The 115,343-nt window shown below is 43.9% G+C and carries 96 protein-coding genes and 4 tRNA genes (2 of these 100 cut by a window edge); 58 read left to right on the forward strand and 42 right to left on the reverse strand.

Going from position 1 to position 115,343, the window contains the following annotated elements; genetic code table 11:
• The 6 genes in view from EA58_RS13350 to EA58_RS13375 are tightly spaced (at most 23 nt apart) and all read left to right on the forward strand, a layout consistent with a single transcriptional unit that may run on beyond the window.
• Positions 1–451, forward strand: partial view of a flagellar biosynthesis protein FlhA gene (locus EA58_RS13350; protein WP_036753712.1) — the 3' portion only. Its footprint begins 1,619 nt before the window's first position; 451 of the gene's 2,070 nt are visible here — the last part of the coding sequence; its start codon lies beyond the left edge, outside the window; it ends in the stop codon at positions 449–451.
• A gap of 23 nt (positions 452–474) precedes the next feature.
• Positions 475–1,311, forward strand: a complete 837-nt coding sequence (locus tag EA58_RS13355) for a hypothetical protein (protein ID WP_036753715.1) — start codon at positions 475–477, stop codon at positions 1,309–1,311.
• 9 nt (positions 1,312–1,320) lie between these two features.
• Positions 1,321–1,551 carry a FliM/FliN family flagellar motor switch protein gene (locus EA58_RS13360; RefSeq protein ID WP_036753718.1) on the forward strand — a complete coding sequence of 77 codons (231 nt, stop codon included), beginning with the start codon at positions 1,321–1,323 and terminating at the stop codon, positions 1,549–1,551.
• A gap of 4 nt (positions 1,552–1,555) precedes the next feature.
• Positions 1,556–1,873 (forward strand): flagellar hook-basal body complex protein FliE, encoded by a 318-nt coding sequence (gene fliE, locus EA58_RS13365; protein WP_036753723.1) that lies wholly within the window; start codon positions 1,556–1,558, stop codon positions 1,871–1,873.
• A gap of 10 nt (positions 1,874–1,883) precedes the next feature.
• Positions 1,884–2,741, forward strand: coding sequence for a motility-associated protein (locus EA58_RS21000; protein WP_051642094.1), 858 nt, complete (start codon positions 1,884–1,886; stop codon positions 2,739–2,741).
• Between the two features lie 2 nt (positions 2,742–2,743).
• Positions 2,744–3,481, forward strand: a complete 738-nt coding sequence (locus EA58_RS13375) for an OmpA/MotB family protein (protein ID WP_036753725.1) — start codon at positions 2,744–2,746, stop codon at positions 3,479–3,481.
• Between the two features lie 195 nt (positions 3,482–3,676).
• Here EA58_RS13375 and EA58_RS13380 read toward each other — a convergent pair whose 3' ends face one another.
• Positions 3,677–4,459, reverse strand: a complete 783-nt coding sequence (locus EA58_RS13380) for a thioredoxin fold domain-containing protein (RefSeq protein WP_152548035.1) — start codon at positions 4,457–4,459, stop codon at positions 3,677–3,679.
• A gap of 57 nt (positions 4,460–4,516) precedes the next feature.
• Between EA58_RS13380 and EA58_RS13385 the strand changes: the two genes are divergently transcribed.
• From EA58_RS13385 to EA58_RS13405, 5 genes are read left to right on the forward strand one after another with little or no spacing between them, the layout of a single operon-like run.
• Positions 4,517–4,948 (forward strand): hypothetical protein, encoded by a 432-nt coding sequence (locus EA58_RS13385; protein ID WP_036753730.1) that lies wholly within the window; start codon positions 4,517–4,519, stop codon positions 4,946–4,948.
• Positions 4,942–5,682: a hypothetical protein gene (locus EA58_RS13390; protein ID WP_036753733.1), complete on the forward strand. Its 741-nt coding sequence runs from the start codon at positions 4,942–4,944 to the stop codon at positions 5,680–5,682. Before EA58_RS13385 ends, EA58_RS13390 begins: the two co-directional genes overlap by 7 nt.
• Complete coding sequence (locus tag EA58_RS13395; RefSeq protein WP_036753737.1) at positions 5,675–6,136, forward strand: hypothetical protein; 462 nt, start codon at positions 5,675–5,677, stop codon at positions 6,134–6,136. Before EA58_RS13390 ends, EA58_RS13395 begins: the two co-directional genes overlap by 8 nt.
• Positions 6,137–6,188: 52 nt before the next feature.
• Positions 6,189–7,091 carry a hypothetical protein gene (locus EA58_RS13400; RefSeq protein WP_036753740.1) on the forward strand — a complete coding sequence of 301 codons (903 nt, stop codon included), beginning with the start codon at positions 6,189–6,191 and terminating at the stop codon, positions 7,089–7,091.
• A complete protein-coding gene (locus EA58_RS13405; protein ID WP_036753743.1) occupies positions 7,075–7,602 on the forward strand; it encodes a hypothetical protein in 528 nt (175 codons plus the stop codon). The genes EA58_RS13400 and EA58_RS13405 overlap by 17 nt, the downstream gene beginning before the upstream one ends.
• Here the strand turns inward: EA58_RS13405 and EA58_RS13410 are convergent.
• Positions 7,579–8,037, reverse strand: coding sequence for a hypothetical protein (locus EA58_RS13410; RefSeq protein WP_152548036.1), 459 nt, complete (start codon positions 8,035–8,037; stop codon positions 7,579–7,581). The genes EA58_RS13405 and EA58_RS13410 overlap by 24 nt on opposite strands.
• A 34-nt stretch (positions 8,038–8,071) precedes the next feature.
• Between EA58_RS13410 and EA58_RS13415 the strand changes: the two genes are divergently transcribed.
• The 13 genes from EA58_RS13415 (at position 8,072) to EA58_RS13475 (ending at position 20,608) form a co-directional block, all read left to right on the forward strand.
• On the forward strand, positions 8,072–9,109 hold the full coding sequence (locus tag EA58_RS13415; RefSeq protein WP_036753749.1) for a hypothetical protein: 1,038 nt from the start codon (positions 8,072–8,074) through the stop codon (positions 9,107–9,109).
• A 149-nt stretch (positions 9,110–9,258) separates the two neighbouring features.
• Positions 9,259–10,113: a flagellin N-terminal helical domain-containing protein gene (locus tag EA58_RS13420; RefSeq protein ID WP_036753752.1), complete on the forward strand. Its 855-nt coding sequence runs from the start codon at positions 9,259–9,261 to the stop codon at positions 10,111–10,113.
• 251 nt (positions 10,114–10,364) lie between these two features.
• Entirely contained in the window at positions 10,365–11,792 is a 1,428-nt protein-coding gene (locus tag EA58_RS13425; protein ID WP_161781048.1) for a FlgK family flagellar hook-associated protein, read from the forward strand.
• Positions 11,789–12,715 carry a flagellin N-terminal helical domain-containing protein gene (locus EA58_RS13430; protein WP_081819664.1) on the forward strand — a complete coding sequence of 309 codons (927 nt, stop codon included), beginning with the start codon at positions 11,789–11,791 and terminating at the stop codon, positions 12,713–12,715. Before EA58_RS13425 ends, EA58_RS13430 begins: the two co-directional genes overlap by 4 nt.
• 37 nt (positions 12,716–12,752) lie before the next feature.
• The gene (locus EA58_RS13435) at positions 12,753–14,054 is read left to right on the forward strand and encodes a FliI/YscN family ATPase (RefSeq protein ID WP_051642095.1); all 1,302 of its coding nucleotides are present in this window, start codon (positions 12,753–12,755) and stop codon (positions 14,052–14,054) included.
• A gap of 3 nt (positions 14,055–14,057) precedes the next feature.
• Complete coding sequence (locus tag EA58_RS13440; RefSeq protein ID WP_036753761.1) at positions 14,058–14,462, forward strand: flagellar protein FliS; 405 nt, start codon at positions 14,058–14,060, stop codon at positions 14,460–14,462.
• A gap of 43 nt (positions 14,463–14,505) precedes the next feature.
• A complete protein-coding gene (gene fliD, locus EA58_RS13445) occupies positions 14,506–16,530 on the forward strand; it encodes a flagellar filament capping protein FliD (protein ID WP_081819666.1) in 2,025 nt (674 codons plus the stop codon).
• Between the two features lie 61 nt (positions 16,531–16,591).
• Entirely contained in the window at positions 16,592–17,707 is a 1,116-nt protein-coding gene (gene flhB / locus EA58_RS13450) for a flagellar biosynthesis protein FlhB (protein WP_051642096.1), read from the forward strand.
• 37 nt (positions 17,708–17,744) lie between these two features.
• Positions 17,745–18,038, forward strand: coding sequence for a hypothetical protein (locus EA58_RS13455; RefSeq protein WP_036753765.1), 294 nt, complete (start codon positions 17,745–17,747; stop codon positions 18,036–18,038).
• 120 nt (positions 18,039–18,158) lie between these two features.
• Positions 18,159–18,854 (forward strand): MotA/TolQ/ExbB proton channel family protein, encoded by a 696-nt coding sequence (locus EA58_RS13460; protein ID WP_036753768.1) that lies wholly within the window; start codon positions 18,159–18,161, stop codon positions 18,852–18,854.
• Positions 18,847–19,287 carry an ExbD/TolR family protein gene (locus EA58_RS13465; protein WP_051642097.1) on the forward strand — a complete coding sequence of 147 codons (441 nt, stop codon included), beginning with the start codon at positions 18,847–18,849 and terminating at the stop codon, positions 19,285–19,287. Before EA58_RS13460 ends, EA58_RS13465 begins: the two co-directional genes overlap by 8 nt.
• Entirely contained in the window at positions 19,284–19,838 is a 555-nt protein-coding gene (locus tag EA58_RS13470; protein ID WP_036753771.1) for a metal-dependent hydrolase, read from the forward strand. The genes EA58_RS13465 and EA58_RS13470 overlap by 4 nt, the downstream gene beginning before the upstream one ends.
• Positions 19,839–19,888: 50 nt before the next feature.
• Positions 19,889–20,608, forward strand: a complete 720-nt coding sequence (locus tag EA58_RS13475) for a hypothetical protein (protein ID WP_036753774.1) — start codon at positions 19,889–19,891, stop codon at positions 20,606–20,608.
• Here the strand turns inward: EA58_RS13475 and EA58_RS13480 are convergent.
• From EA58_RS13480 to EA58_RS13520, 6 genes are all read right to left on the reverse strand, one after another.
• Positions 20,591–21,079 (reverse strand): hypothetical protein, encoded by a 489-nt coding sequence (locus EA58_RS13480; protein ID WP_036753777.1) that lies wholly within the window; start codon positions 21,077–21,079, stop codon positions 20,591–20,593. The two genes, EA58_RS13475 and EA58_RS13480, sit on opposite strands and share 18 nt — an antisense overlap.
• A 2-nt stretch (positions 21,080–21,081) precedes the next feature.
• Positions 21,082–21,891, reverse strand: coding sequence for a hypothetical protein (locus EA58_RS13485; protein WP_152548037.1), 810 nt, complete (start codon positions 21,889–21,891; stop codon positions 21,082–21,084).
• Positions 21,892–22,365: 474 nt separating this feature from the next.
• Positions 22,366–22,779: a hypothetical protein gene (locus tag EA58_RS13495; protein ID WP_152548038.1), complete on the reverse strand. Its 414-nt coding sequence runs from the start codon at positions 22,777–22,779 to the stop codon at positions 22,366–22,368.
• A 52-nt stretch (positions 22,780–22,831) separates the two neighbouring features.
• A complete protein-coding gene (locus EA58_RS13500; RefSeq protein WP_161781049.1) occupies positions 22,832–24,097 on the reverse strand; it encodes a preprotein translocase subunit SecY in 1,266 nt (421 codons plus the stop codon).
• Between the two features lie 680 nt (positions 24,098–24,777).
• On the reverse strand, positions 24,778–25,575 hold the full coding sequence (locus EA58_RS13515) for a hypothetical protein (protein ID WP_152548039.1): 798 nt from the start codon (positions 25,573–25,575) through the stop codon (positions 24,778–24,780).
• 90 nt (positions 25,576–25,665) lie between these two features.
• Positions 25,666–26,583, reverse strand: a complete 918-nt coding sequence (locus tag EA58_RS13520) for a hypothetical protein (protein WP_152548040.1) — start codon at positions 26,581–26,583, stop codon at positions 25,666–25,668.
• 393 nt (positions 26,584–26,976) lie between these two features.
• On the opposite strand from EA58_RS13520, the gene EA58_RS13530 reads away from it, so the two are divergent.
• A complete protein-coding gene (locus EA58_RS13530; RefSeq protein WP_036753802.1) occupies positions 26,977–27,768 on the forward strand; it encodes a hypothetical protein in 792 nt (263 codons plus the stop codon).
• A 47-nt stretch (positions 27,769–27,815) separates the two neighbouring features.
• Here EA58_RS13530 and EA58_RS13535 read toward each other — a convergent pair whose 3' ends face one another.
• The 3 genes from EA58_RS13535 to secD all read right to left on the reverse strand — a co-directional run bounded on the left by EA58_RS13535 (position 27,816) and on the right by secD (position 30,897).
• The gene (locus EA58_RS13535) at positions 27,816–28,382 is read right to left on the reverse strand and encodes a hypothetical protein (protein WP_152548041.1); all 567 of its coding nucleotides are present in this window, start codon (positions 28,380–28,382) and stop codon (positions 27,816–27,818) included.
• A 3-nt stretch (positions 28,383–28,385) separates the two neighbouring features.
• Positions 28,386–29,234: a protein translocase subunit SecF gene (gene secF, locus EA58_RS13540; protein ID WP_036753808.1), complete on the reverse strand. Its 849-nt coding sequence runs from the start codon at positions 29,232–29,234 to the stop codon at positions 28,386–28,388.
• Between the two features lie 127 nt (positions 29,235–29,361).
• Entirely contained in the window at positions 29,362–30,897 is a 1,536-nt protein-coding gene (gene secD / locus EA58_RS13545; RefSeq protein ID WP_161781050.1) for a protein translocase subunit SecD, read from the reverse strand.
• Between the two features lie 416 nt (positions 30,898–31,313).
• Here secD and EA58_RS13550 point away from each other — a divergent pair, with 416 nt between their 5' ends.
• Positions 31,314–32,081: a hypothetical protein gene (locus EA58_RS13550; protein WP_152548042.1), complete on the forward strand. Its 768-nt coding sequence runs from the start codon at positions 31,314–31,316 to the stop codon at positions 32,079–32,081.
• Positions 32,082–32,200: 119 nt separating this feature from the next.
• On the opposite strand, the gene EA58_RS13555 is transcribed toward EA58_RS13550, so the two are convergent.
• Positions 32,201–35,122 (reverse strand): hypothetical protein, encoded by a 2,922-nt coding sequence (locus EA58_RS13555; RefSeq protein WP_152548043.1) that lies wholly within the window; start codon positions 35,120–35,122, stop codon positions 32,201–32,203.
• A gap of 185 nt (positions 35,123–35,307) precedes the next feature.
• On the opposite strand from EA58_RS13555, the gene EA58_RS13560 reads away from it, so the two are divergent.
• From EA58_RS13560 to EA58_RS13580, 5 genes are all read left to right on the forward strand, one after another.
• A complete protein-coding gene (locus EA58_RS13560; protein ID WP_036753819.1) occupies positions 35,308–36,474 on the forward strand; it encodes a D-alanyl-D-alanine carboxypeptidase family protein in 1,167 nt (388 codons plus the stop codon).
• Between the two features lie 67 nt (positions 36,475–36,541).
• Positions 36,542–37,588, forward strand: coding sequence for a rod shape-determining protein (locus EA58_RS13565; protein WP_036753822.1), 1,047 nt, complete (start codon positions 36,542–36,544; stop codon positions 37,586–37,588).
• Positions 37,588–38,040, forward strand: coding sequence for a hypothetical protein (locus EA58_RS13570; RefSeq protein ID WP_036753824.1), 453 nt, complete (start codon positions 37,588–37,590; stop codon positions 38,038–38,040). Before EA58_RS13565 ends, EA58_RS13570 begins: the two co-directional genes overlap by 1 nt.
• A gap of 95 nt (positions 38,041–38,135) precedes the next feature.
• Positions 38,136–40,280: an AAA family ATPase gene (locus EA58_RS13575; protein ID WP_036753826.1), complete on the forward strand. Its 2,145-nt coding sequence runs from the start codon at positions 38,136–38,138 to the stop codon at positions 40,278–40,280.
• A gap of 86 nt (positions 40,281–40,366) precedes the next feature.
• A complete protein-coding gene (locus EA58_RS13580) occupies positions 40,367–41,359 on the forward strand; it encodes a hypothetical protein (protein ID WP_036753827.1) in 993 nt (330 codons plus the stop codon).
• 256 nt (positions 41,360–41,615) lie between these two features.
• Here EA58_RS13580 and EA58_RS13585 read toward each other — a convergent pair whose 3' ends face one another.
• Positions 41,616–43,235: a S1 RNA-binding domain-containing protein gene (locus EA58_RS13585; protein WP_036753828.1), complete on the reverse strand. Its 1,620-nt coding sequence runs from the start codon at positions 43,233–43,235 to the stop codon at positions 41,616–41,618.
• A gap of 115 nt (positions 43,236–43,350) precedes the next feature.
• On the opposite strand from EA58_RS13585, the gene EA58_RS13590 reads away from it, so the two are divergent.
• The 10 genes from EA58_RS13590 (at position 43,351) to EA58_RS13635 (ending at position 51,948) form a co-directional block, all read left to right on the forward strand.
• Positions 43,351–44,280 (forward strand): OmpA family protein, encoded by a 930-nt coding sequence (locus EA58_RS13590; protein WP_036753829.1) that lies wholly within the window; start codon positions 43,351–43,353, stop codon positions 44,278–44,280.
• 548 nt (positions 44,281–44,828) lie between these two features.
• A complete protein-coding gene (locus EA58_RS13595) occupies positions 44,829–45,038 on the forward strand; it encodes a hypothetical protein (RefSeq protein ID WP_036753831.1) in 210 nt (69 codons plus the stop codon).
• Between the two features lie 641 nt (positions 45,039–45,679).
• Positions 45,680–46,255, forward strand: a complete 576-nt coding sequence (locus tag EA58_RS13600; RefSeq protein ID WP_036753833.1) for a hypothetical protein — start codon at positions 45,680–45,682, stop codon at positions 46,253–46,255.
• Positions 46,256–46,355: 100 nt separating this feature from the next.
• Positions 46,356–47,120: a septum site-determining protein MinC gene (gene minC, locus EA58_RS21005; RefSeq protein WP_268748947.1), complete on the forward strand. Its 765-nt coding sequence runs from the start codon at positions 46,356–46,358 to the stop codon at positions 47,118–47,120.
• Positions 47,121–47,354: 234 nt separating this feature from the next.
• Positions 47,355–48,506 carry a hypothetical protein gene (locus tag EA58_RS13610; protein ID WP_036753835.1) on the forward strand — a complete coding sequence of 384 codons (1,152 nt, stop codon included), beginning with the start codon at positions 47,355–47,357 and terminating at the stop codon, positions 48,504–48,506.
• A gap of 13 nt (positions 48,507–48,519) precedes the next feature.
• Positions 48,520–49,071, forward strand: coding sequence for a hypothetical protein (locus EA58_RS13615; RefSeq protein WP_036753838.1), 552 nt, complete (start codon positions 48,520–48,522; stop codon positions 49,069–49,071).
• Positions 49,068–50,258, forward strand: a complete 1,191-nt coding sequence (locus EA58_RS13620) for a PD40 domain-containing protein (RefSeq protein WP_036753841.1) — start codon at positions 49,068–49,070, stop codon at positions 50,256–50,258. Before EA58_RS13615 ends, EA58_RS13620 begins: the two co-directional genes overlap by 4 nt.
• A gap of 9 nt (positions 50,259–50,267) precedes the next feature.
• Entirely contained in the window at positions 50,268–50,867 is a 600-nt protein-coding gene (locus tag EA58_RS21010) for an OmpA family protein (RefSeq protein ID WP_051642099.1), read from the forward strand.
• A gap of 12 nt (positions 50,868–50,879) precedes the next feature.
• The gene (gene minD, locus EA58_RS13630; RefSeq protein WP_036753844.1) at positions 50,880–51,689 is read left to right on the forward strand and encodes a septum site-determining protein MinD; all 810 of its coding nucleotides are present in this window, start codon (positions 50,880–50,882) and stop codon (positions 51,687–51,689) included.
• Entirely contained in the window at positions 51,682–51,948 is a 267-nt protein-coding gene (locus EA58_RS13635; RefSeq protein ID WP_152548044.1) for a hypothetical protein, read from the forward strand. Before minD ends, EA58_RS13635 begins: the two co-directional genes overlap by 8 nt.
• A gap of 89 nt (positions 51,949–52,037) precedes the next feature.
• Here the strand turns inward: EA58_RS13635 and EA58_RS13640 are convergent, their stop codons facing one another.
• Entirely contained in the window at positions 52,038–52,745 is a 708-nt protein-coding gene (locus tag EA58_RS13640) for a hypothetical protein (RefSeq protein WP_036753850.1), read from the reverse strand.
• A gap of 119 nt (positions 52,746–52,864) precedes the next feature.
• Between EA58_RS13640 and EA58_RS13645 the strand changes: the two genes are divergently transcribed.
• The gene (locus tag EA58_RS13645; RefSeq protein ID WP_152548045.1) at positions 52,865–53,698 is read left to right on the forward strand and encodes a hypothetical protein; all 834 of its coding nucleotides are present in this window, start codon (positions 52,865–52,867) and stop codon (positions 53,696–53,698) included.
• 59 nt (positions 53,699–53,757) lie between these two features.
• Here EA58_RS13645 and sbcB read toward each other — a convergent pair whose 3' ends face one another.
• The 7 genes from sbcB to EA58_RS13680 all read right to left on the reverse strand — a co-directional run bounded on the left by sbcB (position 53,758) and on the right by EA58_RS13680 (position 57,416).
• Positions 53,758–55,245 carry an exodeoxyribonuclease I gene (gene sbcB, locus EA58_RS21015; RefSeq protein ID WP_051642100.1) on the reverse strand — a complete coding sequence of 496 codons (1,488 nt, stop codon included), beginning with the start codon at positions 55,243–55,245 and terminating at the stop codon, positions 53,758–53,760.
• Positions 55,246–55,247: 2 nt separating this feature from the next.
• Positions 55,248–56,045: a YfbR-like 5'-deoxynucleotidase gene (locus tag EA58_RS13655; protein ID WP_161781051.1), complete on the reverse strand. Its 798-nt coding sequence runs from the start codon at positions 56,043–56,045 to the stop codon at positions 55,248–55,250.
• An 81-nt stretch (positions 56,046–56,126) separates the two neighbouring features.
• Entirely contained in the window at positions 56,127–56,606 is a 480-nt protein-coding gene (locus EA58_RS13660) for a hypothetical protein (RefSeq protein WP_152548046.1), read from the reverse strand.
• A gap of 267 nt (positions 56,607–56,873) precedes the next feature.
• Positions 56,874–56,960: transfer RNA gene (locus EA58_RS13665), tRNA-Leu, on the reverse strand.
• A gap of 98 nt (positions 56,961–57,058) precedes the next feature.
• Positions 57,059–57,149: transfer RNA gene (locus tag EA58_RS13670), tRNA-Ser, on the reverse strand.
• Between the two features lie 40 nt (positions 57,150–57,189).
• A tRNA-Asn gene (locus EA58_RS13675) sits at positions 57,190–57,265 on the reverse strand.
• A gap of 74 nt (positions 57,266–57,339) precedes the next feature.
• A tRNA-Asp gene (locus EA58_RS13680) sits at positions 57,340–57,416 on the reverse strand.
• A 191-nt stretch (positions 57,417–57,607) separates the two neighbouring features.
• Between EA58_RS13680 and EA58_RS13685 the strand changes: the two genes are divergently transcribed.
• The 5 genes from EA58_RS13685 to EA58_RS21020 all read left to right on the forward strand — a co-directional run bounded on the left by EA58_RS13685 (position 57,608) and on the right by EA58_RS21020 (position 62,557).
• Complete coding sequence (locus tag EA58_RS13685; RefSeq protein WP_036753862.1) at positions 57,608–58,786, forward strand: radical SAM/SPASM domain-containing protein; 1,179 nt, start codon at positions 57,608–57,610, stop codon at positions 58,784–58,786.
• 90 nt (positions 58,787–58,876) lie between these two features.
• The gene (locus EA58_RS13690) at positions 58,877–59,959 is read left to right on the forward strand and encodes a hypothetical protein (RefSeq protein WP_036753865.1); all 1,083 of its coding nucleotides are present in this window, start codon (positions 58,877–58,879) and stop codon (positions 59,957–59,959) included.
• A gap of 99 nt (positions 59,960–60,058) precedes the next feature.
• Entirely contained in the window at positions 60,059–60,844 is a 786-nt protein-coding gene (lepB, locus tag EA58_RS13695; protein WP_081819673.1) for a signal peptidase I, read from the forward strand.
• Positions 60,845–61,115: 271 nt separating this feature from the next.
• Positions 61,116–61,502 (forward strand): hypothetical protein, encoded by a 387-nt coding sequence (locus tag EA58_RS13700; protein WP_036753870.1) that lies wholly within the window; start codon positions 61,116–61,118, stop codon positions 61,500–61,502.
• Between the two features lie 134 nt (positions 61,503–61,636).
• Positions 61,637–62,557, forward strand: coding sequence for a prepilin peptidase (locus EA58_RS21020; RefSeq protein ID WP_051642101.1), 921 nt, complete (start codon positions 61,637–61,639; stop codon positions 62,555–62,557).
• Positions 62,558–62,814: 257 nt separating this feature from the next.
• Here EA58_RS21020 and EA58_RS13710 read toward each other — a convergent pair whose 3' ends face one another.
• The 10 genes from EA58_RS13710 to EA58_RS13755 all read right to left on the reverse strand — a co-directional run bounded on the left by EA58_RS13710 (position 62,815) and on the right by EA58_RS13755 (position 71,416).
• Positions 62,815–63,744, reverse strand: coding sequence for a DUF2939 domain-containing protein (locus tag EA58_RS13710; protein ID WP_036753873.1), 930 nt, complete (start codon positions 63,742–63,744; stop codon positions 62,815–62,817).
• A gap of 69 nt (positions 63,745–63,813) precedes the next feature.
• A complete protein-coding gene (locus tag EA58_RS13715; RefSeq protein ID WP_152548047.1) occupies positions 63,814–64,635 on the reverse strand; it encodes a hypothetical protein in 822 nt (273 codons plus the stop codon).
• Between the two features lie 95 nt (positions 64,636–64,730).
• Positions 64,731–65,363, reverse strand: a complete 633-nt coding sequence (locus EA58_RS13720) for a lytic transglycosylase domain-containing protein (protein WP_152548048.1) — start codon at positions 65,361–65,363, stop codon at positions 64,731–64,733.
• An 86-nt stretch (positions 65,364–65,449) separates the two neighbouring features.
• Positions 65,450–66,667, reverse strand: coding sequence for a hypothetical protein (locus tag EA58_RS13725; protein WP_036753878.1), 1,218 nt, complete (start codon positions 66,665–66,667; stop codon positions 65,450–65,452).
• A 248-nt stretch (positions 66,668–66,915) separates the two neighbouring features.
• Positions 66,916–67,218: a hypothetical protein gene (locus tag EA58_RS13730; RefSeq protein ID WP_152548049.1), complete on the reverse strand. Its 303-nt coding sequence runs from the start codon at positions 67,216–67,218 to the stop codon at positions 66,916–66,918.
• Positions 67,219–67,551: 333 nt separating this feature from the next.
• On the reverse strand, positions 67,552–68,283 hold the full coding sequence (locus EA58_RS13735; protein ID WP_036753881.1) for a replication initiation protein: 732 nt from the start codon (positions 68,281–68,283) through the stop codon (positions 67,552–67,554).
• Positions 68,284–68,925: 642 nt separating this feature from the next.
• Positions 68,926–69,639: a hypothetical protein gene (locus EA58_RS13740; protein ID WP_036753883.1), complete on the reverse strand. Its 714-nt coding sequence runs from the start codon at positions 69,637–69,639 to the stop codon at positions 68,926–68,928.
• A gap of 11 nt (positions 69,640–69,650) precedes the next feature.
• Positions 69,651–70,232, reverse strand: a complete 582-nt coding sequence (locus EA58_RS13745; RefSeq protein ID WP_036753886.1) for a hypothetical protein — start codon at positions 70,230–70,232, stop codon at positions 69,651–69,653.
• Positions 70,216–70,839 carry a hypothetical protein gene (locus EA58_RS13750; RefSeq protein ID WP_036753888.1) on the reverse strand — a complete coding sequence of 208 codons (624 nt, stop codon included), beginning with the start codon at positions 70,837–70,839 and terminating at the stop codon, positions 70,216–70,218. Before EA58_RS13750 ends, EA58_RS13745 begins: the two co-directional genes overlap by 17 nt.
• Positions 70,840–70,849: 10 nt before the next feature.
• Positions 70,850–71,416, reverse strand: a complete 567-nt coding sequence (locus EA58_RS13755) for an exonuclease domain-containing protein (protein WP_036753891.1) — start codon at positions 71,414–71,416, stop codon at positions 70,850–70,852.
• A gap of 628 nt (positions 71,417–72,044) precedes the next feature.
• Between EA58_RS13755 and EA58_RS13760 the strand changes: the two genes are divergently transcribed.
• The 10 genes from EA58_RS13760 to EA58_RS13820 all read left to right on the forward strand — a co-directional run bounded on the left by EA58_RS13760 (position 72,045) and on the right by EA58_RS13820 (position 82,956).
• Complete coding sequence (locus EA58_RS13760) at positions 72,045–72,296, forward strand: 2Fe-2S iron-sulfur cluster-binding protein (protein WP_036754175.1); 252 nt, start codon at positions 72,045–72,047, stop codon at positions 72,294–72,296.
• Positions 72,297–72,451: 155 nt separating this feature from the next.
• On the forward strand, positions 72,452–73,414 hold the full coding sequence (gene tilS, locus EA58_RS13765; protein ID WP_051642103.1) for a tRNA lysidine(34) synthetase TilS: 963 nt from the start codon (positions 72,452–72,454) through the stop codon (positions 73,412–73,414).
• Positions 73,415–73,543: 129 nt separating this feature from the next.
• Positions 73,544–75,529 (forward strand): hypothetical protein, encoded by a 1,986-nt coding sequence (locus EA58_RS13770; protein ID WP_152548050.1) that lies wholly within the window; start codon positions 73,544–73,546, stop codon positions 75,527–75,529.
• A gap of 412 nt (positions 75,530–75,941) precedes the next feature.
• Positions 75,942–77,186, forward strand: a complete 1,245-nt coding sequence (locus tag EA58_RS21025) for a GmrSD restriction endonuclease domain-containing protein (protein ID WP_051642104.1) — start codon at positions 75,942–75,944, stop codon at positions 77,184–77,186.
• Positions 77,170–78,213 (forward strand): DUF262 domain-containing protein, encoded by a 1,044-nt coding sequence (locus EA58_RS21030; RefSeq protein ID WP_051642105.1) that lies wholly within the window; start codon positions 77,170–77,172, stop codon positions 78,211–78,213. Before EA58_RS21025 ends, EA58_RS21030 begins: the two co-directional genes overlap by 17 nt.
• Before the next feature lie 452 nt (positions 78,214–78,665).
• Positions 78,666–78,893, forward strand: coding sequence for a hypothetical protein (locus tag EA58_RS21600; RefSeq protein WP_152548051.1), 228 nt, complete (start codon positions 78,666–78,668; stop codon positions 78,891–78,893).
• Between the two features lie 644 nt (positions 78,894–79,537).
• Positions 79,538–79,765, forward strand: coding sequence for a hypothetical protein (locus tag EA58_RS13790; RefSeq protein ID WP_036753898.1), 228 nt, complete (start codon positions 79,538–79,540; stop codon positions 79,763–79,765).
• Between the two features lie 615 nt (positions 79,766–80,380).
• The gene (locus EA58_RS13800; protein ID WP_036753903.1) at positions 80,381–80,608 is read left to right on the forward strand and encodes a hypothetical protein; all 228 of its coding nucleotides are present in this window, start codon (positions 80,381–80,383) and stop codon (positions 80,606–80,608) included.
• A 1,831-nt stretch (positions 80,609–82,439) separates the two neighbouring features.
• The gene (locus tag EA58_RS13815; protein ID WP_036753910.1) at positions 82,440–82,667 is read left to right on the forward strand and encodes a hypothetical protein; all 228 of its coding nucleotides are present in this window, start codon (positions 82,440–82,442) and stop codon (positions 82,665–82,667) included.
• Between the two features lie 100 nt (positions 82,668–82,767).
• Positions 82,768–82,956: a hypothetical protein gene (locus EA58_RS13820; RefSeq protein WP_152548052.1), complete on the forward strand. Its 189-nt coding sequence runs from the start codon at positions 82,768–82,770 to the stop codon at positions 82,954–82,956.
• 52 nt (positions 82,957–83,008) lie between these two features.
• Here EA58_RS13820 and EA58_RS13825 read toward each other — a convergent pair whose 3' ends face one another.
• From EA58_RS13825 to EA58_RS13865, 9 genes are all read right to left on the reverse strand, one after another.
• Positions 83,009–83,638, reverse strand: coding sequence for a Bax inhibitor-1 family protein (locus EA58_RS13825; protein WP_081819676.1), 630 nt, complete (start codon positions 83,636–83,638; stop codon positions 83,009–83,011).
• 237 nt (positions 83,639–83,875) lie between these two features.
• Positions 83,876–85,825 carry an ATP-binding cassette domain-containing protein gene (locus tag EA58_RS13830; RefSeq protein ID WP_036753919.1) on the reverse strand — a complete coding sequence of 650 codons (1,950 nt, stop codon included), beginning with the start codon at positions 85,823–85,825 and terminating at the stop codon, positions 83,876–83,878.
• Complete coding sequence (locus EA58_RS13835; protein WP_036753922.1) at positions 85,818–86,306, reverse strand: hypothetical protein; 489 nt, start codon at positions 86,304–86,306, stop codon at positions 85,818–85,820. Before EA58_RS13835 ends, EA58_RS13830 begins: the two co-directional genes overlap by 8 nt.
• Positions 86,307–86,308: 2 nt before the next feature.
• Positions 86,309–87,487, reverse strand: a complete 1,179-nt coding sequence (locus EA58_RS13840; RefSeq protein WP_161781052.1) for an HlyD family efflux transporter periplasmic adaptor subunit — start codon at positions 87,485–87,487, stop codon at positions 86,309–86,311.
• A 59-nt stretch (positions 87,488–87,546) separates the two neighbouring features.
• Positions 87,547–88,782 (reverse strand): TolC family protein, encoded by a 1,236-nt coding sequence (locus EA58_RS13845; RefSeq protein ID WP_036753927.1) that lies wholly within the window; start codon positions 88,780–88,782, stop codon positions 87,547–87,549.
• 103 nt (positions 88,783–88,885) lie between these two features.
• On the reverse strand, positions 88,886–89,725 hold the full coding sequence (locus EA58_RS13850) for a hypothetical protein (RefSeq protein ID WP_152548053.1): 840 nt from the start codon (positions 89,723–89,725) through the stop codon (positions 88,886–88,888).
• A gap of 176 nt (positions 89,726–89,901) precedes the next feature.
• Positions 89,902–90,393, reverse strand: coding sequence for a hypothetical protein (locus EA58_RS13855; protein WP_036753930.1), 492 nt, complete (start codon positions 90,391–90,393; stop codon positions 89,902–89,904).
• Positions 90,394–90,485: 92 nt separating this feature from the next.
• On the reverse strand, positions 90,486–109,802 hold the full coding sequence (locus EA58_RS13860; RefSeq protein WP_036753932.1) for an Ig-like domain-containing protein: 19,317 nt from the start codon (positions 109,800–109,802) through the stop codon (positions 90,486–90,488).
• 128 nt (positions 109,803–109,930) lie between these two features.
• Positions 109,931–110,797: a hypothetical protein gene (locus EA58_RS13865; protein ID WP_152548054.1), complete on the reverse strand. Its 867-nt coding sequence runs from the start codon at positions 110,795–110,797 to the stop codon at positions 109,931–109,933.
• Positions 110,798–111,176: 379 nt separating this feature from the next.
• Here EA58_RS13865 and EA58_RS13870 point away from each other — a divergent pair, with 379 nt between their 5' ends.
• Entirely contained in the window at positions 111,177–111,911 is a 735-nt protein-coding gene (locus EA58_RS13870; RefSeq protein WP_036753938.1) for a porin family protein, read from the forward strand.
• A gap of 31 nt (positions 111,912–111,942) precedes the next feature.
• Here EA58_RS13870 and EA58_RS13875 read toward each other — a convergent pair whose 3' ends face one another.
• Both EA58_RS13875 and EA58_RS13880 read right to left on the reverse strand, forming a co-directional pair.
• Complete coding sequence (locus tag EA58_RS13875; protein WP_036753940.1) at positions 111,943–112,983, reverse strand: hypothetical protein; 1,041 nt, start codon at positions 112,981–112,983, stop codon at positions 111,943–111,945.
• A 45-nt stretch (positions 112,984–113,028) separates the two neighbouring features.
• Positions 113,029–115,343, reverse strand: the 3' portion of a protein-coding gene (locus EA58_RS13880; protein WP_161781053.1) for a hypothetical protein. 727 nt of this gene lie beyond the right edge of the window; only the last 2,315 of its 3,042 coding nucleotides appear in the window; its start codon lies beyond the right edge, outside the window; the stop codon is at positions 113,029–113,031.

The raw sequence follows: 115,343 nt of genomic DNA on the forward strand, positions 1-115,343 counted from the left end.
AAGAGTTCCGGTAACTCAGCTTCCTATGATTCTTGAAGCCTTTGCTGAGCTTCAAAGTTTTAATGGCATCACTTCTGCCGGGTATCTGAGTGAAGTCAGAAAGAAACTGATGCCTTGGATTATCGAAAATATTCTCAAAGAGTCGGAAGATAAATCCTCACTGAAGGTTGTGACGATGAGTCAGGAGACACAAACAACGCTGGCACAAACAAGAAGTCCTGATGGCAGCTTATTTATTGCACCAGATATGCTCAAATCTCTCACGGAAAACCTCAGAAAAGTGAATGAATATCTGAGCGATATGCAGTACCCACTGGTTTTAGTCGTCGATGGGACGCTTCGCAGTGGACTTTATGATCAGCTTCACCTTGTTTTCCCTGATATTCACATATTAGGGGCGAATGAAATTGGCGCTTATACCGCAATAGATATTGCACACGTAATCTCCTAAACTTTGATGAAATAAAAGTATCTATGTTTATCAAAAAAACAACATTAGCCGAATTTGAGTCTCAACAGCAAGCCATAGCGATGCGCGGATTCGCCTCGACCATGGGGAGTAAAATATGCGCTCTGACTCGGGGAAATCTCTCAATTCCGATGGTGCCATCGGGCCAGATCGATCTGGCGTCTTACTCAGCCAAAGCGTATATCGAAAGTGTTTCGCCGCAGATAAGGTACAAGATTGGGGTCCAGTTTGATGAAAGTTCATTTATCGCTATCGGATTTAACAGCGAATTTTTGTCAAAATGCGCTTATTATTGGGCAGGCGGCAGGATATCGGCTCCTGAAAAAGACAACCTGTCGAAACCAACAAGTTGTGAAGTTGCCTTCCTGCGGGAATTTATGCAGCTCATTCTCCCTGCCATTTCTGAAGAACTGAATAAGCATTGCGAATATCTGTTAGAGGTTTCTGAATTGGATGATAACGGCGTTGCTTTCAGAAATGACCAAAGAGTTCAAATCAACACGGTCAGCTTTACTTTCAAAGATGAAGTCGTTCAGCTATCCATCATCACTTCTGATGGCGTATTAAAATACTGCAACCTGAATAGCCATGAAGAAAATGACAAATCTATGCGTGATCGCGTTGATTTGTCAGAGGTGAAAGTCCACCTCGATGTCTGTTTCGAACCCTTCATGATGACACTGGGTGAGGTGAAAAAACTCAGAGTGGGAGATGAATTATCGATCGCTTCCAGTCAGATATCCCTGATGAACAGAGCCGATAAATCGGTTATCGCCCAAGGAATCCTGGGAAGCGATGCAAATCAACATCAACAATTAATTCAAATACGACAAAAATATTAAGAAATGAGCATGAATAACGAAAACAAAATCGACAATGTATCTGTGGAAGTCTCAGTGCGAGTAGGACGCGTGACACTCAAGGTGGGTCAAATTAAAGACCTTACCGAAGGTTCAATTATAGAACTCGACTCAACGCTTGAAGAAGGCTTTGAACTTCTCGCCGGCGATCAGCTGCTTGGCAAGGGAAAAGTTGAAGAAGTGGATGGGAAAGTCATATTCACACTGACCGAAACGGTATAACAAGATGATACCTCCAATCTCAAATAGTCACATGCTGGCAGAAATGGCGTTGATGAAGCGAGGGGCATCTCATGCTCCTCTCCATGCGAATACCCCTTCCGAAAAATTTAGTGACTTATTTATCGATGCATTGAAAAATACCAATGCGATTCAATCACAAGCCTCTGATTTAACACGAAGGTTTGTCTCAGGTGAAAGCGGAATATCTGCCGCAGATGTGATGAGAATGAACCATAAATCAGAGATTTCCATGGAAGCAACAAAGCAAGTAAGAAATAAGCTACTTGAACAATACAAGGAGATATTAAATACTCAATTATAAATAACAAAAAATGAAAGTATTATTTTCTTTACTCTTTATTATTGCCTCTCTTATCGGCGGGTTCATTGGTGCAGGTGGTAATATTGCTAATCTATGGCAACCCTTTGAAATCATCATGCTTGGTGGTTCGGGTATTGGTTTTTTTGTGGCCACGAATTCAGAGGGAGGAATAAAGCAGTTTGGTAAGTTTACGACTTACTTCTTCAAACAACCTTATTGTGAAAAAAAATTCCAAAGTGTTATCGGTTTGATGTTCCAATTGCATGCAGTTTATGCAAAGGATAAAAAGGCATTATCAAATGCGATCGCGAATCCTTCGGCTGATCCTGTTTTTTCAAAGTATCCGGAAGTTTTGAACGATGAGGATGCAAAGAAATTTATCTGTAATAACCTCAATCTTTTAATCGACTCAGGGAGTTCTATTTCCCCTTTTACTTTCGAAGACATGCTTGATGCTGAAATCGAAGCTTACAGGAAAGAATGGATTGCACCTTATAAGACGGCAACGGCAATGACAGATACGTTTCCTGCATTAGGTATTGCTGTTGCTGTGATGGGCATCATCTTAGCGATGCAATATCTCGACGCAGGCATGGATCAGCTGGGTGCAAAAATTGGAGCAGCGTTGTTTGGTACGTTTTTTGGCATTTTCATGGCTTACGGAATTTTTAAACCAATCTCTGTTAAATTCGGGAAGTATGCTGAAGAGGGCGAGTTATTTCTGAACGTCATCAAGACTTATATCATGTGCATGGTTAAAAATTATGATCCATTAACAGCGGCAGCAGTCACAAATAAGGATGTACCACCAAGGTATAAGCTTGATACAGCAGTATTAAGAGAAAAATTACAAAATGATCAAATTTAAAGGTGTTGGACGATCTAGTTATCAGAAAAAAGAGAAGAGAAATTCAGCCTGAAGAGCCAGGTGGTGGCTGGAAAATCGCATTGGCTGATTTTATGTGCGCTTTGATGATTACCTTCTTCTCGTTGTGGGCCATTGGGCAGCAAGATCAACAGAATAAGCAACTTCTAGCCGATTATTTCAAAGGTGAGAAGATAAACCAAGAAGAAAAAATGGCGCTTCTTGACACGACGTTCGCAGAAATCAAAGAAATGCTGGATGAACAAGGCATCCTGGTCACAATGGATAAAAACTCAAAAGGTATTGTAATTAAGTTTGACTCCTCTTCATTATTTGAGTCAGGTTCAGCGGAGCTGAAACAAAAAGCAAAACATGCACTCACAACGCTCGCTTCAGGCAGCGAGCATACCGGGCTGTTTTTTCACATCTATGGCTATACGGACAACATACCAGTCAGAGCTGGTTCTGTTATAGAAAACAACCTACTCCTCTCTGTGATGAGAGCAACTGAAGCTGCAAGAGCTGTGATTGATGGGGGAATCAGCAGTAATCGAGTCACGATTCATGGTGAGGGACTGCTGAACAATGAAGATAGCGAAAACACGGCAGAGGCACGCAGAAAGAACAGAAGAGTAGAGCTTTATATGTCGTACTCATCAGCACCACACAAAATATACGGAAAAAACGTTACTTATACTCAGTTCGAAAAAGAGAATGAGAAGTCGGTTGAATCTCTGCACTAGACTGAAATCATTTGAATACAATGAATTCGTTTCTTGTCCTCGATACGATGAGTTTGGCAGGACACCATCAATCGGAATTGTTCAATGACGATCGCGCGTCAACAGATTCACAACCCCAGGGAAAAATTCATGGATGAATGACCTACTGCATCGAAACAAAGGGAGCAAATGCTCCCGACTTGATTCGATTTGCGATTATTGCTTGAGTAGATCCAAGAGGCTGATTGCCGGAACATATCCAGAAACTGAACGACCATCATCAAATACGATATGAGGCGTTCCTTGCAAACCCACTCTGACACCAGTCTCAATGCCATGCTTCACAGCATTGACACCCACCGTATTATTCTCTGCATGGTCAATGTTTTCACCATTCATGAGTAAATCATGGGCCTTTCTTTTGGCTGACTGATCCTGAATCGACATCATTGCAACCGTGTTTTTATAAACCTGTGATTGCTCGAAGTTCGGTGTGCCTACATTTCGCACAAAGGGAACGATTCTGATCTCATATCCGGCATCGCTTAATTGAGGATATTCATCATGCATCTTTTGACAATAGCCACATGTCACATCGGAGTAGATGTAAATAACACCTTTCGTCTTTTCTGTGGTTGCCGGGTAAGCGATAAAATTTTCATCTGAAATGGCACTTACGATTCGCTTGCGAGATTGATCTTTCGCGACTTCAAGGTAGTTGACTTTATCCACCATATTGACAACATCACCACCCAGAATGTATTTTCCATCCTCTGAAATAGCAAGGACTGAATCATTCAGGCTCAGAACGTAAAAATTTGTATGAACACTAAATTTATTTTCTAAGTGAATACTGTCTTGCGTTGTCATCTCTTCTACTGGGTAGTATTTAGATAATGCCTCATAAGTCACTTTTGGTAATTGCTCTTTGATGGAGACTTGGGATGCGTTCACCGATGCAGAGATGGCGAGGGATATCAGTATTGCGATTTTATTCATTTTTGTTCTATTGTTTTTTTATGAAAACTTGAATCAATTGATTAAGGTTAAATCTCAATGAAAAAATCAGCGTATGACATAAAGTTTGAGTGTGATCAGGCAGCATCTATGCTCGCAAACAACGAGCTAGGAGAAGCTTTGATGCACTTAACTTCAGCATTTCTAATTTGCATGAAGTGTAGTCGTAATCTAGATAAGTTCAAAGAGGCAAGAGAAAACATTGATGTAAAATTGACGAACCTCAGTGCGAACAAATCAGCAGCAACGATGCTGCTATTACTTTATGAAGCCACTTATCATTGTGAACATGAAGATTTTGAAGAGATTTTAATCTGTCTCTTTGAAGCTGGGGCATTGTTTAACTTAAATCTCAACGAATTGAATGAAGACAATTGTCATTTCGAAACAGTTGATGAACTTTACTCAATATCGACCCGTTACGTGACATGTAAGAAAAAAGCCATTAAGGAATCGACGAAAAGATGTTAAGTGAAACTGAGGTTAATGACTTAAGGAAACACTTGAACAGAAGTGCTTCAACTATTTTTGTGATTGGGCAAGGAATTGACTTTAAGCCTGAGTTATCTTGGCACAATCAAGTTGTAAGGGATTTATATTCAGATGATGAAGGTGTTGTTGAGCAGTCTTGGAAAGCTTTACTGTCGATGACACCACAGGCACAAAAAATTCCATTCATTGGCAGTTATACTCAATACGTTTCACAAACGGCACTCATTGATGTGGCAAATTTCTATATCCTGAACACATCGATTTCAGGAGAGATTGGTGTTACGAGCAAAAATACTGTTGTGGTGAACCTGAATGGACTTCTCCATAAAGGCGTCTGTAAGGCGACAGGCGTGATTAAAGATATTTCAACACCGGAAGATACAAAAGATTTAACACCTGCATTTATTCCACTCAGTGAAAACTACCAACCATTTTATGATGTCGTTCATGACCTCGAGAAATTCGTTGAAAAGCAGGAGGTCAGAAGTGTGTTCTTCATTGGTGTATCCGGGAAATGCCCGGTTGTGGAGAGTATTTTCAACCGTGCTCTCATGAGAAGCACCATGAAAGACCCAGTCTTTAAATGTGTCGTCAATACAGAGGCAACCTATATGGATGATGAAGCGGACCTCGTTGTGAGAGCGGATGCAAAAGATTTTTTGAGATTGTTGTCGCAATCATTTCCTGATGGAGAACGCTATTTCAATGACTAGATTTCAATTATTAAGCTCAAAAGAAGCTTACTCCAGGCGTCTTATTGATTACCCGAGTCAGATAAAAGATGGGTTTTCAGAATGCCTCACACAATGTCTCGCTACTTATGACATCAGTGATCGACAGAAAATTGGTGCATTATCGTTACTTTGTGACATTGTGGCAACATCGATAGAAAGCAATCTTTTATGTGCAATTTTCAATTTAGAAGCGACAATTGAAGAAGATTATGGATTTGAGCGACATTGTGGTGAATCGTTACGATATCTACATTATCCTGAATATATCACGAAATCCATCCTTCATGCGATCAGGGTTTTTAAATATGCCTATCACAATGAATTTGAGCATGCCGACGGTAATTGGATTGATGATTTAATTATTGAAGAGCTTGCTGATAATATTGCCTATCATATTGAAATACTCACATTAAGGCATACAAAAGAGGCGTAGAAAGACCTTTACTTTAATAAATTGAAATAAATACCTATTATAAAAACAAAGTATGAAAAAGTCAGATAAGTTTGAGGACAGCTGGGATGACAAGAGCCTTGAAAGGGATGGTGGTTTAAAAAGAAATCTAGCCTTAGGCATCATTTCTGCTGCTATTTTACTGGGTGCGTATAGCTATTTTTCATCTGAAGAGAATACAGATGATGCCAGAATGCACTACATCAGACAGGACTATGATAAAAGCCTTAAGATTATTGATTCAATTTTGAATAATCATGACAAAGTTGAGCAACACGAACAGGCGCTTGAGATTAAGTCAGAAATACTTTCGGATAAAAAGTCAGACTATTATGACAAACATGAGGCGTACACGACGCTTAAGGAGCTTTTTAGTGTCAGAAACTCTCTAGATACAGCAAGAAAGCTTGTTGATTTAGGTGATGCGTTGAATAAATCTGAAAAAGAGATTTTTGACTATTTAGAATACCTCGCGAAGAAAAAGGATATTGAATCAATTTCTAGAGTTTCGAAATACTTTTTGTCTTCAGAAGATCACAGACAACAACTGAAAGCAAGAAAATTTCTGGAAATGCTACCAGAAACGACTGAAAAGCTGATTAATTTAGCTAAGGTGGAACTCATCATTGGCAAGAGCAATGCGACGATAAAAAATGCAGAAACATACCTGAATTCAGCTGTTTTCTTAGGCAGCGCTGAAGCCATGATGGATCTCGCCTTTTTGCAACTAACCAAAGCTGAAATTGACAAGTTCTCTGCCCAAAAGCATAAAGCTCAGTTTCCATTGATGGTCAAAAGAGCAATTGATATGGGATACCGGGGTGAAAAGCTAATCAGCGCTGCGACAATTATGAAATTTGGACGCTATGGCGTTCCTCAGGATATGACCTTAGCAAACTTAATTGAAAAAATTCACTCGGATGCAAAATCAAACTAAGTTTTCCGTAGTTTTCACCGCAATATTTTTTTCAGCTCTGGTGAATGGCGCGGAGTCGATTACAAATTATCTAGATGGTTACGTATATCAGTCTCATGATGAGTTATCTGAGAAGAATATGATCGTCAGCAAAGTCAGGGATGACCATGTATCAGATGAGTATCAACTGTTTATCATACAAAAAATGAAAAGCGGCCATTCATTTTCAATATCGGCAAAAGTCGGAGAAGATATAAAAACGATAGACAGAAATGATATCTCTACAGCCTTATCATTGGCTGTGAGTTCAGGGAAGAATGCTTCAATGTCAGTGGCGTATCACGTGACAAAAGATGAGGTGATTGCCCTCTATGGGGAAAACTCATTTCTGAATGCAGAAATGATACGGTGTGAGATCAATGATTTTACAATGATGGCGACCATGAAAGAGGGTATTTATGAAATCAGTATTAGTGAGAAAGATAAAGGTTCTTTTACCAAAGAGAGCCTAAATCTTCTTACTTTTTGTTGATTGAGTTGAGATGAACCAGGCGTCCAGTAATTCTGTTTCAATCTTGTCATCCATAGCTGCGATCATACCTTCACACTTATCAATGAAGTGTTCAATGCCTAAAGACCGGGCCTTGAGTTTCTTATATTCATCATTTCTTCGCTCATGTTCTGTGAGCGCGAGTTTTAATGCTTGGTTCACCTCTTCCTGCTCTTTTTCCAAAAATTTAACATAGCCATAGATATTACCAAGAATCCCTTTTGATTTGACACCTTCAGAAAAATGAGAAGATAAAGCAATGACTTCTTTGTTGATTTTGTTGAACTTCATATTCAGAGTGGATAATCTTTTCTTTGTTTCTTTAAGCAAATGATTTGCTAAATCAGATTCACAGTCAATCTTATCTTTGTAATGCTGGAGTACGGATATTCTTTTTTTAAGTGCGTCTCTATGCATATTATTTTTAATTTCTTATTATTTAAAAAAAATTGTGATTGCCATTAAAAGTCCTCTGAATGCCGAGCAAAACAATGTGTTTTCGCTGGGAAAAAAAGTAAGCCCAGAAGAAAATAGCAGTTCAAGCACAGAATTCTTATCTATGTTTAATCATAGCAAAGAGAATCGTCAATCTGAACTGGACACGAAGGGTGAAAATGATCTCAGTGAGAAAGAGGATTTCAGTGAGGTTCTGTCTGCTCAGTCGTGGGAAGTGACTCTGTCTGAAAGAATGGTTCCTGAAAAAATACTCAGAGATGGAAAAGGCAGTGGTTTTCATGATTTATCTGAAGCGTCTCAAGCACCTGTAGTGGATTTCAAATTAAAGATAAATCAAGGTGAGGGGGATTCAGTGCCTAATGCTGATGATGAAAATATCGCAGAGGTGCGTCAAACGGAAGATAAAAAAGATCAGGTTTTCAATAATAACATTATTCATAAACGTAATACGACTTTCAAAACACACAACATTTCCCCTCCCTCTCAGGGTGAGAACATCCGTAAACCTGATGTTTTCTTGAATGAAAACCAGATAAAGAATAAATCTGAGCACGTGGATATTTCATTTCAACGATCAGAGCATTATATCCAGCCTCTGGAGAAAAATGTGCCAACTACAGTTGAATTCGTCTTTCGAAAAACAAATTCATCAACGTTAACAGGGTTGACTGAGACCATGAAAAGTGTCGTTGAACAATTTCAAACAAGCAGCGTCAGGTCAGGTGAAATCACAATTAAAATAAAACCATCTGTACTTGGCGAGATTGTTATCACCTTAAATAAAGTCGATGATACAAGTGCAAAGGTAATTGATCGAACCACGCGGGCACCGATTGATATCAGAATGGTTGCGTCAAACCCTGCGGTTGCAAACTACCTTTCTCTGATTAAGCGAGATATCATCAATAAAAGTGGTATACGAGGTGTTTCTGTGAATCATCTGATCGGCCCAGAGAAGCATGACCATAAAACAAACCGTTTTGATAAAAGTGGTGATGCTTTAAGCGATGAGGAGAATCTTCACCAGTCATGAGTATGTTTTTCAAATGAATTTTAGTATAAATGAAGACTCGCCCAGTCATATTTGACTTTGGCTGTGAAAAACAATTACAAATTACTTAAGAAATAACTGAGCTTTGACGAAAGCGCAGCTAGAAAAAACATAAAAAATAACAATAAACAATGCTTTCTATTAACACTAACCTTAATGCGAATCAAGCCGCTACCCAGATTGGTCGCGCGAACCAGGCTGTACAGTCTTCTTCTGAGAAGCTGACGACAGGTCTGCGAATCAACAAATCTGCTGATGATGTTTCGGGTGCCGCACTTGCGAATCGACTGGAAAACAGTTCAGCAAAAACCGCGCAATTCATTAAGAATGCGAATGACGGTATCAATATGATTCAGGCCGCGGATAATGCTATCAAGCAGCAACAAGATCTGGTTGCTCGCATGCAGGAGCTGGCTTATAAGGCTGAGAATGGAACAAATACTGCAGATGATCAAAGTCTGATTCAGAAAGAATTTGATCAGCTTGGTAAAGAGCTGGCACGTAACGTACAGGGCGCAGAGTTCAATGGTAAGAAACTGCTTGATGGTAGCCTGAACGCTGCAATCAACGTGGGCACGGGTACCAACAATCAAATCAATGTCGCTCTGGGGGCAACCAAGGGTCTGGCGGATATTGTCACAATTGCTGCTGATGCTACGAACGGCGATCCGCTGCTGGCTCTGAAGGGCCATGCCGACGGTGACACTTGGAAAACTGAGGTACACGACAAACTCGATGCACTCGCGAAAGGTTACGCTGAACAACGCGCTGATCTGGGTGCTTCACAAAATCGTATCGAGTTTTCGATTAAGAACCTTGAAGGAACAAAGCAAAACCTAGATAAAACGCTCAGCTCGGCTCAGGACACTGATTTTGCAGCGGAAACTGCTGAACTTGCGAAAGCGAAGGTTTTGGCAAAAACAAGCCAGACCATGCTTTCACAAGCAAATAAATCTGTTGAAGAAGTCACTCAGCTGCTTCAGTAATTTCAATTGAAATGACGCATGAACCAGCCCCCAGGGGCTGGTTTTTTGTTTTCACAATTCGTGTCGATTATATTTAATAAAAAATGAGAACAAACATACTCGACGGCTCTGCTGTGGCCTTAAATCAGCTGAGATACGCAACGCTCATTTCATCCCAGAATATCAATAGTGCAGATAACCCTTACTACTCAAGAAGTACCGTTGTTTTTGGCACGGATCAATCTGGTATGCTGACAACGAGCGCAAAGCGTATGAATAACTTTTTTCTGACGACGCAGCTTCACGCTGCAACAGCCAATGATGCTTACGCTGAACGCTATCTGTCATTTGCCGCGAGCGTGGATAAGATTATTACAGGCATCTCACCCGATGAAAGTGGAAGCGCCAATAACCCGGTTTTAGCGGGCATCGATGACATTAGCGAAGCTTTGAGTGCGCTTGCCACAACAGATAGCACGAGCGGCCGTTCTGCATTACTGAGCAGAATGAATTCTCTCATCGCGAATGCGCATACTTTGCAGGAAAGCCTGGATGAATTCAGGAAGCAAGCTGATGCTGAGGTGTCAAGCAACGCAAAGGTGCTTGAGAGCCAGGCGAAACAACTCGCAGAAATTAATCGACGACTGTCATCAACCCCAAACGACAACAACTTGCTCACACAAAGAGATACGCTCTTAGGTGAAATGAGCAAGCTTGTTGATATCGAGATTCAAGAAAGAAGCCATGGGGGAGTCGATGTTCAGGTCGCGGGGGGGTACTCCCTCGTTGATGGATTGAAAAGTGCGAAGGTGACTGCTGAGACCGGAGCCTATGGTGATGACCTTTATTTGGCGGTGAATGGGGATGTTTTATTCAATCCGGAGACACTCGGTGGTTCTTTAGGAGGGAATCTTGCTGCCAGAGAGGAAATCATTGATGGCTCAGAAAGAGGGCTGGCAAAAGCGCTGCTTGGGTATTTCTCTGCGCTGAATGTTACTAACAAAGGTGGATTTACGAAAGATGGTCTCTCGGGTGAAGCACTCATCTCAATTCCAGAGTCATCCGCGTTGTCAAATGCGAAAAACAATGGCACGGGAAATTTCTCAATATCCATTGATCAAAACAATGTTGCAGCGTTGAGCAGTGGCCCAATGATCATTGAAAAAACAGCCAGTGGATTTCTGGTTGTCGACACATCTACAGGAAATTCAGTCACAACAGATACGTCGCCAATTGCAGCTTTTGGCTATCAATTTGACGCAAAAGGTACCATGGTCGCCGGCGATAAGTTTCTCGCAGATCCTTTGGCGAATATGTTGAAAGGCGCAACAGTGACTGGAGGCATTAATGACATCGCTGCGGCATCGAAGCAACCTGTTGCATCCGGTGATGTGAGTAATCTGAAAAATTTAGCTGAGGTCTCGGATAAAAAGATTTTTTCCGGTGGGAAAGACACGATTTACAACGAGATATCGAATGTTTTCGTGACGATCGGTAATCGTCATGTTGCAGCAAAACAAGACGCAACGACACATAAGACGATCAGCGAGACCGCAGCAATGAGATGGGCAAACCTGAGTGGTGTGAATACCCAGGAAGAAGAGCTGAATATGATTAAGTTTCAACAGATCTATCAATCTGTGTCGAAAGTCATTGAAAGCGATAAAAAAATGTTTGAATCAATTATAGGCGTCGTATGAGAGTAACAACGAATGGAATGTTTAATCACATTAGTGAATCAACAGGGAATCACTTTAATGTCATATCAAAACAAATGCAGCATACACAATATAGAGTGTTGAAATCTGGGGATGATCCGATTGCTCAAGGCCGAATCATTAATCTCAAAAAAAGTATATCAGATCTCAATGACTATAAAACATCAGCTCAAGTGGTCCAGACGGAGTTATCAGAGATTGAATCCAGAACAAAATCATACGGAGAATTATTTAATCAGCTCAATACACTGATTGGAAAAATCTCCAGTGGAACAATGAATAGTCGGGATCTGAAGCAGCAGTCGAAACAAATGGATGGGATGATGAATGATCTTGCCCAAATATTTAATACAAAGAATACGAATGGAGAATATGTCTTTGGGGGAACAGCGACCGATTCTCCTCCATTTGTGAAAGAGAAACAGACTTTAGCAATCGATGGGGTGGACAGAGAAGTCGAAATATGGGTGTACAAAGGGAACCAAGAAAAGAAACTGACCCAGATTGGTGCAAGTGTGAGTTTACCAAGCTCAGTGATCGGCTCTGAGTTGGTCAGTGCAAATGGAACAACCATTTTCGAAACTGTCGCGAAAGCACAATATTATTTATCTCAAGGTCAGGATATGCCAAATAACATTCTTGAAGAAGTGGAAACCTCATTTGATGCATTGCTGGATCAAAGAATCTCATTTCAATCTGACATTGGGCATGCTTACGCGACCGCAGAGAGGAATACAAATATGTACCAGGGGATGATGGATGAATATACGAAGCTACTATCGAATACTGAAGATTCAGATTATATTGCTGTTGTCACCGAAATAAAAAAGCAACAGCAAATCATGAATGCGCTCGCGCAATCGTCAAAAGTTTTGATGGATATGGCGACATTAAAATTCAATTAACCTTAGCAATATTTGAATTAGGTTCTTCATGAACATGATGCATAAAATTAAATCAATAACATTCGAAAAACTTCAATTCCAAAGAATAGGCCGAGTCCGAAACGTACTCGGTCATACGATAGAGGCGGAGGGATTTGATGTGCCCTTGAATGGTCGATGTGTTCTTCATACCGATCATGGCGGTATATACGCTGACGTGGTTGGATTTACGGATGGAAAAACATTACTTCAGCCACTCGGTTCAGTCTCTGGTGTGAAACCGAACACGAAAGTGACCCTCTATGCTGAAAATCCATCTTTACCTTATTCCGAAGCCTATTTAGGTTGTGTCATCGATCCCTTGGGAAAAATTCTGATAGGGAATCCTTCCAGCAGTACGATGGCGATGAAAACCAATAACTTGCCTCTGAATATCAATGAAAGGGGAAGTATTGATGAAATTTTTCATACAGGTGTCAGAAGCATCGATGCACTCTATCCAATCGGCTTTGGTCAAAGAATTGGGCTTTTTGCGGGAACCGGCGTCGGCAAATCAATGCTGCTTGGGATGATCACCCGATTTTCTTCAGCCGATGTTGTCGTTGTGGGGCTCATTGGTGAGCGGGGACGAGAAGTTTACGAGTTTGTGCACGATACATTAAGTGAAGCGGCGAGAAAGAAAACAATCATTGTTGCTGCCCCTGCCGATTATCCTGCAATCCTGAGAATGCAAGGTGCTGATGTTGCGACATCGATTGCTGAACATTACAGAGATAAGGGGTTAAATGTTTTGCTTCTTGTCGATTCAGTCACACGATACGCCCAAGCACAGCGAGAGGTAGCCCTATCCGCCGGAGAAGCGCCGGCAGCTAAGGGGTATCCTGCGAGTGTTTTTGCCAAACTCCCCTGTTTAATAGAAAGAGCAGGGAAATCGAAAGATGGCGGTTCGATCACGGCTGTGTACACAGTTCTGACGGAAGGCGATGACATGAATGACCCTGTCGCAGATGCCGCAAGAGGGGTTTTAGATGGCCATATTATTTTGGCCAGAAAAGTTGCGAACAAAGGCATTTACCCAGCGATTGATGTTCCCAGCTCATTGAGCCGATTGGCTCAGGACTTGAGCGATGGGAGTACTTATAAAGCTATCTTAAAAGTCAAAGAATTGTTTTCTATGATTGATGAAAACGAAGAACTTTATTCTTTAGGTTTGATCGAACCTGGCTCAAATCAGACCCTTGATAAGGCGATGGCGATGAAGGCAGAACTCATCAACTTTATCAGCCAGGACTTTCATGAAGCATCAACGCCGAAGAAAACGAAAGAACAATTAGACGAACTATCCAGAAAGATAAAATAAAACATGATGAAAAATATCCAGAGATTTAGGAAAACAAAAACAAATGAACTGGCTGGAATGTCTAAGCATGCATTAATGATGCGTATGTATAAAGAAATGTTTAAGCTACTTGATAAATGCGAGTATGTGATGAAAAACAGAACTCAGTACACAATTTCTGAATTTTTCTCAGTGAAATCGAAATGTTTGGGAAAAGTGATTTCGATTTCATCATATCTTGCGGATACAACAGATATGAGCGCAGATCAGGAAGTTGGTGAATTGTTTGTGAAAATGTACAGTCACATTTATGTGAATGCGTCAGAGGCAAATCATAAAATAGATATTGATTCAGTGATCCGAGCAAAAAATATGTCCATGAAACTTATGGATATATGGGCGTCAATACCTGACTCTTCCAGATATTAGACTCGGTTTTTAATGGCAACACCTAATAATTAAAAAAAATAAAATGAGTTTTACGATTAGCGGGAATAACGAAGGGATGGTTGTCCCGAAGAACTTTTACCTTCAAAATAACAATAAAAGTAATGTTGGTGCTGGAATTATAGACTCTGCGTTGTCGAACGAAGACTATGGTTTTTCTATTTCTGATACTGTGGAAATGATGGTTGCATCTCAAATGGGAGCACGTATACCTGAACAGCAGGCGGCGATAACCAATGCGAACATTACGCAAGGAGCATTAACGCAATTAGAGATCACGATGTCGATGCTCTCAAAAAATACGATTCAACCATTCAATCAAAAAAATGCCTTAACTTCATACGAGATCTCTAATTCGAACCCTCATGCGGTTCGTGCTGATCTATCAAAGGGTGGCACATCTGGCACATTAGATTTATCCATTGGGGTGAAACAACTCGCACAGAGTCAGTCGTTAAAGTTTGGTGGTTTTCAAAGTGGGAATGATCAGCTTGCGGCGGGTGTGCTTGCAATTGACTTTGGAAGCTATGATAAGACCGGTTCGTTCACAGAAAATGCGAGTTCAGAGACGATAAGCATCGAAATCACAGCAGGGATGACTATCAACGATCTGGCAAACGAGATCAACAAAAGCACGAAAGATCTGAAGGCCACCGTGATTGCGAACTCAGACGGAACATCTGATCTTGCACTGATGTCGCAAAAGACAGGCCAGACCCATGCAATGCGGGTCAGTACATCAGGTGATCCTTCATTACAGAATCTGACCTTTCATGGCGCGAGCACAGCGACAGCGACACAAGCAAGAGCAGCAACAGATGCGATCTATACCGTGAATGGCATCGAGATGTCCTCAGGCACCAACAGGATCGAAGATGTGTTTGGTCTGAACCTGACACTCAGTGAAGTCACATCGGGAGAGGTCAGGATCGGAACAACCGTCTCTTCTCAGGGTGTTGTCGATAATGTTTATGCGTTTGTTGAGAATTTCAACGCAATGATAGATATGTTCAATGCCTTCAATGCAGAGACGCCCAATAAAGACTTTGTTGGTGCTATTTATGGTTCTGATGTTGCCGAGTTGATTGATGAAGAATTCGATCAGTTGTTTGCGATCCTCTCTCCAGATGGGAGCGCTCTCAAAGATATCGGGATCACCAGAGATCCTGAAGGTCGCTTGTTATTCGACCAAGATAAGCTTTCGGCGGCTCTGCAAAATGACCCCGAGATAGCCAATAAAATTCTCGGAACCATCACAAAGTCATCTCATGCTGGTGTGGCGATCGACAGCATCGGCCAGGCGATGGGCGGAGACCATACCGTTATCGTTACGAGAGCACCAGAGAAGGCGAAGCTTACCGGAAGTGTACTGGCTTCACATGTCGTCATTGCTGCTGACCGTGATCTGAATTTAAAGCTTGGGAATAAAGAGGTGAGTATTCATTTATCTGCAGGCACTTATACGCCAGATGAGCTTGCTTCGATCATGAACAAAGAAATACATCTTGCCGGTGCTCAGGGCTATCAAGCCACTGTTGAAGATGGCGCTTTGTCAATGACATCATTTGAGTATGGTGCACTCCAGTCGATTGAGGTTTTCGGTGATGTAGCTGAATTAGGGCTTACCGCGCAGAAAGTAACAGGCGTAGATGTCGCAGGAACAATCAATGGTGAACCTTTTTTAGGGGATGGTGCGACATTCGAGAGTCAGTTTGATGAAGCTTCAAAGGGAATAAAAATCAGTTTTGAACCTGAATCAATTCCGTTGAATCAGCCGATTATCATCTCTACGAGTCAAGGGTTTTTAGGTAACTTAGACGCAACAATTCAAAATATAAAAATATCAACAAGCCTAGAGATAAAAGAAATAAAATCGTCATTAGATAAAACGAAAGATGATTCTTTGGTCTCTCAACTTGAAGCGCTGCAGAAGAAAGAGCAATACTATTACAATATGTATTATCAGCAGTTCTCAGGAATATCTGCAGCCCTATCGGAAATGGAAGGTACCATCAAAATGATGGAATTGATGTTTGAAGACAACGATTAGCACACCGTCAATGGGTGGCGAAGCGCCACTCATCATGAAGAAGACATGGAGGATTCGCTGAATGTCAGGCGAAAAAACCGAAAAACCGACTCAAAAAAAGCTGAGAGATGCGAGAGAAAAAGGCCAGATAACTCGCTCAAAAGAGTTATCAACCACAGCAGTCCTGTTGTTCAGTTTTACGTCGATGATTATATTTGGTGGGAAAATGTTTCACACGCTTCAAATGAGCGTTTCCCGTTCTCTGAATATCGAGTCGGTTCATACCATATCGGGCAAAGAAATTTTCAATTTCGCATTTGAAATCATGTCAGAAATTCTGTTCAATGCGTTGCCATTCTTCTTAAGCGTTCTCATTGTTGCAGTAGCCAGCACCCTGGCACTCGGTGGATTCATTTTTTCATCAAAAAATCTTGTACCAAAATTCAAGAACATCAATCCGATGAGTGGCATCAAGAAAATGTTTTCAATGCACCAGTTGGTCGAACTGGTAAAGAGTATCTTAAAAGCTGTCATTATCCTGGTTCCAGCCTACTATCTGATACAAGATAAGTTTTATCATTACTTGTCTGTCAGGCTTTTGTTTAATTTCCAGTCTTTTATCAACCAAATGTCCAGCGATATCATTGGTTATGGGCTTCTTTTCTCATCTTTTCTCATCCTTCTCGTGATGATTGATGTGCCATTCCAGATTTATAACCATACGAAACAGCTCAAAATGAGTAAGCAGGAAATAAAAGATGAATTTAAAAATACGGAAGGTAACCCTGAAATCAAAGGTAAAAGACGACGAATTCAATATGAAATGGCAGCCAAAGCTAAAAACAGCAGAGTCATCGATGCAGATATTATTATCACCAACCCAACGCATTACGCTGTGGGTGTAAAATTTGATCCGGCCACTATGAGCACGCCGACGATTGTCGCACTGGGTGCAGATTACTATGCACTGTCGATGAGAGAAAAGGCGAAAGCACTCAACATACCAATTGTCCCCATACCACCTTTAGCAAGGGTTCTCTATAAGACTTGTCATGTCGGCAGTGAAATCCCTGTTGCTTTGTATGCGCCAATGGTGACCGTCTTGTCTTCTATCTACAGACTGGATGACAGGTTATCTTTTAAGGTCACAGAACAGTTCATCGAAAACCTTGGGATTGATGAGACAAAATTTAATTGAATGATATTTGTGCCGAATTCATTGAAAACCAAAAAGAATGATGAAGATTAGAGCGGTAATTGGAGTAGAACGGGTTTCCAAAACTCACCTGAAGCAAGTTGATAGATCCGGGGTCTTCACGGACCACGGAAACAAGCCAACGACGTCTCGGATTGAAGAAGAAAATGATGAGGTCACGAAAGAGATTGTAAAAAGTCTTGGGAAGTATCCCCCCATCATAGAATCAGAAAGCGATGTTTCTAATTTGGATGTGTTGAAAAAAGAGTATCTCAATGGAAATTATAAACCTAACATCAATGAATTAGCTGATAAACTTGCATTTTTTATATGATTTATTCACGAAAGATAGTGTTATCAGGGGGACTTATTTTTGTCGACGACTTGGTTGTAGTTTGTCTTGAATTTACTAATATTCAGTCACTCGATTAGAGAGAATAAAGAGGGAAGTGCATTGGGTATCTTATCATCAATAGGTCATGCGACCTTATTTGTACAAATCGTCGTTTTTATGCTTGTGAGTCTGTCGATACTGTCGTGGGCCGTGATCGTATGGAAAATAAAAACATTCCTATCAATCAATTTAATTATTGAAAATATACTCTCGGCAACATTGGGCCAGAGGATTAGAATTTCAGAACTGAAAACTAACTTAGGTGAAAGCCATGCTGAAAAGATCATTTTTAATTCAGTCAGTCTTGCCGGGCAAAAAATAACAAAGTGTGAATCAATAGAGGAAATTACCCATGTTGAAAGACTTGTGAAGGAGAGTTCTGCGTCTTCCATCTATACTTTCAAAGCAAGTATCGACAGATTTACATCAAGTCTTGCAACAATTGCCCTGATTGCGCCCTATATTGGGTTGTTAGGGACAGTTTGGGGCCTTTTGGATGCTTTTCAGAATTTAGCGGATGTGAAAGTTGTGACATTCCAAACGGTTGCACCAAGTATTGTCGAGGCTCTTTTTGCAACAGCAATCGGCTTATTTGTTGCGATACCAGCATCAGCTGGATTTAATGTGATTTCGAAGCAATCAAGTCAGATGGTTGGTAAACTGACGATGATCAATGACTCTCTGATTAATCAAGTTTCACAGATCAAGTGCTCCAGCATTCAGGAAAAGAAGGGGAGGTTATTGAGGAATGATTAACGGTCAGAGCGATCACAATGGTGAATTGAAAAGTGAGATGAACATCGTGCCAATGATCGATGTCCTTCTTGTTTTGTTAATTGTGTTCATGATTGCGTCGCCTCAGATTTCATCGAGTGTAGAAGTCAACCTCCCTCAAACATCCATTGAGCAGAAACAAGTAGAGCAGAATCAAAGCTCTGTTGTTGTTGTCACCTTAGATAAGACTGACGGTATCTTTCTCACCAATACCGCATTAGGGATACTTGATGAACCGAAAGATCCAAAGCATCTGGTTTTAGAATTAGCAGCAATAAAGAACGTTCAGCCTGAATCAGAAGTTTTCTTGAAGGCTGATAAAGAGACGTCATATAAAAAAGTCATGTTTGGTCTTGAGTTGATTAAGTCGTCAGGTTTTGAAGATGTAAATCTGGTATCAGAGGTTAGAGAATGACAGGAACAGGTCATACACTCACGGGTTTACTTTCTGGAATCCCCCTGGCGTATTTAACATTGAGTTATGGTGCTGGGGTTACTGCATCAATAGCAACATTGGCTTGCTGCACGCTGGGTTCAACTGCTCCCGACTGGATGGAAATTCCATATACTCGTGAAGGTAAGAATAAAAATGGCAATACCATAAAAGTCACAAAACGAGTTTTAAAGCATCGAGGTGTAACCCATATTCTCTCTGTCTGGGTTTTATTATTCTTTTGGTCTTTTATTTACCTGAAGGATGGTGCTAACCCACTGGGTGATCTCGATATCCCAATCAGTATTGTTGCTTCTCTTTTTGGTTTTTTTGGTGGCGGTATTGTTCATTGGTTAGGCGACTTACCAAACAAGCAGAAGTTACCGATATTCACGACACTAGACGGTATCTCACTGAATATATGGCAAAGCGGAAACTTCGAAAGAACAACTGGTTTGATGATATTAATTGCATCTATATTATTTGTTTATTTTGAATCAACAATATACCAATATCTGAAGGGCCTACTATAAAGTAGGTCGTTATTTTACGTGGCAGATTTTTTTGTTAATCTAAGAGTAAAATGTTTAGAAAGGTATCTTTGATATACTTACTTTCCTTAACACCAGCAATATCATACTCATCTGATTTTATTCATATTATAGAGAATAAGGACTATAGCAGTTTAAAAGTCAGCCTTTATAAAGAACAGCCGAATGTTCTTAGCAGAAAGGATGGGTTTTCTATTCTCGATTATGCGATTGCAAAAAAGGATAAAAGAGCAGCCATTATCATCGCAGATTACAACAATAGCTCAATGAGCCAAAGGAAGCTTCAAGCGATTGAATTTGAGATTGCAGCGCTCTCAGAACAACTCAAAGCAACTCAAAGCAAAAGTAAGGGTGTTCCTGAAAAGCTAGAAAAGCTGATGCAGGAAAGAGATAAACTTAAGATTGAAGTGGGTGCAGAGTCTTTAAAAAAAGTTGAGAAAAAACTGGAAGAACTCGAAAATCTCAACTCGAAAGAGGACATTGAACACTTAAAGACAAAGCTTTCTGAAGTCGAAAACCTGAATCAAATCAAAATCAAAAATCTTGAAAATGAGTTAATAAAAGTCCTTTCTTCAATTCAGGCGACAAAAATACCCCCAAATGAAAATGATAAGTTCAATTTTATTGTTAATTCATTGGAGTCAAGAATCAATTCATTGGAGTCTCAGGTCATGCCAATTGACATCAAGAATGCGACCCTTGAAGGTCGCGCTATATTTGGTGAGAAAATTCACTTAAAGACTGAAGAATAATAAAGCGGCAAACAACAGGGAAAGTAAGGGCACTACCATTTGTTTGATGGTGTCCTCTTTCAATATTTTTTCCAGAATCTTCATATATAAAGGACGCATTGCTAAGTTGAGTTCATCGTCATAACTCTCTAAATCACCCGATGTTACTCCCGCTAAGACGTTCAGATAGCAAACTTTCTTTAGAACAACTTTCTTATTTTCCCCTCTTACGACCTCAACAAGGAGCCCTGATTCATCTGGCTGAACAAGAGAGATCTGATAAACACCTGCTGCATCCTCAATGATTAACTTCCCATTGCTAAATCGCCATTGAATCAGAGATAACGATGAACCAACACTTGTATATGAGTAGGATAACCCATTCAGTCTTAGAACAAAGTACAAACCAATTTCGGTTAAAAAAGTGACAATCTCAGATTGTTCTGTGTCATGAAACAGGTGGTCAAGAAAAAAGTTGTGAGACTGACTCATCGTTAAATATCAATATAGTTTTGAATTTTCACGTTTAAAAGACCACCGGTTATTTCGTCCATGTCACCAATAGAGAGTGGCTGAGAAATGCCTGCTCCCATACAGACAACTTGCTTCAGTTCTGGGTTGTCTACAATGATTTTAGTTACTCTCACTAAAGTGCCACTATCTTTATCATTTTTCTGGAAGAGTGAGTTGTGCTCTACAACCTCAGAAACGAGTAAATTTGTCTTATCCGTTGCTCTTCTGCCTTTTCCAGAATCACTAAAGGTCATCATGCAAAAGCGAGTCGGAGTGCCACCCCTGAGCATAGGTTTACGATAAATTCTTCCCCCGTCCTGAAAGAAAGCTGTCGTTTCATTGGGTAAAATCATGAAACGATCCGTGAATTGAATCAAAGAGTCTTGCGGTATATTCCTAAGATACAAAGAGTCTAAAGGAAGTGATTCCTTCACCAGCGCCTTCTCCATATTTTTATGATCAACATAGCCTTTTTCAACGACAACAGGTTCACTTATCTGCGTGATTTCTTCTGCCACCTGGATTGCATCTGAGTCCGTAAGCACTGAATTTTTCAATGGTGACTTTTTTTCAATAACTTGAGACGAATCTTCCTCTTGCTTGTTGTTCGATGTGAGCCCAAAATCAATGCCATACTTCGTGGCATAGTTATCAAAGTCAGCTGAAGTGACTTCAGAAGTTGATCCAATCATTGACTCAAGCTCATCTCCACTCGATATTTCATTTGCAGAAACAACCGTTGCCATCGAAGATAAAGCAACAAAAAGTGGTAAAGATTTTAATTTAATCATGCGTTTCTAATAAATATAGGAAGTGTAAAATATGGGGTCAAATAGGGTTGTAAACCCTATCGATGAAATTAATGACCTCTTTTCTCTTAAATATATTATCGGGTACAGATGGGAGTCGATTGACTCTTTCTATTGCGAGGCTAATCAGATTTTTATAATTGCTCGGGCAATCATTGTGAAAGAGATAGTCTTCGATGAAACCACCGGTCGCAATAGTTAACGTGACACGACAGCTCACATTTTTACGTTCATAAGGTAGTATCCATGCATCATAGAGCAACGTATGAATATCATTTTCGTACTTAGACCTGATGAGTGCTAGTTCTCTTTTATCCGCAGCCGCGTTCCGCTCTGAAATTTCTTTTAAAGCTCTCTCATTTGCTTCTTTTTGCTTTGCCAGTCTTTTCTGAATTTCAGACTCTCGCTTCTTTTCAAGCTCAAGTTGACGTTTTTTCTCTTCTTCCTTTTTCTGCGCTATTTCAGCTCTTTTTTTTTATCGTGCTGTTCCTTGAGTATTCTTGCCTTGTCCTTCATGTCCTGAATGTTTTGGTTCACTTGCTGTAGTGCTTTCTCTGTTTTTACCAATTCCATCTCTTTTTCAACCAAAGATTTCTGGATTGTTGATAATTGATTTTCCTGAACTTTTAATTCTTGAGACCGTTGTTCCTGTTTTTCTCGATAGGTTTTCAGCGACTGGTTTAATTCATCTTCTGAAACAGAAACACTTTTCATGAGCTGCGCTTCAGTTTGTGCCTGTATCGCCTCATTGTGACTCAGGTTTATCTTGTGTGGTTTTTCACCTGAACCTAATAATGCAAACATGATAGCCAATAGGATCAGAGCAATATGCGTTATGGCTGAGGCACTTAAATACTTTTTAAAATTCAAAACAAACAACCCTCTTTCTACAAAATGGGGTAAATGTGAGACCCCAAAACTCTTACTTCAGGAACGCCTGTCCTACTTTTTTATATGCATTCCCTTCCATCATTCCGAATATATTTTTCCTCATCTCACTTGCTGTTGAGACCATAATCAGAATGCTTGTCCCGCCGAGATAAAATGGAATGCCCAGATAGGCATTGATCATCTCAGGAATGGTACACAAAATAACCAAGTAACAACATGCAATGAATGTGAGCGCTTGAAACAATCGGCCTAAATATCTTTCTGTTTCCGCACCTACTCGCAGACTTCGGATCACTTGTCCACTCATCATCAGGCCGTTCGCGGCTTTCTTCGGGTTCAACATTGTCCCTTTCAGTGCGAAACCAAAGCAGAAAGTCAAAATACTGAAGAGAACAATGAATTCGGGTGTGCCGCCCACAAGTCTATTCTTAACCTGAACAATCAAATCAGGCATCAGCGATGAAAATGCCGAGGCGGTTGTCACGAACATTGAAATCACGATTGCGGCAAATATCGGTGGCATCATGCCAATTGGGTTTGCTTTAAAGGTGACATAGGATGGTCTTGAACCGCCATATTTATCATTTTTTAAGGTTGCGATGCGTCGACCTGCATTCTCAAAGTAAATTACCATCACAAAACTGAAGAGGATGATTGCGATGAGAGCGGCGACGGAGACAACAGTCGCTGAGCCAGCGTCGACCATACTTGCAATGGTAAAGAAATTTGAAGGCATGGATGACAAAATACCAAACATGATAATTAAGCTGGTACCGGCTCCAAATCCGACGAATGTCATGATGTTTGCAAGCCACACCACAATAAATGTTCCCGTCAACAGAGACAAGAATGTTGAAACATAGAAGGTGAAGCCATCAACAGTCGCTAATGGTTCGCCATTCACATTCTGAGACAAGAGGATGGAAGAGAGCGTCATGGATTGCGTAAAGACTAAGAATACGGTAAGCAGTCTTTTGATTTGTTCCAGTTTTATTTTTCCATTTTCACTGGCTGCAAATTCTTTCACTCTGTCGCTCATCAGTTGTGCGACAAAAATGACGATGCTTGCAGTAATATAAGGCATGATACTTAAAGAGAACACAGACATTCTCGACAGTGATCCTCCACCGATAATATTCACTAATTGTAGGACGCCGTTTTGATGACTCTCAAAGAGGGTATCAAAAACGGCTTTATTGATGTGTGGGATCGGTGTGTGTGAGCCAATTCTGAAAAATAGCAAACACACAGCCATGGTGATGGCTGCCCGGAAAAACGTTGAATAGTAAAATCTCATAGTCACCCTAAATGAAGATACACAGGAGTAGATAGATGACAAACAACGTTCCCAGGAGGTAAGTTTTGCCATTGAAAATCAGATTAAATTTTGGACTTTTATCCTCATTCGATATTTCTTCAACTTCTGAGTAGTTGACTGTTTGAATGAGAAGAAAAATAAGAAAAATTGAATATGCCCAATGAAAGTAGTTCATCCATTGAGGCGTGGCGTTTGCTAGTTCCACAGGATTACCCCAAAGTAAATATAGAAATTATAATTACCTTGAGTTTAAGAAGTAATCTGTGACATTTAAAGGGAGAGCATATAAAAAAGACCGCTTGACGCGACCGTTGAAAATCGAACCTGAATAGCCGTATCTTGTTGATATTTGCCTGCACCCAAAAGAGAAAAGTGATTAAAGCAAACGGCTCCTTGCTGTAAAAGTACGCTTCTATTGCTTTGAGTGATACGTGCTTGTGAATGTCTGAGAATTGATATGTATTCACGTTTATATCATCAGGCGGTTTTGGTTGCACATTTGAAATTTTTACGGAAGTTTATGTTTCACTGACAGTTCATGTTTCACTGCCAGTGAAGGTCGAAATCTGTTTAATCAGTGCCGGGATTGGCTTCAGTCAGCACTTATTTTCAAGTGATTCGGGTTGGCATCATTCCCGATGATTTTCTATTTGCAATCCTCAAATGTCGTACAGGCCCAGCGATTCCAGTAAATTCTCCGAAAGACGTTTGTCTGTATACTGAACTTCTTCATTTTTCTTCCCTGCTTTGCCCCTGCTCGGGACAGTCAGGTCGTCTATCGACTTGTCACCGTTGTGTTTGATCAAGGCATTCATGGCTGATGTTAACTTTTGTGCCTTGCTCAAAGGCAGTCCTCTCAGCGCTCGGATCATCGCTTTTCTGTATTCTTGATCTCCGAAAAGACTGACCAGCTCAAATACTGCGATATCTACCTCAGGCGTTTTTTCCATCTCTTTGAAAGCAGAAGGCTGCGTTATCTCCGCTTCGGCAAGGGAGGATAGATCTTTTCTGTGAAAGGTAAAGCTATAGTGGGCACACACCCTTTCTTTGACCTTTTGCTGGATGGTGTCGAACAGATCTTTATTCAGCTCATTCTTTAAAGATGCCTCATCAGATAACTTATTGAAATTCAATAGGTAAAATGTTGACTTAACACACCGCTCATGAATATCAAAGTAAAGGTGAAAACCGATAGGTAGCATTTTTAGATTGATTTGTAAGATTCGCAGGACGGCTTCGTGGACTCTGATGACATCACGACTAAACATATCCTGCGAGAACGCTGTCGAGAAAACTTGCATTTTTAATGCATAAAGGTCTTTCCCCTGACTCTTTGGGTACTCATTGTGCAAAGAGGACAGCGACACTCTGTAGTTCACAGAAAAATATTTATTATCAAATTTATACCCATCAAAGAAAGGGATCGCTTTCTTTGGAAAATTTGATAACTTTTTCACCTTATTCGGTCTGGTTATCATCATCAGAGTCTTGTATGCGAATATAATTTTGAGCATTATACACGCACTTACATGCAAATCTACCTGTTTTTACCTGACATCTAATTCCTGAAAGATCCAGTTTGTTAAAGGAACTTTATGGGGGGCACCATATTGATTGAACGTGTTTCTATCAACCAAAAGATACCCATTCCATTGGTGGTGACTCGAATTGTGTTTCAGAACCACAAGGTCATTTCCTTTCTGACATGAATATCGATCGACAGTCGCACCATACCCTTCATTGGTGATCGGTGTTTCCTCGCATGACATGCGTTTTTTCAGGGATTCTACCGTTTTGATTCCATCAAGCCTTTCCGTGAGTGAGTAGGGTTCAGATGACGTGAAAACCGTATTGACATCCCAGGGGAAGACTTGCTCCGTAATATTGACCGAGTAAAGAACCTTTAATCCAGTTGGCTCACAAGTTTCGTCTTTAAAAACCCCACCACTACTGAGAACCAGGGATGAGGCCTTGGTTGAGCACGCTGAGCTATATGCCGGTGCAACGCCTAAGTCATAGCCAACAACCAACTGCTGTCTGGGTGGCATATATTTCAAATAAGGTGACTTCACCATTTGCATCAATCTTGAGTGACGCTTCGTTGCTCTGGCGTCGAAGCTGTCCATCTCGATGCCAAAAAACATCAACCGTCTGAGGCTTTCTGCAGGCTCTTGAGTCAACCCAGAAATATTGAGTAAAGCGTACGGTGTCTGATCTTTTCCATGCCAAATCTCCACATAATCAGCATTCGCAATGCTTTTAAAAGTGCCTTTTGGCGGTCTGCTGTAGAACGTCAGGTGGAAGCTTTGCTCGCCAACTTTCAATTCTCTGGCAATTACTGAAGCAGATTGAATATCTTTTTCTACGCTGGTCCTGTCTATCGCAGCATTTGAAAAAGGGACAAAAGATGCGATTGCCAGTGAGAGTGCTATCTTGGTTTCAAACTTTTTACTCATCATCGTCATTTGTTTTCGTGAGGGTGCTAACCTATAATTTTCGCACTTTTTAGAATTATTATAATTGTTGTTTTTAAAATAAGGTAAATGCAAGTGAATCGTCTAAATCGAATCTTTAAGACTTTTCGGGAAGAATCTACTTTCATCCGGGAACAATTTGGTAAAATCATTTGGCCCACACCGTCTGAAGCGGTAAAAATCTTTGGATGGACAAGCATGATGCTGCTGACTTTTGCAATTCTGATCACATTTGTTTTTGATCCTATTTCAATTGAGATGATCAAGTTTTTGTCCAATCTTCAATAGCCTATCGTAAAGTGGGCTGGTTTGTAGTCGTGTTCAATCATGACTACAATTAAGAGAAAGTTCGAAATGAATTTTCCGACAAATAGATTCGCCACAATGATCGGGATATCTCTCGTATTTTCTTCAGGTGCTGCTGTCGCGGGTTCAGACAGCGCAGACCCTGTCGATCCACTTGCGTGTACTGAGGAAGAAATCCTGGCTGTGATGTCTGAGTATGAGGCCAGTTTAGGCTCCATTGATAAATACCATGTACCAAGGTTTGAAAAATTCCGTGAAGTACGGATGGCACACCGCGCCCAAGATCCAGAGACGAGAGAACAGAATCTCTGTGATGTGATTGCCAATACAGAATTCAAAATTCCTGACATCGATCTATCCATGCTAGAGGCGGGTTGGTCGTCATTAAAAGCGCTGATGGCGGGGAACACCAATGGGGTGGATTGGAGTACGGTGATGAGCGAAGCCTACAAAGCTGGTATGAAGAAGGCAAAGAAATGGTGGCTCGAAAACAACTGCAAGTTAGCCCAGAACTTCAGCCAGTCGGTGAATGAGTCGATTGATGAGGCTCACGAGGAAGCAAAGGATACGGCAAAGGGTGAAATTGAAAATACGGAAGAAGCAAAACAACTGGGTGCTTCTGACTTAGATAAACCGCTCTACCGACAAGTTGCTGAGAAGCAAACAGAAGACCAACTTGAGGACTATGCCGGGTATGCCAAGTGGTATGATGAAGATCAATGGGGAGAAGGTAACCGTCAGGATGCGATGGATAACATCGTTGACAAAGTCCTTGGAGATCAACGCGGGAATGCACTAGACAAACATGTGGATGATGTCGGTAGCGAACGGCTGGGTAGTATTCTGGATAAAGTTGAGCCCAAATACTAATCTCTGAGCGTAATCAGTATCAGAAAGGCGGCAATGGCCGCCTTTCTTCATTTGGGTAACCAGACTTTCAGGTTTTCAGAGCAGCTCATGATGGCATCCTGAACGTATCTGGGGTTCATTGAGAGTGGCGTCAGATCTGCTTGTTGCAGGCTGCCCAGGATGAGGTTTTCTTTATAAGATTCTTTTCCTTCGATGAGTTTGGTGAAAATACTTTCAGTGATAAATGTGATCTCCTCATCAAGACCAAAGTATCCGCAACCTGCCACTAAGGATGCAGTCTTTGAATATTGTTGAAGTGCTACCCGGTCATTAGCATTCTGAATGGTGAATGCACTTGAGTAGGCTAAAGCCTTGAGCGCCTTTTTTCTTAAGTCAGACATTTGCTGCTGACCCTCGATAAAACGCAGTGCATCCTCAAGACCTTTTGTCTGATGAATTTTCACGCCAGCAAAATCCACCAGCGCACCATCAAAGTTGAGTTTTTGTACGCCAAGTTTCTCAACCCGTTGTTCTTTTGGGATATATTGCATTTCCTCTACAGTGACATCTATTGCAAATGCTGATACTGAGGAAAAAGCCACCAGCCCTGCGATCCATATTTTTTTCATAAGCATATTTTATAATTCACCTTCAGGTGATGGCCTCTTGGAGACGGCAAAAGCACCTGAATTTTTCTTGATTGATACCCAGTAAGGGACAATCGTCAGCGAGCTGAACATACCGACTCCCACGCCAGCGAACAGCGTTAAAGAAAAGGCATGCATCGATTCTCCTCCGAAAATGAATAGCGAAACAATGACAATCAGAGTCGACACTGCAGTATTGACGTTTCTTCTGAGTGTCATTTCCATCGCAGTCTGCACCGGGTTTTTTTCTTCTTCACGAATCAGCGTTCTGACCCTGTCTAGGGTCACGACGGAATCGTTAATTGAGTAACCGATGATAGCAAGCAGTGCACCGACAACAATCGAGGACACTTCAATGTGGAAGACACTCAGGACAAAAAGTGTGAACGCAATATCGTGCACAAGTGCGATCAGTGTCGCAATCGCCATGGCGCTGTTGTATCTCATAGAAAGGTAAATCATAACCCCGAGGAATGCGATACCCATCCCGTACAGCGACGCACTGATCAGCGCTTGTCCTAATGAGGCGCCAATGGTGTCCCTTGCCAGCTGATGCGCGTTCAGGTATTCCTGATCACTCATGGTCAGGCCAGATTCATCTGCCATTTGCACAGTCGCACCGTTTGACGATCCGGAGATCATCAACGATGTGTTCTCTCCCAGCCTGGATTGAACCGCCTCTATCGAGGCATCGAGGGTGTAAACAACTCCGCCCGTAAACTCAATGCTGTAGTTCAGTATGAGTGTACCTGAAGCAAAGAGTAGGGTGATCAGGAGCATGAAAGCCAGCATCACCTTGGCGAGCTTTTCTCTGACTGATTCAATCAATACAAAGTTCATAAAATCTCTCATTCGGTCAATTGAACGGTACATCGAACCCAAGCGATTTTTTCGACTGGGTTCATGGTTTAAAAAAGCGAAAGTCGTGATTGAGTGCTCTCTCGCTCAGTCCTGGAACAGAGCATCATTAAGACGGCCGTGATTGTGCTGGCTCAAGATCATTGGATCGTTCGCGTATCCAGGCTGTACTGAAGTACATATTCATGAAGTATGAGCTGAGCACTGTACAGACCACACCCAGTGCCAGAGTAATCGCAAAGCCTTTCAACGAGATAGACGACACGTTGTAGAGAATAACAGCCACAAGCAGGGTTGTTACATTCGCATCCAGGATTGGCAGTGCTGAACTCTTGAATGAATCTGCTAAAGGCGTCGTCGTTTTACCGAAAAGCTCTTTTTCACGCTCGATGACGATGATGTTGGCATCAACAGCCATACCCATGGTGAGGATGATGCCTGCAAGGCCAGCCATGGTGAATGAAGCACCCATGACAGAAAGGGCGATGACAATGAATGCCGCATTCAGGACGAGTGTAAAAATTGCGATAACACCACGCATTCTGTAAAGGTAGATCACGTAAAGCGCGAGTGCGAACAAACCGATAGCAAACGCCCTGAAGCCCTGGTTTGCATTTTCTGCCCCCAATCTTGAATCAATGGATGACTCAGAGACGATATACATAGGAACGGTTAAGACACCTGATCTTAAAATGAGCGCCAGGTTTTCAGATTCCTCTAATGAGCCAAGACCGGTAATGATAAAGCTATCGGAAAATTGCCCGTTCACTGTTGCAACAGAGACAACTTTTTCAGTGACCTTTCTCACCGGCGCGTCTCCTGCCTTACCGCTGAACGCGTAGTCTGAGTCTGTCAATGTGGTCACAATTGGCTGACCCATATTGTCTTTGGTAAAACGCCCCATTTTCTGACCGCCCGTAGCGTTTAAACCAATAGAAACAACGGGTAGTCCAGTGCTTGGGTCGACGGTTGCGACAGCCTTGGTGATCGATTGGCCTGAGGCGATAGGGGTATGGTTTCTGACGACGGGGTTTCCCTGATAGCTCAGCATGACGCCTGCTTCTGGCATGACCGCCTGATAAAAACCGATTTCTGCAGAAGAAGCAAGAATCGACTTGATTCGTTCCATTTCATGGCCGTTCGGGATCTCTACAACGACTTTATCTGATCCTTGGCGATACACACGAATATCGGCAACACCTAATGCATTCAGTCGGGTTCTGAGCGTCGCGATATTCTCGACAACGGCTTCACCCGTTTTGGCGGTGATATGTCCCCCAAGACCACTGACAACCACACCTGTCGGTGTTTGGGATAGTTTCAGCGTTGGGTACTGATTGATCAGTTCATCCGATACAGAGGGGTGCATGCCGCCCCCTTCAAACACGAGTGCATCGGTAACGCTCGCTTCTCTGTTGAGCTGGTGGCTTTGAGAGAAAAATTGCGCGAGCGCTTGGATCTCTCGCGCTTCTATCGCCTGACTGTCGATTTGAAGGATAATCTGCCCCCCACCGACAAGGTCAATGCCGTAAGAGATTTTGGGAAGCCCGAAGTCCAGTTTGGGATGGAATACGGAGATGGCCAGCAATACAGGTATGAGAATGGCAAATAAGGATGCCAATTTATGAGTAAGTTGATTACCCATGGTGAAACCTCGCATGAAAAATTTGTGCGGTTAGTTTAATTCCTAAAAACTGGGAATGTAAGTCCTTATATTGCTACTAATTCGGGTGTGTTTTGCTATAATGACCGCCTTTTTGAGGGGTGTTGAAGGTGGAATCTTTCATAACGCATCAAATTTAAAGGAATTTCTCCTTGTTTCTTGTCTGCGGGTATCGTGGCAAACTAAAATTAAGACAAAGCTGTACTCTAAAAACTATGAAAAAACATTGCTTAATCACCTGTGCGGTTACCCACACGCCGATCTCCGGTGGTCAACCTATCCGAATACTCATCGGAGTCAAAAAAACAAATAAAAATCTCCGTGTGCGAAGTGAGGATACCTTTCATCCGTTTGGATATTTTCTGCAAGGGTTCTACTCATCCCGTGAGGATGGCACCGTGGATATCATCAAAGCGGGTCACTTCCGGGCTGATGTCACGGATAAAAAAACCTATCAACTCAGTCATGAAGCGCTCACTGATGAACAGCGCTATCTTCGGGCGCTTGCCGTTCATCATGCCACCATGACAGGCGGAAAAAGGAAAAACTACAACCTGAGTTTTGAACGTTTGCTGCCTCTTTTCAATCAAGAGTATGAATATGTTACTGTGCCTGCAACTGAACATTCCGGAGAAATTAGTTATCTTGCGGTGCATGAATATGTCTTTCACGACATTGTTCACCAGATCATGTGGCGGAAGCCAAAGAGTCACGTGTATCAGCAAACAGCCATGCATGAAGCGATCAGCAACCTTAATCAAAAACTGAGAACATCAGACGCAACAGAACGACAAGAGAAGCTCAGAACAGCGCGCAAGACGTTTCTGGATAAAAATCAGATCTCGGAAGACAGTGCAGATTACGAACATTATCTTGCTGCTTTTGAGCGTGTCGAGGGATCGCGGTTTATGCTTCAAACCATTCAGGAAGAAACAAACTTTACAGACATCCTCGGCCTGAATGACATCTTATCCAATAAATTTGAAGTGGATGATGTGGTCGCTGATGTCTTGGAGACCCTCGCATTCATACAGTTCATGAACAGACATAATCTCCCGCTCCTTCCCACAAAAGAGTCCGTTCCTGTCAGTTCAAAAGGCTTTGTTTCACTCTGCCATCAGCAATTAAGATGGGCTGAAGTGGCTTTTGAACAAGAGTGCCGGTAGGCGTGTGGCGCAATTGCGGCTTGTGCCGGGAAAAATCAATCCAGCCTCAAGGAAAGATCCCTGAGGCTTTGGAGCCTTTTCATCCGATTTGCCATCGAATGACCACAAGGGGTTGCCGTTCAGTGCCGCTGTATTTTGGGGCTCATCGAGAGATAGCGGCGATGGGCCAGGGGTATCTTTTCATCAGAAAGCATCGCGTTCAGTTTTTGAATTCTCTTCGCTTTGTCTGCTTCCCAGATTTTGACGGCTGCGCGGCCTTTTTCAGAAGCAATCCCATACTGCTTCCGGTGCGCTTCAAGCCCTTTTGCCGCTTCAAACAGGTCAGCGTAGGTGTTTTCCATCCTCTTTTTCTGAGTATCCAGCGCTTTGGCAATTCTGTGAGAATCTGAGAGTAATTGATCGCCATCAACCCTTCCTTTCACTTGATCACGAAATGTATTCAAAAGGCGCTGCCTTTCTTCACGGACACCAAGCATTTTCTTCAGAAGATCGTTCATATCGTTCAGCAGCAGGAACGCATTGAAATCAAACGTAGAAGGGTCTTCTTCATTCAGAACGCGAGAGACCACATGCGCTTCCGAGAATGCCATGTCAGCTTTAGACTCATAAGGAACGACCACAGGATGAGCCGGAATACCGACCATTTTGAAAAAACGGTGAAGGGCAACAGCCTTACTGTGGCCGGCGAGATCATTGTCAAAAGCAAGGATAAATTTTGCATCTCCCACTTTCTCTGTGATCCTTCTTTTGGCTTCAGCCTTCTGTGCATCGGTGACAATCTTTGTATAGTGCACATGTTCATGTGTGTAGACGAAATCACCTTGGTCGTTGCATGAAAGACCTGCACTTGCCATTGTCCGCTCGAAACAAGTGCGATCAAACACAAGCTCATTTTCCAGAGGAATCTTTGTGACCCGATTTTCAGAGGACTGAATCGAAATTTTTTCTTTCTCAACTCCAGCAAACGCCACCACTTGATTGAAAAAACGCAGGGATTTTTTGCTCGCTGGTTTACCATCGTCAATAAACTGAATTGAGGTGTACTTCTCAAAGAAGCGTGACAGATCATCAAGAAGCGCGTCATGATTTCTGATCGCATAGGTTTTCTCAATCAAATACCCATGCCCATCATTTTCATCTTTGGGGAGCCTGAGAGAGAACGCATTTTCAAACCATGCCGGAATATATCCTGCAGACATCAGCGAATGAGCCGAGTACATCCGCATATTACCACCTGCCAGCTCAATCGCTGAAAGGAAAGCGTACATATCAATATTTGCTTCACAGAGCACCACATACTGCTCATAATCGGCCTGAATGATGTGTGCTGCACCGCCTGCTGGTGCACCCTTCACAAACATTTTCGTCCATTTTCCATCCGGGGAGGGCACAAATTTCTGAACAACCGGTTTGGTCACATCACCAAAATTGTCAAAGGCAAGCATCGAAACCGCCGGGCAGTGCTTCTCATCGAGACTGGTGTAAATGATGTTTTGGGACTTCGCTCTGTCAATGACAGACTGAGTGATCCCTCGGTCTCTCAGGTATCCTTCAAATTTTGCAAGTAATGTGGGGTCGTTTGTTGGGGTCGGCAAAGGCGGAATCCTTTTCAGCACTGTGCCACGACCATCATTCATGGTATGGCCAAGACGCATAGACACATTTTCAGGATGACCAATGTAGGCTAAAACAGCTTCTGAGATGGCTTTGATCGCCTGAATCTGATTTCCGTGATAGCGCTTGATATCGATAACACCATGTTTCACCAGGGACTCAATCAATCTTGAGCTGTTATTGGGGCGAATCTTTCCATTGGGAACTAACCATTGGAGCGGGGATCGATCTCCCCATTGATTTGCGGCCACAGATTCAGCGCAAACAGTCACCAGATTCAGGCGATCGGCCCCTTGCAGCGCGTAAACCTTCTGGTCTTGAGAGTCTGACTTTACGACCTGAACATCGATAATCCTGAGGGCATTTAACGCGATGAGGATAAAAGCGACCGGTTGATCCGCCATCGATAATTTTGCAGAACGTGTTATCACGGTTTCAGGCAGACGTGCCTTCAACTCTTGATCGAAGCCGGAAACGTACATATCCAGACTGTCCCGAACAAAAGGGTTTCGCTTAAAGTAGCCACCTTCAGTCAGACTCGCGTTCACAGCTTCACCAAGTTTGGCGATCAACGATGCTTCTTGATTCGTATTCTTTTGATTAACGTTGCTTTGATTGACGTTGTTTGCATTCGCATCGTTGTCAGATTCCGGCAGCACAATTCTGGCAAAGGGCCAATTTCCTTTCCTGCCCGGCTGAGAGAGGGTGACGGAACGACGTCCACCGGATAACGGTTTTATCTGGGCTTGAATAACGACTTCCGAAGGTTCAGTTTGATGCCTTTTACCTTCAGGCGTTGGTTGAGCAAAGATGTAAGTCGTGCATCCGTTCGCCTCATGTCGTGACACTGTCACTCTTGTCTTGAGGTTATTGCGGTTCAGTCCGGTGTACGACGCCGTTGTCGCCCGAGAACCCAGATCGACTCTGTGCTTTGGGGAGGATGACTTGTGATTGTGGGTGCTGCTGAGCGTGTTTGCTTCGAGCGCAAAGTCTCGTTGCTCGTTTGTCAGGTAAGGGACTTCCAGGTGGAGCGCCTTTCTGTAAATGGATTGTCTGAGTGGCGCATCAAGGGCTGCACAGCAGATGACGGTCACCTCAGGGTCGTGATGGAGCGACGCTGACATCGAGAGATCGTCGAACGCCGTGTGATTGTCGACAAAGAATGATGACAGTTTATCGGTGCAGAATTGAGCCATTTCGCCTTCGATCACACGTCGCTCCGATGCATTGGCCGTCTCTAACTCCAATCGGATCAGCTGATTGAGATGAATGAAAGCGCGATGTTCCACCGGATCAGAAGGTTTATCTGCAGAATAACGCGCAATGATCAGCTCAACCTTGTTTGCTAAGACATTTGGCTTCCCGAGAATGTCCACGCCGACTCCATTGACCGTGTACTGCATATGGGCTTCTCTGGTGTCGGTCATTGAAAATTTTCTTGCACCGTATGCATGCTCAGCATGTTTTGGGCGTTTTTCTGTAAATTTTATATCACTCATCATTTTTTCTGATTATTTTATATCCAGCAGAAGGCCCACTGTAATCTTGACGTTTTCTCGTGGTGTTTTACTCTTTTCTTTGTCGCTATCATACCATTCAAAAGCTATAAATAATGAATTTTAAAAAACAACTCCTCGCATCATCGTTTTTTGCGTTGTGCGGCATTGCTCAGGCCACTCCCTTGATGCCAGCACCGAGTGTTCCTGCAAAATCTTTCAAAATGATCGATATCTCGACTGGAACCGTGTTGGCTGAACACGCGTCAGAAGAAAAAACTGAAATCGCCAGCCTGACAAAGGTGATGACGGCTTATGTCACCTTCGCTGAATTAAGAAATGGCACACTCGACCTCGACGATACAGTACTCATCAGTAGAAAAGCCTGGAAGACCGATGGCTCAAAGATGTTTATCGAGGCTGGAAAGAAGGTGAAGGTTGATGACTTAATCAAGGGAATGATCATTGTCTCAGGCAATGACGCATCCGTTGCGCTTGCTGAGCATATCGCAGGCTCAGAAAAGCGATTTGTTGCACTCATGAACAACTACGCCCAAGTGTTGGGCATGACAGATACTGTGTTTGCAAACGCGACGGGTTTACCCACACGTACAGAACAGCACTCCAGCGCCAGAGATCTCGCAAATTTAGCGACCAGAGTGTTCAAAGATTTCCCTGAATACACACATTACTTCAAGGAAAAAGAGTTTACTTACAACGATATTACGCAGCCAAACAGAAACAGACTGTTGAATGAGTCTGACTCATACACGGGCATGAAGACAGGATATACCGCGAGATCGGGATACAGCCTGATGAGCAGCTTTCAGGAAGACAGCCGGGAAATCGTCACCATTGTACTGAACTCAGATTCCGTCGCAGATCGATTCATGGCTGCGAAGACGCTGACAAACTATGGCTTTCGGCGATTCACCAATGTTCAGCCAATCGTCAAAGGTGATGCCATCACAACGATGCCAGTGTTATATGGAGATACAGATCAAGTGACTGTGTATGCAGAAGCGTCCCTGACTAAAACAATTCCTCTAGGGGTGGAGCCGATATCAGAAGAGATCTACCTCGTTGCGAAATTAGGACAAAACGGTGAAAACAAACCCGTCCTATTTGCACCCGTTGAAAAAAACTATATCGTTGGCACCTTAACGGCGTATCACAAAGATGAAGAAATAGGCAGTGTTCACCTCATCACGAAAGATAAGGTTGAAGAAGGGAATCCATTGAAGAAAATAAAAGACTGGATCAAGTTGAAACTCAGCTCGTGAGTTTGAATATATAAAATTCATTTTATAACCTGTATTCAGACTATATTATTGGCAACGTTAGGCAGGCATGTTGAAATCAGCAAAGACATTATTAAATCGTTTAAAAATAGATGATATTACACTCGACTTAACAAGCGGGTATACCGTCATCTACCAACAGGGTGATGGTCATAGTGCAATCAAAGTGAATGAACCTGCAATCCTTGTGATTGATGGTGATTCCTGCCTGGCTTTTGGAAAGGAAGCTGAAAACATTACCGGAAAATGTCCTGATGGTGTCAGGGTTGTCTACCCTGTTCAAAAAGGGATCATTGCTGAGCCGAACTATTGCGAACAACTGTTAAGACACTACTTTAAAATAATTGCTGATGAAAATAAGAGCCCTTTTCGATTTCTGCGTATATACCCAGATGTGCTTGCAATTATCCCTCACAGCGCAACAGCGAGTACACGAAAGGTCATGATAGAAACGATTGATGCAGCCGGTGCCAAGGGAATTGAGTTAATCTCTTCCCTTCAGGCTGCCGCAAGAGGAATTGGGATTGGTAAAGACAATGCCGGTGCCTCTATCATCATGAACATCGCGAAAGATTACACTGAGATTGGGATTATATCTCTCAATAAAATTCATTATGCCACGACCCTTCAAGTGGGCTATGACGACTTTCAGAAAAGTATTATTGAGTATATCCGGGTTCACTCTGATTACACCATTGGTATCAATAACGCCAAAAAGGCACTTGATAAGCTGGGAACTGCATATTTTTTGCCGGAAGATGATGAACACCAGGAGGAAGTTATTTCTGGCCTGCTCAAAAGAACGTCGGTACCTGAAAGCCTGAAGCTGACAAAGTTACAGGTGCATACTGCGATTCGCCCCTTAGTCGATAAACTTCTCACTGGACTGCTGGAAGTTTTAGAAAAGGCGAAAGAAGATATGGCTGATGACCTGAAAGAGAATGGTGTCAATATCGTCGGAGTCGGTGGCAGAATTTCAAGATTAGATATAGCAATATCTCAGGCATTAAATATCAGAGCTTCGCTCGCAAATAATTATGAGACCTGTATTGTAGAAGGAGCAGGTAAAATACAAGCCGCGAGGAACAAAAAATAATGGAGCCATCGAAAGATCTCGTCAGAGAATATGAGACAAAAGCGAAAATGGCGACACTGTGTAACCAGTCATTGAAGTTGTATGCTCGGCAGAAAAAGTCAAAGATTGGTATGCACTCCAGAATGGTATTATTACTGGATGCCTTTATAAAAGAAAAGGCCCTCACTTTTAAATATTCCATCTTGCTTTCAATTATTTTTAGCAGAGAATATGAAGAGATTAAGAAAAGGGTTTTAAACGGAACTTACAGCCTTGAACATATCAGCACAGAAAAATATTGGGATAGAGGTGCTTCAAAAATAAAATTAGCAGATGCGATATTTTTCGCATATACCTTTTATTGTGAAGCCTTTCCTCAAGGTGCAAAAATTATATCTAATCTTGATCAAATGCTCATCGATAATAGCGATATTGATGTGGTTGATGTGATAAATCAGTTCGTTGATGGCTGATGAAAAAATGAATTTTAGGTCGATAGAGTTATCTTGAAACGTCCTAGCGCTTTCTTATAATTACAATATTATTACTCGATTTGTGAGAATTTTTAATGATAGGCATTAAATTTAAGGATGAAGTCCTCAAGCTAGCGAAACAATATGGCAGCGAAGTTGCTTACTTAACACATGCAGCCAAAGTTTTACTCACACGTTTTGATGAAGCCCGCACACTACTCGCAAGTCATTCGAATCTCATTAATGTCATTGCGTACGAACAACAGATAGACAAACAACTTTCCAAATTCCCTAAATCAGATCATGTACAGCCGACACTCAGCCCAAATGTTGACTCGATGATTCGAGGGGCAACGATGGCGAGCGGCTCGACTGCGAATGTGACTGAAATGCACCTTCTGATTGAGTTCATTTGTAACGTGATCGAAAATGAAGGGGATGATTTAATCGTATTATCAAAAGCGTGTGATGCGCCACTTGAGTTAAGGGTTCAGCTCAAGGCGATGCTCGGTGGAGAGAGTATCGAAAGCCTTGAAAAAGATTTTCATCAAGGCTCGAATAAACGAGGGTATTCTGAACTGCCTGCGCCATTTATAGACAGTTTGATTGATGACGATGGTATTTTGGATAGGGTGAAGGGCGCTGTGAATAAAAGCGGTGGTTCTATTGTTGCCTTAGTGGGTGATAAACGCAGTGGAAAATCAACGATCATCGACAGCCTCAATTACTGGCTACATCATTCTCAAGAACCGAAAGCGAAGCGTCACATCATCAAGCTTGATTCCGATGAAATCATCAATACAAGCATGCATCGAGGTGTTCTGGAGCAATGTCTGTCAAATGCTATCCATGATTGCAAAGCTGAGCATGCCATTCTGTTGATTGATAATATTCATTATTTAAATGATGCCTGCAGAGATCCTGAGTTTTTGCCTTTTCTTTCCAGTGCGGCCGATCAGGGAGTCTCAATTATTTGCACGATCATGCCTGATACTTACAGTATGGTTTTTGACAAAAGGGGGTATCGTGCTTCTGTTGTTCGAATCAATGTGAATGCCCCCGAACAGGAAGCCAGGCTCAAGATTTTCCGGAACTATGCAGATAAGATCTCAAATCAAGCGCATATTGTTTACGATGATCTTGCATTGGAAGAATTGAATCGACTTGCGGAAGAACACTTTAAAACCAATACGCTCTCTTCGTGTCTCGAGGTACTTGAACGCTGTTCAACCATGCACGACAGACATATCGTGACCGTTCAGGTCGTCCAAAAGGCTGTTGCATCGGTGAAAGGTGTTGCCCTGGATGTGTTATCAACATCATTTGGAAGCAAACTGAAATGCCTGAATCAAAAAATGAAAGCAGAGCTATTTGGTCAGGATGATGCCATTGATCAAATTTGCGAACAAATTCAGTTATCAAGCCTTGGATTCAAGATTCGAGAGAAACAACCGCGTGCATCTTTTATGCTTCTTGGTGGCAGTGGTGTCGGAAAAACAGAAACCACAGAAATTCTTGCGCGTGAGTTGGGGATTTCGAGTTTGCTCCTGAACATGGGCGAATACCAGGAAAGTCACACCATCTCTAAGTTGCTTGGTGCGCCACCGGGTTATATCGGTCATGACAAAGGCGATGGTCTGCTGGCTGAGTTCGTTTCGAAAAACCCGAATGGTGTGATCTTGTTCGATGAAATCGAAAAAGCGACACCGAAAATATTTGATCTACTCTTAGGGGTGCTTGATAAAGGAAACCTGACGACAAACACTCAGAAAGAGTTAGATTTAAGTGGCAATCTCATCTTCTTTACATCGAATTGTGGTGCTGCCGACATTGGTAATCAAGGCTTTGGTTTTCTTGGAAAAACAGAGGCTAAAGTGGGTGTAGACCGTTCTGTTTTTGAGAAAACATTCCGGCCAGAGTTCCGAAACAGATTAACAGCAACCATTGATTACAAAACGTTGTCAGAAAATGATTTGGTCAAGATCACCCAGAAGTCAGTCAATAAAATCGCAGCCAAGGCGAATAACCAATATGGCATCCAGGTTGAAGTCAGTGAGGATGCGCTCAGGTTGATTGCAAACAAGTACTATCAAATAGACATGGGAGCCCGTCCTATTGAAAGGGGCGTCGAATCTGAAATCGGAAGAAGGATCGGTAATACGATTCTTGAAAGTGGTAAACCACTGAAAGTCATCCGTTTCGGCTGTAAAGCAGCAGAAATCGTCTGTAGCGTTCACTGACCCAAAGAGCAGCAACGAAGCTGCTCTTTTTTTTTACTTCAATTTGTCTACAATGACCTGAAGCATTTCACATACAGACGATAAAAATGAATCATTTCAATCACATCTATAACGATGAAATCATTGCAGGTTTAGACCCTGTACGCGATAAGCAAATCATCTTCAGGTTGAGCGATCTGGATTGGCACTACGAGATCAAGCCTCTGTTTTACTATAAAAACAAAGATGAGATGACACTGAGCGGAAGTAAGCAGCTTTTAATCAGCAGAAGCGGGGAAACAACCGAAGTTGCAGTGAGAGGCAAAGATTTTAACATCATCCCAATCGATAAACTTTACGATGTTTTTTTAACCTTGAGAGATCCCTTAAAATTAGAGCTATATGCTTTAGGTCACACCAGAGAAGGGAAGTTTATCTATGTCGTTGCAAGAATGAACCGGAATGCCTCATCAATAGCATCAGATTTAGGTTTTCACTACTGCATCATTATCTACACAGTCAATGATGGGAATGGCAAAACGAAATTTGCGCCGGTCTGGATTAAAGATGATCAAGTGCAATATCAGGTTTCTGCGATATCAGGAAAGGATCAGCGTGGGAAGCCAACATACTTATCAACATGCTACGAGTTGAGCCATCATTATGAATTTGACTCTTTAGAGGCTGCGATATCGGTGAAAAACAGTATTGAAGATCATGCCGGTGACTTTGAGTCAAAGATGAGTGAATTTTCAGAAATCGGTATCAGTGCCGATCATGTTTCTGAGTTTCATCATCGGATGTACCGTCGATTCGAGATTGGAAACGAAAAAACAAAGCGGGGATATGAGAAAGTGACTTCGGAACTTCTCAATCATCACGATAAGTTTAACCCGACCCTGCCATTTAGATATCAACATACACTTTGCGCATTGTACCTGTCGTTTGTTTCTTATATTGATCGGGAGAAAAAGAGAAAGTTAGGAAAGGATGGTCGAATCACAAGCATAAATTTCACGCATGACAACGTCACAAAAAGAGCTGCTTTTGAAGAAATTTCAAAGCTGGCGAGCGAAATTCTCTCAAAGAAACACGCTTGAATGGGTATTCTGACCTTTTGGGTGGCTGATGAGGCTGACCTGAGCAAAAATTGTGCTCAGCGTGCATCAGAAATAGCTGAATTGATACAGAATTCATGTGCGACATACCATCGAGTGGAAGACATCCATCACGGATGGATGAGATCGAGCAAGTTTGATAGCACCGAGGAAGATAAATCAATGTTGCTATCAAGAAAAAGAGGTCGATCACATCAAACCTCTTTTCAAGATTATTTAGATAAACACGATGTGTCTTTTAAGCTTCAGCCTTCGCTGCTTTCATCGCCTCTTTTAGGGCGTTATTCTGAGAAGCGCTTTTTTCCCACTTGTTTGAAACATTCAGACTGATAAGGCCGTTCGCTAAAACACTGATGACCGTTCCATCAATCTTTTGACCAATCTCATACACTTCATCAGATTTATAGGCGCGACTTGGGACAGCGTTTCGACTCAAGATAACTCCCATCTGTTCTCGGTGACCCTGGAAGCATTTGATCTGTACATCGCCGTTCTTTGCGATTGAAGTCACTTCACCTGTCACTTTTGTACCCCGTTTGATTGAGTACAATGGGTTTTCTTCCGTTTGTTTCATCGAAGCAACCACACGTCGATCTTCAACGTCAATTGAGGTCAGTTTTGCTTTCACTTTGTCACCGACATGAATACCCAAGATGGCTCCTTTTGAATTTGACCAGCTAATCTCGCGAATCGGAACTATCGCGTCAACATCTTCAAAAACGCTGATGAAAATCATTTTGTCACCAACAGATTTGACGGATGCTTCAATGATATCGCCTTCCTTGAATTTTTGACTTATCTCTGTCCAAGGGTTGTTGATGCAATCTTTCCGAGAGACGAGAACATCTTCAAATCCAAACGTATCATCGAAGCCGATCACTTTTACTTCAATCTCTGCGCCTCTGCGGAATTCTGCATTGATTGAGCTGGTGGTCATCCGAGTCCAGCTGACATCCTGAGATTTCACCAAGCCAGAAACACCACCGACAGACACACGGATATCACCGTTCCCTTCAACTTTGATCACTTTGGCTTGATGTACAGAACCAACCTCAAGTTGTTTTTTCGCATCTTCCCAAGGCGTCATATCTAAATGCTTCACAGAGAGGAAGTAACGGTTTGTGTCGCTATCTTTGTGTTTCACAATCACATTGAGTCTATCACCGATCGCGAAATCTTCCGGCTTCGCCTGATTGATATCCCAATTCAAATCAGACACATGAAGCAGCGGACTCACGCCACCGATATCAATAAAGGCACCATAGCGTTTCAGGTTAATCACTTTACCTTCTACGGTATCGCCAACAGAAAGTTCACGATCCAGTGCAGGGACAATCCCACCGCGTTCATCAAGGATTGCAGCTTTGCGCGACACAACCAAGTTATCATGTGTTGAATCATGTGAAAGTACTTTGACTCTAACCATCTGATTCACAAACTGTTCTGGATCTGAAACAGGCACAACATCTACAAGTTTTCTTGGAATAAATCCACTCAGATAGCCGACTTGAACGTTCAGTCCGGCATTTGCCAAGCTCACAACTTTTGCATCAACAATCTCATTGTTCGCAACCATCTCTGGAATATGTTCAGATTGTTCACGAACCATGACTTCACGGTGTGTGATCTTTAGTTGGCCATCGCCATCATCGAGCGCTTCAACGACAACTTTAATCTTATCGCCAACAACAGGCGGCTCAATAAACTCATTTCTAGAAATGGTTCCTTCGGCATGAAGGCCAACATCCACGATTATTTTATGACGGTCAACAAAAATAACTTCAGCTTCAATAATCTCACTTGGCCTGTGCTGAAAGTTAGCCATTGACTCACTTAGTAATTGTTCAAAATTATCCATTCGTATCCTCAAAGAAATATATTCGGTAAAAATCTGCAATGAGGGTAATAACTTTAAAATATGGATGTCAAATCGATTTGATACTTCGTATGTAAATGAGGATGATTGAATAAAAATGAATCGTTCACTCATCGCAATACTTATCACATCAGGATTTACTGTCCAAGCTCACGACATTATTACGGAGAAAACAATTCCGGCAACTGGCGTGATTGCACACACCGTTCTTTCCCAGGTAGAAATAGCAAAAGTTAAAAGTTTTGAACTCAATAAGGCTATTTCACTTGAAAAGGAAAGAAGCCGGATAAAACTGACGTTAGAGAAGCTCTCTTTTGTGAATGACGCCACTGAGGAAGGCATTCAGAGAGCAAAAGAAGAAGATGTGCCCACCAGAAAGAAAATGGATATCGCCATCACAGATTCAAACATCCTGTCAGAAAGCTTTTTGTGGGCTGACGGCATACTCGAAGAGTCAAAAAAAAGCCCTTATGCTCAGTATCTTAAGCATGAAATTTCGAATCTGAACACACAAATTATCAGAGCGAGAGCGTTCAGAAATGAGCTTGAAAGCCTGCTTAGCTTCTATCAAATGACGCTCAGTAAAGACCAGGAGAGAGCAAGAGAAATACAGAAAGTTGAAACAAAAAGATTACTTGAAGCAAAAGATGATGAGCTGAAGGCAATGATAGAAAATAAGCTGCTTATCGGTATCTTTGAGTACAATGCGTATTATATGACTTCGGAAAGTAGCCCTCAGAAAGATGAAATAGAATTGTTGAAAAAAGTATTCTCTTCTATCTCGGATATGGATCATATTGCTATTGAAATCATTGGAAGAGCCGATCCGAGAGGAGAGAGAAAATACAATGAAAACTTAGCGAAGACGAGAGCCGAAAAAATAAAAGAAATAGCAATTTCTTCGGGAATCGAGGCGAATAAAATAAAAGTCTCTAGCTATGTGAGTGACGTGAGAATAAAGAAAAATAGAGAACTTCACTTCTTTGATAGAAATACAACAATCACAATTCAAAAAAGAAACCCATAAAGGGCGAAAGGGAGCATAAAGCTCCCTTTCTGACCTGGTTTATTCAATTATTTTCTAGCCCATCAGGGAAACCAGGAAAACCTTGGTCAACGTAACACGATTGGGGATGGGTTACGTGACCTCACTCGGCGAAGCAGTTTCCCAAAAACTGCAAGTACGCCGTCGACACTAATCTAGGTGGACGAAACCCCGTTAGCTGGGTAAAATCCCCTGTCGATTCACTTTACAGAAGCCTGGCTTCTGCCTTGCACCTGAGCCTCAATACAAGTTTAACGTCGCGAGAAATCGACGGCTCCCGAAAGAGACACCAGAATTATACATGCTCTTTCATCGAAGGCAATCACAAAAAGTACATTGAGTTCAAATGGTACAGGCGGAGGCGAATCAGAAATGAGTACAATACATTTAATAGCAATATAATGACTTAATTTGAGTGGCTTAAATAACTTGTTGAGAGCGTGGTGAACGGAATGTTGAGTCGACCGAGGTAATACTGATCAGTACTTTAGAAATAACTAAAAAGTGGTCGGGGAGGAAGCTTAAGCGGAATGAACACGACACAGTACAAGTCTGACTTGCTTGATGAGATAAATTCAGGCCATCTTCAATTGAGTGTTGATGAAAAGCAGTGTATTGCGTTGATCTCATCTTCAGGGGAATCAACGACGATGTCGGTCGCTGAGCAAATAGAAAAAGCAAATGAGAGAAACTGCAATAATGAAAATGAGCGCCTTCGTATCTGCGGCTTTCATATCTGAGGATAGTTTGCTTGCCAGTACTGAGCTTTCGATATCAGTACAGAAAGATGAACAGCATCCTGGTTGTATGTTTATGACTTTAATTGCATATATTGGTTTATCGATGCATCCGTTTTTATGAAATCGCATCCCTCTTATCTGTGATGATAGCGCCACAAAAAAGAAATAGAAGCAAGCCGTGTCGCGACGTAGCTCATTTTATGGGTCGCAACAGAAGGTGTTCATTGCAGACCTAAGGTCATAATGGACGATTTTTCGTCAGGCGTCTTTCAGTTTACTAAAGCGATATGCGCAAGGTAAATCATCTAGCAAGATAAAAAATTAAATCTGCGTCGCAATCGTACCAAAGGCGATGCCACAGGGCCTTCTTGAGCGTCTTATTGCTATCTTATGGTAATCAGTTCTCAACTGAGCAGCACGCGACAGTGTAACTCCTTGGGTTGTCATTGTTCAGAAATGTGATTCTTTGCCAAAAAAACAACCTTGCTATGTCAGAATAGCGACAAATATTCTGAATCCGCTGAATATGCTTTGATCACCTGTGAGTTTCTCTGATAATATCTTTTTTCAGGTTCTAAGAAAAAGATACTCCTTTGCTCGGCAGTCAGACTGTTCGAGATATATGGTCTGGAGCGCACAATATGGCAAATACAAACAATTCTGTTCACGTACTCACTTATCGCTACTTCCAAGAAGGCACAAATACGCCAAAAACCTCGAAGCTAAGTATAGATATTGGTATTTACCATATTCTAAAGCAGAACGAGGAGAAGTTATTTCCTGACTTCCAGTATATGCCTGTTAAGTCTAAGAAAGACTCAACAAAATCAGATAGATGGCTTTACGTTACTGCCGGGAAAATGAAAGAAGCGCACCCTGATGTTCCCTTCGCAAGTTATATTAGGGAATACTTGTACACCTTGATTATTGACCCGGATTTCCTTGAAGGATATGAAATTGATGTCAATTACGTGAGAATCATGTGCAGCAAAGATTCTAAGTCGAATACTCAAATTAGATTCCCCGCCGCACTTTACTATGCATTAAAAAGCTTTTTTGGCGAAGATGAAGTTGATGAGATCATCGAAAAAACGTATGCGAACCTTCGTCATGAATCAGATGATACAGGGAATTACTCATACAGATTAAGACATCGGCTTCTTGAGCAAGTCATCAACCCAGAGTTAGACCGTGTTGATGCTGAATCCCTCATCTAAACTGCCTTAAGAAAGCTGCCATGCAGCTTTTTTTACCTTCATAAACATGCTGCTCAATATTGAAATAAGTAAACGAATTGTCTACTTTTCATCAAAAATCATGAGCGATTCATCACTGCACATATCAAAACACCTCAGAACCGGTAACTTTTACTGTCAAGAACTTGTGATACCTCACAAGGAACTCACACGCATCATGACAGAACTGGAAGACTTACAACGTCGGTTTACACAGACTTTTTCTTGCCTGAATATCGTTCTTAATTTTTCCGAACTTCATTTTGAGGAAGAGGATATTGCGGCATTCGTTATGGAGGCCAAGCATTGCCTAGAGCGACTGGGTCATCATGTTGTCGGCGCTGTTGGCATCAAGTCAACTATCGCGACCGCTTGTGGCATTAAGCCCATTCGGCAAAAATTGGATGAAGCAGCTTCAAGCCTGATCATCGGAAAAGAAAAACCTGAAGAATACGTTGAAGCAGTATCCGTTCAAAAGAATGAAGTAAGCGAAGCCCATCAATCTCCCCCTCAGTTAGCGTCCATGATCATTGAAGAGTCGATCAGAGGCGGGCAATCTGTTTACGCAGAGAACAAAAACCTCGTCATTATTGGAGATGTGAAGCGCGGTGCTGAAATTGCTGCCGACTTCAGTATCACTGTTTTTGGAAAGCTGGAAGGGCGTGCCCATGCTGGCGTGAATGGCTCGACAACCTCTACAATAGTCTCTCATAACTTTGATCCAGAACTCGTCTCGATCAATGGTACTTACCTGGCAAATCAGGATATTCTCGAAGATGATTTAGGCAAAGTCGCGCTTGTACAGCTGAAAGAGCAGCAGAATAAAATAATTATCCGAGCCGCTTAAGACACCCTTCTTAAGAAATCGTAGGCATTTGAGGTCATAAAAATGAATAATAGAATAGATATAGCGTTTGAGTCTCTAAAAAGCTGCGGCTTTGATAAGAATATCTTCAACATCATCTCTAACTTCTCTGCTGAGGAGTGGATTCAAGTTATCACTCAAAAAGACACCTTAGAGGGAAAAGCGAAGTATGCGCTTTTTATCCCTTACTTAATCTATACGTATGATGAAATGAAGATGAAAGAGATCGCAGAGAAATCTTCTGAGCAATGTATCAGTTTTGCTCTGGTTGATGCCTGGTACGCGACTATCTACGGAAACTATACTGAGAAGGATCTGCAACCGTTATTCAGCGACATCACCAGAACACCGACACTGCTTCATGTCTTTGAAGGTTATTTACTGAAACGGATTGAGTTTGCTGATTATGGCGAAGATATTTCCAGTTTTATCACATCAAAATTTAAGATGTTGCTGCAGGGATATCTTGAAGCTTTAAAAGTGAAAGGTGCCCATCACACAGAAGCACAGAAAGTTCTGATCGGTGCCTCCTCTGGTGTTTCTGTGTACCCACCGATGACCGACTACAGTACTGACCGACTAGACTCGATCAATCATTTTGTCTACTTCTTGGCAGCACTCGAGCTTTGTGTTCAGTCCTTGAACATTCAAGACAACAACCCGTCTGACAAAGATATGATTCGACAGGGAAAGTTATTCGAACTTATCGAGAAAAATGCAGAGAGCGTGAAAGACAGATATCAAAACGAGCGGCAATTTAAAGAAGCCTATGTGTATGTTGTCGATAATTTTGAGCGATACATGAACCGATTCTCTGCTTACATGTTTAGCCATGATGAGCAAGAGTTACTGGCTTTTATCTTTCGAAGCAAAGGATTTGCGCCTGACAAGGAACAAGTGCCTCTGAACAGTTCTCAAACAGAGCCACCGCTCAGAACACGAGATGAAGATGACTTTGAACTCAACCCGATGCATGCTTTAGACAGTCATGCAGAGCCAACGGAAATTATTCCGAAAAAGGAAAGTTCAGAAACGCGAAGCCTGTTTTCTCGGTTCAAAGCGCTGTTCGAGGCAATCGGAGAAACCGATAAGCCGGCAGATCCGAATCATGCATCAGCCAAAAAATATGAGTCAGAGAAAACGGTGAAAAAGAAAAAAGAGCAAGAAGACGACGATTCTTATGATGCGCTTATTATTTCTGCGAAAAAGAAAAATAGCAGCCTTCCCCTGATCTTGATTACTGTTTCTGTGGTATTGGTCGGTGTGTTTTTAGTCGCGAAAGGTGGGGAAGAGGAAACGTCAATCATTGATAAATCTCAGTCAGAGATGGAGCAACCCTCTGAATTTAGAACGATTATCGAAAGGTAATTGAAAGAGACTCATGAAACAAAAACTCATTCTTTCCAAAAAAAAGCGTCGAACAGCGAGGCGGCCATTATTACTGCTGACCATTGTCGCTTTCGTTGTGATCGGTGGAGGGATGACTGTCGTCCAAGAAGTACTGATGAGCACCGATAGCCGTGTGAATTGTCAATCTAGCGTGTGCGAAAGACAGGTGGTATTCAACTTAGGTACTACAGAAACGACCAATCCTGAAAGTCAGGAAGAGCTTCTGAAAGAAAGCGATGAAACGAGAAGTATTGAAAGACTTCAGAATGTTGAGCTGGAAAACGACAGACTCCTCTTACAAAGGGATCTGCAAAGATTCATCAGTGACAATGTCACTTCTAAGCCCTTTAATTACAAACAGTCCGACTTTTGCATACTGGGACTTTCAACAAACGCGAAAAAAATTGTCACTGAAACATGCTCGAATTATGTATTTAAGCGAACAATAGACTTAGCACTGGAAGACAAGAACATTCAGATATTGGCAACAAAGTATGACTTTAAACAAGAATCACCAACATTTGAAGTGAGATTGAAATTTTGAGAAAAATCACCCAAAGACTCGTCCCTCTTATTCTGGTCACAACCTGTGCTCACGTTTTTGCTTCACCAGTTGATGGGATTAATATCGTTCAAAATGGCGGATCTTCAGGAAAACTAACTGCCATCATCTCAGATGAGATACCAGAATTTGTCTCGAAAAGGCTGGGGGTACTTCCAGATGTCAATTTGTATCAAGGGGAGTGCGGCGCTGTATCCCGAAAAATCAAAAGGCAGGCTGCATGTGTTGAACTGAATGAAAACGGACAGATTGTTACATCTGTTCCCGATTCACACAATTCAATAAAACAAACGACATTCAGCTTTAAAAATGGCCGGAAACGTTTGAATCCAAAAGAAGAGATCGCGTTGACTAAAGCTATCTATATGGTGTTATCCGGGAACAAATCATCCATTTTTGATACAAAACTTGTTTATATCAGTAAGCACAGTAATGGCAAGTATATTCTTCGTGTATCAGACTACGATGGAAGTTCTCCAGTAACGATCCACGAAAGCCGTGAACCCATCCTGACACCCAGCTGGTCACCCAATGGGAAGTACCTCACCTACGTTTCATTTGAAAGTGTCAGGGCCTCAATCTTTGTACAAGAGGTTCAGTCAAAGCGCAGGATAAAAGTGATTACCCTCAGAGGGCTGAATGCATACCCGTCATTTGATAGTGATAGCGCTCTCCTTGTCTCTTTAAGTCAAGAGAAGCCGACATCTGAGATATACAGGTATGACATTCAAACCGGGGAATTAAAGCGGATGAAACGTTCCGGCCGTGCTGACATTTTTCCTAAACGGATCAATGAAGAGACTTACCTCAAGGTGGGATTATCATCACAGGACACACCTTATGCATATGTCGTCGAAAAAGGGCGGCAGAAGCCAATCTCGTCCAAGCCACTGAATGCTATCTCTGTCTCAAAAAATGGTGACGTGGTGGGCCTTTCAGGCAACAACTTAGTGTATTTAAAAAAAACGGATGATGGTTGGGATGAAATGAAGTATTTAGCAAAGGGTTCAAGTATCGAATCTCCAAGCATTTCACAAAATGGAAAATCGATTTACTTCTCGGTACAAGAAAAAGAAAGAGTTTTTATCAAAATGGCTTCAAATACAGGAAAAAATATACTTTCCTTTAGGGTAAATCACGAAGATTTAATTCAAGTTTCAGCATTATAAATGATAAATATGAATAAAAAACACACGATCAGTGCAGTCTTCGCAGCAATCCTCTTAAGCGGGTGTTCTGCAACTCAAAACACATATTCTGAAAAATTCGAGCGTTCAACACCAAGTGAACCCGTCACGATGGAAACGCTTTTTGCAGATGAAACTGTTGTTTATACCGAAGCAGATATTGCTGAGGAAAAGAATGCTATCCTTGGCGAATATCACGGATATTATTCTGCCGACGAATTCCTATACGAATTGAGTGAGAAAGGCGTCGATCTTTCAGTGATTGAAAATGGAACGGTGAACTTTGCCTTTGACTCTTCTGCGCTTACCGACGAAGCGAAAGCATTGATCGCCAATCATGCTGATCTGCTCAAAGAGTCAGAGAAAATAAAAGTAATTCTGGAGGGACATACAGATAGCACTGGGGATCGCTCTTACAACTTAAAACTAGGTGAGCGACGCGCACTTGCTGTGAAGAATTACGCGCTTTCACTTGGTGTTCAGCCACATCAGATTGAGGTGATCTCCTACGGCGAAGAAAAGCTCATCAATCAAGAGCTGACCGAAGCAGAGAAAACAATGAATCGCCGCGCAGAATTTGTATATAAATAAAAAATTAAATAGATGAGCAAAGTAATTGTAACTACATCAGGAAAAGGGGGCGTAGGAAAAACGACCAGTTCCGCTGCAATCGCTATGGGTCTCGCAATGCAGGGGCAGAAAACCTGCGTGATTGACTTTGACATTGGGCTGCGCAACCTTGACCTCATTCTTGGCGTTGAACGCCGGGTCATTTATGACTTCATTCATGTGATTCATGGTGAAGCGAGCCTGAATCAGGCTTTAATTAAAGACAAGCACTGCGATAACTTGTACGTGCTTGCAGCCTCACAAACAAGAGATAAAGATGCCTTAACGAAAGAAGGGGTGCAAACAGTGATCGAAGAACTGAAAATGAAGGACTTTGATTACATTATCTGTGACTCTCCTGCGGGTATTGAGGGTGGAGCCAAGCATGCACTCTATTGGGCAGATGAAGCAATTGTCGTGACCAACCCTGAGGTCAGCTCTGTGAGAGATTCAGATCGGATGTTAGGGATGTTAGGCTCGAATACTTATCGGGCTGAGCAAAACCTCGATCCCGTGAAACAAAATCTATTGATTACTCGATATGACTCAGCAAGAGTTGAGAAGGGAGAAATGCTTAAAGTTGAGGATATTGAAGAGATCCTCGGCGCGATTAAGCTGATTGGGGTGATTCCCGAAGATACAAACGTGATGAACTCATCCAACAAAGGTCAGCCAGTCATCCTCAGTGAAAGCCGAGCATCTGAGGGTTATAAAGACGTTGTTGCACGCCTACTTGGGGAAGAACGCCCGATGCGGTTTATTTCGGAGGAGAAAAGTTTCTTAAAGAGACTGTTTGGTGGCTGATATGGACTTTTTCACTAGACTCTTCGGAAAGAAAGAATCCTCGGCTGATGTCGCGAAAGCTCGATTGTCAGTGATTGTCGCTGCAAGTTCGGGCGCAGATTGCGAGCTCGTGAGAGAATTACAGGATTGTGTAAGAACCGCAGTGCTTGAGTTTTATCGCAAAAAAAATCTGAGCGATGAAGAAATTGAGAACTTAAATTACAGCCTCAATGACGAGACTGGGATTATGGAAGTTCAAATTCCGCTTCAAAGTAAATAAAAAGGAGGCTGAAGCCTCCTTTTGTCCCCCAAAGGTCATCCTTTTTGTCTTTCATCTTCTCATTTCGAGCTCTGAAATTCGTCATGAGCTCAAGAAACAGCGACATGATTTGGCCATAATACTTTGCTTTGTACTTGGAAATCATCTTTGACCTTGAGATCAAATCCGAGGGTAATCGTGATCCTTTTCTCTTCAGGCCTTGTTAACTGAAAGCATCGATGTGCCATGAAATGATTATGGTTATTGACAACGACCATCGTTCCATTCGCTGGCGAAACAATGCCATTTGAAACAATCTCATCAGCGCGATCCACATAGTGAATCAAACAGTTATCCCCATCCCGATAAGGAACTTTACCATATTCAAACTGCCCACCCAGCGCATCATCCCAATCATCATAATCGGTCAGGTAGATCAACACGACAAAAGCGCCACCTTCGATGGCATCACTATGCCAAGCACATCCTTCACTGCCATCCCAAAGATCAGCAAATTTCATCACGAAATCATGCTGACCACTGACCTCACTGAAGCACTCAGATAACAAAACCTGGCTGAGTGCATACATGATTTGGTCGTTTAAAGACTCAAGGATGAGTTGATTGAAGTGCTTCGCTTCCTGAATATGGTCTTTTTCTTTGTGGAAGCGGCTATGCAACACTTCTGCGGGTCTGAATTCTTCCGCAATGAGTTTATAAATCCCTTCAGGGTCTGGATACCAGTGTAATTGAGAGGTCATTGCTTCTAAAAGAAGAATCAGATGTGGGGGTAATGTTGAAGAAGACCCGCCTTTCATGAATACGTCATCGAAGACTATATTGTTCATTTTTAATATAAATTAATACTTTAGACCGGGTCATTGTCAAGCATAAGCTTAACCAGTAAAAATGCATTTGCTATGATCTAATAAAAACAATGAACCCAACCAAGCAGACCTCCTCGGGTGAGGCGATGGAGAGCAGTTATGCTTCCAGTGAGATTTCACCTTGCAGTCATTCTACAGCCGTATCTGAAGCTGTAGACGATAGTGGAAAAGGATACGACAAGCCAAATGAGACTCAAATACAATTATATAGAAAAAGGATGAAGTTCAACTTCATCATCGTTGGGAATACACCATTAATCAGCCTGATATTAGCCAGAGCGTATAGCGACATGGGCTATCGGGTTTGTATCATTAATAAATACGCACCCTCTGTCGGGTTTGAGGGAATATTTTCCAATCCAAGTTTCATTGAGTTTTTGTTAAACGAGCTAAACATTGAATCCTGCCCATTTTTAGATGAGAAGAGCTTTATTAAAACACTGCTTGTCCATTCTAAACACAAACACCTAATACACTATTATGGCGAAAAGTATCGAGTCAGAGATTTTGGTTATGATGAGCATTACAATTATTTCATCACGGATCAATCAAGCAAAAAAAAGACAACAGAAACTGATGAATTAATATACGATCTCATTGAGAAAAGAGAATCTCGTCTGATCGCTTATCTGCCCAGATCGCTTAAAATTAAGCAGCTGATCGGTGAGTGTATGATCGTGAACCATTGGAACCAATTTATCAAAGGCTGGGCAACAGAAAAAGACACAGATTCGTTTAACTTTGTTACCCAAAGGCCGAATACGATCACACTCTTTGGTGGAGACAAGGTTTCGATTGATTTGAAAAGTGAAAGGCATGCCCAGCGTCTTCTCAACCAAGAGGTAAAGAAGTTGCTGAATGAAATCAATAAACTTAAGAAATAAAACGGTAAACGTTGATCGTAAAGGGTCTAAAAAGTTAGACCCTGACCATTCGGAATGATTTAAAGGTGTCGTTGATAGTACTCAATGATTTCAGTGATGATCTGCATATCACCATCACTGAACGCTGAAGCATTCTTCCTATTGAATAAGGTATCTATTTGATTTCTTGCTGTGAGCGGAGTGCCATCTATGGTCACTGCATTGTCTACAAGGCCGGACATTCGTTTAGCGATATATTGATCCCAATGTGCTCTATCATCTCCCATGAATGAGCCAGGACTGTTTCTTCCAATCACTCGCATTGCAAGTTCTTTCGTCCGTTTCGTGGGCGCATTGACTGAAGTAAATTGATATCGCTCATCCCAATCTGTGATTGAATGAAATGTTTGAGCAAAATGTTTCTCGTCGAAATCCATGAAACCATCGCGATAGAGCCTCATATCATAATCCGTAAGGTCATCATGCGTCTTAGAATTCGTTTCAACACAATGAATCAGCGCTTTTATCTCGTCCATCTTTTTAAAGACAAGCTCCGTGTTGGCCTTCATCTGCGCTTTGATGTGAATAAGAGGATTCTCTCCGGCAACGTCTTCGTGATAACAGCTATTGGGGAAGAGGTTAGGGAGCTGGTTCAGCTTAATTTTCACCAGGCCTTTCCTGTCTAACCCCAAACGTTCCATGTCATCTTTTTTAAGAGAAAGGAGATTTCTTTTTGTCTCTTCAGGGAGAGACAATATTGTCTCGGGAGAAATTTTTGCATCCCACGCCCAATAGACATTTTTATCTTCAGAAGAGGCAAACAGTGGAATGATATAACCAATGAAGTGGTGCTCCCTGTCATAGGGAGAGATATGAAACAGCCCGAGTTGGCTCTCTTCAGAGGTTAACAATGCCTGGATATACCACTTATCTCTGACCGAAAGGGCTAAGTCAAAAAATTCCGGGTCTGATAACTTTATCTTTTGCATCAGCGAAATCAGTGCATCGACATCGGATAAAGCATCATGGGCCTTATCGTGGATCACATCATTGGCCCTGGATAAATGCGCTAATTTCATTGAAACCCTTGTCTGTTCAGATCCAGATGAAATCGGAACAGAATGCCATTTCAGTAAATGAGGTCTTAAAGCATAAACAGCCTGCATCAAAAGCATCGCATCATAGCGACTATTCCCATTCTTAAAGTGCCAATCGTATGCTGGGTATAAATTTCGATAAAAAAGGTGTCGATGCCACTCATCATCGAACTTTAGAGAGTTATAGCCAACGACCACAGTATCATGACTCGATGTAATCAAATCATGAATCTTGCTGACGAAGTCGTATTCAGCGAAAGCGTTTTTCTCTATTCGAATGGAGTCGGGCGTCTGCTTTGTCACAAGACATGCCTGATACTCTGGGGTGAGATCGGCGGATGGTAAACAGAAAAAGTTTTCTGCCGAAAGTCTTTTCAAGTTTTCGTCAGTCTTAATCGCTGCATACTGACTTGCTGCGCCACCAAGGGGTGAGAGATTAAATGTCTCATAGTCATTAAACACAAATCGCATGATCAGCCTTTCGCTTTGTCTAAATCATCAATGGTTGGAAGAAACGTGATCATCTCATCAATGGTCAATTCATAAGCTTTTATGTAGTGATCATAAACAAACTTCACGGCTTGGTATTTCTCGATATATTCCGTTAAATCTTCTCTTAGCTGACCGGCTGCATAAGCAAAATCTGCATTGTTCGATCGCAGTTCACATTTAGCTTTCGCATATGCACTGAGAAGGTCTGCTGCTTTCACAAAATCCTTTTCAAGCGGCGTACAGGCCATCAAAAAATACGGCGTGATAAAAGGAGACAGGATTGGGTCTATGGTCGCAGCAATTTTCTGAGCGATATAGCCTTCGGTTTCTTTTAAAAGTTTTCTGAGTTTTTCATCGCTGCTTTTTAAAACCCCATTCACGTCTTCACTGATTGATTCTGGCGAATCATGAAATAAGCAAAAGACAGCCAACCTCTCTGGAATCAAGTCTGTTTCAGGGTACATAAATTGATGATAGGCACCCATCAGCAAACCAAGATATGCAACTGAAGCGCAATGGTCATTCAAACTTTCTTGCTGAATCGACTGAGACTTCGTCCATCTGGAAATACTGTTTTGCCGATGAAGGAATGCCATGAAAACACTTTGTCCTTCATACTTTTCTTTTAAAGCGGCAGAATCAACTGTTTTGGGAGAAATACAATTGAGTGCATCGGTGCTTTCATCTTGCTCTGCAAGTATCCGGGCAACCTTTTTTCTTGCTTCTGGGTTTTCTAGAATGGATTCCCATGTCTTTTCTAAATGTTTTTTATCAATCACAGGATGACTCATTATCAAAGATTTATTCATCGATTATTTTACAGTAAAGTTTCGTCTATTCAACAAAGAAGTATGAATGAATCAAGATGAGAAATCAGATTTTAAGACACTCAGGTATTGCTCATTTAAGAACTGGATTCGCTCTCTTTCTTTACGTTTTAACATCTTAACGCCTTTTTTATGCTCTGATTCTGAGATATTTTTCTCGCGAACGAGCTCCCTCAGTAAAGTAGTCTTAGGACTCTCAGAAATGATCCCTGCATCGATCTCCGCTTTTTTTGCATCCAGAATCTTACGGTCAAGCGAGATCATTTTTTTTGTATGCGCTTGTTCTAATTCAGACACTTTTTCTCTGAAGAAGACACTGGCTTCGTGCAATCTGACGAGGTGAGGTTTTTGATAGTCAGACTCATAGTGATGAGGAAGGCGACCGGACAACTCAAGATTTTTCTCAAACTGAATCACCTCTCTTGGTAAGAGAGATGTCACTTCACTCGAAGTGAGCGTCACGCTTTTTGGGGTAGGCTCATCCGAAAAGCACCCAGAAATCACCAAAGCCATGAGAGGAATCAGTATTCTATTTTTCATTTTTTGGGAAAAATGACAAAAAAAAACCACTCAGTCAAATCACTGAGTGGTCCCCATGTTAAGCCTTATGCGTCATTCTTGCGGCGGGTGGAGCCGAAGAGGCCAGCATAAGTTGTCGGCATCGTGCGTTTGATTGCCGAGTTCAACATAAAATGACACGTGAACATACGTGTTGTTGCCCAAAACAGAATGCTTCTTACGGATAAATACGAAGAGAAAGCGCTGAGCAGACAACAAATTTGGTGCGTCCAGAGAGACTTGAACTCTCATGACCTCTCGGTCACCACCCCCTCAAGATGGCGTGTCTACCTATTCCACCATGGACGCTAAATTTATGGTGCGCTCTCAGTAACTTCAACGCTCACACCTTTTGGGCCAGAGCCTGAATCTGGTGTGTGTGTCTATTCCACCAAGAACGAAAAAAGTGGCGGAGAAATAGGGATTCGAACCCTAGATACGTGATAAACGTATGCTGGTTTTCAAGACCAGTGCTTTTAACCACTCAGCCATCTCTCCACTTTTTACATCATCTTTTACAAAAAAATGATGTAAAAAGTGGCGCTCCCTGCTGGGCTTGAACCAGCGACATACGGATTAACAGTCCGCCGTTCTACCGACTGAACTAAGGGAGCATGTCATATCAATGCGTCCTGTGGGCTTGAAGCCCGATACCGGCTGTGTCTGTCTGCTCCGATATGGTCGTCATTGGCGGAGCGGACGGGACTCGAACCCGCGACCCCCTGCGTGACAGGCAGGTATTCTAACCAACTGAACTACCGCTCCAAAAGTTCCGGGGACACTTGTGTGTTTTGTGCAACGTAAGAGGAAAACAACACACCAAGCTGTAATCATCAGCCATAGCACAGATCAGTGATACGCGATGTAACCGGAACTGTCGCTATATTACTATGGGTGGGACTTTTGTCAAACGATGGTGTACATTTTTTTATAAATAAATTAGAAAAGAATAAAAAATGAGCAACTCAAAGTTATACCATATTTATCCGACGATGAAATGCAACTTAAGTTGCCAGCATTGTTTTTTGCACCAAGAAGTCAGGGATAAAAAAGATCGAATGACAGCGGAGGAGTTTCGAAGCCTTGTTGATAACATGGCCAACGACTTTGCGATGGATCCAAGTGCGGAGTTTGCTGAAGTGACCATCATTGGGGGAGAACCCACGTTAATGCCGCCGGCTTTCTACACAGAGAACATTCCCTATCTCAGGGAAAAGTTTGACGCAACAAACAAGCCAATATCACTCACCATCGTCACAAATTTCACAACCACAAATGCACTGAAAAGATACGCTCATCTTTTTGACATTGTTTCTACATCTTATGAGTGGGATCGATTCGATTCACAAAAAATTATCCTCGGCGCGACCAGTTCGAAAAAAGAAAACTGGTGGAAAAACCTTCGCGACTGGACCGATGAGGGGAGGAAAGTGGCCATTTCACTCGCTACAACGACCGAAACCATTGATCACTGGGAAGAAATGTTTGAAAAGCTTTACGAAAATGGTGTTCGGTTCTTTCAGGTCAACTTAATGCACCCCGATGGAGAACTGATGAAAGGGATTCTTTCAGATCAAGATTACAAACACTTTTGTGAACACCGACTCTCGATTCTCACGCACCCGACGGAAAAGTTCAATTATCACTATCAGGCGACAAACAACGATCTTTGGCCTGGCTTTGAGAAGGAAGCGCAGTTTCTGATCGATCTCACTTTGTGGCTCGATAAAAAGCAAGATGAAGCGCTTGTTATTTATCCGATTAACAGCCACAAAGAATGCTTAAACGGAGGCGTTGGTAATTCTGACATTGCCTGTCCAGCGAGCGGCGCGATCTGTGTGACGACCACCGGGGAGGTGAGTGGATGCACAATCGAAAGTGGCAAGCCGAATATGATCTCTTATGGAAACGCTTTTGAGGATGATTTCCAGGACATCGTCAATTCACAACTAAGGGCAAATCACACAACATCTTTAGATCTTAAACCTGTCGAGTGTTTAGGCTGTGATTATTACTTCTTCTGTAAAGGCGGTTGTTCTTTCAGGGAGCTGTTTTGGGATAGGGCCAATCCGACTGCGGAGTGTCATGGACTCAAATCCTACTTTGAATTTATTAAGAATAACTACCAGAATTAATCGAAAGACCACACAACGATGCAGGACATATATCTGAACCTCACTCACTTCTGCAACATGGAGTGCCCTCGATGCTATCTCTCAAAGGAGATGAGGCAAAATCGTGCCATGATGAGCACGGATACGCTAGAAAAAATCGTTTCAATGGATTGCGTCCAAAGCGCCCCAAAGGATGACCCGATCACCCTATGCTGGCTTGGTGGGGAAGTGATGGCTTTGCCCATTGAAACTCTCATTGCGTACAGAGACGTGATCCATCGGATTGCCCCTCACGCTAGGAATCGGTTAGTGACGAATTTATTCAGCCTCACTCACGAACAAATCAAGTTCATTAAGGAGACGTTCTTTTCGATTGAAACAACCTATGCCGCAGGCATGAAAATGTCCCTTGATGGTTCTGAAGAGAAGTATCAGCACCGATTTAAAAGGAACCTCAAAAAGTTAGCAGATGAGGGAATTCTGTGTCACGTGAACGTAGAGCTGAACGACAAAACCATTGAAGCGGGCGTGGATCATATCATTGAACTTGCCAGAGAAACGGGCCAAAAATGTTGGGAGTTTGATATCTCGATAAAATTCGATCAGGTTTTGGAGAAAGGGGTTCAGGTGAACGATTATCTCTATGCCGATGATGTGCCAATGACCGTGAGTTACAAGCAATGGGCTGACTATATCATCCAATTTATACGCGATAGAAATAAAGAGATGAAAGAGCTGGGGATTCGCATCGGCTTTATTGACTCTTGTTTCTCCAAAGATAACGACCCATTTTTTAACACAATGAAAACGCACGTATACCTGACGTTTAACCCCAATGGTGATGTGCTCGGGGCGCCTGTTTTTTCAGCGTTACATCCCATTTTTTATGGCAACATCCATCAAAACTCAGAGAAGGAAATCCTGAATCATCCAACAAAGCTGAAACATACCGCCTATGAGCATGTTGGAAGATTCCATCATGAAGCATGCTATCACTGCGAATTTTTTACTGAGTGTAAAGGGGGATTTTCTTGCGTCCCGATTACGGATGGCTCGGGAGAATGCGTCGGTATGAAATCTGTCCGATCCTACATTGAGGCGTATCGAACAGAGTTTGCCAAGCACCCTAATGTGTTATGGAACCCTTCTTTAGGGGAACTCCCCAACCTAACATTTGATGAACTGGAACGATAACAACCAGAAAGATGGTGTTCATCAAGTCCGGTGAATATAAAATTTTTATTTTCGCAATGTAACCAGCCTCATTCGTACATACTAAACCAAGACCGAAGCATGAAAAAAAACATGAATAAAAATAAATTTAAATTTACTCGGAGCGATCTGTTGATTGTGATTTCAATCCTTATCATTAAAGGATCATTTCTTGACTGGTACTACATTCCGAGTGGTTCAATGAACCCAACCCTTCAAGTGAACGACAGAGTCATTGTCGATATGAATGCCTATGACCTGAAAGTTCCTCTCACAGATCTATCCATCATAAAAAACAAGACTCCTGACAGAGGTGATGTGATTATTTTTAAAGAGACAAATTCTGACCGTATCTACATCAAAAGAGTAGTCGGCAAAGCCGGTGATCAAGTCAGGCTTGATGGTCATAATATTTACATCAATGGCACCAAAGTCGACAGTGAACTGATTGAGTCAAACGAAAGTTTCAGTCAATACAGGCAAACGATTGAAGGCAAAGAATTCATAGCTCAATACGACAAACGGTATGATGCAATCTCAACGATTCTGAGCAAAACAGCATCAGGAATGCTCGAGATAACGGATGTCGAAACATTATCCTTTATGAATAAATATCGTGCTTTGAGAAAGGGAGCGTGGGTTGTTCCCGAAGGGCATCTGTTTGTGATGGGTGACAACAGAGATCATAGTCAAGACTCAAGGTTCAGTGAAGTCTCATTCATCTCTGAAAATGTCGTGAGAGGCAAAGCCAGTTTCATTCTCGCAAACATGAAGCCGCTTGAGATCGGAGGCATGACGATTCCCTTTATCCCAACAAGCTTTACCGGATTTAACAGAGATCTCTACCATTCCAATCACACCCAATAAAGGCAATACAGATGATATAGACCTCTTTGTGACTGAGTATATATGGCGTTGAGAGGTCTAATCAATGCACTGTTTCTATGCCTCGATTTTATGCCCCGTTCAATTGTCGTTCACATGAATGGGAAAAATCCCATAATATAAATTTGATGAATATATTTCTTATGATTTTGTGTGAATTTCTTTTACTAATATAATTTAATAGATTATGTTTTTATTGAAAAACATATTTGACTTTCAGGGTCAGATGAAAATATAAAATTTAATGAAGAAAATGAGTCTCATCACATTGATTAAAAAACAAAGTGTCAAACTGACTGCACTTTTGGTGCTCTCTACACCATTCCTGGCTTTTGCGGAAGCCAATGATAAAGGGATCGCTGGTGTTACCAAAAACCTTACAGAAGCGGCAACATCATTTGGGCCACTCATCTCGATTGCTGCATTCATCGTGGGTATGGGTGCTCTATTCAAGGCTGTCACCACAATCATGAACCACTCTGAAAACCCAAGAGAAAACCCATTGAAAAACGTTGTGTTCTACGGTTTGGCAGCAGCCGTGGGCCTGGGTTACACATTTTCAACGACCACACTTGTTCAGACGCTCTTCGAGAAAGATAAGTCTGAAGCTGTCGATGATAAAATATTTAAAGTCAACTAACTAAGCTTGAAAATAAAAGGTGCTGAATGCACCTTTTTATTTTTTATATATCCCCATCTACCGTTAAAGGAACGGTGCCTCCCTCTTTTCTCATCTCTTGAATAGAACCTCTGATTGATTAAAATATAAGGAAAATGACTATCGAAATCATTCAACTCACCCAGGAATATATCACTGAAACTTTTTCAGTATATCCACTTTGGGTGTTAACCACGCTGATTTTTATCTTAGGTGCATGTATTGGTTCCTATCTGAATGTGGTCATCTACAGATCACCACTGAAAGCCCAACTCGCGGAACAAAATTACATCTACGAAACATACGGTTTTAAGGCAGATGATCTTCATTTCATCGACACGCCAAGGTCGCATTGTCCGAGCTGCCAGTCTAAAATTCCGGCATGGTTAAACATTCCTATTTTGAGCTGGTTTCTCCTGAAAGGGAAAAGCCATTGTTGCAAAAGTAAAATAAGCAAGACCTATCCTGTTGTAGAAGCCTTCGTCGCAACCGCACTTGCTGCAATTTTCTCTCTGTATGGCACTTTTGACCTGGGTTTCTTGCTACTATGCCTATCTGTTTGTACTGGGTTCGCTATTTTAGCCATTGATTTTAAACATAAGGTTATATTTGATACTCATGCGCTGCTTTATGTGCTCTCTACAGTCAGTTACCTGTCTATCAGGTTCAACAGCACGGCATTTATTTTCAACGCGCTCACATTAGTCATCGGGGTATATCTGGTTGTAAAGGTGTATCAAAAAATCAGAAATACACTGTTCAAGTCAGATTTGAAAATGATGGGCGATGGCGACTGGAGCCTTTGGTTTGTTTTATTTTGCGTATTGACGTGTATCTCATCTGAGTCTGAACCAATACGAAACCTTACCGCTTTGGCGGTCATTCTGATTGCCGTCATCGGTGTGCTGACGATGCTTTTAGGCTACTTGCTTACCTTTCTCTCAAAAGAAAAAATTCAGCTGTCTCAGGAGTTTGCTGCCGCACCAGCCATAATACTGACGACGCTATTTTTTATCTTACAAGCGCTCACAGCCTAAGTACCATGCAGGCAAAAATATGAAACAGGCACTCCTAAAAGGGAAATCATAGAGGAATAGAGGGATAGGGAAATCGGAGAATAGGGGATCAGTGCCGTTTGTCACCCAGTCCCCTATATCAGGTTGATCAAAACGAAGAGAGTTGCCATCTGCCGAAACGTGTTTCAAACATCAGTTACAATGTCACCAGCCAGAGGTTCAATCAGGTGAGGGCGAATCGAATATCCCTCCCTCACCAGGGACAATGGCGACAACGTCTATTTTTCAGCGTCAGCCATGATAGATTGCGCTTGATCGATTGCATCCTCCACAGACGCTTGCTTTGTCTGTTTTTTCTGTCCTGCTTGCTCTGGTAACTCATCAGCACCAATTGCACTTCTTGTGATCGCCATTCGCTCAAGCTCGTCGCCTAAAGTTTGAGCCGCACTGGCGCTTTGGAGCAAGCGGTTCGTGATGTCGTTGATATCTTCGATCTCTTTTGGAATATATGCCACGAGCTTGTAACTGCCGGTCGGCGTTTGAGTGGCAACAATGAGGTCTTTGGACGTTGTGTTTGGGAATTTGGCTTCAATCAGATAAAGGCCGTCAGAATACTCATAATTGAAGGCCATCTCGTAACGTGTGAACTCATTGAATTTGTTGGCTATAAATGTCTTAAAGTTATCTCTGTCTTTTGCCGCATCTTTCACAATTAAGTCTATTTGCTCCGAAAGCAAGCCCAGCATCATCGACCCCTCTCTCACGCGAGTCTCAAAGGTTCCTGCAGCCGTTTGACTGACACGGTCAGAAAGACTTTTCACCTTAGCATTGATGTAATTCATCTGAGACAGGTATGCCGTGTGTATCTTATCGTAATCGATATGGCGCTCGATCTGTGTCGTATCGCCATCCTCAATTGCCTTCACCAGCTGGTCTAAAGTCAGCTTCGGCATATCCATGTCGAATGCTTCAGCAAGCAAGGCTTCATCGGTCTTGTTTACGGTGCCAACAATTTGGGGTTCAGCGTCGCTGCTGGCAGCATTGACTCCCGATATTGCGAGAAGAACATCCTTTTTCGGTGCATCCGTTAGCGTACTGGTGCTGAATCGAGCTGGGTGAGTGATCACACTAAGGTCAGTATTGTCTGATGCACTGGCAAGCATCGGGGTTGTCGCTGCAATCAAAACAGCTATAGCAAATTTCTGCATATTGAATTTTTTTATTATTTTAACCCATAAATTCAAAAATATAGAGGGAAGGACTGAAGCCGAAACAGACTAAAACATGAATTTAGCACCAAGCAGGACACCATCTTGAGACTGACCTGACACTTTAGGTGACGTCAGCGCGACAACGCCTTCAGCATAAGCAGCGAAAGAGCCGTAAACGTACTCTGCACCGACAGTGGCAGTCGAATAATCCTCATCACCAAGCACATTGCCGTACAAATTCAATGTATCTGTCACAAAGTAGCTTCCGTCAGCAATGAAAGACAACTTCTCCTGATTCAGACCAAATCCAAGAGAAGTTTTAATCTGCTCCCCAATGACAGTCCCAACATCAAAAAACACATTGAAATCATCTTGATGCTCGAAAACATGAATTTTGACATCGAAGTCATTCGCATAAACTGACAGGCCACTATAGAGATTACCGTCAAAGTCTGCCGATGTGATTAAAATATAGTTTTGGACAGCATAGTTGTACTCCACAAAAGCATCATAGCCAGAAAATTTTTGTCCAATCGCATTCTTCGAAAGGGATGTATCTCCATTCATTTTCATTTTGTTCCCCAAAATCTTGTTGGCTATGTTTTTATCATATCCAACTTTCAGATCATGGTTATCTTTCGATAACTTCAAGGAAACATCAGCTTTCGTTTCATAGTCATCGTCTCTGAGATCATAAATGTCTCTGACACCCGTATTGAAGGTCACATCAATGCCATGTCTGATTGAAGTGGACGTGCTCAGATCAAGATGTGAGTGATGGAATCCACTGTCCAAACCGTCGAATCCATAGCCATAAATCAGCTGACCGGACACCATATAATTCATCGTGGTGCCACCAAGACTGTATTGACCAACGGTTTGCGCCATGACTTCGTCGAAGATTTCCGGAGACGGTGACGTTGCTGCTATTGCAGAGATTGAAAGTAGGGATGCCGCGACAGTCACGGCTGTGTTTTTCGTTTTCATTGTTGAACACCATGGAGGTCTAAGTATTTGAATATTTGAACATAAATGAGGAATTTCAAGAGGTGTTCCTCGGTCTCCAGAGGGACCAGATTCGCGTGAATTAACATCCAGGCGTTGGGTGTTTTGGCACGGCGGATGACTTTATCCATATTCCCCACACCGTAGTTGTAGGCCATAATTGCCGTTTCATAGTCATTGCCATACCGCGTTTCAGCAAGCCATTGAATGTATTGAACCGCGGCTTCCGTTGATTTCTTCCAATCAAGCCGCTCATCAACCGCAGGGTTGATCTGAAGTCCGTAATCTCGAGCTGTTGGTTTCATAAATTGCCACATCCCAACCGCCCCTGCGGGACTTCTTGCTGTCGGATTAAACCCGGATTCAATTGCAGCCAAGGCCGCGATCTCTAGAGGCGCTTTATATTTTGCTGCGATCTCTCTGATGTAAGGCACGTACTGTTCATAACGCGGGTAGATAGCCTCCGCATTCTTTAAAAGTTTATCTTTATGAACACTTGCATATGCGACCAACTTGTCGCCCGTTTGTGTCCAGGGATAATTTTTATAGTTGTAAATAGCCTTTGCATGGAAACTGAAAAATAGCAGCGCTACAGGTAACAGGTGGCGCATTTTTTTGAAAATGTTAGTAAGACAAAGCAAATACCGCAACTTCCATCAAAACGCAGCCCACCCTAAGGGTTTTCTCAGCATCAAATTTAGCCACTGGAGTAAGTCCGTATCTCAGAGTTATGCGCGGTTCGACAAACCCTCTGGATTAAATCGACTGGGTCATTTTCATCATGCAGAGGCATCATTGACACAAAGGAGCAGTAAGAAACCGGTGTTCCCGTCCAGTGATCGGCAAAAAAGTCTAAAACAGCATCATTACCAAACCCAATCGTCGCGCAGCCCGACTCACCAACCCCAGTCGTTACTTTAAAGCACAGTCGCTTGTCTAAGGGGGATGCAGGATTTTTGATTATTTTAATCAACCGTTTGGCGGCAAAAATGCTCTTCATCGGAAATCGACTTGTAAAATCATTGCCAGCAGAAGAAACTTCTAAAAGATAGTAGGCCCCAAAATCGTTTACTTCATAAACAGTCTCTGCGTCTGTTGTTTGATAGACACGCGTACCGGCCTGAAAAACGATCTCTTTCTCTTCTTTCGCTCGTTTTTTCGTGTCTTCGAGCCATATCATATCTTCATCAGAAAACTGAACTTTCGATCGCTCAGAGTTCAGACTTTTAATTAAGCGCACTGAATTGAGCCTGCTTTTTCCAGACTTTTTATACAAGTCAGATCCACCATGGGTCGCTCTATGGATACGAATCACTTGATGAGCATACTCATCTGGTTTTCGGAACGCTGCAAGTTCAGACATCGTCAACGCAATCAGAGAAGGCGCATCAATCATCGTCTCAAGGTTCACCTCAGGGTCTTTCCGACCGATTTTGCACATCTCAAAAATATTGATGGCGCTTACATAATTGGTGCTTTTCACGCGATGACTGAGTTGCAAAGCAGCATTGCTAAACGCCGATTCAATTGCCTGTTGCTCGTTTGTGCTTGCACTGGTCGAGAACGCATATCGATCCACTTGCTCAGACTCAACGAAAAGCAATGTCTCAGAAACAGAGGATCTCAACCAGAGCCGCCGAAAATACTCAACCACAAAAGGTTGCGCATTAAACAGATGAATCAGCTTTCCGTCGAGATTCATGAAAACAGTGAGATCTTTCTTCGGGTCTAACTTGGATGACCACCGCAGCAATTGGATCGCACTGGTGATCACCTCGTCATGACCATGAGCAAAGAAAGGGAATTGATGGCTAAATCGCTTCACGCGATAAGAGCCTGAACCCGATGTCCACTTTGGCGTAAAGCCAATCAAGTGTTCACCCAGTTTTTCGGGGGTTAATTTCCAGTTTGCCATTTTAAGACTTCAAAATTACCATTAAACATGCATTTAGTCTTTATATTACCACATAAGTTTTTCCTCACAACTCTAATCTTCTCCTGTATTTCAACCGTCAATGTTGCACGGATGACCAAGTCAAAAAACTTCACTCAAAGCGGGTCACTCAGAGCCGGGTAAGGAAAAGAGACATGTTGTTTCAATACGGAAGAGAGGGCAGTGAAAACGGGTCGAGGAAGCCAGTCAGTGCAGCGATCGCTCTTCACTCACGAAATGCATTGTTCATAGATCGCCTGAAGCAAGGCTTTACTTTCTGAAGTTGACTGTGCTTCAGGCTGTCCGCCTTTCACGATCACTATCTCACCTAAGCAGATAGACTGTTTACGCCAATAGTGGACAATTTTTTCAATCACGGGCTTTGAGGCTGAGCAGAGATAACACCCATCGACAACCAGTGAGTGCTCTGAGATCTCATCGCCTGACTCAATTTCTGAAGCAACCATCTTACCGATGGTTCTTGCGCTCGCATCGGTTCTGAAAACGAGAGGAATGGCAGATTGAGGAAACACCTGAACCTCATCGAAGCAGTCCTGCCTGACAACAGAAGAAACAAATAAATGGCCATACCTGTGAGATACTTTTACCTTATGCATCCTGGCCTCGGCCTCCCTGGGTCTATTTGATTGGATGAACCATCTATCTGTGTGTCGGTCCGTTTGCATAGAGATATAAAAACACAAATGGCCAATAATTCAACATCGATTCTGTGCGCAACCTCTAATACTGGTGAAGACTGGACAACTTCAGGATAGATTGCCTCAACTTGTCATGTTGCAAGACGAAAGAGAAGCCGGAAACTCAGATCATCTCGAAGTGAAATTCTGAACCGAGATCAATCCCGTTCAGGCGATAAGCACCTGATCTTCATGAAAGTCATCTTCATTCCCCGTGAAGTGAGCAAAGTCTTCTTTCGGAGGGCGAACAGTATCAGCTAATTCAAATTCCAGAATGATTTTTGAAACCTTTCGGCCAGTTTTTTCTGTCTTGATGTCGAACTTCTTCTTCAGCAGCCCATACTTGATTAACTCTTTCTCTGCTTTCAGCAAAACATCTCTTCGCAGGGTTGAATAATCTTCGCTTTTACAGTCAGTCAGCCTTTTCAGGCTCTGAGGTGTCATGTACAAAACCCCTGTGTCAGAGAACCGGATTAAGCGCTCAAACATCTTCACCGTATAAACACTCCGAAAAGGTTTCAGAAGCTCAATCGGTATCCGGTACATAAACCCGGTCTTTGCCAGATGCGCATTAATCAAAAATGGCATTGCGCGTGCGTTCAGCCACACAACGATCGTGTCATCAATCGTTTTGACTTCCTCAAAAACGCTTCTCAGGCTGGAGTCATCACAACGGATGTGGGTGGTGATCAACTCTTTGAGGCAATGCTCTTTCACCATCTGCTTCGCTTTTCTCGGATTCGCAAGTTCCCAGGAGGAGAGGAAATCTTTGAAGTCGATGAAGAACCTTAAGGCATTTTCATCCTGAGTCAGCTTTTTTCGAAAATACTTGATGACATTCTCAGCGCTTTCGTTTTCCAGACAGGCGTAATCCAGTGGAATCACCGCAAGAAAAGACATGCATACCCTGTATGAATGAATATTCGGGAAAACACTGAGTTGTGAAAACGTGTTAGAGAGTTGCACCTTCGACTGACTGTGCAGCCTCAAAGGTTGTTCATTAGACAAATTTCGTACTCCAGATCCTGTCATGAGTTCACGATATTACCACATGAATGGCATCCGACAAGATCGAAGATCGTACCTTTTGCTCTGTTTTCGCGTACCATTTCCTCAGGGTTCCGTACCTTTTGCTCTGTTTTTGCGTACCTTTTACTCAGGGATAAGCAATGTAACTAATTGAGTATTAAGAGAAAAGTGGCACTCTACAATAAGATCAATACAATTAACTCTTACAATTAAATGAATAACAACGTGATTTCTGCGAAAGCCGAGGCCAATGACGACCACGATAAGATCCATCGGACGGGAATGGTTTGTCAGCAGAGGAATTCGGGTGCCTCTCAATCTTGTTGTCTAACCGTACCTTTTACTCAGAATAAGCGTACTTTTTACTCAGGTTTAGTAGATCAGACGCTCAACAAAAAACCAATAAGATATTGATGAACAATAAAAAATAAGAGAATCAAAGAGGAAGGCTATGAATTGAGCCGGATGCTGCCAGGAAGAGAAGGGCGCTTATCAGCGCCCAGTTTTTGAAGGTTAGAATTTGTAGCTCGCTCCGAGCGAGTAAACACTATCGAGTTCACTACCAAACGCGATGTTTACGCCCATTGCCAGGTTTTGGGTTGCATAGTAGTCCAGTCCAAAGCGATAGGTCATGTCATCATGAACATCGTATATTTTGCCATCAATGATTGGGTCTTCATCTGAGACCTCAAAATCTGCCGCAGCATACCCAACAATACTGTCAGAAAGCTGGCCATTTATCTTCACTGTTCCGAAGAATGAATCGTTCTCTATCAACTTGATATCAGATGCCGTTCTGGCATATCTGACACCGGCCTGAATTACGTAATCATCAGAGGTGATCAATGGAACGAGGAATTTTGCGCGAATCTGCTCAATCTGCTCCTCGGTTTTTACACCAGCATGATCAAGTTCGGTCTCGTGATCTCTGTATGCCACAGAAAATTCAACATCTTTGATGGAAGCGCCAAGCTCGACTTCAAATCCACGGCTCTCAGCGTGTTCATTGACCCCCATATATCTCACGGTCGCATAACTTGAAATAATATCAGGAGAGAATTTGTCGAGATCCCGTGATGGACCTTGTATAGACTCACCCATTTTGATACTTGTTGATTCTTCTGAAGGTGCTTGTCCGTGCGCTTCAGAGTAAGTTTTAGCCTCGTAAGCAAAGGGGCTTGACGAAAATAGTACGCTGAGCGCAATGAGTGATAATTTTTTATTCATATTGTTTGTTTTTAATTTTTCGTCGCTAATATTTTATCTCTTTCCTTTTCAGCGATAGATTTTAAATTCCCATCACTAAAGGAGACGATAAAAGCAAACTTTCCTTTCTCAATATCGCTTGGCGTACAACCATACTGTAAATAATGTTTCTGCTCAGGGTTGTATCGGATAACAATATGAGGGTTTTGATTTGGGGGTATTTTATATCCAAGCTCATTTAATTGACTGAAAGTCTTGAACTTAGATAATGATTTGTCAGCATATTCTCTGGTGAAGTACCGTAGCGATGCCGTACAGGATTCCAGATTATCTTCTACTTTACTCGCCTCAATGATTGCAACTTTCTTTGAGATTGGCGTTAAATAAGACGCATAGTTTTTAAAAGGAATCGCTGATTCCTTACTTGGTTTATAAAGATATGTTAAGGTTCCATCTCCCGAAGGAACCTCTTGAGATACATCTTTATGCACTAGGTCACCATTCAATGAACCACCAAGTGGTTGTTCAAAGAAGGTATCAAAATCCTGCGCGAAAGCCACAGCTGATAATGGGATTGCCATGAGAAAAGCACCCGTTTTAAATAAATTCTTCATCAAGGCTTCTTTTTATTTCTTTTAATAAATTTTCAATGCTTTGAGAATAGCCTTTTAGCAATCCAAACTCCACATGCTCAAGCGTTTTTTCTCCAGAACTATCTGAAATGTAGTATGTATCTGTAATTTTTTGCGTCACCGGAACCCAGTGTCCCATTCCATATACAGTTGGAATGCAAGTGATGCTGATTTTTTTGAATGCCTGACCGACTTTTTCACCGTATACATCTAAGTTGAGTTCGCATCCGTGGTCTTTATTTTTGTACTGTTTTATTGCCGCCTGCAAAATACTTTTCCCACTATGTTCAATGACTGCCTTTTTAAATTGATGCAGCTCTCCTGATTTCATTGCCTCAGAATAAAGCTTTGTAAAGTCATGAAGATCAATACCACTCTGATTTCTTTTCAGAAAGTCTTGCGCTTCACCGGCAATGGTTATAGCGTGATTCGCCTGATCAAGCAGGGTCGCTCTGATGGATTCCCTCTCTGTATTCAATACAGCTTGCTTGATGTGTTCGATGTAAGAAATATCACTGACACTGAGGTCTTTCGCTTGCCCATTCAAGGACATCAGCATCACAGGTAGAGATAACAATATTTTTTTCATGGTACATTCCTCAAATACAATAAGTCTTTACTATTTTTGCGAGTGCTCGCGCGTCATCTAAAGCTGAATGATGGTTTTCAATATAATCACCACAAAAGTCTTCAACGACCTCACGAAGGGAGTGGCGAAGCCTCGCACTTGGGACATTGCGATAAAACTGATATTGCGCATCAAAGTAGGGGGACTTCGTCAATTTGTGACCGTTCGGTAGAGAAACCATCCCTGCTTTTGTTGACAGAATTTCTTTATCTCGTTTCCCCCACGAGCACCATTTCAAGTCTCCCGGGGACAACACTGCCTGTTGGCTGACAAAATCGTTCATCATACGCATCGCTTTTTTCAAATCTGGCGCAGACACAAAATCTGATTCGTGCAATGAAAGAAAATCTAATGTTGTGGGACAAAAGTATTCAGGCTTCACATGTGTTTGAAAGGAGCCAACCTCCTTCCCAAATTCGTCTACAGCCACAATTCCGATTTCATAAATATCGACACGTTCGTTCTTCTTTTTCCCATAGCTGAACTCTAAATCCAGACAAAGTGTTCTGGCAGGTGATCTTTCAAATTTTTTACACATGATTTTTTTGTTGAAAGATAGAAAACTGGACTGCTGAATTCAAATACACGAAAAAAGGCAGAATTAGCCCCATCTCCGATGCCGAATTTCGTATGAATCTTACCCATTACATGGACTTAGACTCCAGATGAAAACGAAGCCGTGAATTGAACCGTCACCATGAAAAGGGCGTGCTGAGTTGCGTCAGCTTTTATGGTGAAGGGAACCGAGACATATTCACGATTAAACTTTAGAGTGCCTATTAGGAGTTCGACCAAGAATGTCGCCCACTTTCACACAGATACGCGCCGAAAATACGAGGTCTTTGCTTCACAATAGACCATTCGAAAACCTCATTTTCTCGGATCTTTTTACAGTTCTTTATTACAACTAGTTTTCTTGATGACAATATGTGATTTAAAACAATCATTTAACTAAAACTCCAACCCATTCACACTCATGCGTTTTATTTGTCCTGAGCCAGAAATCTGGTAGACTGCGGCAATATAAGGACAAAAACAAAAAAAGAAGGTCAAAAAACGATGTCTTCAATCAAAGTAACAAAGCGTGATGGTCGTTACATGCCATTGGATATTGAAAAAATTCACAGGGTCTTCGATTGGGCGTGTATTTGAAGGATTCACACTTGATGGCTAACGACCGACTGACGCTGCCGTCTTGTCAGGTCCGTGTTCTGAACGATAAACCCATCTTGATCGCTGCGGCTAAATCTGGCGTGCTTCTGGATTATCACTGTGCAGAGGGCCGTTGTGGCGCATGCATGAAAACACTGAAATCAGGGCAGGTTTTCTACCGAGACGGAACACCGATCGCCTTCATCCCGCAAGGGAAAACTTTAACCTGTCGCGATTTTGCTGAAAGCAACTTAGAAATTGAGTAACCGAATGAAAAAAACGAAAAGATTCATGCGCAAGATCTACAACTACTGGTACAAATCAGCGCGTCTCGGATTTCATCAGTTCAATGATGAATTCCACTACAGACAGCAGATCTGGACCCTGAAAAAATAATGACAGCGCAAAGCAGAGAAAAAACATGACACTCTTCAGTCAGGAAACCCAAGCCGCGCTTATCGCGCATGATGAATTTGTTGTGGGGCTCAGTGGTGGCGTAGATTCCGTTGTTGCGCTTGATTGCATGAATGCTTTCGCTAAATCCCATGCAAGTCCTCTCAAAGTCAGGGCGATTCACGTTCACCATGGATTCAGTGACAACGCAGATAACTGGCATGCGTTCTGTCAGGCTGTTTGCGACAAATATGGCATTCCGCTAACAACACTCAAGGTTAAGGTTGATGGCTCGAAGAATCTCGAAGCCAACGCAAGACAGGCGCGGTACCGTGCCATCAAAAACAATTTATCTTCATCAGAATGCCTCATCACGGGGCATCATGAAGATGATCAGGCGGAAACCATTCTGCTCGCCCTGAAGCGGGGAACCGGGCTGGATGGACTTTGTGGCATGGCTCAATTCAGCATTGTTCATGAGATCCCGATTTTTAGGCCCCTTTTGTCTGTCAGCAGAGATGAAATCGAAGCCTACGCTCAACAGCTCAATCTGGAATGGATCGAAGATGAGAGCAATACAGACACCCGCTTTGACCGGAATTACCTTCGCCTGGAAATCTTACCGCGACTCAAGGAAAGGTGGCCGGCTTTCTCTCGAACAGTTGGCCGCACCGCTCAAATGTGCCAACACTCACGAGAGCTGACAGAACACTTTGCTGAAACGGATGTTCAGAGGGTGGTTGCGCAAGGCTTTCTCTCTCTGGCAGACATTCAATCGAAGCCTTCCAGTTATCAATTTTACATCCTCCGGGAGTGGTTCAAACGATGTGGCATCGCCCCTCAGGCACTGGCTCGGATGAGAGAAATTGAAAGGGCGGTGATCGGTTCGCGATACTGGATGAATCCAAAACTTGAGCTGTCCAAAGGGGTTTGGCTGCACAGAAAAGGAGATAAAATCTATCTTTCTGTCGACAAAAGTGCCGGGTGTTGAATGCAGTGAAAAGTGCCTCTCACTAGGAGTCCTTATCTTACTACAAAAGACGTGCGGTTCTTGCCGCCGAGCGCGCTCTCTGATTACACTTAGGCCAATCCTCTCATCACTTACAAAAATAAAAATTTTATGAAGACATATCCTAAATGTGCGCTGGCTCTTATGCTCGCAGCATTGTTTTTATCCGGCTGTGAAAACGGCAATAATATTCACGACACGAGTGAACCCGCGCCACCTGTAGACCCAACCCCTGTCGATCCGCCGCCAGTCACACCGCCAGAAGAAACAGTGCTGGTGGAATCGGTTTCTTTTTCGGGTCAGTTTGCACCGCATGCAACAGTAGCCATAAATTTCCAGTGCACCGGCTGCGACATGAAGGCCACAAAATTCTCATGGAAAGTCACCAAGCGCTCAGACCCGACCTACCTCAGATCGTCGATGCAGAAAACACTCGACATTCTGGAAGAAGAAGCGAACGCTCAAATCACCTTCACGATTTCGCCTGTTGATCTGGATGGCAACCTGCAGAAAGACGTGGTGAAAATGTTTGATCTTGAGAAAGGCGAAGGCTTTGACCATGCAGAATTCTTCCATTTTGGAAAAGATGGCTACGTGATTCGACTCAATGACAACATCTTCATGTCTTCCCAGAACGCAGAAACCATGTCGCCCAAGCGGGTTTACCTGCTCAACAAAGATGATTCAGGCACAAAAGATTTTGCCATTGGAATGCCTTCATTGCGTGAACCTAGCGGTTCTTTCCTTCGAAAAGAACTGTACGAGTTCCCAAATCAACGCTGGGGAATTGCAATCAACGTCAACGGTGAATCTCAGGAGCTGACTGATTTTGAGGGCGACGACTATGTGCTGGATTGTGGTGACGAATACTTCACCTACAAAGGCACAAAAGTTTCCCGTTATGACAGCGCAAACCTCAGTGTCGCGACAAACACTTATGAAGCGGGCGCACTCACGGATGTAAAAGCGTATTGCGGTCATGGTGTCGTGTTTGAAAAATCAGACAACAAAGCGGTTTATTTCCCGAAAAAAGGCGATTCAAGACCAGAAACATCCATTGAGATCTTCGACATGGTGCCAGAGACCTTTTTCACAAATCAAGCATTCAGCGGATACCTGACCTCGAAAGGTGAGCTAAAACTGCTCGGTCAGGATCTGCCGCCATTAGCTTTCTCTAAACATGGTATTCGAAAGGTCTACAACAACATTTCAGCCACAGAGATAACCCTCGAATTTGAAGACGGCACGTTTTACCGCGTCGGCGACTTCGGAGCCAAATTCCTTGAGGTTGTTCCGGCTGGCACATCAACAACAGTGCTCGGCGTGAATGCTCAGACACCGCGCGCCCCGGCAGATCTGAACCTTGTGGACTTCTTATACCTGAGTAATGGCAATATACTGACTTCCGGCGAAAGTGCAGAAGGTCGTTTCTATGAGCCAATGACCAACAAGTCATGTGCCGATTGGTTGAACGAAGCCGCAAATGATGGGACATTGAAGGGCGTTGATTTGACTGCGGCAGCAGGCAATAGCGCACAGCTCATGATGGCAACGGACAAAAATGGCTATCTCTACGCTTGTCATCCAGATAAAGCCTCAGTCAACATTGATGACAAGATGACGGAACAATCAATCAGCACCAGTTACACGCAAATGAAGCATTCGAAAGGCACCAATGAGGTCTACCTTCTGGATCAAAACAATAACACGCTGATGGCTTACACAGTTTCGGTAGATGCACTTGGTAAGCCGGCTTTTACGGAATATCCGCTCGACAATATTGATAACAGCGTTGACATGCTTGGCTTTGGGGAAGCGAATCAGGGCTCGAACCTCAACGTCATCCGGGCTGATGGCACCCAAATTATTTTAGGCCCAATCGCGGAGAAGACAGGGGACAAATCCATTGTATTTCGTGGATACGAAGCCTGGAATCACCTCAATACCTTGTGTTCAAATTCTCAATGCACATCCATTCACAGTAATGGGGCTGGGGATGTGGGCATTGCAGTCATCAACAACGCAAACTCAGTGATTCGATACACGTATGAGGGCATACTCAAAGCAAAAGAAGAGACAACAACTTCCCCTCAGTGACAAAACGCTCACATCAAACGTCAATTCAAAAGCGAACAATACGGTTCGCTTTTTTAATGCCCATCAACATCTGCCAGAACAGAATAAAAACGGCTTCACTTCAATTTATCTGCCTTTCAATGCTCCCATTCATTGATCGATACATACCATTTACACCCTGTGATACGAGATGAAAATTTCATGATTGTTGTCAAATTATCTTTGGAAAAATCTTTTAAGAAAATTCTTTTCTAAAATAACATCAGCGTCCCTCGAACGATAATAATATTCATATCAAAAAATAAGAAAAAAGCACGAAATATCCTCAATATTTCAATTAATTAAACATCAAAACCGGGCGTGAGTTGCGTGACAATATAAAAACTCATATGTCATACTTTTTCCAAATGTCACCAATTTACGAGAACTCACTGTGCAATACGTTAAAGCTGATGAGAGTGTTCGAAACCTTGTAGAAAATTACAGGGGCGGAGAACTCATCCTGTCACCCAGCTTTCAGCGAGGTTATGTTTGGTCTGCGAAGCAGGCAACGAAGCTGATTGAAAGTATCCTCATGTCTATTCCCATTCCGTCTATATACCTGTATGAAATTTTGGATAATTCAGACAAAACAGTGCGTGAAGTGATTGATGGAAAGCAAAGACTCACCAGCATCATCTATTTCGTTTTAGATAAGTCGCCCTGGCAGGGTGGAAAAAAATTCCGCCTTCAGTCTAAATACCCAGAGCTCAACGGAAAAACGTTTGCAACACTGACTGTTGAACAGAAGAAAAAAATCTATGGCACCAAACTCAGGACGATCGAAATCCCGTCAAGTATTGATCCTAAAATGAAGTACACACTTTTTGAACGCGTGAATGTGGGCTCTGTCGCCCTGAATGCCCAGGAGATACGAAACTGTATCAGCAGAGGGGCTCTGAATGATTGGTTAAATGCAACGGCAGCGTCCCTGATCTGCACCCGACTGATGGGCGACATCGGTAAGAATACACGAATGGAACGCCAAGACGCGCTGCTTCGGATGTGTTGCCTGTATTCAGAGTGGAACGGGCAGGGCGATCTACCCGATATGAGCAAGTCACGCTTAGATAAATTTATGCGTAAACATGCGGGTCTGACAGAAAAAGACATGGAGCCCATGTTTAAATCAGTGACAACGTCACTCAAGAGAGCTTTAACCATCTTTGGCGACGATGCTTTTAAAACGCATCTGGGCTTTGATGCACGCGCCCTTGTTTCAACCTGTGTCTGGCTCATGCTGCAAAATGATCTCGTAACACATAACGGATTGGCGGATCGACTCAAAGAAGGTTTCGAACTTTCTAAATCTGACCCTGACTTCAGATCAGCCTCAACCAGAGTGAAAGCTTCTGCCATCTTCAGTTATCTGAGCGCATGCCTCAACGAACAAGCGGTGCGACTTGATCCGGTTCGGCGCTTTTCAAGAGCATTTGCACAGAAGCTTTTCTTTGAAAGCCAGGACAAATCATGCGCCATTTGTTCAAACCAAATCCACAGTTTTGATGATTGCGATGTGGATCATCGTATCCCCTGGGCACTGGGCGGAAGAACACATGCTGATAATGCACAATTAACCCACGGCAGATGCAACCGGCAAAAAGGAATAAGGGTAGGTTTCAATGGCTCATCTTTGTGATTTGAATATTGGCTTTGAGGCATCTGATGAAGCGGTCTCGTCTTTGATTCACCGTTATGACGAGGGGGATCTTGTGATTGATGTCGATTGTCAGCGGGGTGACGTCTGGGATACCAAAAGGGCATCGAAGCTCATTGAAAGCGTTTGCCTCGGTCTTCCTTTACCCATTTTTTACACGTATGAATGCGAAAATTACTCTGAACTCATTGATGGAAAGCAGCGCTTTTTATCATTTCTGAAGTTTGTGAATAACGAATATAAGCTGAAGAATCTCAAGACGCTGAAGCAGCTCAATGGCAAGTATTTCAGAGATTTAAAGCCATCAGAACAACGACAGATCAAAAACCATAAACTGCATGTATACAGTACACATGCCGATTCAGACGAAGCAAAGTATGAAATTTTCGAAAGACTCAACACTGGCGGTACAACGCTGAAGTCTCAGGAAATCATTCTTGGCCTGAACGAGGGCGCTGTTTCAGCGTTTGCGAAATCAGTCTCGCAGAAAATGATTGAGAGCAAAGTCGAGAGGGCATCTTCGAACAAACACAAACAACTCGATTCCAAAGTGCTGCAGTTAATGTTCTTCGCGGACAATGAGCTGGACTCCACAGTCGCCACGTCACATAAGAAAATTCTTCATGAAGTACTCAACTCACCAACATACGAAGAGAAGCTCACAAGTGAGTATGTTGACGAAGCGGCGAGAATGCTTTCACTCACCAAAGAGTCCAGCTACAGAATGAGCAAGCGCCTCTGGCCAGAAAGACCGAATCCCAAAGAAAACCACTCCTTCAGAGAAGTTCTGACCCATGTCTTTTCAAAGGTCAGCGTTTTGGGTACGGCTTTAGACAGTGACGCTTGGCGACACATTGCGAAGCCGATAGAGAACCGGTTCGTCCAACTCATCCAGGAAAATGAAGAAAATTACTTCGCGTTTACGAACAGCACAGGCAGCCGGCCTGCACGAAGAATAAAAGCCAGCATCTCTGAAGAACTTTTAAAAACGATGGATGAAATCGTTTAGGTTGAGAAATCCATTACCATTCCTGTGAGCGCAGCAATCATCAGACAAAGTACACGCATGGATGCACTTTGTCTGTCACTGACTACGGAATCATCGTATTCAACATAAATTTAACATAAAGTATATAATTACTATCTCACCATCGTGACCCATTCTTGCTTCGCAGAATCACTCACGATGGTGACATTAATTATATAAAATCAATAACTTAATTCACATAATCTATATTATGTTAAATGTGTAATCTGGTTAATCATGGGTTGGTTATGGCGCGATCAATCATCCTTCCATCTTTGCTTCCTCTCCGGTCAAGTTATTGTGTTCAGCCTCTCCTTCTATGAAACGTTTAATTCATTGCTATCAGATGATGTTCATAAACAATTGAATGACTATCGGTTCACATGCATAATTACTGCATTCATTAAAAACACAACTTTTGGACGAACATTTCAATGAAAGATCCAGCAAAAACAGCCCGCATAATCAAAGGAATACTCAATCTTGTTGGTTTCATTCTGGTTACTTCCATGCTTGGTTTCGGAACATACGATTTCATGATGAGTCGATACTGCGCTAATGCTCACGGCATCACCACAGGAAAGAACGATAGCTGGATGATTGAAGTCTGTAAAGAATCATACTGGGATAACCGATATGGCGGTCGTGACGGGTGGGAATAACACTTACATAGGCCTTTGAACATCTCCATCAAGCAGTTCAGCGTTTGATGCTGATTTGATGCCAACAATGCTCAAGCGGCGGCCCTTGCCTCACCGCTTTGAGCATTGTCATAACAACAGTTTAATACTGAATCTACCCTCACTTATTTCAACATCGCGACACCCCCGATATCCACTGAGATAATGAAGTTTGTCGAACTTCAAATGAATCAACGCACCATTGCTCAATCCCACTGCCCTTCTGTAATACATCCGTTTCATGATTGACTGGTGTTGTTGAATAAACAATTGAATGAATATTGTGTTGTATGCATAATTACTGCATTCATTAAGACACAACGTTAGGACGAACGATTCAATGTCACCAGAAACAGCTCGCAAAATCAAAATAATCATCGGACTGGTCGGTTTTATTCTGGTTTCCTGTATGCTTGCTTTCACAGCATACGACTTCATGATGAGCCGATACTGTGCTAATGCACATGGCATCAACACGAGGCCGGATAGTAGTTGGATGATTAAAGTCTGCAAGGACCACTACTGGAGCAACCAATTTGGTGGCCGTGACGGGTGGGAATAACCAGACCCGGTAAAACATTCCATGCATACGTACATCAAGACAAAACTCTAAGACGAACTATTCAATGGCAAATCCATCAGAAACAGCTCGCAAAATTAACATGGTCATCGGCCTGGTAACTTTCATTCTGGTCACCGCAGGGTTTTCTTTCGCAACATTCGACTTCATGATGGGGACATTCTGCGATAATGCTCACGGAATCAATACTGAGTACGTTGGTGGCTGGATGATTGAAGTTTGCAAAGACCACTACTGGGATAACCGATACGGCGGCCGTAACGGGTGGGAATAACACTTACTCAGGTCTTCGAACATCTCCATCAAGCTCTTGTTCAATGGTATGTCGCGCATCAATTCCATCTCAATCTCAGTATTTTCTGATGCGCGCCAGACACTCTTTGCGAGCACAAAGAGTGCCCAGAAATGCTTTTTCTTTCTCTGGTTCTGGCCGGGTCGGTTATAGGCGCTCCCTGCGCCGACAACCTAAAAATTCATCCATGAATTTTTCCCTGTGATTGTGGATGAATTGAATTCTCGACTGTGATTAAACAGTTTCGTTTAAAACAACCGGTCAGCAAGGAAACGAAACTGACAGACTGCATTCGAACTCATTCATACCAAAAATACTCAGGCGGTGGCCTTTGCCTCACCGCTTTGAGCATTGTCATAACAACAGTTTTAACCTTGGGCTTACCTTCAACATCGCGACCCCCCCGATACCTACTGAGGTGATGAAGTCTGTCGAACTTCAAATGAATCAACGCACCATTGCTCAATCCCACTGCCCTTCTGTAATACATCTGTTTCATGATTGACTGGTGTTGTTGAATAAACAATTGAATGAATATAGCGTTGTATGCATAATTACTGCATTTATTAAAGACACAGCTCTAGGATGAACAATTCAATGGCAAATCCATCAGAAACAGCTCGAAAAATCAAATTTATCATCAATCTAGTAACTTTCATTCTAGCTACCACTCTACTTGCATACACGGCTTACGACTTCATGATGGGGCGATTCTGTGATAATGCTCACGGAATCAACACAAAGTACGTTGGTGGCTGGATGATTGAAGTCTGTAAAGAATCATACTGGGATAACCGATACGGCGGTCGGGACGGCTGGGAATAACACTTACATAGGTCTTCGAACACCTCCATCAAGCAGTTCATCGGTTGCAATTTATGTCTTGCTCAATGGTATGTCGCGCATCAATTCCGTCTCAATCTCAATATTTTCTGATGCGCGCCAGACACTCTTTGCGAGCACAAAGAGTGCCCAGAAATGCTTTTCTTTCTCTGGTGCTGGCCGGGCCGGTTATAGGCGCTCCCTGCGCCGACAACCTAAAAATTCATCCATGAATTTTTCCCTGGGGTTGTGGATGAATTGAATTCTCGACTGTGATTAAACAGTTTCGTTTAAAATAACCGGTCAGATCGGAGCATCTCAAGAAAACGAAACGAACAGACTGCATTCGAACTCATTCATACCCAAAATACTCAAGCGGCGGCCCTCGCCTCACCGCTTTGAGCATTGTCATCACAACAGGTTAACACTGAATCTACCCTCACTTATTTCAACATCACGGCACTATCGATACCTACTGAAATGATGATGAAGTCTGTCGAACTTCAAATGAATCAACGCACCATTGCTCAATCCCACTACCCTTCTGCGATTTATCTGTTTCATGGATGACTGGTGTTGTTGAATAAACAATTGAATGAGTATTGTGTTGTATGCATAATTACTGCATTTATTAAAGACACAACTTTAGGATGATCGATTCAATGTCAGCAGCAACAGGTCGCAAAATCAAAAGATTACTTAATCTTATTGGCTTCATTCTGATTCCCACTCTACTTGCTTTATCAACATTCGACTTCATGATGGGTCGATACTGCGATAATGCTCATGGCATCACCACGGGAAAAAACGATAGTTGGATGATTAAAGTCTGCAAAGAATCATACTGGGATAACCGATACGGCGGCCGTGACGGGTGGGAATAACCAGACCCGGTAAAACATTCCATGCATACGTACATCAAGACAAAACTCTAAGACGAACTATTCAATGGCAAATCCATCAGAAACAGCTCGAAAAATCAAATTTATCATCAACCTAGTAACTTTCATTGTGGTTACCACTGGATTTACTTTCGCAACATTCGACTTCATGATGGGCCGATACTGCGATAATGCTCACGGCATCAACACGAGACCGGATAGTAGTTGGATGATTAAAGTCTGCAAGAACCACTACTGGAGCAACCAATTTGGCGGTCGGGACGGCTGGGAATAACACTTACATAGGTCTTCGAACACCTCCATCAAGCAGTTCAGCGGTTGCAATTTATGTCTTGTTCAATGGTATGTCGCGCATCAATTCCATCTCAATCTCAGTATTTTCTGATGCGCGCCAGACACTCTTTGCGAGCACAAAGAGTGCCCAGAAATGCTTTTTCTTTCTCTGGTGCTGGCCGGGTCGGTTATAGGCGCTCCCTGCGCCGACAACCTAAAAATTCATCCATGAATTTTTCCCTGGGGTTGTGAATGAATTGGATTTCCGAGTGTGATTGAAGAGTTCCGTTTTAAAACAACCGGTCAGATCGGATCATCGCAAGAAAACGAAAGTGACAGACTGCATTCGAACTCATTCATACCAAAAATACTCAGGCGGTGGCCCTCGCCTCACCGCTTTGAGCATCGTCATCACAACAGGTTAACGCTGAATCTACCCTCACTTATTTCAACAGCGCGGCACCACCGATACCTACTGAGGTGATGAAGTCTGTCAAACTTCAAATGAATCAACGCACCATTGCTTAACCCCACTACCCTTCTGTAATACATCTGTTTCATGGTTGACTGGTGTTATTGAATAAACAATTGAATGAATATAGCGTTGTATGCATAATTACTGCATTTATTAAAGACACAGCTCTAGGATGAATAATTCAATGGCAAATCCATCAGAAACAGCTCGCAAAATCAAATTTATCATCAACCTAGTAACTTTCATTGTGGTTACCACTGGATTTACTTTCGCAACATTCGACTTCATGATTAGTCGATACTGCGCTAATGCCCACGGCATCACCACAGGAAAGAACGATAGTTGGATGATTGAAGTCTGTAAGGATCACTACTGGGATAACCGATACGGCGGCCGTGACGGGTGGGAATAACCAGACCCGGTAAAACATTCCATGCATACGTACATCAAGACAAAACTCTAAGACGAACATTTCAATGGCAAATCCATCAGAAACAGCTCGCAAAATTAACATGGTCATCGGTCTAGTCGGCTTCATTTTGGTTACTTCTATGATTGCTTTCGGAACATACGACTTCGTGATGGGTCGATACTGCGATAATGCTCATGGCATCACCACGGGAAAAAACGATAGTTGGATGATTAAAGTCTGTAAGGATCACTACTGGGATAACCGATACGGCGGCCGTGACGGGTGGTAATCATATCCACTCTGGATGAAAGAGAGAGCGCCACATGCGTGGCGCTTATTTATCAATCATCGCCCAGAAGCTGAGCTAAATTCATGAAGATGTTCAGAAGATCAATAAAAATTGATGTAGACAGTGCAATCGCATTCGTCAGTGTGGGTTCCACCGTTCGAGCCATAACCAAATCAAACCCGAGAAAACCCATAAAAATCACAACAGACAGAATATGAATGAGGGTCATCTCAATCTTCAGGAAGAATACTGCGACAAGCGAGACCAGAATGAGTCCGATCAACGCGATCATGAGAAAACCCATAATTCTTTGGAAAAATGCTGGGAACATCGCTGAAGCAATCATCATGACGCCAAGTGCCAACAGCGTAAGCACGCCGGCCTCATATAGAATTTCATGCTCAACCGACGCGAACCAAGGGGCAGAGATAAACCCTAAGGCAATCGGAACGAGTGAGAATCCGATCAGCTGAACAGGAATGTTCCCACGAACACCCGCCATCACCGATCCCAAAACCGCGACCAGGAAAGTCCCCAGAAAAAGAATGATTGGACTGATTGAGGCAACGATCATTGGATCAATGGCTGAGGTTACCCCCCAAAATATCAATATAGATAATGCAATCAGGCAAGACAGGGTGATATTAAAAACACTTCGACAACTTCTTTTTTCGTTATTCATAATATTTTCTTTGTTTTAATTTAAACGTTTTTGGAAGACTGAAACAAAGAATCAAATATAAGGTTAATCAATTTAGCTGAACGTATTCAAGTTAGAGAAAGAAACGGAAATACAAATACTTTGAGCAACTCACAAACAATCACCACCGCCATCGGCGGGGTGGTTTAGACGTGACAATAAACAAGGAGTGACGTTGTCACCCCTATCCTCTGCTCTTTACGTCTTTATTTTACGTCTTTATTTTGCCTTGTTCACCGATAAAGTCTTTTTATTCATATCGAGTATCAAATTCGCTTGCTTGGTCAGCAAAATGGAATGCGATGAGTAAACAATGATTGCGTTCGGAAACTTTTCGCGAAGCCTGTGCATAAATCGCTGCGCTTCTAATGGCGACAAGTGAGAGCAAGGCTCATCCATGAGGATGAGATCTGGATGGTTCCCCAGCGCACAAATCATACGCACCATCTGATATTGACCCGACGACAAATTGAGACTTTCTACCGACTCGCCGTGAATCGCATGCTGATTCAGCACGAAGTTCGCCCCAAAATCACGCAGCAGCTCGAAGAAATTTTTGATGTTCGCACCAAACTTCAACGATGCATTAAACCCAAGCGTATCGGCAACAAAGCGATCATCCGGCGAGTAATAAGCCACATTCTCCTGAAAGAAATTCGAGTCGTATTCACTGGGTGCCACGTTGTTGAAAAATACCCGACCGCCTGATGGCGGCATGTAGCCCGCGAGCACCCGGAGCAGCGATGATTTCCCTGATCCCGCAGTCCCGATGACCGCCAGTGACATCCCTTGAGACACCGACAAATCTATACCAGAAAATACAGGGTGTTCATCGTAAACCACAGACAGGTTTTGTGCATTTAAAGTGTTACTGTTGCTGCTATCTGGCGTATACATCACCCCCATTTCAAACATAGATGGCTCATACACTTCGTGAAGCGCAGTAATCGCACCTTTCATCTTAGAGTGAGCGATGGTGGCTTGATATATGCGATTCGACAGTGCCGAAATCGCCCCCGAACACCGTCCATTCAACAACATCAGTGCAATCACAGCCGATTGTTGTAAATCGCCCACCTGAATCGCAAAGTATGCCGCCACAAAGATCACAACAATGGATGTTGAACTGTAGAGCTTGAGGATGCCTGAAGATTTTTCATCATGATCCTGAATCTGAATGTTAAACACTGAGACATCGTTGGTCATCGACATCCAGCGCTTACGGATTCTGTCTCGGTTGAGGAACTTAAAGAACCGTTTCCCTTTTTCCATCCCAATCAAATAGGTCAGCTTTTGATCTTTCAACTGATTCAACAGCATGATCTTCCGGTACGCTTTCATCTTCATGGTCAGAAGCACAACAAAGAACACCATATAAATCGTGATCGGGAAAATAGCGTTCACACCCAGCATGAAGGCGAATGCCACCATGATGACAAAGGCAGTCAGCGCATCCAGACCAATATGCCCTGCCGTCTTCCAGATGGCCACAATCGATTCAGTTGCGGTCTTCCAGTGAACAATTGCATCTTTGTGTCGCGAGTGAACCACTTTATTGAAGAAGACATCTTCCGCAATCCGGCTTTCAGACTCTATCCGCCGGTTCAGCCCCGCCATAATCCACTCTTTGATGAAAAACTCCACGATGAAGATCATCACAAAGATGGCTGAAACGACCAGCAGTGAAGAAACCGATTCACCAAACACCAATCGGCTGTTGAACAGGTTCGAGTACACAGGACTCGCCATCACAAAAGCCACCAGCACCAGAAGCAATAAAGAAGCTGCCGGGGTTCGCTTCACCAGCATCTGAGGGATTTTCGCCGCTTCCACATACCTGAAGCTGACTCTCACTGCAAAACATTCTGCGGATGTAAATGGCGGAAGCTCTCCTCCGCCTTCGACCATGAACTCATTGACATCCGACTTCCGAATAACGTGAATCTTCTCGTTATGGATGGCAATAAACGCACTGGGGATAGTCGTATCACTTTCGACATCCACATCAACGATGTCCGCTTTAATCAGAGGGTGCTCATTGAGCTCAATCAGCTCTTTCACGACCTGCCTGTACTGAGACTTTCTCTTCGGCTGGTAGTGTTCAGTTTGGATACCGACCCCCTGTTCGTTGAGGTATCCTTTGATCAAATCAAGATCGACTCTATTCATTTTCTATGACCGTTGCTTGATTGTTGGCTTCCTCAAATTGGCGATGAAGCTCTTCTGTTTTCATGGCAATAAAACACATGCTCGAGAGTTTCGATTCGCGTTCCATGATTGGAAGTGAGTCAATTTGCGCAATGTCGTATTCCCCGCCTTCGGAGATCGCTTTCCGCTTCGAGAAAACAAAGTTATAAGTGGCATAGCGTTTCGCTGTCGCCCCATCCAGCATTCCGCCGATGATGCATGAAGTACTGATGTAAACCGGTTGTTTGCCGTAGACACGGTCATAGGTCACCATCATGCTACGAAAGACCTCATCAGTCAGGATGTGGCTTTCTATCGGGAATACGAGTCCACTTTCAGTGGCTAACTTATACGTGCCTTCTGTTGGAGCGAGCTGAGCCTGAAGAAAGGACAAGAGCATCACCACAAAAACTAAAAAAACGGCTGCCAATGCACATGACAGCAAACCTACGAAACCTACCATTGTTAATACGGTTCAAATATTGTTTTATTTTTCACCAACACACTACGTATGTAATCGAAAACAGTCACCGTACCGCCGACAGCAAAGACATTCACTTCAGTTCCCTCTGAAAGAGGGATGTTTTCTGAAGGAATGATCGTCACCTTGTAGTATCGAGAGTCATCATTTTTTCGGTCATCCTCAAAGCTGTCTTCAGAGATTCGAGTGATGGTGCCTTTAAATGTTGTTTTCGCCGACGCAAGTGAAGGCTGAATATTTACGTTCATCCCAAGAGAGATATCCCCACGATATTTGGCGAGGAACTTCGCGGAGATCACCACATCCGACTCATCTTTTTGCAACAGCATGATGGCTTCTGACTCCTCTAAGAAATAATCGACACCGACATTTTCCTCTAAAGAGAGTACAACCCCATTGATGGGAGAATGTATAGTTGAGCGATCTATCTTGAGTTTCGCAAGCGCGAGTTCGTTGGCGTTCAGTGCAAGTTCATCTTTAATGTCGTAGAGCTTATCCGTGGTTCTGGTCAGCCGGTCTGAAAGTTCATTAAAGATGGCTGACTTCTTACTACTGACATCAATTTGCAGCTTCGTGATCCCCGATTCATTTTCATTGAGCGACTGAAGCATGCTATTCAGCTCCCGCTTCGCATCTTCCACCTGAAGCGCGGTGGCGCCATGTTTCTCAAGTCTTCGAATCTTCGACTTCGTGATATTGATACTATCCCGGATCATCTCTGCTTCTCCCCGCTTCGCCTCAACCAGCGCGGCGACATCTTCCTGATAAGCGAAATAATCTTTTGCTTTCCACTGATAGCTTTTAATCACGCCGACAAAATCGCGCTTGACGTCTTCACTGGCCTCACAGCCAGCCGCCACGTGAGAGATCAGCTTTTCGTTTTCTTTCTCTAAAATATCCATCAGACGTCTGGTCGTGCAGATATCAAGTTCTGCTCTTTCCAGCTGGCTTTGAAGATTACTTCCATTCTTCATTAAGCTTTGCGATTTAAAGATCACGTCATGATTATCAAAGGCGATCAAGGGATCGCCATTTTTCACTTCAGAGCCAGAAGAAACAAAGATTTCTTTTACATTACCTGTACTGTGACTCTTAATTTGCAGCGTGTTGTTCTTCCCGTCGACAAACCCGCGCCCCGGAGAGACCAGTTCAATGTCGCTCACACCGATCCCGATCAGCGCACACAGGGTCAAAGGGACGAAGACCTTGGCGTGAAAAGCCATTAAATATCACCCGTGAGGACATCGATCGACAGCATTGTGTTCACAAGCGTCGCCTCAGTGTCCGTCTTTTGCTGAATTGCTAAATAGTAGCCATTCCAGGCTTGGATAAGCTCATATAAAGACGTCACGTTAATCTGGTATTCGTTTTGACGCTCTTGAATCAGGTCTCGCTTGATCGTGATGGACGCTTCTTGAGATTCAAGCAGACGACGGTTGCTATCCAGAATAGAAAGCTGAGACTCCAGGCTCAGTTTCAGATCTTCCCGCATTTGGTCAAGCATGTATTGTTCAGACTTGTATTGAGACGTTGCGGTCTTATCTTTCCAGTAATTTGCCGGGTTAAAGAGATCCAACGTCACCATAATACCCACTTCACTCTCTGAACGACTCAACGTCAGGTTGTCTGCTTTCGTCTTCGCGTAGAGGTCAACACTCATCCAGTTGTCTGCGGTATCAATCGCTTTATTGGCGGCTTGCACTTCCAGTGCCTTCTTCCGAAGAGACTTGTTATTTTGCACATCACCAACCGCTTTTTTTCCGATTAATGCATCCACGGTCGTCAGATCGACTGCCATATCTTTCGGATAGGGAATCCCTGAAACTTGCTCCAGATTCAGGCGAAGTTGTTTGATCTTCAGTTTTGTAGCGAGGATGGCATTTTCCATATCTGTGATCAGCACTTCAGCCGTTGTCGAGTCTGATGCTTTTGCCAACCCCCCTTTGACCTTATCGCGAATATCTGCATCAATTTTTTTCGCTTTTGCCAAGATGTCTTCTCCTTCACGGATAAGGCTCTCGTAGAGGGAAATGTTGTAGACAGAGGTCGTGATTTGAGCACGGATGTTACTTTTCTCAATGTCGACATTCATGCCAGCCGCATCAGCTTTAGACGCCAGCATGCTGTACACATCATTGTGGTTATCACGCCAGATGTTGCTGCGAAGGTTCACATTTGATTCATGTTTCCGGTTATCCCAGGGATTGATTCCAACCTCTTCTGGCCCATCTTCCATGTGCGTTTTTGTCGTGTGGTCAATTTTAAAACTGGGCAGGTAATACTTGTCTTCTTGTTCCAGACGGATTTTCTCGACGTCATATTGAGACATGAGAGACTTAATTCTGAAAGAATTCCCAATGGATTGCTCGATGTAGTCATTCAATGACGTATCAGCAAATGCAGCGCCCGAATTGAGGCAAAAAACAGCGACGGCAGCCGCGATGACTTTTATTTTCATTAATAATATAACCTTTGATTTTCAGAAAATTCATTCATATTGTTATGAAAAATAGTTAAAAAAGGAAGCCAGAGACTCCCTTTTTTATCATCAGCTATTCACATTAAGACTTAATGGATAACAGCCCCCCGGCAATCGCGCCGATCGCTTGTTTCAGTTTAGAAGCCTGTTCTTTTTGAATGCCACTGAGATTTTCAGTTGATTCATTAATTTTAGACAGCTTCTCGTAACTGCCCGCTTCAAACTTGAGGATAGCCTCCTGGCTCTGCTGAATCTTCGAAAGATTATCCTTGAATTCATGAATTGAATTGATGACGGTTTCATTTAACTCACCTTGTGAGTGAATACTGGTCGCTAATTTACCTGAAGCTTCAGTTAATGCTTTCACCTGGATCGTATTGCTGATAACAATCGATGCCAGTTCTTTACGATCGACATTCGACTGAATAATCCGATTCATATAGCGGCGTAATTTATTGTTGTCTTCTTCAAGCTTTTGCAATCTTTCAAGCAGAGTCTCATCAGAAATATGCGCTTCGTCTTCGACGTCTTCCTGACCAAAGTACATTTTAAAATATACGGAAGCACAGAATATCATCACTGAGGCGGCAACCCCCATGACAGATGTCAGGAAGGCAAAAGACATCGCGTTGAGCGATTCCCCAATCGCCGTCATAATCAACGCAATCTGCTCATCGATACTACCACCTTCGCCGCCAATGGCACCTGCGATTTTCTCGATCATCTGCGTCAGACCAACGAAGGTACCAATCAAACCCAAAGAGACAACCGTATTCCCGCAGGTCTGACTCACAGAACAGATCCGCTCATAAGAAACTTTATCCTTCATGCCCCGAATGTGGTAGGTCAGGAATTTCAATGGCGGGTAGATTGCGACCAACAGACACCCGATTGTGATCTCAGTTGCCAACTCGTAAGACATCGACACGAGACTCTTGACAGCTGGCACAAAGAAGAATGAGGCGATAACTGCCGCATAAATTAAATAACCAATATAATGCATTCTTTTCTTTTTATTTGTCTTTACTTATAGAATGAATCCTCATGAAATAAAAACTGAAATATTTAATGATTGAATCACTTTCTGTCTTTATTTTTCTATTGACTTTTATCTTCATGAGATACCGGCTGAACATCGATAAAGTAAAAGTTAAATCCGCTTGAAATCTCAATTTCATAATTCATTCCATGTTTCAGCATAAAAGGGATCATTTTGATCGCGTTACTTAAAGCTCTTCTTTGAGACCTTTGCTGGCTCACATCTACGGCTGGATAATTTGAGACGATCTTATAACCATCACACTCACCACAAATCGCCTTGACACTTTTCAGGTACTGATTGATTGTGTCAGCGTCAGATTTATTATCAAAACTCTTAAAGAACTGGAGTTTTCCTTCCGTAATCGATAATTTGCCAAACTCAATGTCGAGTTCTCGCTTGATAAATTCCTGCTCACCAACTTTTTGAATTTCAATTTGTTTCGAAACAGCAACAACTTGCGCAAGAATGAAGAAACAAATAAGTAATACAATCACCGCCAATGTTGCAGATAATGCATCGGCCATCGGTGCTAAAGTATCATCATCCATATTTACTTATTTAATATGAGAGTATAAAAAAAAGCGGGAGGACTACAAATCCGACCCGCTTGTGATTGAATGTTTTTCTGTTTTATGAATGGTTAGTACATGGTTTCATCCAGGGTTTCTTCCGTACCATGTCCGCCAGAGACTGAAGCCAGATGGGTTTCTGTCGTCTCTGGTGCTGTCGCAGACGACGTATCCACTGACTGTGTGACGAATTTGCCACCTTCAGTCATCTGAACAGAAACATCTGTTGCATCTGCGCTCACAGGTGCAGACCATGCGCCGCTCTCATTGATCGTCGCCTTAGATTCAACACCATCTGCAATAACCAACACGTCGGTTTCCGGATCTGCGTATCCTGACAACAGCAGCTGATCATTCGCCTGCGTCACCTCAATGTTGGACGTATGTTCAGCAGGCTGTTCAGGGGCCGTCACCGTCATTGCACCGCTTTGAATAACAGCCGTATCTCCCTGAAGATCTGTTTTCGAAATTGAGTAAGTGTAATCACCCACTACGACCGTATCCGGCACAGTGATCACCCAATGGCCTTCAAAATCCACTTCAGCAGTCAACTTCTGCGCTTGGCTTAGGTCTTGAGTCTGGCCTTTAAGAGCCAGTTCAATAATCTCACCAAACTCACCCGTGCCGCTCACCACACCTTCGCCGTAAACCAAGTCCAGATGAGTCTCTGTTGAAGAAATCGTCTCTGTACTGATTGCAGGCGGCGTCGCGGTTGAATCAACGTAAATCATATCGTAGTCGATCTGACTTTTATTCCCTGCTCGGTCAAGCATCTCAATCACATACAGATACTTGTTATCCGCTAAGGTATCCGAAATTTCAAACTGCCAGTTGCCGTTTTCTCCAACTGTGGTGCTGTATGACTTACCGCCAATGTGAACCATAACCGTGGCGCCAGCCTCACCCATTCCCGAGAAAATCGGGCGGCCATTGATAATCGTGTTCTCACCGGCAAATTCATTGGCTGTTGCATCCAGTGCACCTGTCCCCTGTGGCGGCGTCAGGTCAATTTCAAACGCAACCGTCTCTTCAGTGACGATTCCTGCTGCGTTTTCAGCTCGGATGGTCACGATATGGTCACCTTCAGTCAGTCCTTGTGGCAACTCAATTTTCCAGGTGCCATCCGGGAACACCAAGAAGTCTTTCCCGCTTTCAAAGGTCACTGAACCGATTGTGATAACAATCTTGCTTGCGTGGTGATCAATTCGACCGGAAAGCTCAGGTCTCTCGTTGTTTGTCACGATATTGCCATTGACGTTCGTACCATCTTCAATGGTGATTTCAGAAAGGGCTGGCTTCTGACTTTGAATCGTCACAGTCCCCGATTTCGATGTCGCGTTCCCGACCGCATCACTGACGGTCACTGTGTAGGTGTATTCCTGATCAGCAAGCGCAACAGGCACCGTAAATGTCCAAGTCCCATCCTGATTCAGCACAAAGTGCTCGCCACTCCTGTAAGTCACGCCCCCGATAGTCAGCGTCACTTCATTTGCCCCCGCTTCAACTTTCCCGCTGAAGGCTGGAGACTTCGTTGAAGTAATACCATCTGAGTCATCAAATCCAGTATCTGTTTCTAATTGAACAGACTCAATCGCAGGCGGCGTCTTATCAATACCCAGATTGGTGATGATTTCTTTCTCGCCCCAGTTCGATGACGCGATCACCTTCACGGTGTAGAGACCATCTGCTAAATCTGAAAGGTTCATAAACCAAGTCCCATCAGAGTTCACGGCAGCATACTTCACAATCACGTTGCCATGTTCATCCGTAATTTCGATTTTTAGCGAGTTCCCCGGATCCCCTTTACCCGTGAATGGGTGATTGGTCGGGTTAAACACGGCATCAGGTGCCAAATCAACCGTCAGGTTATCAATGAAGTCGACCACCAGCTTGTTCTCTGGGTTTTCTGAAAGGTTCACCTCATTCCCTGCGCGATCTCTTGAGTTCACATTAAAGTCGTACGCACCATTCTCAACAATAGGTAAATCAACCGTCCACTTCCCACTGACACTCACTTTCGTCGTGTATTGCACGCCGTTGAGTGTCACAGTGATAGCCGCATGAGGCTCACCAAAACCAGTAACTTTGGTTGATATCCAGTTGCCTTCTGCATCGGTGACTTTATCCAGATCAGCAAGTGTCATCACTTCATTGACAGTATCAACAATCACTGTACCTCTTTTCTCAATCGCTCGGCCTGATTTCTCCAAGTAGATAACACTGTATACGTAAGTCCCATCTGGCACATCCTGGTCACAAACAACCTTCCATTGACCACCTGTTATCACAGCTACAAAGCTCAACGTGGTATCCCCATATAGAACCACTTTTATTCTATGCGCATTCTCTGCGTCATTTGTTCCGCTAAAGGTCGGCCTTGACGTTGCTACAATCCAATTCTTCGGATCGCCCGTCACATCATCATCACTAGCAAGGGTCCAGTCAGAAACTGAGTCAACATCCAGCTTGAGACTTGATTCTGTCGTGTTGCCAGCAACATCACTCACGTAAACTTTCGCGTCATAAGTACCATCGGTGAGGTTCAGGGTAATATTGAAGTTCCCATTCTTATCACTCAAACCAACGTATTCCTGGCCGTTGATCACTACTTTAATCTCCGCGCCCTTCTCCTTGTTTTTCAGTACCCCCCGGATTTGGTTGTCACTTGAAGCCAGATACCATGTATCACCATGCTTACTCCCCCCCCAAGCGCCAGACCAGCCACGCATCGATTCGATGGCTAGGGTGTTATCGATGATGAGATCTTTTTCATCGACACTGGCCACATTGCCTGTCGAGTCCTTAATTTGAATCACATAACTGTAAGTCCCATCACTCAATGGCTCATCCGCAGGAATCGCCACTTCCCAAACACCATTTCTGGCAACTGTGGTGGTGTATGTTCTGATCACAGTGCCAGAGGCATCTTTGATCAGAACCGAGATTTCCCCACCAGCTTCACCATTTCCCTTGAAGGCTGGCGTTCTGTTCTGAGTGATCCCATCGGTATTCAATACACCAGTATCCGTGGTTTCATCAAGTGTTCCCTCAACGAATGTGCCCGTATTAATCGTGACAGTGTCACTAACATTCTCAGAGCGGTTCCCCGCTTTATCGACTGCGTACACAGAATAGTCCACGATGCCATCTGGGAAACTTGGCATTTCAGCGCCCGCGAATTCCCACTGACCGTTCGATCCAACTTTTGTTGAGAATGTTTCATTATCAATCACCAGAACAACCGTCGCTCCGGCCTCACCAGAACCCGAAATCTTCGGCTTATCCGTTGTGACTTCACTGGCGTTGTACTTGTTCAGATTCACCACGGGCGGCGTTGTATCAACATTGAATCGATATGTGAAGTCCCCCGTGTTCCCCGCCTTATCTGTTGCAGACAGAGTGATCGTGTATGCGCCATCACTGAGACCCGCAGACACATAATCTCCGATGTTGAGCGTCCATTTTCCTTGCTCGTCAGCCTGGATGCTGCCCAGCGAGAAGTTCGTTAAGCCTCCGCCGGAAAGCGAAGCGTTGATCGACAAGCCAGCTTCACCACTTCCACTAATGAGCGGCTTGGTTTTATTCGTCAGGTTATCCCCCTGTTCACCCGAGTCGGAAGCTTGGGCCAGTGTCGCCATCCCGTCAATTTTGGTATCAATAGTCACTTCCCCTGTGTATGGGTCACTCCGGTTCCCCGCAGAATCTTCTGCGACAAAGGTATAGGGATATTTGCCATCGGTGATCTTGTCAGGCACAACAAACTCCCATGTGCCATCCGGATTTGGCGTCACATTGTAAGTACGCCCGGCAATCGTGATGATGATTTTGGTTGCGCCCCCCGAGCTTGTCCCTGCAAAATCAAGATGCCCTTTCTTGTCTCCAGTCTGAACACCGTTGGTAATTTTATCCGTCGGGTCGCCACTGTCTGTCACAAGGTGCCCCTCAACCGAAGGCGGCGTCATATCGACATCAAACTGACCGTAAACAGGTAAGCTTGTGTTTCCAGCTTTGTCCACCGCCGTGACTTCATACGTATAATGCCCATCTCTGACAGCATCCGGGATGGTGAACGACCACATGCCTGTTGCATTCGCCTTCGCCGTGTAGGTTTGGGTTGAAACACTGCCGCCAAAGTTCCCGGTCACCTTAATCGTGATCTCACTTGAATCCTCTGCGCTGCCTGCAAGAACCGGGTTCTTGAGGTTGGTCAGATTATCGTCTTTGTTACCTGTATCAGAGGCTGAACTCAAACCGGCAGTGGTGGTACTTTGGGTATCAATCGTGAAATTCCCCTCATCCGGCACAGCGTTCCCTGCTTTATCCACCGCAATGACACGCCATGTGTAATCACCCTGAGGCAGATTTGAACCCACGGTGAAGCTAAATTCAGTGCCATCGACTTGCTTCCATTCCGTAAAGACAACGGTGCCATTTTTATCCAGAATTTCTAAAATTACTTTGTTTCCGCTGTCAGTCGTCCCGCTGAAGGTCGGACGCCGGGTATTGGTGATCCCATCCGATGAAGATGCACCTGAATCTGAACCTTCATCCAGTCTTGCGTCAACGTTGTTCTTTGTATCGACCGTGATGGTATGACCGCTGCTCTCATTCGAGTTTCCTGCGGCATCAACAGCATGAACCGTATAGGTGAACTCACCTTCCCCAATATTCGTCAGCGGACAATGCCATGTTCCGTCTTCTTGAATCGTTGCCTCATAACGCTTCGAGGTGCCATCAATTGTGATCCAAATCTTCGCGGAATCCGTGCTCGCACTCCCGGTGATGGTTGGACTTTTCTTATTCGTGACACCATCTGCATTGTCTTCCCCCGTATCATCTTCTGGGCGAAGTTTGATCGCCGCCATTTCAGGTTTCAGCGTATCGACCTCAAATTTGATGTTCTGAGAGCTGGTGTTTCCCGCTTTATCGGTCACTCGCACTTCAGCCTGATATTTACCGTCGGGGATCAGGTCGGGAACAACCACATCCCAGTGACCCGTCGCATCAACCGATGCCGTGTAGGACTTACCAGACAAGACAAGAACAACCGTTGCTCCAATTTCACCTTGACCATCGAAGCTCAGGTTTTGGTTGATGTTTGTGACACCGTCATTGATGTACTGACCTTTATCAGAACTCGCAGACAGGCGACCGGTAATTTCACCCGGCGCCTGCGTATCCACAACAAGATCTTGATTGATCACACTTCTGTTCCCCGCTTTATCTTCGGCGATGATGGTGATCGGGTGAACCCCATCATCCCTCATTGGGATCGCAAACTGCCATGTCCCATCGGGATTGATATCAACATCAAAGGTATTCCCCGCCACTTTCACCATCAGACGAACATCTTTGAATTCGACTTTCCCGCCGATCACTGGCGTGCTGTCGTTGGTGATAAAGTCACCTTTGATGTTACTGTCTGAACCGTCTGCTAATTCAAGCGTCAGCCCGAGCGGGTCGGTTGAGTCAACAACCAGTGTTTTACTCAATGTCGACTCATTCCCTGCAGGGTCAGTTGCCGTAAAAGTGAGACTATGAGAACCCTCCGGGAATTGACCTCCAGCGCCATACAGATCACCGAGATTGATCGAGTAATTTCCGTCTTTATCCGCCACTGTGCTGATTGTTTTTGCCGGCACCGTATTCAGAGTGACAACCACGGTTGAAAACGGATCGGTCGAGCCTTCAAATACTGGCCTTCTCTCACTTGTGACATAGTCAGTCGCTTCCCAGCCTGTATCTGAACCTTCCGCAAGACCGCCCGTAAAGTTGATGGTTCGGTCAATCGTCACGTTTCGACTGATCTCCGTGCTGTTTCCTGCCGCATCTGTCGCAACAATCGTGTACAGATGGTTGCCGTCGGCGAGTGCCTCAGTCATCTGATGAGACCAGGAACCATCCGGATTCACGATTGCTTTGTATGTTTTGCCACCCGCAAACACAAGCGACACAGTACAACCCGCCTCCACATCACCGGAGAATTTCAACACATTATCTTTGGTAATATTGTCATCCTTATCGCCTGAATTCGTTGCGTCATCCAATCCCCCCGTCAAAACTGTTGGCGGGGTTTTATCAATCGTCACAGCCATCTCGTGAGTGACCTGGTTACCCGCCTTATCTTGTGCTTTCGCAACGATACGATAGTCACCGTCAGCCAATGCAGACAGAACATCTGCTGTCCATGTTCCGTTCGACGCAACCGTTGAATGAATGATCTCCACCTGCTCATCCGAAGCGTTGTAAACCCAAACCGTCACCTTGTCGTTCGCCTGGCCGACTCCGGAGAACCTCGGCTTATCGAAGTTCGTCAACGTATCACTGAAGATGCCAGAATTCGTTGAGTCATCCAGTTTCAGGGTGAGCGAAATCGAACGATCCACCACAAAGCTGTCACTGAAAGATGTTTCATTCCCGGCTTCATCAACGGCATGAACAACAAACTCGTATGTACCATTCTCTAAATCCGCCCCATATTCAGCAGGATCGGTTTCCCAATGGCCCGTCTCATCTGCAACAGCATTGAGCGTCACCGAACTTCCATCCGACATTTTCAGCGTGACGGTGATCGTGGCTCTTGGATCTGAGGATCCGGAGAAAACCGGTCTTTCTGTCTTCGTATATTTATCAGAACTTGAACTCCCTGTATCTGAAGCCGCATCGAGCCGCCCATCAAGCGCAATCGAGCGGTCAACCACAAGCGTTTCTGTCTGTATCGCAACATTTCCGGCTAAATCTGTCGCGGTTACCGTAATCTGATGAGTGCCTTCTGGGTAGTTCGCAAGGTCAAGCTGCCACTGACCGCTTGATGGCACAATCAGATCATAGGTGTCCGAACCAATTTTCACGACAATTTTTGCGTCGGGTTCACCCACACCGTTAAACACAATGCGATCAGACTTGGTGATCCAGTCCCCCTGGGTATTCGTGTCACTTCCAGAATCCAGAGTAAATGTTGGTTTGATGGGTGCGACGGTATCCACCACAATAAAGTCCCTGACGACATCTGTATTCCCTGCTTTATCCGTTGCGGTAATGATGTAGTCGTAGCGGTTATTGTTTGTTCCGTCGAGCTCCCCGACATCGATAGACCACTGTTGATCGGCCCCAACCGTGACTTCCAAGTTTTTGCCGTCGATATTCAACACGATCTTCGCATCTGGTTCACCCGTCCCTGAGAACACAATCTCTTTCGAAGAGGTGACCCCGTCACTGTTTTGCTCACCTAAATCAGAAGTCGTCGATAAGCCCCCCGTCACCGAGGTTGAGGTATCAATGGTCAGCTCATGTGTTTTAGACTGCCTGTTCCCAGCGGCATCCGTCGAGATAAACTCGAACACATAGACCCCATCAGAAAGAGCACTGTCTACGTCAAAGCGCCATGAACCATCCGGATTCACGGTCATCAAAGACTCAGGCTGCAACTTACCATTCAGTTTTACCGTCATGATCGTGCCAGCCTCTGAATTTCCGCCAAATTGCGGCTTGTCATCACCTGAAATACGGGTATCCGGCACCGTCCCGTTCAGCAAATCAACCGTCAGCTCCGTTGGTGCTTGGGTATCAACGGTGAGTGAGCCACGTTGTTCAGCAACATTACCCGCTTCATCAACAACGCGTACCACCCACGCATAAATGTCATCTGTAAGCTCATCTGCGCTTGGCAACGTCAACGACCATGTACCATCACTGTTCACAACGATGCCATTCGATGAGGTGTACGTTTTTTTGTTGATGGAGAACGAGATACTCGAACCCAGCTCCATGGTGCCGTTCCACTGAGGCAATGAAGATTGCGTAATGCCATCCTGACTGTCATCGCCTGTATCGTTCATCAGAACCGCCGTCACAAAAGTGCTGGTATCAATGGTGATGTCATCCTGAATCGTTTTTGAGTTCCCGGCTTTATCAACCGACGTAATGGTGTAATCCCATTTCCCTGAAGGCAGCGCATCCGACTTCGGTATCTGAATCGACCAGGTTTTGTCATCACCCGCATACACCGTATATTGCTTGTTGTTGATTTTAATCGTGACCAGGCTGCCCGCTTCCGCTTCACCTTCGAAAGTCGGCGTATCATGCTTGGTTTTCTTATCGTCAGCCACACCACTGTCAGACGCTGAACTGAGTGCCCAGGTCAGCTCAGAGACGGTATCAATTACAAAATCGTCCCCTTTGGTCACGCGGTTACCTGCCACATCGACAGAGACAAACTCATAGGTGTAACGACCATCACTCAACACTTCTGGCAAGGTGAACTCAAAGGTGCCATCCGGACGAACCGTCACATCATATGAAGTGGTTCCGTTAAAGTTCAGCGTAACCTGAGCGCCGGGCTGAGTGGTTCCTGCAAATGTTGGCTGTTTGACATTGGTGATCCCATCTGTGCTATCCGCACTGTCTGAACCCTCTTTGAAGCCAACCGCAATGGTATTCGTTCTGTCAACTTCAATACTGCCCTGATCGGCAGCCGTGTTTCCTGCTGCATCGGTGGCAGTAATCATGTAGTTGTAAACATCGTCTTCAAGACGATCGGGCAGTGTCAGAGCCCAGTTTCCCTGTTCATCGACAGTCGTTTCATAATTCTTGCCCGCGATGTTAATTACAATCTTCGAGCCACTTTCACCTTTTCCACTGAATTTAATGTCTTCAGATTTAGTGATTTGATCACTGGTGGAGCCAGTGTTCGTACTTGCGTCCAGTAGCCCTGAAACGGTCGTTGATGTATCAATTTCAAGGTCATGTTTCACAACCTGACTATTCCCCGCCGCATCAATAGAAATAAACTCAAAGACGTAGTGCCCTTCAGGCAGTTCATTCGCAACGGTAAAGCGCCATGTACCATCAGGGTTCACCGTGAGCAAATTTTCAGGCTGAACGTCACCATCCAGGAGCACGAGTATCTGGGTTCCCGCTTCTGACTGACCACCAAAAGATGGAAGCTGCTCGCTGGAAATGCTTTGATCAGGCACTGAACCGTTCAGCAGATCAACCGTTAACGCGGTCGGCGCTGTGGTATCTACCTTGACGGTATGACTCACATGATTGACGTTACCCGCGTTATCCACGATGTTCACCACCCAAACATATTCACCATCACTCAGCGCATCTTGAGCCGGTAAAGTAAACGCCCAGGTACCATCGGGATTCACCACGATACCGCTGTCGGCCGTATAGGTTTTTTGATTGACCGTGAGGCTAATCGTCGCCGCTTGCTCCATGGTGCCGATCCAGCTTGGTGTGGTCTCCTGGGTATTCCCGTCATTTTGATTTAACCCCGTATCCGTGGTCATGACCGCCGTCAGCGCGACTTCTGTATCCACTGTCATCTTCTTGGAGAGGGTCTCTTTATTACCTGCCTTGTCAATTGCGACAATGGTGTAATCGTATGTGTCATCATCCAGTGCATCCGCAGCAGGAATCGTGACAGACCACGTCTTATCAGTACCAACAACTGTTTTGTATGCTTTGTGATTAATGGTGAGGGTGATTTCTGTGCCTACCTCAGACGTTCCTGAAAACTTAGGTTGATTAAAGTTCGTCAGGCTGTCCGATTGATCACCCGAGTTCGAATTCGCATCCAGCCCGCCAGTGACTTCTGACACCGTATCAATGGTGAAATGACCACTTTGCTTCGCCTGGTTACCGGCGTCATCAATCGAGATAAATTCGAAGGTGTAACCGCCGTCAGAAAGCGCCTCAGGGAAGGTAAAGCTGAAACTTCCGTCAGCGTTCACGGGGATCTCAAATTTGTCGATTCCGTTAACAATCAATTGAACCGTTGCGCCTGCCTGAGTTGAACCGATGAAGGTTGGCTGTTTCACATTCGTCAGACCATCCGATTTATCTGAACCACTTTCTGAATCCGCATCCATTGAGACAGAAATCACGTTGGTTCTATCAATGACAATGGTGTCTCGCAGTTCATCCGTATTGCCTGCCGCATCTGTCGCAACAATGTGATAACTGTAGCTTCCCTCAGCCAGAGAATCCGGCATGACAAATGACCAGGTGCCATCTTCCAATACCGTGGTTTCATAAGTCACACGGTTAATCGAGATTTGAACGGTTGACCCCGCTTCACCTGAGCCACTGAATTTCAGCGCCTCAGCATTGGTTTTCAGGTCATTCTTCGCACCTGAGTTCGTCTGCTCATCCAATCCACCCGTGATCGTTGTAGCGGTATCAATGGTAAGATCGTGACGGATTGTCTGGGCGTTCCCAGCAGCATCCGTCGACGTAAATTCAAAAATATAATCATTGTCTGCAAGCTTCTCACCCGCAACAAATCTCCAGTTCCCGTCTTCATCAATATTGATCAGACTGCTCGGCTGAACCTGACCGTTTAATTTGACCTCAAGCCGAGTCCCTTTTTCTATCTGCCCCCCAAACTCAGGGGTCGCATGCTTAGAAATAGACTGATCAGCCACCGAGCCATTGGTCAGGCTGACGGTGAGCGCGCTTGGATCGGTAGTATCAATGGTCACCACGCCATTCACCGCGTTTGTGTTGCCAGCGGCATCAATGATATTCACCACCCAAGGGTAGTCGCCATCCGCCAGCGCATCGTTGACTGGCAGTGTAAATGACCAGGTTCCATCAGGGTTGACGGTAACTCCGTTTTCCACGGTGTACGTTTTATGATTCATGGTGAGACTCAGAGTCGCACCAATCTCCATGTTTCCGGCGAATGTCGGCTGGGTCTCAGAAGTAATACCATCGTTGTCATCGTAACCCGTGTCTGTGATCATCGCTGCGGTGACCGTCACCGTCGAGTCAATCTCCAGGGTTTCTTCGATCCTTTGAACGTTGCCAGCAATGTCAATTGTTTGAATCACGTAGCGATAAATGTCATCTGCGAGTGCATCCGCCTCTGGCAGTGTGATTGACCATGAACGATCCGCAGCGACAATGGTTTCGTAATTTTTATGGTTCATTGTCAGAATCACTTTCGCCCCGACTTCTCCATCACCTGAGAATGTTGGCGTTTTATCTGAGGTGATGCGATCCAGCTGAACCCCTGAGTCGCTGGATGCATCCAGCCCTCCCGACAGCTCAGCCTGCGTATCAATCACAAAATGACCTTTGGCTTCGACCTTATTCCCGGCACGGTCTACAGACTCAAAAACATAGTTGTATTTCCCGTCTAACAATTCAGACGGAATTTGAAACTCAAATGTGCCATCAGGCTGAACGTCAAGGGTATAGGTCGTCGATCCATTCACGATCAGCTTCACTTCAGTGTTTGCCTGAGTCGAGCCCACAAAGGTTGGACGCTGAACATTGGTGATGTGATCACTGGCATCCCCCGAGTCGGAGCCTGCTTTCAACGCGGCTGAGATAAAGTTCGTTCTGTCAATCTCAATCGTGTCTTTCAACGTGGCCTCGTTCCCAGCCGCATCCACGGCAATAATCTCATAGGGATACTGGCCTTCTGGCAGTTGATCAGGCACCGTATATTCCCAACGCCCATAAGCATCAACTTTCGACTCATAGGTCTTCCCACCAATATTGATGGTCAGGTTTGCGCCTGCTTCACCCACACCAGAAAACTTGATGGTCTCAGAATTCGTGATCAGATCAGTTTTGTCGCCTGAATTACTGCTGTCATCTAAGCCGCCTTTCAACTCCGTCTCGATATCAATCGCCAGCTTCCCTTGGTAATCCGCTTTGTTTCCGGCTTTATCCACACCATGAATCACATAGTTGTGATCGCCATGCGGAAGCGGCGTATCGATCGTCAACGCCCATGAACCATCTGTATTTGCGATCGTTTCATAGGTTTTACTGTTTATCTCGATCACGATTTTCGCGCCATTTTCAGCTTGTCCGTTGAACGTTGGCGTCTGATTCTTCGTTTTAAAATCGTCTTTCTCACCTGAATCTGAATCGACATCCAGCGCGTAAGTCATCGTAAATTGCGTATCGACTGTCACTGAGCCTGTCATCTGGCTTCTGTTGCCAGCTAAATCTTCAACCACAACCGTGTATGGATAAGTATTATCATCAAGATTGACAGGCACACGGAATGACCACTCTCCCGACGCATTGATCGTGATATCTTGCGGAGAGCGATAGATGACCGAGTCAATCATCAGCATGACACTTTCACCTTCTGCCACCACGCCCGCGAGTTGTGGGCGGTTTTCTTTTGTGATGTTGTCGTTAAGATCCAGACCCGTATCATTTACCAAAGTCACCTGGGGCACGTTTGGCTGATTGGTGTCGATGGTGACGTATTCAACAAAAGATGATGTATTCCCCGCTACATCTAAAACGCTGTATTCAACTTTGTGGCGACCATCTAAAAGATCGGTGGCCCACTGAATCGACCAGGTCTTATCTTCAGCAACCACAGCGCTTTGCGAAACACCGTTAATCGTCACGGTTACCGTCGCACCCAGTTCTGAAACCCCGGTAAACAAGGGAGATTGATCACTCGTAATCTTATCGCTGTCGCTGACACCGCTATCACTGGATGCCGCTAAACGGCCCGACATAATGGCTGTCCGGTCAATCGTGATTTCGTCCTGAATCGTCTTGGTGTTTCCCGCTTTATCCTCGACCGTGATGGTCAGATGATGCGTCCCCTCTGGCAGTGGATCGGTAATCGCAAGCTCCCATTTCTCATCCTGTCCGGAAATAGCTGTGTAGCGCTTGCCATTCACCGTAAAGGTGATTTTAGAACCGGCATCCGCAGTACCTTCATATTCAGGCATCTGTTCTCTTGTAATCGCATCATTATCCTTGGAGCCCGTGTCAGAACTCGCCTTCAGGTTCGCATTTAAAGATACGGAATTATCGATTTCAATGTTGAGGTCTTTTTCAATCCGGTTACCAGCCTGATCAATTGCAACCACATCAACACGATACTTGCCATCCTCAAGCTCAATAGGAAGCACGAATGACCACTCACCATTGGCGTTCACTTTCACTGCTGGCGGGCCGTAAGTTATGTTGTTAATTGTCAGCTCAACAGAAGCGCCGGCTTCTGATGTACCGCTGAAGATCGGCGTCCGACTCTTGGTCACACCGTCTGTGCTACTGGAGCCTGTGTCATTCACAAGATTGATCGTCACCGCAGGCGCTTGAATGTCGATGTTGACAAAGCTTTTAATGATTTTTTCATTCCCTGCGGTATCCACAGAAATGATCTCATACTCATGACGCCCATGCGTGAGCGCATCCGTCACATCGATTGACCAGAAGCCGTCTTCAGAGGCTGTCGTTTGATAACTGGTGCCATCTGCGAAACGCAGCGTCACCTGTGCCCCCGCTTCCGTGCCGCCTTCAAAGGTCGGATTGTTATCATTGGTCAGTTTGTCTGTTGAGGAAACCCCGGTATCACTTGTCTTCGCCAGACCGCCAGTCAGGGTATTTGTCGTATCAATCTTGATGTTACCCGTACTTTCCGACGTATTACCCGCTTTATCAGTCACAATGACACGCCAGGTGTATGGATTGTCTGGCAGCTCAATGGGCACCGTGAAGCTCCAGTTACCTTCCGAGTCAATACTGCTCTCTGGAATGGTGTATCGTTGTCCTGCAATTTCAAGCACGATCTTTGTATTGGGTTCAGTCTTACCGGCAAACGCAGGACTGCTTTCCTTGGTAATCCCATCTGACGTATCAACACCGGTGTCTGTCACCATTTGCACAGACTCAATCACAGGATCGGTTGTATCAATGGTGACATTGGTGATCGGGAGTGCCTTTTCATTCCCCGCTGTATCCTTAATCGAAATCGCTACCGGGTAAACACCGTCAGGGATTGCATTCAGAATACTGATTGACCAGCGACCGTCTTCATCAACCGTTGCCTTAAATTCTTTCTCTTGGATCACCAGGGTCACGGTGGCGCCCGCTTCGCCTTCACCTTTGAAGACTGGCGTGTTATTCGAGGTGACTTGATCTGACGAACTTTCCCCCGTATCTGAGGCAGCACTAAGCCCACCAGATAGACTGATGGCCGTATCAATCACAAGGTCATGCGTGATCGATGACGGGTTCCCGGCTTTATCAATGGCATCAAAAGTGACCCTGTAATTGCTGTCACTGAGATTTTGGCCCAGTGATGCCGTCCATTGACCGTTTGCATCCACCACAAAATCATCAGGCGATCTCAGGACGATCGTTTTGCCGCCCCCCACAACGGTGATTGTCAGCTCAGTGCCTTTTTCTAACGTGCCGCTCCACTGAGGATCTGCGTTTTTACTCACCCAATCCCCTTTGATGTTCGAGTCATTGTCCAGGAAGATGCTCGAAAGCGATGACGCGGTTGTATCTACGGTCACCTCATCCGTGAGTTCAACCCGATTCCCTGCGAAATCTTCAGAAATCACAGTGTAGGTATGGGTCTTATCGCTCAGGTGATGGCCTGTCTGAATGCTCCACCGACCTTCGCTGTCCGCAACGGTTGTGTACTCTTTGTTATCGATCAGCAGCGTAATCTTCGCATTGGCTTCCGTTGAACCTGCGATGACTGGCTTCGTCACATTGGTCGTTTTATCTCCCTGAATGCCTGAATCCGAAGAAACACTCAACCCACCTGTAATGGTGTTTGACGTATCAACAATCACTTTTCCTGACTGAGTGGCCGGGTTCCCCGCGGCATCGGTGTAGGTGATCTTGAAGTTGTAGCCACTGAGGTTTTCTGCAAGGGCTTCAGGAAGCGCAAGCCGCCATGAGCCATCCGCTTCAACCATAATCTCCGATGGTGTTCGAAACACCTGACCGTCGATACTCAGTTCAATACGAGTGTCTGCCTCCGAAACACGACCGACAAAAACCAGTTGCCCTTCTTTGGTGATGAGATCATTGTCTTTTGCACCTGTATCTTTTTCCAGTGTCGCCGGTGTGAATTCAGGCGGCGTCGTATCAACGGTTAAGTCGTTTTTAAAGGACTCTCTGTTGCCAGCTGCATCAACAATACTGATTTCGTAAGGGTGTCTTCCATCCGAAAGATTATGAATTCCCTCAATTTCCCATTGCCCGGAGGAGTCAACTTGAGCGCTGTATTCACGACCGTCAATGGTGATCGTGACCGTGCCGCCAACTTCACCGGTTCCGGCAAATTTTGGCGAATCAAACTTCGTCAAGCGGTCTGTCGCGTCTGAACCCGAGTCAAAGCCTGCGGCCAATCCGCCTGTGACCACTGTTTTTGTATCAATCTCGATCGTCCCTTCTGGCAACATCGCTTTATTACCCGCAATATCGACCGCTGTAATCTGGTAGGTGTACTCATCATCTGGCAGCGCATCCGTCACCTGAACCTTCCAGTTTTGGTTTTCATCGACAATCGCCTGGTAATCTTTCCCATTAATTGTCACGGTCACGAGACTGCCAACTTCACCTTTTCCTGAGAAAAATGGACGGTTGATATTCGTCAGGTTATCCGCACTCCCGCTGTCAGAACTTGCATCAAGGCCACCAGAAACACTGGTTTTAGTGTCAATTCTGATCACATCACTGATGTCATGGCTGTTACCCGCCTTATCTGTCGCAGTAATGGTGTATGGGTAGCTGTTATCAACCAGCGCCGTGTTGATCTGGATGGACCATCTTCCACGGTCATCCGCGACGGTCTCATAGGACTTGCGATCGATCGTTAAAACAACCGTCGCCCCAGCCTCGGCCTGACCGCTGAATTTTGGCGTATTATCATTTGTGATGCCGTCGATTGCGCCGCTATCACTGGTACTGTCTAGCCCACCAGAAACTCTTGTTTCAGTGTCGATAAAGATTCTGTCTGAACGAGAGGTCGTGTTCCCCGCCACATCAACAACCACGACCTTGTATTCGTAGGCTTGATCTGGACTGTGGGGGAGTGGGTCAGAGACCGTAATTGACCACTCGCCATTTTCATTGATAAGCGATGAATAAGCATTCCCATTGATGGTCAGGGTGACCGTGTCGCCAGCAGTCCCGGTTCCCTGGAAGGTCGGGGTTTGCTCCTTGGTGACGCGGTCACCTTTCTCGCCTGAATCCGAAAGCGGATCCAGTTGAGAAGTCAGCTCAATTTGCGTATCAACCACGATGGTTTGCGTTTTGACGGAGTCATTCCCAGCCGCATCGGTAGAAATGATAGAAATCTCATGGCTCCCATCTGGATATTTGATGGGAGAAATAAAGCGCCATTCACCGGTCTGCGAATTCACAACCACATCAGGCTCTTGGTAGCGGTACGTCTCACCATTTTCAAACCGAACCAGGATCTCAACCGAGCTTTCTGGCTCGGCCTGTCCCTGTAGGGATGGCACGTTATTCTTAGTGATAAAGTCACTGGCGGATTCACCAGAATCATTTTTCAGGTGAAGGGTCGACTCGACAGGATCGGTTGTATCAATCTCAATGGATTGTGTGATCGTCTGGGTGTTTCCAGCGACGTCAGTCACCGTCATCGTCACCAGGTGCTCACCTTCGCTGAGCTTATCGACCGTGAACGACCAGTTCCCTTCGCTATCAGACGTCACGATGTAATCTTTCCCGCCGACATTCAGTTGAATTTCAGCGTTTTCCTCAGCCTGACCCTTGAAAGTCGGCGGGTTCATGTTCGTGACCCGATCCGAGTTGCTTACCCCGGAATCAGATTCCGGAGCTAAGCCACCAGAAATATGAGTCTGACTATCAATCTTGATTTGACGATCGAGAACGAAATCATTGCCCGCAGTGTCCGTTGCAACAATCTTGATGTCATACACATCATCTTCGAGTTCATCCGGGTACGTGAAAGACCAGGTCTCTCCCTCAATCGTCAATCCATCTTCAACACCGTAACTGCGGTCGTTGATCGTGACAACCACAGAGCAGCCCGCTTCAACCGTTCCCGAAAACTTTGGCTGACGTGCATTTGTAATCCAGTCTGTCGCGTTCTCGCCGGAGTCGTTATCGAGTGTGACGGTCACATTGGTTGGCGCTTTGGTATCAATGGTGACAAACGCTTCGAAACTCGCGGTATTGCCAGCCAAGTCTGTTGCGATCACCTCGTACTGAACCTTCCCATCTGGCAATGGGTCCGTGACATCGATACGCCAGCGCCCCTCACTGTTCACCTTAGCACTGTACGTTTGATCATTCACTTTGAAGACAATCGATGAATTCGGCTCGCCTTCCCCAGAAAAAGCCGGCGTTTTCTGATTCGTGATGGCATCAGTGTGACTCACGCCCGAATCAGAACCTGCATCTAATCCGCCCGTCACAAATGTTTGGGTGTCGACCGTGAGTGTCTGAGTCAGGGACGCTTCGTTCCCCGCCTTGTCAACGACATGAATGGTATATTCATAAGTCGCGTCTTCGAGTTCACCCGTCTCAAAAGAAAATGAGCCATCTGATTTTATCGCCAGCGCGATGGGCTGGCCATGATTCACACCCGTGATGGTGATGGTACCGGTCGCCCCGGCTTCGGTCTGACCCACGATGACGTTATTTTTATTCTGGGTGATCCCATCGCTGTCGCTCACGCCGGTATCCGTTTCCAGATCGGCGGATACGGTAATGCCTCTGTCCACAGTGATCGTATTCGAAATCTCAGCCGTATTGCCGGCCAAATCGGTAATCACAATTGTGTAAGGGTGATCCCCTTCCGGAAGCTCCTCTGTCACCTGTAGCTTCCAGCGCCCATCGCTTCCGACAACGGCTTGGTAATCACGATGGTGAATCGTCACGACGACTGTCGCTTTGGGTTCGCCCTCCCCGGAAAAGTAAGGCTTGGTTGCCATGGTAATCCCATCATCGTTGAGACGACCCGTATCCGATCCCTGATCTAACCCACCTGTCACTTCTGTTGTGGTATCAACGACCACCTCCCCAGAAATCACCCCATGATTTCCGGCAACATCCGTCACCTCAAGCTGGTATGCGTAGGTTTTGTCTTCCAGCATGGCTGGCACAGTGATGCTCCACGAGCCATCTTCCTGAATCTGAACCGGGTACTTCGTTCCATTAAATTGGAAAAACGCTGTCGCCTCAGCTTCGATCTTTCCGGCAAACGTGAGGTTTTCATTCACCTTGGTAATGCCATCACTGTTGCTTGAACCACTGTCATCATCCGACGAGAGCGCTACGGTTGCGTCAATTTTAGTATCAACCGTCACACTGCCGACTTCAGAAACTTCGTTTCCAGCCACATCCGTAGAAATAATTTCGTAGTCATACGTTTTATCCTGGAGTGCGTCTGTCACCTTCAGGGTGTAATCACCATTGGCGTTGGCTGTCGCCTGATAGGCCTTGTTGTTTATCTTGATGACCACTTCAGCGCCTGCATCTGTCTTGCCGACAAACACAAGCCTGGTATCTTGAGTGATGTTATCGCTGTCACTCACACCAGTGTCATTTTCCAGGTCGTGGGTCAGGGTGTTTGTTTGGTCAATCACAAGCGTACCACTGACTTTATTGCCGGCGGTATCTTTTGCGCTGTATGAATATTCGCCCTCTTCAAGCTGAGGGATTGGCGGAAGCACCCACTTGCCTTCACCATCGACCGTGGTCGTATAATCCACACCGTCAATGGTGATCGTGACTACAGAAGTCGGCATGCCTGTTCCGGTAAAAACAGGTTCACCGACATTGGTGATAAAGTCACCCTTCGCCCCGGAGTCTGAGTCCGCTTTCAGGGAAACTTTAAATTCATAAGTTTCCTCCGCTTTGGGTTCCCCCTCCGTATCAAACTTCCCTGAGTTATTCGAAGAATTATTATTGTCTATGGCAGGTGGCGTCTCGTACTCACCCGTCAGTTTGGATGTATTGTCGTTCGGCTCTATTTTTTCAACACGCAGCTCGTTTTGCATCTCTTCAAGCTGATCTGTGTTTTGCTCTGCCTGCTCTTGCGCCTCTTTGCTGGATGATTCTTTTGATGCGTCTTCTTCAGACGCCTCCTCAGCCTGCGCTTCTTGTGCTTCACTGGCTGCTGAGCTTTCGTTCTCTAAAGCGCTTGCTTCTTTTTGCGCTTTCGCATCCTCAATCGCTTTCTTTAACGCAGCCTGAATCTCTTCTTCTGTTAGCTCCGGAACTTCTTCCAGATCTGACTCCGCTGCGGTATCCAGGAAGTCTTTGAGTGCCAGCGTCACTTCATTGATCGCGCTTTCTTTCACACCCGTGCCTTCTTTATCGGCAGATGAGCTTTTGTCTGAATCGCCAACGAAATTGATATCAAGCGTTTCAATACTCTTATCATCTACGATGAATTTCTCAATGAGAGATTTGTAGTCAACCACACTCCCATTGGCAAAGGTAATTTTAGCTCGGTTCGTTACAAGTTCAGTTAATCCATCCTCAATGCGAAGATCTTCGCCACCTGAAGTAGATACTATGAGGTCAAAGCCAGCATTTTTAATACCAACAATCGGTAAACTGCCGTTATGAATTTCGTCGAAGGATACTCGTTTCATTTGTTAGGTTGTAATTGTTTTTTTGTTAATTACTATAAAAATAGAAATTTTCTCCGTAGAAAATAAGGGGAAGTGAATAAAAAACTGACCCTTACAAAAAAACAATGCCTGAAAATGTCATCCGCCGATCACTGAATCCCTGATGCGTTCATTCGGGTCAATAACGACTCCATTTTGTAAGTTAACTGACGTAACTCATTGACATCAACATCCTTTTCAAGCTGTTGAAGACGAGCGTTGAGCGCTTTCAGGTCACTCTGAAAACTTTTGAGGTGGTCGAGTTCAGTTTTGAGCTTGATCGTTTCTCTTTGCTGCCTTTCACTGTCAATTTTGACTTCAGCAACAACATTGCCGATCTGTCTGATCATTAAATCGCCCCTTCTGTCGAGCTGCTCAGTAACCCACTTGTTGGTTGATTTCGAGTAACTGTTGAGACCTTCTTTCATTTGGGCCGCTGTCGCCATCACAATGCTTTCAATTTGCTGCTCCGTCTGCGCTTCCAGTGAAGACATGCGGTCTAAAAGCGCGGCAAACCCGCCTGCGACAACCGACATTTCCTCAACCTGAGATTTAAGCGCCATCAGGTCTGATTCAACCACATATTTGCCCGCATTCTCTTCTGCCTCAAGGGCTGTCACTGCCAAGAGGGAAGACAGATCCGTATTTTTTTGCAACACGTCAGAGAGCTTTTGCTTTGTCTCGCCTAATTCTAGCGCGAAGCGCTCTGACTTCATGGTCAGTGCCTCCACTCGCTGAACAAGATGATCACTGTCATTCAATTGGCGGCTGAGGCTGAGATATAACGAGGTGCCACCGAAGCCAAGGGCGCAAACCAAAGCCAGTAAGGCGACAGCAACCGGTGCCTTCGATGGCCTGGTTGCTGTTGGTTGTACCGCTCTTCGCTTCTCCTGACTCGCAGACTTCTCCTGATTCGCAGGCTTTTGGGGATGCCCAGACTTTTCTTGACGCACAGGTTTGGCTTGAACAGGGTTCATCTTTGACTTTGCCGCTTCGGGCTTGGCATCGGGGCGTTTCTCTGGGCGAGTCGATTTTCCCGCCTTAACCACATCTGAAACGCCCGAACTGACAGTCTCTGCTGGGCTATCTGAAGCTTGAAGATCTATTTCTGAAAGCAAATCGAACACCTCATCTAAAACATCGGGTGCTTCAGAGGCTGGTTTTGCTCCAAAAGAAACGCGAACGTTTAAATCTCCTTTCTTTGTTTCTGACATATTTGTGGTTTTTATTTTAAATGTTAGTGGATAGATATTGATTAAGTAAGACTCAAATTCTATCTTTCCTCTGAATTTTTAAGTTATCGCCACCACAAAATGGCAATATAATGACAAATCCACTTTTGACAATGGGACAACAATGCTAAAAAAAACGATCATTTCACTTACAGTGATTGCTGCGATGTCAGCACCCGCATTTGCTGCCGATGCGGTCAAACAAACAAAAGAAAAACCGAGCCTGAGCCTTGATTACAAAATCTGGTTCCAAGACCATGAAACAGTTGGCAAACGCTATGTCAGTGCACAGAACAACCTGCTCAAAGCGACCGCTCACACTCAGAACGGCCTGATTCCTAATGTTTCCATTCAGATAGGCAAAGCTGAAAGTAACTTGTTCGAATACACGAATACAGATATTCGCGCATTCTATGTTTACGATGCCACAGAAAACCTGTCTTTCGATTACGGCGCCGGCGTCAGCATGCGTTATGATGCTCGCCATGGCAAACAAGATGACCCGACCACACTCGACTGGGATGCCAATGACCCGCATGTTGCCCTCGGTGTGTCTTACAAGCTGCCACAGTTTCAGGGGCTCACACTTTTCTCTGAGTTTGAAAAACGCTTCAGTGAAGACAATGAAAGCTTTAGCGGCGGCACAACCTCTGAATTTGGTATGCGATACGCCTTCGTGGATAAAGGAAGCCGACGTCTCAGCGCAGAAATTGGTTACCGCCGCGACATCCAAGATGCAGCGTTTACTGTGACCAAAACAGCAGATGGCAGTGATGTGGGTGGCGCTTCTTTCACCGCGAAAGAAAACCGTCGCATGATCAGTGATGGCTTCTATCTCGGCGTCAACATGAGCTTCTAAGTACGAGAAAGGCGAGCAATGCTCGCCTCTTTTACTGCCAATTGATCTCGGCTGAAACTTTCAATGTCTCACCATAGCCAAGAAGCTTCTCTCTGGTGGTGGTCACTTCATGATAAGTCACCCCTTTGGGTTTTACCGTCATGACCTCTGGGAAGGTAACCGATCTGTTTTTGAGACTCACTGGTGCGTTCAGGTCAATCAGCCTCAGGGTTCCTTTCATAGACTGACGCGTTGGATTGTAGAGCACAATCTTCGCGTGGACATCCATGTTTTTGATCTCGTACTGCTCTGATATCACTATGGGCCGGACTGGAACCTGAGACTCAGATTGGACACGGTACGCCCCTTTTTTGTTTCTTTCTGATCGTTCCTTGTAGAGATCGTAAGGGGTCTTTGAGGGTTTCCCTCTTCCCTGAGCGCATTCACTCGGGTTCCCGAAAATCAAATCTCTCTCCCCCTGTAGACCCGAGTGCATCAGACTCGGCTGATCCGGGCAGTCACCACCTGCCCCCACTTCAGATTCCCCCTCATGGACGAGACCATCCTGATGCCCGAGTTCATGGGCCAAAAGCCAGTCGCTTGCACACTGACCTGTCTCTGCAAGATATATCAAACTGAAACTCAGCGCATTCGAACGAAAAGACATCCCGCACTCAAGCGCTTGTTTCTTTCTCGGAATCAAAATGACCTTGTAGTTTTCGCTGTTTTTCTTCAGCCACCGCGTGATTTTTTCCTCTAAAGACCGGTTGCTGAACGCCGTACCGTCAAACACAGGCGGCAGTCCAGCGCTGGATATCGACAGAGATGTTGCTTCGAGAGACAGGTTGCCAAACTCGACTGGAGCCTCGAAGTATTCAATGCTTTTCACCCCTCTTTTGATCAGCAGATCATTTTTCTCAAACAACCGATTGTGATACGCAACCTTTCTTCGGATGAGGTCTTCAATTTTATGTTTCGGTATCCCCATCTCTTTCGGGTTGATCACCATGACATCCATCTCGTCAGACTTATTCTGTGCGGTCGCACCAAACACCATGAAGGCGGCAACCAGAAGCAATAATTTCCTCATCATTCAATTTAAATCTTTAAGAAACGCCCACACATGTGGGCGTGATTTTTAAATATTCTTAAACAACTTCATATTCTGATCAATCTTAGAATGTGAATCTGTTTTACCCAGCGCTTCCCCACTGTCATCGTTGAACACAAGTCCGCGAGTTAACTCAAATGGACCCGTAATGGCATCGAAGATGGCAAACATCATGAGCATGAAAAAGAACAGGAATAATAGGTACGACATAATCATGCTGATAAACCCGCTCATATCGAGCAAACCGAACAACTTAATGTTGAGCCCTGCCATCGCCAATATGTCATGCGTGACTTCAGCAAATGCAGGCAGTACTGTCACCATCAGGGAGTAAGTCAAATAAAACCCAACCACCAGCAAGGGGATTCTCAAAATCATCAGCACCCACTTATTAAATAGCGCCGTTAACTTCTTCCGGATATCACTCCCCGTATTGGCAAAGGCATAAATAATATGGAAATTTGCACTAAATACCATCGCAAGCAAGTTAGCGATGACTGAGATGAACGCTGAGTAAAAAATCGCGGCTGGAATCAAAGGAACAATAAATGCCGCGATAAAACCAAAAGAAAGTATCAGCATACCGATGCTGGTTGTTTTATTTGCGCTCCGTTTTATCGCAGCCTTCTCAGCTTTCGAGGGTTCTTCACCATCGGTTAAGACGATGTTTCCGCTCACTATATATCCCATCGCGAATCCTGCGACAACAGAAGCGGTCGTAAACGCGCCACTCGGGTCGCTCCAATACGGTGTGTCTTCATTGGTTTTACCCAAAAGTGGTGCCATAAATTGAGGAACCGCAAAAGAATTCCCATCAATGGCCACCGATAACAGGCTTCCCCCCACAACCAATGTGCCAGCCGATAGCAGCCTGTCCATGATAAAGGACATCATGCGTTTCCAAGGGGTTGTTTCAGCCTCTGTCTCATTTTTTGAGTCTTTCTTGGGTGAAGATTTCTGCTTCTTTTTTGGGCCAGGTTCGTTGCCACTTGTGCCAGGGCCCGAAGATTGGGCAATTTTGCTCTTCTTCGCTTTATACTTTTCAAAAAGACCCTGGCCATACTTTGCGGAAACACCGCCGAGATATCCGGCATACATTTTCAGCAAATACATACCGAAGTTATGCACTTCATTGATCGGATGTTCACAGACCCTGAAATACGCTTCACCAAATATGCCTTCGTTTTTGATAACCTTCGAAGGGGTAATCAGACACTGAACGATTTCATCGGCTGGCGACTGTTGTTGTCGGTCAGAACCATCATTTGAATAATCCGTGTACTTGAAATGAGCCGAGTAATCTGACAAATCTATCTCAGTGAGATCATGATAAAAGTCATACAGACTGATCTCTGGGCTGACATCCCCTGCATAATTTGCCTTGAAGCTATAAATCAAGCTTTGAGGCGCACTGGCGACTTCTCCTTTTCCTAACCTTGTGAGAATGGTGGCAGGGGTTGCAACAAACCCAAGCGAGTCATAATAATTATTCAGCCCCGCCTCTTTTGCCACATGAATGAGTACCGCACATTCAAAAATGCCACTCACCGGGGCCGTCGGATCGACCAAATCACAGACGGTTTTTAAACAGGCTTCCGGGCTGTGATTGTTGCCCGTTGCCGTATAGTAAGCACAGGTCTGGTATTGCCGCCCTGACAACCGTCTGGCATCTTTCACTTCGGGGTATGCAAACTTCGAGTCACTCTCTGGATCAACACTGGGCAACAAAGCGGCATCAAACTTTAACGGTTTGGTTCCGAAGACAGAACTTGCTTCATCTGTGAAATCACCTTGAAAGTTTTTCGGGTAGGCTAGTTTTGCGGTGATCAGATAGGCGACACATTTCTCAGACAGTGTCCTCAAATCTGCAATCGATGCAGCCGTCGGTTTGTAACTGTCTGTCGGCTTCCCGTATTTCGATGCAAACGCTTTCGCTTCCCCTCTGGTCAAAGGGCAGGCTTCTGTCCAAAACTGAAGGTTATGAATCACCTTGTTGATCGCCTGCGATTGATTGTGCTTTGAATCCAGTAGAATCCGAGGCGAATCTGGACTGACAATCGAAAGCATCCCTTCCGCATGACCTATCGATACGTCAACAAGCGCTCTGGCCAAATGCGTAAATAACAGGCTCTCTTTTTGCGCATAATTCATATTGAAAGCCAGCGCTGTATTCTTAGACAGCGTATCCACCGCATGCAATGTCTCTTTATCTTTTTTCATCTCAAGTAAAAGAGTGCAATCCGCTTTTCCTTCCTTGTAGGTAAAACGAAGTTTGTAGGCATGGTCGTCTTGAATCACAGACTCCTGAATGTGGTTAAAATTAGGAGTCACCCCATTCGTTT

Origin of the sequence: Photobacterium galatheae (assembly GCF_000695255.1) — a bacterium.
Classification (GTDB): domain Bacteria; phylum Pseudomonadota; class Gammaproteobacteria; order Enterobacterales; family Vibrionaceae; genus Photobacterium; species Photobacterium galatheae.

Coding starts and splice junctions, on each gene's coding strand:
- EA58_RS13855 (WP_036753930.1), bottom strand. CDS start 90,393: ATGGATGATGATACTTTAGCACCGATGGCCGATGCATTATCTGCAACA.
- EA58_RS13600 (WP_036753833.1), top strand. CDS start 45,680: ATGGCAAATACAAACAATTCTGTTCACGTACTCACTTATCGCTACTTC.
- EA58_RS21030 (WP_051642105.1), top strand. CDS start 77,170: ATGGCTCATCTTTGTGATTTGAATATTGGCTTTGAGGCATCTGATGAA.
- fliE (WP_036753723.1), top strand. CDS start 1,556: ATGATACCTCCAATCTCAAATAGTCACATGCTGGCAGAAATGGCGTTG.
- EA58_RS13700 (WP_036753870.1), top strand. CDS start 61,116: ATGAGTCTCATCACATTGATTAAAAAACAAAGTGTCAAACTGACTGCA.
- EA58_RS21600 (WP_152548051.1), top strand. CDS start 78,666: ATGAAAGATCCAGCAAAAACAGCCCGCATAATCAAAGGAATACTCAAT.
- flhB (WP_051642096.1), top strand. CDS start 16,592: ATGTCAGGCGAAAAAACCGAAAAACCGACTCAAAAAAAGCTGAGAGAT.
- EA58_RS13485 (WP_152548037.1), bottom strand. CDS start 21,891: ATGATTAAATTAAAATCTTTACCACTTTTTGTTGCTTTATCTTCGATG.
- EA58_RS13410 (WP_152548036.1), bottom strand. CDS start 8,037: ATGCATAGAGACGCACTTAAAAAAAGAATATCCGTACTCCAGCATTAC.
- sbcB (WP_051642100.1), bottom strand. CDS start 55,245: ATGCGATTTGTGTTTAATGACTATGAGACATTTAATCTCTCACCCCTT.
- EA58_RS13800 (WP_036753903.1), top strand. CDS start 80,381: ATGGCAAATCCATCAGAAACAGCTCGAAAAATCAAATTTATCATCAAT.
- EA58_RS13755 (WP_036753891.1), bottom strand. CDS start 71,416: ATGTGTAAAAAATTTGAAAGATCACCTGCCAGAACACTTTGTCTGGAT.
- EA58_RS13720 (WP_152548048.1), bottom strand. CDS start 65,363: ATGCGCCACCTGTTACCTGTAGCGCTGCTATTTTTCAGTTTCCATGCA.
- EA58_RS13560 (WP_036753819.1), top strand. CDS start 35,308: ATGAATTTTAAAAAACAACTCCTCGCATCATCGTTTTTTGCGTTGTGC.
- EA58_RS13420 (WP_036753752.1), top strand. CDS start 9,259: ATGCTTTCTATTAACACTAACCTTAATGCGAATCAAGCCGCTACCCAG.
- EA58_RS13830 (WP_036753919.1), bottom strand. CDS start 85,825: ATGAATAGAGTCGATCTTGATTTGATCAAAGGATACCTCAACGAACAG.
- EA58_RS13865 (WP_152548054.1), bottom strand. CDS start 110,797: ATGAACCCTGTTCAAGCCAAACCTGTGCGTCAAGAAAAGTCTGGGCAT.
- EA58_RS13860 (WP_036753932.1), bottom strand. CDS start 109,802: ATGAAACGAGTATCCTTCGACGAAATTCATAACGGCAGTTTACCGATT.
- EA58_RS13645 (WP_152548045.1), top strand. CDS start 52,865: ATGAACCCAACCAAGCAGACCTCCTCGGGTGAGGCGATGGAGAGCAGT.
- EA58_RS13735 (WP_036753881.1), bottom strand. CDS start 68,283: ATGTCTTTTCTTGCGGTGATTCCACTGGATTACGCCTGTCTGGAAAAC.
- EA58_RS13535 (WP_152548041.1), bottom strand. CDS start 28,382: ATGCTTATGAAAAAAATATGGATCGCAGGGCTGGTGGCTTTTTCCTCA.
- EA58_RS13750 (WP_036753888.1), bottom strand. CDS start 70,839: ATGAAAAAAATATTGTTATCTCTACCTGTGATGCTGATGTCCTTGAAT.
- EA58_RS13355 (WP_036753715.1), top strand. CDS start 475: ATGTTTATCAAAAAAACAACATTAGCCGAATTTGAGTCTCAACAGCAA.
- EA58_RS13790 (WP_036753898.1), top strand. CDS start 79,538: ATGGCAAATCCATCAGAAACAGCTCGCAAAATTAACATGGTCATCGGC.
- EA58_RS13440 (WP_036753761.1), top strand. CDS start 14,058: ATGATGAAAAATATCCAGAGATTTAGGAAAACAAAAACAAATGAACTG.
- secD (WP_161781050.1), bottom strand. CDS start 30,897: ATGGGTAATCAACTTACTCATAAATTGGCATCCTTATTTGCCATTCTC.
- lepB (WP_081819673.1), top strand. CDS start 60,059: ATGAAAAAAAACATGAATAAAAATAAATTTAAATTTACTCGGAGCGAT.
- EA58_RS13500 (WP_161781049.1), bottom strand. CDS start 24,097: ATGAGATTTTACTATTCAACGTTTTTCCGGGCAGCCATCACCATGGCT.
- EA58_RS13815 (WP_036753910.1), top strand. CDS start 82,440: ATGGCAAATCCATCAGAAACAGCTCGCAAAATCAAATTTATCATCAAC.
- EA58_RS13570 (WP_036753824.1), top strand. CDS start 37,588: ATGGAGCCATCGAAAGATCTCGTCAGAGAATATGAGACAAAAGCGAAA.
- EA58_RS13465 (WP_051642097.1), top strand. CDS start 18,847: ATGATTAACGGTCAGAGCGATCACAATGGTGAATTGAAAAGTGAGATG.
- EA58_RS13585 (WP_036753828.1), bottom strand. CDS start 43,235: ATGGATAATTTTGAACAATTACTAAGTGAGTCAATGGCTAACTTTCAG.
- EA58_RS13405 (WP_036753743.1), top strand. CDS start 7,075: ATGCAAAATCAAACTAAGTTTTCCGTAGTTTTCACCGCAATATTTTTT.
- EA58_RS13685 (WP_036753862.1), top strand. CDS start 57,608: ATGAGCAACTCAAAGTTATACCATATTTATCCGACGATGAAATGCAAC.
- fliD (WP_081819666.1), top strand. CDS start 14,506: ATGAGTTTTACGATTAGCGGGAATAACGAAGGGATGGTTGTCCCGAAG.
- EA58_RS13360 (WP_036753718.1), top strand. CDS start 1,321: ATGAATAACGAAAACAAAATCGACAATGTATCTGTGGAAGTCTCAGTG.
- EA58_RS13555 (WP_152548043.1), bottom strand. CDS start 35,122: ATGACCGACACCAGAGAAGCCCATATGCAGTACACGGTCAATGGAGTC.
- EA58_RS13390 (WP_036753733.1), top strand. CDS start 4,942: ATGTTAAGTGAAACTGAGGTTAATGACTTAAGGAAACACTTGAACAGA.
- EA58_RS13850 (WP_152548053.1), bottom strand. CDS start 89,725: ATGTCTTACGAGTTGGCAACTGAGATCACAATCGGGTGTCTGTTGGTC.
- EA58_RS13690 (WP_036753865.1), top strand. CDS start 58,877: ATGAGGCAAAATCGTGCCATGATGAGCACGGATACGCTAGAAAAAATC.
- EA58_RS13565 (WP_036753822.1), top strand. CDS start 36,542: ATGTTGAAATCAGCAAAGACATTATTAAATCGTTTAAAAATAGATGAT.
- EA58_RS13455 (WP_036753765.1), top strand. CDS start 17,745: ATGATGAAGATTAGAGCGGTAATTGGAGTAGAACGGGTTTCCAAAACT.
- EA58_RS13380 (WP_152548035.1), bottom strand. CDS start 4,459: ATGAATAAAATCGCAATACTGATATCCCTCGCCATCTCTGCATCGGTG.
- EA58_RS13475 (WP_036753774.1), top strand. CDS start 19,889: ATGTTTAGAAAGGTATCTTTGATATACTTACTTTCCTTAACACCAGCA.
- EA58_RS13745 (WP_036753886.1), bottom strand. CDS start 70,232: ATGAAGAATTTATTTAAAACGGGTGCTTTTCTCATGGCAATCCCATTA.
- EA58_RS13530 (WP_036753802.1), top strand. CDS start 26,977: ATGATCGGGATATCTCTCGTATTTTCTTCAGGTGCTGCTGTCGCGGGT.
- EA58_RS13470 (WP_036753771.1), top strand. CDS start 19,284: ATGACAGGAACAGGTCATACACTCACGGGTTTACTTTCTGGAATCCCC.
- EA58_RS13595 (WP_036753831.1), top strand. CDS start 44,829: ATGAACACGACACAGTACAAGTCTGACTTGCTTGATGAGATAAATTCA.
- EA58_RS13580 (WP_036753827.1), top strand. CDS start 40,367: ATGAATCATTTCAATCACATCTATAACGATGAAATCATTGCAGGTTTA.
- EA58_RS13480 (WP_036753777.1), bottom strand. CDS start 21,079: ATGAGTCAGTCTCACAACTTTTTTCTTGACCACCTGTTTCATGACACA.
- EA58_RS13725 (WP_036753878.1), bottom strand. CDS start 66,667: ATGGCAAACTGGAAATTAACCCCCGAAAAACTGGGTGAACACTTGATT.
- EA58_RS13575 (WP_036753826.1), top strand. CDS start 38,136: ATGATAGGCATTAAATTTAAGGATGAAGTCCTCAAGCTAGCGAAACAA.
- EA58_RS13740 (WP_036753883.1), bottom strand. CDS start 69,639: ATGAATAAAAAATTATCACTCATTGCGCTCAGCGTACTATTTTCGTCA.
- EA58_RS13760 (WP_036754175.1), top strand. CDS start 72,045: ATGGCTAACGACCGACTGACGCTGCCGTCTTGTCAGGTCCGTGTTCTG.
- EA58_RS13430 (WP_081819664.1), top strand. CDS start 11,789: ATGAGAGTAACAACGAATGGAATGTTTAATCACATTAGTGAATCAACA.
- EA58_RS13425 (WP_161781048.1), top strand. CDS start 10,365: ATGAATAACTTTTTTCTGACGACGCAGCTTCACGCTGCAACAGCCAAT.
- EA58_RS13640 (WP_036753850.1), bottom strand. CDS start 52,745: ATGAAAGGCGGGTCTTCTTCAACATTACCCCCACATCTGATTCTTCTT.
- EA58_RS13845 (WP_036753927.1), bottom strand. CDS start 88,782: ATGAAAATAAAAGTCATCGCGGCTGCCGTCGCTGTTTTTTGCCTCAAT.
- EA58_RS13820 (WP_152548052.1), top strand. CDS start 82,768: ATGGTCATCGGTCTAGTCGGCTTCATTTTGGTTACTTCTATGATTGCT.
- EA58_RS13870 (WP_036753938.1), top strand. CDS start 111,177: ATGCTAAAAAAAACGATCATTTCACTTACAGTGATTGCTGCGATGTCA.
- EA58_RS13520 (WP_152548040.1), bottom strand. CDS start 26,583: ATGACGATGATGAGTAAAAAGTTTGAAACCAAGATAGCACTCTCACTG.
- EA58_RS13715 (WP_152548047.1), bottom strand. CDS start 64,635: ATGGCGCAAACCGTTGGTCAATACAGTCTTGGTGGCACCACGATGAAT.
- EA58_RS13770 (WP_152548050.1), top strand. CDS start 73,544: ATGAAGACATATCCTAAATGTGCGCTGGCTCTTATGCTCGCAGCATTG.
- EA58_RS13435 (WP_051642095.1), top strand. CDS start 12,753: ATGCATAAAATTAAATCAATAACATTCGAAAAACTTCAATTCCAAAGA.
- EA58_RS13710 (WP_036753873.1), bottom strand. CDS start 63,744: ATGCAGAAATTTGCTATAGCTGTTTTGATTGCAGCGACAACCCCGATG.
- EA58_RS13825 (WP_081819676.1), bottom strand. CDS start 83,638: ATGAATAACGAAAAAAGAAGTTGTCGAAGTGTTTTTAATATCACCCTG.
- EA58_RS13875 (WP_036753940.1), bottom strand. CDS start 112,983: ATGATGAGGAAATTATTGCTTCTGGTTGCCGCCTTCATGGTGTTTGGT.
- EA58_RS13385 (WP_036753730.1), top strand. CDS start 4,517: ATGAAAAAATCAGCGTATGACATAAAGTTTGAGTGTGATCAGGCAGCA.
- secF (WP_036753808.1), bottom strand. CDS start 29,234: ATGAACTTTGTATTGATTGAATCAGTCAGAGAAAAGCTCGCCAAGGTG.
- minC (WP_268748947.1), top strand. CDS start 46,356: ATGAGCGATTCATCACTGCACATATCAAAACACCTCAGAACCGGTAAC.
- EA58_RS13660 (WP_152548046.1), bottom strand. CDS start 56,606: ATGGCTTTGGTGATTTCTGGGTGCTTTTCGGATGAGCCTACCCCAAAA.
- EA58_RS21000 (WP_051642094.1), top strand. CDS start 1,884: ATGAAAGTATTATTTTCTTTACTCTTTATTATTGCCTCTCTTATCGGC.
- EA58_RS13395 (WP_036753737.1), top strand. CDS start 5,675: ATGACTAGATTTCAATTATTAAGCTCAAAAGAAGCTTACTCCAGGCGT.
- EA58_RS21010 (WP_051642099.1), top strand. CDS start 50,268: ATGAATAAAAAACACACGATCAGTGCAGTCTTCGCAGCAATCCTCTTA.
- tilS (WP_051642103.1), top strand. CDS start 72,452: ATGACACTCTTCAGTCAGGAAACCCAAGCCGCGCTTATCGCGCATGAT.
- EA58_RS21020 (WP_051642101.1), top strand. CDS start 61,637: ATGACTATCGAAATCATTCAACTCACCCAGGAATATATCACTGAAACT.
- EA58_RS13615 (WP_036753838.1), top strand. CDS start 48,520: ATGAAACAAAAACTCATTCTTTCCAAAAAAAAGCGTCGAACAGCGAGG.
- EA58_RS13610 (WP_036753835.1), top strand. CDS start 47,355: ATGAAAGAGATCGCAGAGAAATCTTCTGAGCAATGTATCAGTTTTGCT.
- EA58_RS13400 (WP_036753740.1), top strand. CDS start 6,189: ATGAAAAAGTCAGATAAGTTTGAGGACAGCTGGGATGACAAGAGCCTT.
- EA58_RS13835 (WP_036753922.1), bottom strand. CDS start 86,306: ATGGTAGGTTTCGTAGGTTTGCTGTCATGTGCATTGGCAGCCGTTTTT.
- minD (WP_036753844.1), top strand. CDS start 50,880: ATGAGCAAAGTAATTGTAACTACATCAGGAAAAGGGGGCGTAGGAAAA.
- EA58_RS13590 (WP_036753829.1), top strand. CDS start 43,351: ATGAATCGTTCACTCATCGCAATACTTATCACATCAGGATTTACTGTC.